Raw genomic sequence first — 115,343 nt, 5'->3', positions numbered from 1 at the left:
GTTCATGTCCGACGCGGCCATCCAGGTCTTCTACGGGACGGTGCTGGTGATCTACGCCATCACCGTCCAGGCGCTGGTCACCCGCTTCTGGCGACTGGTGTCGGTGGAGGTGTTCGGCGAGGGCATCCTGGCCCAGAAGCACGTGTCGACCTTCGTGGGGCTGCTGCTGCCCTGGATCATGGCGGTCAGCGGCTCGTGGAACAACATCTGGCTGTTCTTCGGCGGGTCGAACCAGCTGCTGGCGGGACTCGCCCTGATGCTGATCACCATCCACCTGGCGCGGGTGAAGGCACCGACGCGGTACACGCTGCTCCCGGCGCTGTTCATGATCGTCACCACCCTGGCGGCCATCGCCGTGCAGACGATCCGGTTCCTGCAGGCGGCCCTGGGCGGGCCGGCCAAGACGCTGACCCAGGATCCGCTGAAGACGATGGCGCCCACCGTGGCCAACCTGATCGACTGGGCGTCGGTGCTGATCGGCGTGGCGCTGTTCGTCCTGGGCCTGCGCATGGCGATCCTGACCCTGCAGGCGTACAGCCGCGCCAAGGCCGGCATGCTGGCCCAGCCGCAGGCGGCCCCGGGCGACTGACCCGCGCGCGGGGGGCCGGGGGGCTGGCGGGGTTCGAGCAGCCGGCACCCCGGCCCAGCCCGGCGGGGCTTGCGACGGTCGCAGAGGGAGGGGAAGCGAGGCATGTTCGGACGCAAGGATCCAGCGGGCGCCGACACGGGCGGTCCGCAGCAGAAGGGCGGCTTCCTCACCAAGCTGCGCGGCGTGCTCTACGGGATGGCCAGCCACGGCAACGTGACGGCCGCGTTGCGCACGCGCATGCACCTGGAACATCTGTTCATGTTCATCACCCTGGGCGACATGTTGGGCATCCCCGTGCTGCCGCCCTACTACAGCCTGCGGATCCTGCCCTACGCGGTGCCCAACATCGAGTCGTGGAAACAGCGGGTCTTCCGCGAGCGCGACTTCACCGACGCCATCTACTGAGGGGCGCCGGCGGCCATCGCCGCGCGGGCGTCGCGGCAGGCGTCGCGAAAGGCGGACGGGACGCGGGAGGGAGGAAGCGGTCATGCCCACCCTGGTGCGGCCCCGGGGTCTCGAGGCGTACTTCGAGGCGCACCCCGACGTGGAGGTCGTCATCTTCGCGGGCAAGGGCGGACTGGGCAAGACGACGTCCAGCTCGTCCCTGGCCTGGTACATGTCCCAGGTGAGGAAGAAGCGGACGCTGCTCTTCAGCACCGATCCCCAGGCGTCCCTCAGCGACATCTTCGAGCGCAACTTCTACGGCCTGGGCGAGATCGAGGTGGCTCCCAACCTGTTCGTCGTGGAGATCGACGCCGACCGGCGGGTGGCCGAGTACCAGGCGTCGGTGAAGCAGAAGATCAAGGACATGTACGGCCTCGACGCCGTGCCCAAGGAGATCGAGGAGTACATCGACTCCACCTCCGCCGAGCCGGCGATGTACGAGTCGGCCACCTACGACGCCATGGCCGAGCTCGTGGCCGCGCACCAGTACGACATCTACATCTTCGACATGCCGCCCTTCGGCCACGGCGTGCGCATGGTGGCCATGGCCGACATCCTCTCCAAGTGGGTGGAGAAGATCACCGAGGCTCGCTCCAAGGTGGCCGAGTACGACGCCATCGCCGCCACGCTCAAGGGCGAGAAGGGCCACGAAGACGCGGTGATGCAGGAGCTCATCGACATCCGCAACAAGATCAAGGCCTTCACCGATCTGATCACCGATCGGCGGCGCACGGCCTTCTTCATGGTGCTGATCCCCGAGAAGATGGCGATCCTGGACACGGAGCGGGCCCTGGCGATGTTCAACGCCCTGGGGATGGAGATGTCGGGGCTGGTGGTCAACCAGGTGTATCCGCGCGAGCTCCTGGACCGGCCGGGAACCTCCGAGTACCTGCGCAACCGCGTCCTGATGCAGCAGGAGCACCTGGCGGAGATCGCCCGCAAGTTCGGCGACCGGGTCCAGGCGGTGGTGCCGATGTTCACCCGCGAGCCCAAGGGCTTGGCGATGATCGAGCAGGCGTCCCGGTACCTGATGCGTTGCGAGATCGCCCTGGAGGCGTGAGGTGCCCGGGACGCGTCGGCCCGCCGGACCGTGGGGCGCCCGACGCAGGGGCCAGGGCACCGCTGCCGGCCGGACCCGCCACCGGCCGCAGCCGTGCCGCCGGGGGACGCCGATGCCCGGTGCGATGGGCCCGGCGGGCCTCGCCGGCCGGCGCGGCCGCGGCCGGTTCGTCCGCAAGGGGGGAACGAGGGTGGAGCACATCAGCGCCTTCCTGGAGAGGCATCCCGATCTGAAGTTCGTCTTCACCGGGGGCAAGGGCGGCGTGGGCAAGACCATCTGCGCCGCCGTGCTGGCGTACCACTTCGCCGAGCAGGGCAAGCGCACGCTGCTGGCCAGCCTGAACCCCGTCCACTCGTTGACGTCGGTGTTCGGGCAGGACCTCTCGGGTGGCCAGGTGCGGCCGGTGCAGGGGGTGCCCAACCTCCACGCCGTGGAGGTCGACGCCTCCGACGTGGTGGCCCGTTACCGCGAGAACATCGCCCAGCGGGTGCGAGAATTCCTGAAGTACGCGGACATCCCGGTGGACGCGAAGCCCTTCATCGACATCGCGGTGACCAACCCCGCCTTCGAGGAGTCGGCCATGTTCGACAAGATGGTCGACATCATGCTGCGCGAGGGCCAGGAGTACGACATGGTCGTCTTCGACACGGCGGCGGTGGCCAACGCGGTGCGGCTGATCGGCCTGTCCAAGATCTACGGGCTGTGGCTGCAGCGCATGATCGAGTCGCGCAAGGAGGCGCTCTCCCTGCGGGTGCAGCTCAGCTTCCGCAAGGACAAGGTGATGGAGGAAGTCAAGAAGGATCCGATGCTGGCGGACCTGATCGCCATGGACGAGCGGTTCAAGGCGGTCAAGAAGCTACTGGTCGACCCCCGGTTGACCGCCTTCTTCTTCGTCACCTTGCCCCTGGCCCTGCCGATCTCCGTGGTCACGCGGTTCATCAAGATGGTGCGGGCCTACGACATCCCCGTGGGCGGGGTGCTGGTCAACGGCGTCATCCGCGGCGAGGAGGTGGAGCGGGCCAGCGAGGACGAGTACCTGCGCAACAAGTACGAGGAGCAGGCGGGGTACCTGGAGCAGATCCAGCGGGAGCTGGGCGACCTGGTTCGCGCCTACATGCCCCTCTACAAGAGCGAGGTCCACGGGCTGGAGGCACTGAAGCAGGCGGTGGACGACCTGTTCGACCCCGACCAGCACTGGGCGCTGGCCCAGGTGACGGGGTGAACGGCCCGGGCCCGGGGGAGGGGACGTCCGCGGTCTGCCCCTACCTGCTGGCGGTGCGGAGCGTCGTCTTCGGCACGTGCAACCTCCTGCTGCTGGGCGTACCGGCCGGCTGGCGGCTGGGGGACGGCGCCTTTCCGCCCGAGGTGGACCGCTGGGCGGTGCGCGACGGCATCAGTTGGGCCACCGCCGCCCGGGGTCACTGGTGGCTCGCGGCGACCGCCGGCGGGACCGGGTCCGGGCCCGGGGATTCCCGGGGCGGGGCGGCACAGGGAACCGAGGTCGCCGGTGCCGGCCGCCCAGTCCAGCGGACGGGGGACGGGAGATCGGACGGGGGGGCCGAGGGGCGGACCGCGACGGCGGCGTCCCCCCGGGTCGCGCGACGCGGGGAGGGAGGCGGCAGGCGTCGGCTGCCGGCGCGGGTCGAGCTGTTCCTGGACGTCCGCCCGCGAGCGGCCGTCGATCGCGCTGGCGAAGGGCCGGTGGCGTCCCCGGCGGCGCGTCTCCTCTCGCGTTCCGCGACCGATGGGACGCTGGAACTGGCCGGTCACCGCGGCTGGTGGGCGCGGGGGGCGGTGCGACGGGGCTTCCCTGGACGATGGCACCCCGCGCGGGCGCTGGTGGTCGATTGCCCGGAGACCAAGCGGCGCATCGCGGTGCGGCTGGAGGCGGCGCCGGGGAGCGGCGAGTCGGAGGTGGAGGCGGCCTGGGAGGCCGCCGTGCGCGGCTGGCGGTGCCACTGAACGCCAGGGCACCGTCCAGGCCCTGGGGCCGGTGGGGTGGGTTCGGCCGGCGATCCTTGCGGGGAGGGGGCGAGGGGCGTGGTCGCACCCGATGTCGCCCGGCGCGGGCGGCACGGCGCGGGGCGCACCGGACGCCGGCGGCGGACAGGGCGCAGGGGGAGACCGCTGCGGGTCGAGATCGTCGGGCTCTTCCCCCTGTACTTCAAGCTGTGCCCGCGAGCCATGCCATGGGCCTTGGCCTGCGGGCTCGAGGGGCCGGCGGATCAGGAGCGGGAGTACCCCGCGCCCGAGCGCGACCGCCAGCGCCGGCTGGTGCAGCTGGTGCGGCATCTGGCGGCCCGCTTCGGCGACCAGGTGGAGCCGGTGACGGTGCCGCTGCCGTCGCTGCGGGGTGCCTGGCTGGCGGTCCGGCACCGCCTGCGCAGCGACGAGATGGCGGTGGTGGTGGGCGGTCGCTGCGTGCGGGTGGACGACGACTACGGCGTCCTCGACCGATGGCTGGCGGCATGCCTTGCCCGTGACGGCGGCACGTGAGCCGAGGTGTCCGCGCGGGCCCGCACGCCGCCCACCCCCGTGGGCGGCGTGCGGGCCCGCGCCCGCGCGCGGCGCGCGGCGGTGGCCGAGGCCCGGCGGCCCCGGGCGCCGACGGCGGCCCCGGCGCCGGCCACCGCCGCCTGGCGCCGGCCACCGCCGCACGGGTCAGGATTCCGTGCCGCCCCGGCCGCCAGGGGGCACGCCCTCGCGGCCGGCCAGCTGGAGCTCTCCCCTCGCCAGCCCCGCGGCCAGCGCGACCGCCCGCGCGATGTCACCCTCCTCGCCCGGGGCGACGCCGAAGCTCACCTGGACCTGGGGGCTCGCCGCCTGGGTGGCCGCCAGCACCAGGCGCCGGAGGTCAAACCCGCCCACGGGCCGCCCCTGTCCCTGGAGGCGGGCGGGGCGCAGGGGCTGGGCCGCCTCGACCTTGAGGATGAACTGGTCCCGCCGGCCCCGCCACCGCGTCCACGCCCAGGCCAGCGGAAAGTCGCGGGGTTCCAAGAGGCAGAGCAGCTGGGCGGAACGGATGCCGGCGCCGGGCCGCCCGACCTCCATCAGGAAGCCGCCCGTGCCGCCGCCCAAGGGCTGCACGCGGACGTCGTCGCCCAGGAGCCGCATGGCGTCCCGCGCCGCCCGCGCCAACTGGACGGCGCGCCGCCGGTTCCACTGCCGGCCGCCGATCAGCCAGAACACCAGGAACACCGCGACGGCGAAGGCGATGCGGTCGAGCAGCGGATCGCTCACCGTCCGTCACCTCAGTGGATGTGCGGCGCATGCTCCTCGACCACGGGCTCCTCCAACTGGCGGTGCTTCCAGGCGTGCAGGTCGGGCAGCGCGTAGGGGAGCAGGCGCAGGCCGATGGAGGAGTTCATCAACGGGATGCCCAGCATCTCGCCGAAGAGGATCAGGTTCATCACGTCGTTGTAGCGGGAGCGGACGTGGCGCAGCTCGTGGTACCACTCGAAGAAGAGCAACCCCCAGAGGAATTGCTTCACCTTGTCCAAGAAGCGGGTGGGGCGACGGCTGAGCCAACCGTGGAACCGCGGTTCGCCCCAGCGACGCAAGAGGACGTCGTCTCGGGTGTCGTGGGGGTGCGACGAGTGGGAGTCGGCGCCGCCGCGATCCGCGCCCTCGGCGGCGGCGGGCCGCCTCGCTCCCTGGCGGTCGGCCGCGCCATGGGCTGAGCGGGCTGCGTTCGTCCCCGTCATGGCACCCACCCTCCTGACCGCGGTGTGCGCCCCCCGGGTGCATCCGTGGAGCGACGGACGCGGTGCCCACGCCGGACGGCGGCCGGCCGGACCCGGCCCGCGAGGGGCGGGCCGGACGCCGCCCGGGCCGGACGTCGGGCGCGCCGGACGCCGTCCGGCGGCGGCTCCCCTGGACCGCCCAGGCGCCTGGCCCGGCTCCACCGGCGGCGCTCGCACCTGCCGCGAGGCGGCTGCGCGCGCTCGGCGGGCGACGTGACCACGCCAGCCGGCCGCGGCCCGCTGGGCCGCGGCCGGCGCGTGCCGCCGCCCGGCGCGTGGGGAGGGATTCGGCGGTCGTCCCTCCTCTCCCTGCAGCCCCAGGCGAGAGCGCGTGGACCGGTGCTCCGAGACCGCGGCATCGATCCACCGCGGCGGGCGCTGTGGGCCCGTGCAAGGCACCGGCTGGGCCCCGTGGCGGCTCACCCGCCGCTCCGTGCCCGGCCGCGGCTGGCACCACAAGCTGCCTGTTTGCGAGATCTGCGGGCGTCAGGGGCTCAGCCACCGGCCCGTGCCCGGCCGCGGCTGGCGGTGCCGGCCGGTGCGACCGCGGGCGCGGGGCCCCGCGTCCGCACCGTCCCGGGCAGGTGTCCCGGGCAGGTCCCTGGGCGTCACCCGCCGGCGTGCCGCGCACCGCCGGACCGGTTGCGGCGCCGTCGGGGATGCCGTGAGTGCCCTGGGAGGCGGTCCTCGCCGGCGTGCCGCGCGCGCCGGACCGGTTGCGGCCGAGGGACCGCGAGCCCTTGGCAGGGCGCGCCGCGCGCAGTATAATCACAGGTGCGACGAGCGCGCGGTGGCGCGCATGCGCCCGTAGCTCAGCGGATAGAGCGGTGGCCTCCGGAGCCACGTCTTGCGCAGGTTCGATTCCTGCCGGGCGCACATCCGGGGCGGTGACCGGTACGAGAGGCCGGGCGCCGCCCCTTGGTTCATTGGCGGCCGTCGCAGGCCATCGGAGGCCTGGGAGCCCGATCGGGGTCGAGGCGATGGACATGATGCAGCCCCTGGCATGGGATACCGCCATCGTCCGCGTGCTGGAGCAGGTCCGGCCCTTCCTGGTCCACGTGGCGGGGACCGACCGCAAGCGGCAGACCACGGCCTTCGGCACCGGCCTGGTCTTCGACCACTGGCACGTCATCTGCAATGCCCAGACGGTGGACGACGCGGCCGAGGTGGTGGTCACGCTCCCCGGCGGGACCAAGGTCGACGCCGACGTGGTGGGCAGCGATCCCGTCTACTTCATCGCCGTCCTGCGCCTCGCCGAGCGCTTCCCCGGCCCCCTGCCGGCCTGGCGGCCGACGGCGGACCTGCAGGTGGGGCAGTTCGTGGTGGCGGTGGGATATCCCCTCAACCTGCAGATCAACGCCACCCTGGGCATCATCAGCACGGTGGACATGACGCTGTACCGTCCGGACCGGATCCCGGTGGACGGCCTGATCGTCACCCAGGCGCCGATGCACCCGGGCAACACGGGCGGACCGCTGGTGTTGCTGGATGGGAGCGTGGCCGGCATGAACGGCATCCCCTGGTCCCACGGGCTGAACCTGGCGGTGCAGGGCGACGTGGTGCGGCGGGTGGTCAACCAGATCATCGAGTTCGGACGGGCCACCCATCCGTGGCTGGGCTTCTCCGGCCAGCCGGACGTCGTCGATCCCGCGCTGGCGCAGCTGTTCGCCTTGCCGGTCGATCGCGGCCTGGTGGTCGGGCACGTGGCGGACAACGGACCGGGCAAGCGTGCGGGCATCAAGCCCTTCGACATGGTGGTGCGCGCCGACGACCAGCCCGTGGTCCACGCCGGCAGCATCCGCAAGGTGCTCGCCTACCGGCGTCCGGGCGAGCGCGCCAAGTTGACCATCCTGCGCGGCGGCGAGCTGATCGAGCTGGAGTTCCCCGTGGAGGAGATCCCGCGTCTGGCCTCGGCGTCCTGAACCGGGGCCCTCATCGGGCGGCGGTGGCGGCCTGATCGCCGCCGGTGGCGGACCTGCCCGCGCCCTGGCGCGCCGCCGTCCGGCAGCGAGGGCAGATCCCGGTGACCCTGACGTGGATCTCCGAGATCTGGTAGCCGCTGATGTGCGAGAGATGCTTGCAAAGCGGCTCCAGGTGCTTGTCGTCCAGCGGCGTCTCCTCGCCGCAGCACTCGCAGACCAGGTGCTGGTGGACCTCCACGTCGGCGTTGCGCAGGCTGTACTTGGTCGGGCCCTCGCCCACCTGGACCCGGTCCACCAGCCCCAGGTCCACCAGCAGGTCCAGGGTCCGGTAGACCGTGGCCAGGCCGATGTCGGGATAGTCCTTCTTCAACTGGGCGTAGAGCTCTTCCGCCGTCAGCAGCCGGTCCTGGTTCACCACCACCGCGGCCGCCACCGCCCACCGCTGCCACGTCAGCCGGTAGCGGTGCTGGGCCAGCGTCTCCAGGATCTTGCGGATGGTCACCGGGCTCACCCCTGGATCCGGCGGGGGCGCCGCCCCCGTTTGTCCTCGTATTCGATAGCCATTCTAAAGAGACAACCGGTATCGTCATTATAGGCGTCCCGGCGATCCCCCGTCAAAAGCGGACCGCGCCAGCGGGACGGGGCGAGGGCGCGCGTCCCGGTTGCCGGCCCCGGCCGGCGTCCGCCGGACCGCCGTCGCCCCCGCCCCGGCGCTTCGCCGCCGCCGCCCGTCGCGGACCGTGCGCCCCGCCGCGCGGTCTCCCCGGCGCTACAGCTTCTCCGACACCGACTTGGGCTGCATGAACCACAGCAGGTAGTCCGGCCCGCCCGCCTTGGCGTCGGTGCCCGACATGTTCCACCCGCCGAAGGGGTGGACGCCCACCAGGGCGCCGGTGCACTTGCGGTTGAAGTACAGGTTGCCCACGTGGAACTCGTGCTTCGCCCGCTCCAGCTTGTAGCGGTCGCGGGCGTACACCGACCCCGTCAGGCCGTACATGGTGTCGTTGGCCAGGGCCAGGGCGTGGTCGAAGTCCCGCGCGCGGATGAAGGCCACCACGGGCCCGAAGATCTCCTCCTGGGCGATGGTGGCGCGGCCGTCCACGTCGGCGAAGACGGTGGGCTGGATGAAGTAGCCCTCCCGGTCGTCGCCCTGCCCGCCCACCACCAGCCGGCCCTCGCCACGGCCGATCTCGATGTAGCGCATGATCTTCTGGAAGGCGGCCTGGTCGATGACGGGCCCCACCTGGGTGGCCGGGTCGTCCGCCTGGCCGACCCGCAGCTGCCGGGTCTTCTCCACCACACGCTGCAGGACCTCGTCGTAGACGCCGTCCACCACGATGGCCCGCGAGCAGGCGGAGCACTTCTGGCCCTGGAAGCCGAAGGCGGAGACCACGATGCCGTTGGCCGCCTCCTCCAGGTCGGCGCTCTCGTCGACGACGATGGCGTCCTTGCCGCCCATCTCGGCGACCACCCGCTTCAGCCAGATCTGGCCGGGCTGCCGCCGTGCCGCCTGCTCGTAGATGCGCAGGCCCACCTCCATGGAGCCGGTGAAGTTGACGAACCGGGTGCGCGGGTGCGCGACCAGGTAGTCGCCCACCTCGGGGCCGGGGCCGGGCAGGAAGTTGATCACGCCCGCCGGGATGCCGGCCTCGATCATGATCTCCATGAACTTGGCGCCGATCACCGGGGTGTTGCTGGCCGGCTTGAGGATCACCGTGTTGCCCGCCACCACCGGGCCCACGGTGGTCCCGGTGAGGATCGCCAGCGGGAAGTTCCACGGCGGGATCACCAGGCCGGCGCCCAACGGGATGTAGAAGGTCTCGTTGAACTCGCCGGCCAGCGGCGTCACCGGCTGGGGCTCGGCCAGCCGCAGCGCCTGGCGCCCGTAGTACTCGAGGAAGTCGATGGCCTCGGCCACGTCGGCGTCGGCCTCCGGCCACGTCTTCCCCGCCTCGTACACCTCCCACGCCGCCAGCTCCAGCTTGCGCCGGCGCATGATGGCCGCCGCGCGGAACAGCACCGCCGCCCGGGCCGACGCGGGCAGCCGGCTCCACGGGCCGAAGGCCTCCCACGCCGCGGCCAGGGCCTGCTCGGCGTGCTCGCGGGTGGCGCGGGCCACCGTCCCCACCACTTCCGTCTTGCGGCCCGGGTTGTACGAGACGATGCGCTCCGGCGTGTCCACCGCCCGGCCGCCGATCCACAGGGGATAGTGCCGGCCGAACTGGGCCCGTACCTGGGCCAGGGCCTCGGTCATCGCCTGGTGGGCCGCCGGCTGGGAGAAGTCCGTCAGCGGCTCGTTGCGGAACTCCGGCACCGCCATCGCGTCCCCTCCTCCTTCCGTCGATACCTTGCCAATCCGCCGCCACGGTCGATGCGCGGGACGCCGCCCGCCCGCGGGGCGCGGCAGCCTCGCCGGCGTCCGGGGCCGCGCAACCCCTTCGACAAGGCGCGGTCCGGACGGTGGGCGGGGCGCGGGGCCGCGCAATGCGAGCCGCGCAACCCCTTTGACAGGACGCGGTGGCATCCCTGCCGCAGGGCTGCCGGGGCGATGCGCAGGACGGCCCGGTGGCCGGGACGGAGCCGGACGAACCGGCCTCACGGGATCGGGCTGGATCCCCCGCGACCGCCGCCGGCGCGCCCGCGCGCCCCCGATACCGGCCCGGCGGGGGACGGCCCGCCGGGCATGGGCGTCCGTACGGGATAGCCTGGGCGGATATGGACGGATCCAAGGTATCCGATCCGGCTATAGGAAGCCCCCGGGGCAACCGGAATCGTTGGCAGGGAGCGCCGGCCGGCACCGGATCCCATCCGGCGGCGCGGGGTCCGGGGCCAGAGCCGCCCGCGCCGGGCGAGCGGGCTCGACCGGCAACCGGCGCCGGAACCGGGACGACGTCGGCGCCCCGACGACCGCGGCGCGGCGCTGGAGGGACCGTGGTGGACGACCTGGGAGGGCGGTTGCGTCGCATCCGGGAGAGCCGGAACCTCAGCATCTACGAGGTGGAGCGGCGCACGGGGCTCCATTTCAGCACCATCAGCACAGACTGCTCCACCAGAGGCCCATGGTTCCTTGTCGGGCGGGGCCTCCCAGGGCGGTTTGACTGCGAAATGACTGCGATGGAAGGAGGCCCCACGTCCGACGGCGAACCCAACCCCAGGGCCGCCAGACCCGATCACAGGGTGGCGGGATCAGCCCCGGGCACGTCCCGGGGCCTTTCTTTTTCGCAGCGTGCGAACCGTAATCCCGCCCCGGCGACGAAAACCCGTCAACGGGAGATTGTCAACAGCCCGGCCGACGTGCATCCGTCGAACCCCCCGACCATCATCATCACTACCCCCCTATAGGGGGGTAGTGATGATGATGGTCGGGGGGCGGGCACGTCGGGTTTCGTGATTATTTGGCCCAAATTTACGGATTTCGTCGCCCGGGTCGAAGAAAGCCTTGTCTGGTGCGGGTTTCTTCGCCGCCCGGGATTATTGTCATCACATCTTTGTCACGTGACAAAGTTCCGGCTGGGGAGCCGAGAAAGCCTTGCCGGGCGCGGGTTTCCGGGCACCCGGCGGATCATTGTCATCACGGTGAGGACGATGATGACAAAGATACCGAGGGGGGGGGGGGGGGGGGGGGTGGGGTGAGGCTCAGGCGTCGGCCAGGAGGTCGTCGAGCGGGATGGCGCCCTTGCGGTCGGCGTCCTCGGTGATGCGGATGTAGTGGCGGGCGGCGACCTGAAGGCCCGTGTGACCGAGGCGCTTGGCGATCGTGGCAAGGTCGGCCCCAGCCCGCAAAAGCAGCGTCGCGTGGAGATGCCGGAGGTTCTTGGGCGGGATGGGGCGGATGCCCGCCCAGGTGCATCGGGTGCGGAACGCCTCCCAGAGATTCGCCTGGGACCACGGGCGCCCCGCGCGGTTCGTGAAGACCCAATCCTCCGGCTTCGCCTCCGGGGGCTTGTGCTCGCGGAGGATGGCGACCGTATCCGGCGGGATGGCGATGGTCCGGTTGCTGGCGGGCGTCTTCGGCGGCTTGACCTGCCGGTTGAAGCTGAGCGCCCGCCGGACTGTGATCGTCCCCGCCTCCAGGTCGATGTCCTGCCACTGAAGGGCGATCAGCTCCTCAAGCCGCATCCCCGTGGTCACGGCGGTGTAGAAGAGCGGGTAGAGCCAGTCGCCCCGGATCGCGTCGAAGAACTTGCGCGTCTCCTCCGGCGTCCACACGTCGGGCTCCTTGCGCCGGACGGGCGGCGTGCGCGTCGGCTCCACAGGGTTCGCCCGGAGGACACCCCAGACGACGGCCTGCCGGAGAGCCTGGCCCAGGACGCTCCGCACCCGCCGGATCGTCGCCGGGCTGAGCTTGCGGCGGATGAGCTCGGTGAAGAGCGCGTCGACGTGGGCGGTGCCGAGCTCCTGGAGCTTGACGCCGCCCAGGTAGGGGATCACGTAGAGCCGGAGGAGCTGCGCGTAGTTCGTGATCGACTCGTGGCGAAGCTCCCCGCGTTCCTGCCGCCAGGCAACCCACCGGCGCAGGTAGCTCTCCAGCGTCATGTCGCTGTGAACGGTGCCGACGTTCTGCTCCAGCTTCGCCTGGAGCTTGCGCCGGGCCTCGGCGGCGGAACGCCCGTAGGCCGTGATCCGCCGACCGGCCACGGTCTGCTGGGCGACCCACTGGTTGCGGCCCTTGTGGAAGTAGACGGTCCCCTCCCCGGGGACCCGACGCCGCGAAGCGATGGCAGCCACCCCCTTCGTTGCGGCCTATCGCGGCTGGTAGAGGACGAGCAGGACTTCGCCGATCACCACGAAGTCGGGGTCGTCGGGAGCCGTCCGGCCCACGTAAGGCGTCCCGCGCCGGTTGCCGAAGACCCACCGACCCCTCTCGACCCGCCCGTCGAAGCGCGGGCGGAAGAGGACCCACGTCCCCGCCGGTAGGCCGGAGTCGGTCGGCAGGCAGTAGGCGTACACCTGGTCCGTCGGCTCTGCCCCGGGCACCGGCATGACCCAGGCCCCGGCCCACGCGTCGAGGGGTTTGGGCAGGTGCTCGGGACGCTCGTAGAACTCGTCCAGGACGCAGACCAGGTGCAGGTGGGGCCGGGCGAACTGCCCGAGGTGCCGCTGGGAGGCTAGGCGCTGCTCCAGCTCCAAAAGCTGCGTATAGCGCTCGGTCTCCTCCTTGGATAGACCCCGGTCCCGCAGCTTCTCGGAGAGCGCCATCAGCTCGTCCCGGATGGCGCCCGGGTCGAGCTCGTAGCGATCCTCGGCCAGCGGCGGCCAGAAGTACTCGTAGGGGTAGCCGAAGGCCCGGGAGAGGATGACGAGGGACGCCAGCCGGGGCTTGGCGCGGATCAGGTCCGGGAGCTCCCACTGCCGGATGCGGGCGTGGGTCAGCTCCGACGCGATCCGCTCCATGTCGGCCTGGCGAAGCCCGTAGCTCTCCCGGATCGCCTTGAGCCGAGCCGCGAGGGCCTGCTTTCGCTTGTGGTCACCGGGCAGGTGTTCTTCGACCATGGCGCCGTCAGTATATCGAGTCAACGGGAGGATGTCAACACTCGTTGACAGATACCGAAGCGAGTCGATAGAATCGACTTGAACGCCGGAGGTGGTGGGATTGCCGACGCTGAGTCCGTATCAGGTGGAAGGAGCGGAATGGCTGGCGTCGAAGCGGCGGGCGATCCTCGCCGATCGCGTCGGGCTGGGCAAGACGGCGCAGGCTATCAGCGCGTGTGATCGGCTGGGATGCCGACGGGTGCTCGTCGTCGCCCCGAAGACGCTTCTGCACAACTGGGCGCGGGAGATCGGCCTCTGGTCGGAGGGCGACGTGCATATCCTCACCACGCGCAACGATCTGAAGCCTGGAGCCCGGTGGACGGTCACGAACTACGAGGTGGTGGTGCGGAGGCCGCTCTTCAATACGCGGTGGGACGCGTTGGTTGTCGATGAGGCGCATCGGATCAAGAACCGCAAGGCCCAGCGGACGCGGGCGATCTTCCGCCTGGCCCGGCGCGTGCCGGTGGTGTTCCTGCTCACCGGGACGCCGCTTCTGAACCGGCCCGATGAGCTGTGGCCGCTCCTGCACGCGGTCGACCCGGAGACCTTCCGGTCGTACTGGCGGTGGGTCGACCGGCACTGCCTCCAGGAGACCGTCGTCGCGGGCGGGCGGCCCGTGGCGACGCGGGTCGTCGGCGTGATCGACGAAGAGGCGTTGCGCCGGGAGCTTTCGGCGTACATGCTGATGCGCGATGGCTCCGTGATCGACCTGCCGCCGCGTCTGGAGGAGGTCCTGCGGGTGGAGCTTTCCCCGCGTCAGCGCCGCCAGTACGAGCAGATGCGCCAGCTCTACGTCGCGGACCTGGGTGATGAGGTGCTGGTTGCCCAGAACGCCCTGACGCGGCTCCTGCGGCTCCAGCAGCTCGCCCTCGACCCCCGGCTCGTCGGCGGGTCCGTGCGGGGCGCGAAGACCGATGCGATCCTGGAGTTCATCGAGGACCATCCCGACGAGAAGATCCTGGTCTTCTCGACCTTCAAGGGCTTCGTCCGCCTGCTCGGGGAGGAGCTGCAAGCCCGGGGGATCGGCTCGGTGGCGATCACGGGCGATCACACGCCGCCCCAGCGGCAGGCTGCCGCCGACCGATTCCAGACAGACGAGGCGGTGCGCGTCCTGCTCGTCAGCGGGAACATCGAGCTCTTCGTCGGGCGGGACCCGAAAACGCACGCGGTCTGGTGGGCGTCGAGACGACACCTGCTCCCGGCACGGCTCCGGCGTCGGCTCCGGCCCATCACCCACCACAAGGAGGGCTTTATCGCCGTCGTGGACGCCCTGCACGCAAAGCCCAGAACCTTAACGTACCCGATCCAAGTCGACGGGCTTGACACTCTCGGTGCCATTGGATAGACTCAACTGGGACAACCTGAAAGGAGGTGATGGAATATCCGGCACAGGCCGTGGCAGGAAAGGAGGGGACACCATGAACGTCACCATCATCGCCACACAGGGCCTGTGCCCGGTCTGTCGGACGACATTGGTGGTCATCGCACCGGTGCGCGTGACCCGCCACGTCGTCCAGGCCCCGGCACGGTGCCCGTCTTGCGGTCTCAGGGTCGAAGTCCGTTGGCGGTCGGATCGACTGGATCGACTCGACGAAAGGAGGGGGAGCCCATGCAGGTCCTGGTGATCACGCCGACGAAACTTCGGGCCTTCGTGATGAAGACGCTCCAGTACCTTGGCGAAACGCCGAACGATGTCGCTAAGCGGCTCAAGGAGGGCGGCTTTCGCGGCATCCGCCTGCACACCGAGGAGTGTCCCGTTGCCCGGTACCTGCGGGCGCGTCTTGAGGAGGCCCTGGAGATCGATGCCAGCGTGTCGGTCACCGACCGGGAGATCGAGGTGAGTCTCCTCGCCGCGAATTACGACAGAATCGGGGCCTCCATCTCCCCGATTCCGAAGGGCGTGCAAGACTTCGTGCTCGCGTTCGACCGGGGCGCGTACCCCGAGCTCGTGGAGGAGGACGATCACAGTGCGCCCGCGTGACATGCTTGTCCTCGCGGTCTCGGTCTTCGTCACGGCGGTGGCGGCGGCATCCCTCATCCAGCACAGCGGCGAGGCGTTCGGCCTCATTCTCACACGATGAGGCGGAAGGAGGGAACGCAGATGATTAGCATCTACACGTTCCGCCACATCCTCGGCGGGTCGATCGGCGTCCAGCCGTACAATGATCGGTTCGGGCGTGGCGTCCACGTCACGTTCCATGACCCCGAGTCCGGCAGCTCGGTGGCGTCGGTGATCCTCTCGCCCCAGGACGCGGAGCGCCTGGCGGACGGCATTCGCAAGGCGCTGGAAGAGCTGGACCATGACCCGACCCCCGTCGAGGCACCCTTCTGACTGCAACCGGCGGCCCGATGACTGCGAAAAGACTGCGAATTCGGCGCAATCACCCGTCGGTTCGGGACGTTCCGTTGGCGACGCGGACCCGGCGAAGCCTTGTCCCTTCGGCACTGTCGATTCTAGCAACTCTACGCAGTCGAGTCAACACCGCCCCAGACTCCAGCACGATCAGCAAGTATGAGCGCGGCGAGCGCCAGCCCAGCCTCGATGCCCTCCGGGAGCTGGCGGCGCTCTACCAGGTGCCGGTCACCGCCTTCCTGGCGGACGAGCTGGACCTGGAGGCGGTGCTGCCCCCGCGGCTGGCGGCCCTGGCCCGCCAGCTGCTGGACCGGCCGGCGCTGGTGGAGGCGTGCGAGCGGCTGGTCACTCTGGACGACCGCCAGATCCTCGCCCTGACCGAGTTCCTCGACCGGATCGGCCTCACCCGGCGGACCCGGGCGGGAGCGGGCGGTCGGCAGCGGTCGGGCGGCTCGGCCTACCCGCGCCCCCGGCCGCCGACGCCCGAGCCCGTCGGACGCGAGCAGCGGCCGGCATCGGCCGCCGGGACGGCGGCCGATGCCGGCCCCGCACGGGGCGACGGGCGCTCCTCGGAAGGCGGCGGGGCCGGGCGCTCCCCGGAAGGCGACGGGTGCGGACAGGCGGTCCCCCACGGCGAGGCGGGATCCGGCGACGGCGACCCCCAGGCCCGACCGACCCGCCGGGACCGCGGCGGGGATGCCGGCCGCTGAGGTGGTCGGCCGGGGCGCGCATCGCGGCCGTGGGGATTCGGCCCCGGTGCATCGCGACGGCGCCGTTTGGCCCCGGATCATCGCGGCCGTGCGGGTTCGTCCCCGGGCCGATCCGACGGGTGCCCCTCCGCGACCCCGGGGCCGGCGTCCTCCTCCGGTGCCCGGCGGCCCCCGGTTCCCTCCGGCGCGTCCTCCAGGGTGGGGGGCCCGCCTGCGGGGACGGAGGCCTTGCCGCCCGCCTCCGGGCCCGCCGCCTCGTCCCCCACCGCTTCCGCGGTGTCCGCCGCGGCCGCGGGCACGGCGGGGGCGAGGCCGTCCTCCAGGGCCCGCCGGCGCATCCACCAGGCCAGGATCAGCAGCGGCCAGGTGGTGACCTGGGTGACCGTCAGCACCTCGATGCCGTAGGCGGGATTGGCGTAGACGGGGATGGCGATGGGCGCGTCGCGCACCGTCTCCTCGACGGCCACGCGCCACCACTGATAGTAGTAGAGGAAGCTCCAGAACAGGTAGCCCGCCGGCGGCCGGCGCCGCGCCAGCCGGTTGTGCACCAGCAGCAGCCCCAGGCCCGCCGCGGAGGCGTACAGCTGCACCGGGTGCCGGGGGAACGGCAGCGCGGTGGTCGGGTTGCCCAGCACCTCGCCGTTGAAGATGTTGCCGATGCGCACCAGCATGTAGCCGATGGCCACGCCCGGCACCGCCAGGTCGAGGAGGCGCTGGAAGTGGGCCCAGGGCGCGTCCGGGAGGCGCCGGCGGACGTACCACCACCCCGCCAGGGCGCCGCCCAGCAGGGCGCCGTGCAGCGACAACCCGCCGTGGTCCACGCGGATGATCTCGCCGTAGCGGCCGGGGGCGAAGTAGTCGGCCGGGTTCGTCAGGACGTAGACCAGCCGCGCCCCCACGATCCCGCCGACGATCATCAGCGCGCTGACGTTGTAGAGGAAGTCCTCGTCGTAGCCCCGGCGCGTGCCGTCCCGCACCAGGACGTAGAGGCCCGCGGCCATGGAGACGGCCATGAAGAAGCCGTACCAGCGGATGGCCAGCGGGCCGATCTGGATCAACACGGGATCCCAGTTGACCTCCACGGGGCGCCCTCCTCCCGCTGCGCTGGCGGACGAACCGGCGTCATTGTACCATTCATCCCGAAAGGAGGGCGCCGATGGACGCAGGGGACCAGCGCCGCGCCGAGGATCCGCGCCGCGTGGCCCGATCCCGGGAGCTCTGGGAACGGGCCCGCCAGCTCCTGCCCGGCGGCGTCAGCAGCCCGGTGCGCGCCTTCGCCGCGGTGGGCGGCACGCCGCGGTTCGTCGATCGGGCCAAGGGACCCTACCTGACGGACGTGGACGGCGTCCGCTACGTGGACTACGTGATGGCCTGGGGACCGCTGATCCTCGGGCACGCCCACCCGGCGGTGGTCGAGGCCATCCAGCAGCAGGCCCTGCGGGGCACCGCCTACGGCGCGCCCACCGAGGTCGAACTGGCCCTGGCCGAGGCCATCGCCGCGGCGATCCCCTCCATGGAGCGGATCCGCTTCGTCAACTCGGGCACGGAGGCGACCATGAGCGCCCTGCGCCTCGCCCGGGCGTACACGGGGCGCGACAAGATCGTCAAGTTCGCCGGCTGCTACCACGGCCACGCCGACGCCCTGCTGGCCGAGGCCGGTTCCGGCGCGCTGACCCTCGGCCTGCCCGCCTCGCCGGGGGTGACGGCGGGAGCCGCCGCCGACACCTGGGTCCTGCCGTACAACGACACGGAGGCGGTGGAGGAGCTCTTCGCCCGCCACGGCGAGGAGATCGCCGCGGTGATCGTCGAGCCCATCGCCGGCAACATGGGCGTGGTGCCGCCGTTGCCGGACTTCCTGCCCACCTTGCGCCGCCTCACCCGGGAGGCCGGGGCGCTGCTGATCTTCGACGAGGTGATCACCGGCTTCCGCGTGGCCTACGGCGGCGCCCAGGCGCTCTTCGGCATCGAGCCCGACCTGACGTGCCTGGGCAAGGTCATCGGCGGCGGCCTGCCCGTCGGCGCCTACGGCGGCCGCGGCGACGTCATGGAGCGCGTCGCGCCGGCGGGGCCGGTCTACCAGGCGGGGACCCTCGCGGGCAACCCGCTGGCCATGGCGGCGGGCCTGGCCACCCTGGAGGTGCTGCGCCAGCCGGGTACCTACGAGCGGCTGGAGCGGCAGACGGCCCGGCTGGTGGCGGCGTTGGAGGCCGAGGCCCGCGCCCAGGGCGTGCCGTACTGCGTCCAGCGGGTCGGCTCGATGTGGACCGGCTTCTTCCACCCCGGGCCCCTGCGCAACCTGGAGGAGGTGCGGCAGGTCGACACCGAGCTCTATGCCCGCTACTTCCACGGCATGTTGCGGGAGGGCGTCTACCTGCCACCCTCGGCCTTCGAGGCCGCCTTCGTCTCCTTGGCCCACGCCGATCCGGACATCGACTTCACCATCGAGGCCCACGCCCGGGCCCTGCGCCGGGCCCGCGGGTGAGCGCCAGGCGCTGGGGCGGCCGCGCCACCCCCGCCGTCGCGCGGGCGGTCGCGGGTCGTGGCGCCCGGACCGCCGCCGCCGGGCGGCACCGGCCGAGGGCGCCGGCGGGCGGACGGGGCCGGCGCGAGCCCACGGGCGCAGCGCCCCATCCGGGCGGGCTGCCCTACGGTGGCGGCCCGCCGGCACCGCCGGGCGCGGGCAAGGGAGGCCAGCATGGACGTCGTCGCCCTGGTGGGACCCAGCGGGACCGGCAAGAGCCATCGGGCCGCCGCCGTGGCCCGGGAGGTCGAGGCCGACGCGCTGATCGACGACGGCCTCCTGATCCAGGAGAGCCGCATCGTCGCGGGGGTGTCGGCCAAGCGCGAGAGCACCAAGATCGGGGCCATCCGCCGGGCGCTGTTCGCCGACCCCGCCCACCGCGAGGAGGTGCGGCGCGCCCTCCAGGCGATCCGGCCCCGTCGGGTGCTGATCCTCGGCACGTCCCGCGAGATGGTGGACCGCATCGCCGCCGCCCTGGGCCTCCCCGCCCCGTCGCGGTACGTCCACATCGAGGAGGTGGCCACCCCCGCGGAGATCCGGCGCGCCCAGCTGATCCGCCGCACCCAGGGGCGCCACGTGATCCCCGCCCCCACCTTCGAGGTCAAGCGCAGCTTCTCCGGCTACCTGCTGGACCCCCTGCGCCTGTTCTACCGCGGGAAGAACCGGCCCCAGGCGGGGCCGGGCCAGGTGATCGAGAAGACCATGGTCCGCCCGACCTACAGCTCCCTGGGCCGGTTCTACATCACCCGCCAGGTGGTGGGCAGCATCGCGGCGTACGCCGCCGGTCGCGTCAGCGGGGTGGCGGAGGTGCTGCGAGCCGCGGTGACGGAGGGGGACGAGGGGGTGGCCATCGCCCTGGACGTGGCGGTGGAGCCCGGTCGCCCGCTGCGGGCGGTGCTGGCCTCGGCGCAGCGGCAGGCGCTGCAGGCGGTCGAGCACATGACCGCCCTCAACGTGGTGGCGGTGGACGTGGTGGCCAGGCGCCTGGCCCGGCCGGCGCGGGGTGCCCGCGGACCGGGACCTCCGGCGCCGGGTGCGGCGGCGCAGGGAGGGGGACGGGCGGCGGCCCGGGAGGTGGAGGGTGGCGCTGGGGCACCGCCCGCGGGGGCGGCCGGGACGGCCCGCTCCCCAGGCTCCCCAGGCACGCCCGGGCCGACGGGCGCGGCCGGTTCGTCCGCCACCCCTGCGGCGACGGCGGCGGAGCGGGGCGCCGGCGACGGGGGGCGCCCTGTCCCCGGCGGGGAAACTGCTATCATGGACGCGTAGGCACGGCCTGGAAAGGAGCGGGATGCCATGGCGGTACGGGTCGGCATCAACGGCTTCGGTAGCATCGGGCGCCGGTTCTTCCGGCAGGCCTGGCGCCGGGGCGACATCGAGATCGTCGCCGTCAACGACCTGGCGCCGGCGGCCACCTTCGCCCACCTGCTGAAGTACGACACCAACTACGGCATCTTCGACGCCGACGTGCGGGCGGAGGACGACGCGCTGATCGTCGACGGCAAGCGCATCCGCTTCACCGCCATCAAGGACCCGGCCCAGCTGGCCTGGGACCAGGCCGGGGTCGACGTGGTCATCGAGTCGACGGGCGTCTTCACCGACGCCACCAAGGCGGTGGCCCACGTCGAGGGCGGCGGGGCGAAGAAGGTCATCATCTCCGCCCCGGCCAAGAACGAGGACATCACCATCGTCCTCGGCGTCAACCACCACCGGTACGACCCCGCGCGGCACCGGGTGATCTCCAACGCCTCCTGCACCACCAACTGCCTGGCCCCCGTGGCCAAGGTGCTGGACGACCGCTTCGGGATCGTGCGGGGCCTGATGACCACCGTCCACGCCTACACCAACGACCAGCGCATCCTCGACCTGCCCCACAAGGACCTGCGGCGGGCGCGGGCCGGCGCCATGAACATCATCCCCACCACCACCGGCGCCGCCAAGGCCGTAGGCCTGGTGCTGCCCCACCTCCAGGGCCGGCTCAACGGCTTCGCCCTGCGGGTGCCGGTCTCGACCGTGTCCATCGTCGACCTGGTGGCGGAGCTCAAGCAGCCGGTGACGGTGGAGCAGGTCAACCAGGCCTTCGCCGAGGCGGCGACGGGCGAGCTCCAGGGCATCCTGGGCTACAGCGAGGAGCCCCTGGTCTCCAGCGACTACCGTGGCTCCGCCTACTCGGCGGTGGTCGACGCCCTGTCCACCATGGTGATGGAGGGCAACATGGTCAAGGTCGTCGCCTGGTACGACAACGAGTGGGGCTACGCCGCCCGGCTGGTGGACCTGGTCGCCTACCTCGGCGAGCGGGGGCTGTGAGCCGGACGAGATGACCGGCGGGCGGCGGCGGGTTCCCCTGGCGAGGGCCGATCGGCGGCGTGGGGCCCCGGCGCCGCCCGCCGCTCCGGCCGGCCCCCGCGGCCGCCAAGGGCCCTGTCTCGCCCGCCGGGGACGCGGCGGGCAGCCGGGCGCTGTGGGCCTTGGGTGGGGGCCGGACGATCCGACCCCGGTGGTGCCGGACGGGGCGCGGCGGTTCCGGAAAGGAGGCCCGGTCTTGCGGAAGCGATCGATCCGGGATCTGGACGTGCGCGGCAAGCGGGTCCTGGTCCGCGCCGACTTCAACGTGCCCCTGGAGGGCGGTCGCGTCGCCGACGACACCCGCATCCGGGCGGCGCTGCCGACCATCCGCCACCTGCTGGAGCGCGGGGCGGCCGTCATCCTCTGCTCGCACCTGGGGCGGCCCAAGGGCCAGGTGGTGGAGGAGCTGCGCCTGGAACCGGTGGCGCGGCGGCTGGAGGAGCTGTTGGGCCGCCCGGTGCTGGCGCTGCGCGAGGTGGTGGGACCGGAGGTGGAGCGGCGCCTCCAGGGACTCGCGCCCGGTCAGGTGGCGCTGCTGGAGAACCTCCGCTTCCACCCCGGGGAGACGGCCAACGACCCGGAATTCGCGGCGGCCCTGGCCCGCCTGGCGGACGTCTACGTCAACGACGCCTTCGGCGCCGCCCACCGCGCCCACGCCTCGGTGGTGGGCGTCGCCCAGCGGCTGCCGGCGGCGGCGGGCCTGCTCCTGGAGCGGGAGCTCGAGGTGCTGGGCGACCTGCTGGAGCGGCCGCGGCGTCCCTTCTGGGCGGTGCTGGGCGGCGCCAAGGTGTCGGACAAGATCGGCGTCATCCGGCGGCTCCTGGAGGTCTGTGACGGCCTGGTCATCGGCGGGGCCATGGCCAACACCCTGCTGGCGGCCCAGGGGCATGCCGTCGGGCGCTCCCTCTACGAGCCGGACCAGGTGGAGCGGGTCCGGCCGTGGCTGGAACGGGCGGGGGACCGGCTGCTGCTGCCCGTGGACGTGGTGGTGACCGAGCGTCTCGAGCCGGGGGCGCCCAGCCGGGTGGTGCCCGTCGACCGCATCCCGCCCGAGGCCATGGTCGTCGACGTGGGGCCCGCCACCCTGGCCGCCTGGCAGGAACGGCTGCGTGGGGCGGGCACCGTCTTCTGGAACGGCCCCCTGGGCGTGTTCGAGGTGGAGCCCTTCCACCGCGGCACCTTCGCCCTGGCGGAGTTCCTGGCGGACCTCGACGCGGTGACCGTCGTCGGCGGCGGCGACAGCGTGGCGGCGGTGCAGCGCACCGGCGTCGCCGACCGCATCGACCACGTCTCCACGGGCGGCGGCGCCTCCCTCGAGCTCCTCGAGGGGAAGGAGCTGCCCGGCGTGGCGGTGCTGCCCGACGCCCCGGCCCAGGGGGGCGGCGAGCCGGCGCCTGCCACCGGTGCAGCCCCAGGGGCCCGGGCCGGCGGGGCCCGGACCGCGGGTGGGCCCGCGGGGGCCGGTTCGACCCCGGCGGAGGGCCCGTCGCCGGGAGGGATGGGCCGATGACGTCCCCGGCGCGCGTCGCGCCCGCAGCCGGGCGCCGACCCCTCTTCGCCGGCAACTGGAAGATGCACACCCTGCCGGCCGAGGCCGCGCGACTGGCGGCGGCGGTGCGGGAGGGCCTGGAGGGGCCCGCGGGGCCGGTCCCCGCCGGTGCCGCCGAGGTGGTCCTCTGCCCGCCCTTCACCTCGTTGGCGACGGCGGCGGAGGCCCTGGCGGGGAGCGGCATCGCCCTGGGCGCCCAGGACGTGGCATGGGGCGACTTCGGCGCCTTCACTGGCGAGGTCTCGGCGCCCATGCTGCGGGCGCTGGGCTGCCGCTACGTCATCGTCGGGCACTCGGAGCGGCGCCGGCTGCTGGGCGAGGACGACGCCCTGGTGCAGCGCAAGCTCCTGGCCGCCCTGGCGGGGGGGCTGGTCCCGATCCTCTGCGTCGGCGAGGACGCCGCCCAGCGGCAGGAGGGGCGCACGGCGGCGGTTGTGCTGGGTCAGGCGGCCTACGCCCTGGCTGGCCTCGAGCCGGAGGAGGCGGCCCGGGTGGTGATCGCCTACGAGCCCGTGTGGGCCATCGGCAGCGGCCAGCCGGCCACGCCCGCCGACGCCCAGGCGGTGGCGGCGGCCATCCGGCGGCTGGTCGAGCGGCTCCACGGCCCCGCCACGGCCGCCGCCGTCCGCATCCTCTACGGCGGCAGCGTCAAGCCCGACAACATCGGCGGCTTCATGGCCCAGCCGGACATCGACGGGGCCCTGGTGGGCGGCGCCTCGCTGGACGGGACCGCCTTCGCCCGGCTGGTGCGGGAGGGCATGGCGGCCCGGGCGGCCGCCGGCGGGCCGGCGGCGGGGGCGGAGCGGCCATGACCGCGCCCGGGACGAACCGGCCCCGGCCGGTGGCCCTGATCATCCTGGACGGCTGGGGCCTGCGGGCCGAACGGGAGCACAACGCCGTCGCCCTGGCCGACACCCCGGTGATGGACGAGCTGTGGGCCGCCTGGCCCCACTCGCAGCTGGAGGCCAGCGGGGAGGCGGTGGGCCTGCCCCGGGGGCTGATGGGCAACTCCAACGTCGGCCACCTCAACCTGGGCGCGGGGCGCATCGTCTACCAGGACATCGTGCGCATCAGCCGGGCCATCGCCGACGGCTCGTTCTTCACCAACGAGGCCCTGGTGGGGGCGGCCCGGCGGGCCCGGGCGCGCGGCGGCCGGCTGCACCTGATCGGCCTGGTGTCGGACGGCGGCGTCCACGCGGACCTGGAGCACCTGCTGGCCCTCCTCGAGCTGGGCCGGCGGGAGGCCGTCGAGACGGTGGTCCACGCCTTCACCGACGGCCGCGACACGCCTCCCACCAGCGCCCCCGGGTACCTGCGGCGGGTGGAGGCGGCGGGCGGGCGCATCGCCACCGTGGTCGGGCGCTACTACGCCATGGACCGGGACAAGCGCTGGGACCGGACGGAACGGGCGTATCGCGCGCTGGTGCTCGGCGAGGGCCACCGGGCGCCGTCGGCGCTGGCGGCCGTCGAGCAGGCCTACGCCCGCGGCCAGACCGACGAGTTCATCGAGCCGGTGGTGGTCACCGACGCCGACGGCCGGCCGCTCCCTCGCATCACCGCCCGGGACGAGACGGTCTTCTTCAACTTCCGCGCGGATCGGGCGCGGCAGCTGGCCCGGGCCCTGGCCGACCCCGGATTCGACGCCTTCCGGCGGCCCGAGGGCATCGGGCCGCTGCCGCTGACCCAGATGACCGAGTACGACGAGGAGTTCCCGCTGCCCACCGCCTTCCCGCCGGTGTACCTCAAGGAGACCTTCGGCGAGGTGGTGGCGCGGGCCGGCCTGCGCCAGCTGCGCATCGCCGAGACCGAGAAGTACGCCCACGTCACCTACTTCTTCAACGGCCGCGAGGAGACGCCGTTCCCCGGCGAGGAGCGCGTCCTGATCCCCTCGCCCAAGGTGGCGACCTACGACCTCAAGCCGGAGATGAGCGCGCCGGAGGTCACCGAGCGCGTGGTGGCGGAGATCGACAGCGGCCGCTTCGACGCCGTGGTGCTGAACTTCGCCAACCCCGACATGGTCGGGCACACCGGCGTGCTGGAGGCGGCCATCCGGGCCTGCGCCACGGTGGACCGCTGCCTCGGACGGGTGCTGGAGGCGATCCGCCGCCAGGGCGGCGCGGCCCTGGTCCTGGCGGACCACGGCAACGCCGAGATCATGGTCGACCCGGACACCGGCGAGCCGCACACGGCCCACACCACGAGCCCGGTGCCGTGCATCCTCGTCGACCCGCGACACCGCCACGCCCGGTTGCGGGACGGCATCCTGGCGGACGCGGCGCCGACGCTGCTGGAGCTCATGGGCCTCGAGCCGCCGGATGCCATGACGGGGCGCTCGCTGATCGCGGGCCGTTGAGATTCGGTCCGATCCTCCCGGGGGCCCCCGGCCCCGGCCGGATGGGGGAGGGAGCTCCGGCTGGGCGGGGGGATGGGGGCGGATCCCGGCCCGCGCCGTCGCACCGTCGCCGTCGCACCGTCGCCGGCGCCCGGCGCCCGCCGGCGCACCGGGAGCGGCCCGTACCGTCGCCACCGCCGGTGCCTGACGCCCGCCGGCGCACCCGGAGGCCCGCGACGGCCGCCGGGGACGGCGCGGCATCGCCGCGGCGCCGCGCCATGCGGGACCGGGACCGGCGCCGCCGCCGGGCCGGATCGTCGCCGACGCCGCTGGACACGGGTCGGCCGGCCCGGGTCTCGGCCGGTTCGTCCGAGGGGGATCCGGGCCGGTTCGTCCGAGGCGGCCGGGGCCGCGAGGGGTGGCCGAGGCGCTGCCGCCGTCGGGTGCACGGGGCGGGGTCGGGGGCTTCCGGCGGGCACCGGGCGGCGGGCGGCCGGACGGGGCGGGAAGGCCCCCGGGGGCGGGCGAGGGCATGGCCGGCAGGCAGCGCGGAGCAGGAAGGAGCGTGAGCCGGTGAGCACCTTGATCGCTGGCGTGGAGGCGCGCCAGATCCTGGACTCCCGGGGCAACCCGACGGTGGAGGTGGACGTCTGGCTGGAAGACGGGTCCTTCGGTCGAGCGGCGGTGCCGTCGGGGGCGTCCACGGGCACCTACGAGGCCGTGGAGCTGCGCGACGGCGGGGACGCCTACGGGGGCAAGGGCGTCCTCAAGGCCGTGGAGAACGTGGTGGAGGTCATCGCGCCCGAGGTGGTCGGCCTCGATGCCTTGGACCAGGCAGCCGTGGATCGCGTCCTGGTGGAGCTCGACGGGACGCCCAACAAGGGTCGGCTGGGGGCCAACGCCATCCTCGGCGTCTCCCTGGCGGTGGCCCGGGCGGCCGCCTCCAGCGTGGGCCTGCCCCTGTACCGCTATCTCGGCGGGGTCGACGCGCGCCTGCTGCCCGTCCCCCTGATGAACATCCTCAACGGCGGGCGGCACGCCGACAACAACGTGGACGTCCAGGAGTTCATGGTGGTGCCGGCGGGGGCCGAGCGCTTCGCCGACGCGCTGCGCATGGGGGCCGAGGTCTTCCACGCCCTGCACCGGGTGCTGAGCGACCGCGGCCTGGCGACGGGCGTGGGTGACGAGGGCGGGTTCGCCCCCAACCTGGAGTCCAACGAGGCGGCCCTGGACGTGCTGATGGAGGCGATCCAGCGGGCCGGCTACCGGCCCGGCGAGGACGTGGCGCTGGCCCTCGACGCCGCCGCCAGCGAGTGGTACCGGCCCGAGGAGGGGGTCTACGTCCTGGCCGGCCAGGGCCAGCGGCTGACGGCGGACGAGCTCATCGAGATGTACGCCCGCTGGCTGGACCGGTACCCCCTGGTCTCCCTGGAGGACGGCCTGGCCGAGGAGGACTGGGACGGCTGGCGGCGGCTGACGGACCGACTGGGCGGCCGGCTGCAACTGGTGGGCGACGACCTGTTCGTCACCAACGTCGAGCGACTGCGGCGGGGCATCCAGGCCGGGGCGGCCAACGCCGTGCTGATCAAGGTCAACCAGATCGGCACCCTGACCGAGACCCTGCTGACCATGGAGACCGCCGCCGCCGCCGGCTACCGCAACATCGTCTCCCACCGCTCCGGGGAGACGGAGGACGTGACCATCGCCGACCTGGCGGTGGCGACCCGGGCGGGCCAGATCAAGGCCGGGGCGCCGTCCCGGTCGGAGCGGGTGGCCAAGTACAACCAGCTGCTGCGCATCGAGGAGCAGCTGGGCGAGAGCGCCCAGTACGCCGGCTGGGCGGCCTTCGGACGGGAATAGCCGCCGGTCCCTCCCCGTCCCGGATCGGACGCCGGGGCGAGGGGGTGCCCCGCCCCGGGCGGGCAGCCGTTGCCGCCGCCCGCGGGCTGTGATAGCATGGCACCGCATGGCCGCTGGCCGCGGGCGAGCCGGGCGCGAGGGCGGGCCGGGCCGGCGGCCCGGAGCGGGGTGGACGCCGTGGAGACCGTGCTGTTGGTCCTGCACATCCTCGCGGTCATCGCCCTGATCGCCGTGGTGATCCTCCAATCCGGACGGAGCGCCGGCCTGTCGGGGGCCATCGCCGGCGGCGCGGAGGCGTTCTTCGGCAAGCGCCGGGGCCTGGACCAGTTCTTCGAGCGGATGACCGTGATCCTGGCGGTGGTCTTCTTCCTCACGTCCTTCGTCCTCGGCTACTTCATGGACTGAGGAGCCCAGCCTTGCCCCAGGGGCCCGCAGGGCGCCGCGGGGCCTGTGGGCCCCGCGGCGCCCTGCATCGCGGCCCCGGGTCCCGCATCGCGACCCCGGGCCGCGCATCGCGACGCCGGGCCGCGCATCGCGACCCGGGGCGGTGCACCGCACCGGCCCGGGTCGCCCCCGCGACCGCGCAAGGCTGCGCGTCGTGGCCGTGCGGGGCCGCATCGCGATGACGCGGTCGCCGCCGACCGCATAAGGCTCGGCACCGCGGCCGCGCGGTCGCCCCCGCGACCGCGCGGGTCGCTCCGGCGACCGCGCAAGACCCCGCATCGCACCCGCGCGGGTCGCCCCCGCGAGCGCACAAGACCCCGCATCGCGACCGCGCGGGTCGCCCATGCCTGCGCAGAGCCGCCGATCGGCGGGCCCGCCCACCCGCTGGGGTGGGCGGGCCCGCCGCGTCCTTGGCGTCTTGGGGGATGACAAGCCGACGCCCGGCATAGGACTTCCCAGGAGCCTGCGCGCCCCGGGGCGTCGCAGGGCGCCGAGGGAGGGGTCGTGCCGTGGCGGAGCGGGAACTGGCCCTCCTTGCCCCGGTCGCGGGCCTGTTGGCGCTGGCGGTGGCGCTTGCCATGGCCCGGAGCGTGGCCCGGACCGAGGCCGGCGAGGGCAGGATGGTGGACGTGGCGCGGGCCATCCAGGAGGGCGCCATGGCCTTCCTGGCCCGGGAGTACCAGGTGTTGGTGGTCTTCGTCGGCGGGATGGCCGGGGTGCTGTTCCTGGCGGGGCGCGGGGCGCCCGGGTCGGGCTTCGGTCCGGCGGTGGCGGCGGCCTACCTGCTGGGGGCGACCGCCTCCCTGGCGGCGGGCTACGGGGGCATGCGGGTGGCGACCACCGCCAACGTGCGCACCGCCCGCATGGCCGAGCGGCACGGACTGGCCGGCGCCTTGGCGGTGGCCTTCCGCGGCGGCGCGGTGATGGGGTTGGCCGTGGTGGGCCTCGGGCTGCTGGGGTTGGGACTGCTGTACCTCCTCTGGGTCGACCCGGGGCGGCCCGCGACGCTGGCCGTCCTCAACGGTTTCGCCATGGGCGCCAGCTCCGTGGCGCTGTTCGCCCGGGTCGGCGGCGGCATCTACACCAAGGCGGCGGACATGGGCGCCGACCTGGTCGGCAAGCTGGAGGCGGGCATCCCCGAGGACGATCCCCGCAACCCGGCGGTGATCGCCGACAACGTGGGCGACAACGTGGGCGACGTGGCGGGTATGGGGGCCGACCTGTTCGAGTCCTACGTGGGGTCGCTGGTGGCGGCGGTGGTGGTGGCGGCGGCGGGTGGCGCGGCCAGCTCCGGCGGCGGGGCCGCGGTGGTCTTCCCGCTGGTGCTGGCGGCGCTGGGCGTGGTCGCCTCGCTGCTGGGCATCGCCGTGACCCAAGCCGGCTCGGGTGACGACCCCGCCCGGGCCTTGCGGCGCGGCACGCTGACGGCGGCCTTCGCCCTGGCCGGGGGCGGCGGCCTGGCCGCCGGCTGGCTGGGCCTGCCCCAGGCCGCCGTGGCCATGGTCGCGGGCCTGGCCGCTGGCGTGCTGGTGGGGCTGGTGACGGAGTACTACACCGCCGGCGACCGGCCGCCCGCCCGGCAGGTGGCGCGGTCGGCGGCCACCGGGCCGGCGACCAACGTGCTGGCCGGCCTGGCCGTGGGGATGAAGAGCACGGCCCTGCCGGTGCTGGTGGTGGGGGCGGCCACGCTGGTCGCCCACCACGTCGCCGGGCTGTACGGCATCGCCGTGGCCGCCGTCGGCATGCTGGCGACCACCGGCATCACCGTCGCCGTCGACGCCTACGGCCCCATCGCCGACAACGCCGGCGGCATCGCGGAGATGGCGGGCCTGCCCGCCGAGGTGCGGGCCGTCACCGACCGGCTGGACGCGGTGGGCAACACCACCGCGGCCATGGGCAAGGGCTTCGCCATCGGCTCGGCGGCGCTGACAGCGCTGGGCCTCTTCTCCGCCTACGCCGCCACCACCGGCCTGGGCGCCATCGACCTGCTGGAGCCTCGGGTCATGATCGGCGCGCTGGTGGGGGGGATGCTCCCCATGCTGTTCTCCTCCCTGGCCGTCGAGGCGGTGGGGCGCGCCGCCTTCGCCATGATCGAGGAGGTGCGCCGCCAGTTCCGCGAGCGGCCGGGCATCCTGACCGGGGACGACCGCCCGGACTACGCCCGCTGCGTCGACATCAGCACCCGCGCCGCCCTGGCCCAGATGGTGGCGCCCGGCCTGCTGGCCGTGGCGGCGCCCCTGGTGGTGGGCTGGCTGCTGGGACCGGCGGCCGTCGGCGGGCTGCTGGCGGGAGCGCTGGTCACCGGCGTCCTGGTGGCGATCTTCATGGCCAACGCCGGGGGCGCCTGGGACAACGCGAAGAAGTACATCGAGGGGGGCGCCCTGGGCGGCAAGGGCTCGGCGTCCCACCGGGCGGCGGTGGTGGGCGACACCGTGGGGGATCCCTTCAAGGACACGGCCGGCCCCTCGCTGAACATCCTGATCAAGCTGATGTCGGTGGTGGCGCTGGTGTTCGCCCCGCTCTTCCAGCGCGCCGCCGGCTAGGCGGGCGGGCGGCGTCCCGCGGTCGAGTCCCCGGTCGCGCCGGCGGACGCTGCCGCGGCGGGCGCCCCACGGGGCTTGCGGGCGACGGGGCCTGCGCGGCCGGTGGCCGCCGTGTATCATGGATGTGAATCGGGGTCCCGGGCCGTTCCCGGGCCCGGGAGGGAATGGCATTGCCGAGACGGAGAAGACAGGGGGCCGACGGGTCCGACGCGGATCGCCCGGGCCGCGGCCGCGGGGGGAAGGCCTCCGCGGCCGCCGCGGGGGGCCAGCCGGGGGGTGCGCCCGGGCAGGCCGGTTCCTCCGCCGAAGCCGAATCCGCCATCGCGGCGTGGGAGGAGCGCATCCTCGGCTTCATGCGCGAGCGGGCATACCGGCCGCTGACCGCCTCCCAGCTGGCGGCCGCCATGGGCGTGGACGGGCCCGACGCCGAGTCCGCCTTTCGCGCCGCCCTCGAGCGGCTGGAGGCCGCGGGCCGGGTGGTGCGCACCCGCACCCGGCGTTACGGCCTGCCCGAACGGATGAACCTGGCCGTGGGCGTGCTCCACTGCCACCCCAAGGGGTACGCCTTCCTGATCCAGCCCGACGGCGAGGACGTGTTCATCCCGGCGGAGAACCTGGGCGGCGCCATGCACCGCGACCGGGTCGTGGTGCGCCTGGTGGGTCGGGGGCGGGACGGTCGCAAGCCCGAGGGCGAGGTCATCCGCATCCTGGAGCGGGCCAACCGCGAGCTGGTGGGGCGGCTGGAGGGGCAGCCGGGACGGGACGGCTACGGCTTCGTCACGCCCCTGGACCAGCGGCTCTTCTGGGACGTGTTCATCCCCGCGGGACAGCTGGGCGGCGCCAAGCCCGGCGACATGGTGGTCGTCGAGATCACCCGCTGGCCCGAGAGGCGCCGCGGTCCCGAGGGCCGGGTCGTCCGGGTGTTGGGACCCGCCGACGCGCCGGGCGTCGACGTCGCCGCCATCGTCGCCAAGGCCGGGCTCCGGGTGGAGTTCCCCGCCGCCGCCCTGGCCCAGGCGGAGCGCGTCCCCGAGCGCGTGACCGCCCGGGATCGCCGCGGGCGGCGCGACCTGCGGGACTGGCTGGTGGTCACCATCGACGGCGCCGACGCCAAGGACCTGGACGACGCGGTGTCGCTGCAGCGGCTCCCGGAGGGCGGCGAGGCCGTCTGGCGCCTGGGCGTGCACATCGCCGACGTCTCCCACTACGTGCCGGAGGGCAGTCCCCTGGACCTGGAGGCGCGCCGCCGGGCCACCAGCGTGTACCTGGTGGACCGGGTGGTGCCCATGCTGCCGCCGCGGCTCTCCAACGGCATCTGCAGCCTCAACCCGCGGGTCGATCGCCTGACGGTCTCCGTCGTCATGGACTTCGACGCCCGCGGGCGGCGCGTGGCCTACGAGATCTTCCCCAGCGTCATCCGCAGCCGCCATCGGCTGACCTACGAGGGCGTGCAGCGCATGCTGGAGGGTTCGCCCGACGACCCCGAGGTGCGGGCCCTGCGCGAGCAGCATGCCGACGTGCTGCCCATGCTGGAGGACATGGCCCAGCTGGCCGCGCGCCTGACGGCCCGCCGGGAGCGGCGGGGCAGCATCGACTTCGACATCGCCGAGGTCAAGGTGGTGCTGGACGAACAGGGGATGCCCAGGGAGCTGCTGCGGCGCGAGCGCACGGTGGCCACGCGGATCATCGAGGAGTTCATGATCGCGGCGAACGAGACGGTGGCGGAGCACTGCCACTGGCGCCAGGTGCCCTTCATCTACCGCGTGCACGAGGAGCCCGATCCCGAGGAGGTGGAGGAACTGGCCGCGTTCCTCACCATCCTCGGCTATCCGCTGCCGCCGCGGCGCAAGCTGCACCCGCGCCTCTTCCAGCGGGTGCTCAAGCAGGTGGAGGGGCGCCCGGAGGAGTACCTGGTCAACGCCGTGGTCCTGCGCACCATGAAGCGGGCCCGCTACGCCACCGAGGCGCTGGGTCACTTCGGCCTGGCGGCGCGCTTCTACTGCCACTTCACCTCGCCCATCCGCCGGTACCCCGACCTGGTGGTCCACCGCATCGTCAAGGAGCTGGTCACCCGCGGCAGCCTGCCGCCGGAGCGGGTGGAGCGGCTGGAGGCGATGCTGCCGGAGATCGCCGACCACTGCTCGCAGCAGGAGCGGGTGGCGGAGGAAGCCGAGCGGGAGAGCGTCGACCTCAAGAAGGTCCAGTTCATGGTGGACAAGGTCGGCGAGACGTACCGGGGCATCATCTCCGGCGTGGCGCCCTTCGGCCTGTTCGTCACCCTGCCCAACCTGGTGGAGGGGCTGGTCCATGTCAGCACGCTGACCGACGATTACTATCACTACGAGGAGAAGCTCTACAGCCTGGTGGGCGAGCGCACCCGCCGCACCTTCCGCCTCGGCGACGAGGTGGAGGTGGTGGTGGCCAAGGTCGACCCCGAGGCGCGCACCGTCGACCTGGTCTTAGCGGAGCTGGCCGGGGAGCTGGAAGACTACGCCGGCCGCGCGGCGCGGGCCGGCCGGCGGTCCGGTGGGGCGGGGCGCGACGCCGCGGCCTCCCGCGGCGGGACCGCGGGGCGGGCGGGCGCCGGGGCCGGTCGGGCCCGGCGCGCCGGGGGGACCGCGGCGGCCGGGGCGGCCACGGCGGGGAAGGGCGCGCGGGGATCCACCGCGAAGGTCGAGGCGCGGCGCCGGCGTACCGCGGCGACCGGGCGGCGGCGCGATCGGCGCGGGAGGAACGCGGCCGGCACCCCGGGCGACGCCGCGCAGCCCCCGGGCAAGGCCGCGGCAGCCGAGGCGGCCGCCGCCGCGGAGGGAGCGCGTCGCCGGCGCCGGCGGCGGTGAGGGCGCTGGGCATCCCACGGGACGTCGCGCGCCGGCCGGCCACGGGCCCAGGCGCCGCGGGGGCGGCCGCGCCCGGGCGACGCACCCCATCCCCGGCGGCACCGGCCCGGCAGGGGCCGGCCGGCGACCCCAGGCCGCGGGCGGCGGGAGAGGGGAGCCATGGCGGGACGGGCTGAGGGCGTGCGCCTGATCGCAGACAACCGCAAGGCGCGCCACGACTACTTCATCGACGAGACCTTCGAGGCGGGGCTGGTGTTGACCGGGACGGAGATCAAGTCGATCCGCGCGGGGCGCGTCAACCTGCGGGACAGCCACGCCCGCGTCGAGGGCGGCGAGGTGTGGCTGTACGGCATGCATATCGCGCCCTACGAGCACGGCAACCGGTTCAACCACGAGCCGGACCGCCCGCGGAAGCTGCTCCTGCACCGGCGGGAGATCGACTACCTGGCGGGCCGGGTGCGGGAGCGGGGCTACACCCTGGTGCCGCTGCGCCTCTATCTCAAGGGCGGCTGGGCCAAGGTGGAGCTCGCCCTGGCCCGCGGCAAGAAGCGCTACGACAAGCGGGCCGCCATCGCCCAGAGGGAGGCCCAGCGGCGCATGGCCCAGGCGCTGCGCGCCCGCCGCTGACGGGCATCGGCCGCCGTCGGGCGGGATCGCGCCGACCGGGTGCGCCAGGGCCACGCCAGGGCGTGGTGCCGTGCTATAATGCGGGTAGCCGCCTCCTGTCCTGCCCGCAGGGGGCGGCGTGCAGGGTGCATTGCGGGGGTGATCTTAGATTCGACGCCGGTAGGGTGGGCCGGAGAAGCGAGCCGAGGTGCCGCGCCTCGTTAAACAGCGGCACGGCGATAAGTGCCGACGAAGAGCTTGCCCTGGCTGCTTGATCGATAGCGGCCAAGCCGCGTGAGCCCTCGCCTGCGGGGCTGACGCGGTTCCAACCCAGCAGGCTGGCTGTCGGCTCCGCCCGCAGAGCCGGCGGCGAGATCCCCAAGGCGGGCTGGCCTGCCGCGGACCCTGCCCCTGGGGGCCCGGTGGGCGAGAACCGGACAGGGGCTACGCTCGTAGAGGCTCCGGCTGGCCCGCTGGCGGACCGGGGTGCAAATCCCCGCACCTCCACCGGTTGTCGCGGTCATCGCGGCGCCCCGGGCGGCCGGCCTCGGCCGGCCGCCCGGGGCGCCGGCATGTCGGGGGCGCGCGGAAGGGGTTCCAGGTGTTCGAGGGCACGCGGACCGGGGAGCGGGCGGTCCGTCGCCGGTCGGGGCCGCGGCGCCGGATGCGCCGACGGGGCCCGGTCCGCGAGCCCGGAGGGGAGTCCGATGCAGCGCTGGGTGCTGCACTGCGACCTCGACGCCTTCTTCGCCGCCGTGGAGCAGCGGGACCGGCCCGAGCTGCGGGGGCGGCCGGTGATCGTCGGTGGCGATCCCGGGTCGCGGGGTGTGGTGGCCACCTGCTCCTACGAGGCCCGGGCCTTCGGCGTGCGCTCGGCCATGCCCCTGGCCCAGGCGCGGCGCCTCTGCCCCCATGCCGTGTTCCTCCCCGTGCGCCGCGAGCGCTACGCCGAGGTGTCCCGCCAGGTGATGGCCATCCTGGCGCGGGAGAGCCCGGTCGTCGAACCCGTCTCCATCGACGAGGCGTACCTGGAGGTGGCGGGCGACGGGGTCGCGGCCGCGCGGCGCCTGCGGGAGGCGGTGCGGCGCGAGGTGGGGCTGGCCATGACCGTCGGGGTGGGGCCGAACCGGCTGGTGGCCAAGATGGCGTGCCAGATGGCCAAGCCCGACGGGCTCCTGGCCGTGCCGCCCGAGGGCGTCCAGGCGTGGCTGGCGCCCCAGCCGGTGGAGGCGTTGCCGGGCCTGGGGCCGGCCACGGCCCAGCGACTGCGCCGCGCGGGCATCGCCACGCTGGGGCAGCTGGCGGCGGCCGACCCCCTGGTGCTGCAGCGCCTGCTCAAGGGCCGGGCCGCCGAGCTGCAGGCCCGGGCGCGGGGTTGGGATCCGCGCCCGGTGGGGGTGCCGGCGCCCACCCGCTCCCTCAGCGAGGAGCGCACCTTCGGCCGCGACCGGCAGCCGGCGGCGGTCCTGCCCGTGCTGGCGGAGCTCTGCGAGGAGTTGGGCACCCGCCTGCGCCAGCACGGGTATCGGGCCACCCAGGTGACCCTGAAGGTGCGGTATGCGGACTTCACCACCATCACCCGCAGCCGCGCCCTGCCCCGGCCGATCTGCGCCGATGGCGAGCTGTTCGCCGTGGCGCGGGAGCTCTTGGCGCGCCACGTGCCCGCGGACCGCTGGCTGCGCCTGGTGGGGGTGGCGGCTGCAGGGTTGGTCCACCGCGACGATCCCCAGCAGCTGTCCCTGTGGCCGGGCGACACCCGCAGCCTGCGGCTGGCGGAGGCCGTCGACCGGGTGCGCCGCCGCTTCGGTCGCCGCGCCCTCGGCCTAGCGGCGCGCTGGCTGCCCGGTGGCGAAGGCGAGGCCGCACCGCGGGGCGGTGGGCCGGACCGGACGGCCGGCCGCGCGACGCCGACCGCCGACCGTCGGCGCGCCGGTCCCGCGGCGGCCGGGGCGGGTGCAGGGGGCGGCCGCCCATGGACCCGGTCCTGAGCTACGCGCTGGTGTTCCTGGCGCGGGTCGCCGACGTCAGCCTCAGCACCCTGCGGCTCATGCTGGTCTTCCGCGGGCAGCGGCTGCTGGGCTCGGTGGTCGGGCTCTTCGAGGTGACGATCTACATCCTCGCCCTGGGATTCGTGGTGGAACGCCTGCACGAGCGGCCGCTGACCCTGGTCTTCTACGCCTTGGGGTTCGCCACCGGCAGCTACCTGGGCGGCCTGCTGGAGGAGCGACTGGCCCTGGGGGTGGAGATGGTCCAGGTGGTGCCCCATGGCAGCGGCGGCCGCTTCCTGGCCGACGACCTGCGCCGTCAGGGCTACGGCGTGACCGAGCTGGAGGGACAGGGGCGCGAGGGGCAGCGCACCGTGCTGCTGATCACGGTGGAGCGCAAGGCCCTGCCGCAACTGCTGGAGATCCTGCGGCAGCGCGAGCCCCACGCCTTCGTCACCGTCCTCGACACGCGCCGCGCCATCGGCGGCGTCCGCGGGTTCGTGCGCAAGGGCAAGTGAGCCGGCGGGTCCCGGCGAGGGGGCGCCGCTGCGCGGCGGGTCGGGCGCGCGAGCGCCACCGCGCGCGGTAGGACCGCCGCCCAGGTGCCGCCGTGCGGCGGGACCGGCGCCCAGGCCCTGCCGCGCGCCCGGACCGGCTGACGTGCAGCGGGACCGGCTCCAGGGGACGCCGCCCCGAGGAGGATGCCGATGAACGCCGCCCTGCTGGTCGACTTCGGCAGCACCTTCACCAAGGTGGCCGCCGTCGACCTGGACGAACCGCGCCTGCTGGCGCGGGCCGAGGCGCCCACCACCTACGCCACCGGCCTGGAGCACGGGCTGGACGCCGCCCTGGCCGCGCTGGAGCGGGCCTACGGCGCCCCGCTGCCGCCCTTTCGCCACCGGCTGGCCTGCTCCAGCGCCGGCGGGGGCCTGCGCATGGTGGCCGTCGGCCTCGTGCCCGGGCTGACCGCCGAGGCGGCCCGGCGCGCCGCGCTGGGCGCCGGGGCGCGGGTCCTGGCCACCTTCAGCGGCACCCTCGGGCCGGACGACCTGGACCGACTGGCCGCGCTGGATCCGGAGATCGTGCTCCTGGCGGGCGGCACCGACGGCGGCAACCGCACGGCGCTGCTGGATCTCGCCCGCGCCCTGGCCCGGTGCCCCACGGCCGCTGCGGTGGTGGTGGCGGGGAACCGGGAGGCCGCGCCCGAGGCGGCCGCGATCCTGGAGCGCGCCGGCAAGCAGGCGGTGGTGGTCGCCAACGTGCTGCCGCGGCTGGACACCATCCAGGTGGAGCCAGCGCGGGAGGCGATCCGCCGCGTCTTCATGGAGCGCATCGTGGTGGCCCGCGGGTGGCGGACGGTGGAGGCGCGCCTCGGGGCCATCCTGATGCCCACGCCGGCGGCGGCCCTGCGCGGGGCCGAGCTGCTGGCGGAGGGGGCCGGCGACGCCGCCGGCCTGGGGGAGCTGCTGGTGGTCGACGTCGGCGGCGCCACCACCGACGTCCACTCCGTCGCCGACGGCCGGCCCACCGACGGCAAGACGGTGCTGCGCGGGCTGCCGCCACCTCGCAGCCAGCGCACCGTGGAGGGGGACCTGGGCCTGCGCCACGGCGCCCCCTCGCTGGTGGAGGCCGCCGGCCTGGTGCAGGCGGGCGGCGAGGCCGAGACGTGGCGGCGCCGCGCCCGTCGCCGGGCGGCGGATCCCCCCTTCGTCCCCGGGCCGGACGAACCGGCGGAGCAGGAGGCGGATCAGGAGCTGGCCCGGGCGGCGGTACGGGTGGCGGTGGAGCGGCACGCCGGCCGGCGGGAGCCCCTGGTCACGCCCCACGGGCGGCGCTGGGTCCAGCACGGCAAGGACCTGCGGTCGGTCGGGCACGTCATCGGGACGGGGGGCATCTTCCGCCATGCGCCTGACCCGGCCCGCATCCTCGCCGCCGCCCTCGACCCGGCGGGGGGCGGGCCGGTGCTCAGGCCGCGCCGGGCCGCCCTGTGGGTCGACGGCGACTACCTGCTCAGCCACGCCGGCCTGCTGGCGGAGGTCGACCGGTTGGCGGCCTTGAAGATCCTCAAGGCCGGTCTCGTCCGGGTGGCGTAGCGGGCGCGTCGGGCCGCGCCGGCCTCCGGGCGGGAGCCGGGGCCGGCCTCGGATCCGGGCGCGGGAGCGTGCCGCAGGGCCTGCCGGCTGGCCCGCGGCGGCCGCGGCGGCGGTGGCGGGCGCGACCCGCCAGGACCCCGCCTGGCCCGTGTGCCATGGCCGACCGCCGGGATGCGGGCGGCAGCGGCTGCGGGACGGCGGGATCCCGAAGGGGAGGCGACGGCCTTGGACACCCACCCGAGGGGCGCAAGTGCAGACGGCGACCGCCGGCGGCCGGAGGCCCCGGAACCCGCGGCGCCCGGCTCGCGGGCCGCCGGTCGCCTGGTGCTGGCCACGCACAATCGCGGCAAGGTGCGCGAGCTGGAGCGCCTGCTGGCGGCCGCGGGGCTGCCCTTGGCGGTCACCACCCTCGACGCCTTCCCGACGGTGGTCCTGCCGGAGGAGACGGGGACCACCTTCCTCGAGAACGCGCGCCTCAAGGCCGTGGCCGTGGCCCGGCAGACCGGCCTGCCGGCCCTGGCCGACGACTCCGGCCTGTGCGTGGACGCCCTGGGCGGAAGGCCCGGCGTGCACTCCGCCCGCTATGCGGGACCCGATGCCACCGACGCGGCCAACAACGCGCGACTGCTGGCGGAGCTGGCGGGGGTCCCCGCGGAGCGGCGCACGGCGCGGTTCCGGGCCGTGGTCGTCCTGGCCCTGCCCGACGGCCGCTGGACCTGGGCCGAGGGCGAGACCCGGGGCCGGATCCTGGAGGCGCCCCGGGGTGCAGGGGGCTTCGGCTACGATCCGCTGTTCCTGTCGGACGAACTCGGCATGACCTTCGCCGAGGCCGGCCTCGAGGCCAAGAACCGCGTCAGCCACCGCAGCCGGGCGCTGCGGGCGCTGCTGCCGGCGTTGCGAGCCTGGCTGGTGGACGGTATAGTTAAGTGACGGCGCGGTGCGGCGGGGCGTGGTGCAGGGGCAGCACGCTTGCTTTGGGAGCAAGAGGTCGGCGGTTCGAATCCGCCCGCCCCGACACGACCGGTGCGCGCGGGAGTAGCTCAATGGTAGAGCGCCGGCCTTCCAAGCCGGTGACGCGGGTTCGATTCCCGTCTCCCGCTCAGCAGGGCGCCGCGGCGCGGCGCCGGCCCGCGCCCGTAGCTCAGCGGAAGAGCGACCGCCTTCTAAGCGGGGGGTCGGGGGTTCAAATCCCTCCGGGCGCGCCATCGGGTCTTGCCGGGATGGAACGGGTGCGGGCGCCCCGGCGGGCCCCCGGCGCACGCCGGTCGTGCTCGATCCAGGCGGGTTGTGCTATGATGGGGAGGGCCGGCGCACGTCGGCCGCCTCGCGGCAAGCCGCCCTGCTCGCGGCGGGGCGGGCAGGCCCGGTACCGGCGCGGCGCGGCGGGCAGGCCCGGTACCGGCGGCGCACCGCCCGCGGGCAGCCCTCGACCGCGGCAGGCGCGGCGATGGTGCGCAGGCGTTGCGTGGTGGCTGTAGCTCAGTTGGTTAGAGCGCCAGGTTGTGGCCCTGGAGGTCGGGGGTTCGAATCCCCTCAGTCACCCACGACGGCGGCTCGGAACGCGGCGCGTTCCGAGCCGCCGGTTGCCATGGCGCCCGTCATTCGGGAGCGAAGCGGGCCGCACGGTGGGCGCGCCGCACGCGCACGGACCACGGTGGGGCGTAGCCAAGCGGTAAGGCAGGGGACTTTGGATCCTCGATCGCAGGTTCGAATCCTGCCGCCCCAGCAGGTGGAGGGCCATTAGCTCAACTGGCAGAGCACCCGGCTTTTAACCGGGGTGTTGGGGGTTCGACTCCCTCATGGCCCACCGGGCGGCGATGGAAGGCTCCTGGCGGCACGCGGCGGCACACGCCGCGGTGCCGCCAGGAGCCTTCGCGTGTCCGGCGCTGGGCGTGCACCGCCCCCGCCCGCTACCACGGCCCACCGCCTGCGCCCCGCCGCGACCCGCCGGCCCCCGCGATGCTGGACCGGGATGGACCAGGGCGATGGCGTCCCATCGGAGGACTGCTGGGCATGCCCTCCCCCGCCGGTTCGCTGTCCGAGCACGCATCTTCTGGTCCTTCAGGTCCGATGTCCTGGATGGTCTCGGGGCTTCCTCATGCGCGCGGGTCGCAGGCGGACCGCTGCGCCCTACCCCACGCCTCGCCAGCGCCGGGCGCTGGCCTCCGTGGGGGCGCCGGCCGCTTGGCCTGCAACCTGGGGTCTTGCCCTGGCGAAGGAGCGCCGCCAAGCCCGCGCCCGGGGTGAGGGTGGGGAGGTGCCGTGGACGCTCCCGGCCTTGCGGCGGGCGTGGAACCGTTCAGGCAGCGGTGCCCGGAGCGGCACGCCATTCCCGGATGGGGGCGCGGGGTGCGCCTGGGGCGAAGGCGCCCGGCGCCGACGGAATCCGGTGCGGGCAGCCGGCCCCGTCCGGCCCCCGGTGCTCGGTCCCCGCCGCACCCGGTCGGGTCGCCGGGAGGCCCAGCAGCGGGAACTCCAGCGGGCGCGGCGGTGCTGCAGGAGCCGGGGCCGCAGGCCCTAACGGGTCCGCCGGTGCGGGGGCCGAGGGGCGGTGCGCCGCGGGCGGTGCGGCTGTCCCTCGCCTCCGGTGGCACCACGCTCGCCGCGGGCCGGCCCGCCGCCCCCGCCGCCCGCTGCTCCCGCGCCTCGGGATGGGGCGGGCGCAGCCGGCGTCGGCCGGGCGCCGCTCCCGGCCGGGCGCGCCGGCTGCCGGGCCGGCTGCGCCGGAGCGGGCGCTGGGGCCGTCGGCTGACGGGTCGGGGGTGCCAGCTCCTGCCCGAGGTCCCAGGCCGGCGCCGGGGCCGGGTCGGCCTTCGGCAGGCGGACGCCCGCGGGCGCCGGGGTCGCCGCCGGCGTCCCGGCCGCAGCCGGGGCACGGTCATCGGCGGGCCGGCGGCTCGCCGCGTCTGCACCGCGCCGCGTCCCGCGCCCTGCCGGCCGGCGGCCGCCGCGCCGCCGCAGCCCGTAGACCCCGGCCGCCAGCGCGGTCAAGGCGAGGCCGGCCGCCAGTCCCATCCCCTGGCCGGGCACCAGGGGCATGCCGGCCAGCACGGCGAGCACCAGGAGCAGCACCAGGGCGTTGCTCCAGGGGAAGGCGGGCACCAGCCTCGCCCCTGGCGCCGCGTCGGCCCGCAGCCGCCAGTGGGCGGCGACGATGCTGCCGTAGACCAGCAGCAGGGCGAACCCGCCGGCGCTGACCAGGAACACGTAGACCTGACGGGGCACCACGTACCCCAGCGCGACGCCGCCCAGCATGGCGGCCCCCGAGAAGACGATCCCGCGGCGCGGCACCGTCCCGGGGTCCACCAGCCAGGTGGGCCCCATGCCGTCCTCGGCCAGGGACCGCAGCACGCGGCCCAAGCTGAACATCACGGCCAGCATGGTCGAGAGGATCGCGGTCACCAGCACGCCATTCACCAGGCGCGAGGTGGTCCCGAGCCCGTGGGCCGCCAGGGCGGCCACCAGCGGGCTGGCCGACACGTCCAGGCGCGCCGTCGGGATCAGCGGCAGCAGGCTGCCCACCGCCACGACGTAGAGGCCCGCCAGGGCCAGGGCGGTGCGCCGCGCCGCCCGCAGCACCGTGCGCCGCGGGTCCCGCGCCGACGGCGCCGCCAGCCCGATGACCTCCGTGCCCGCGTACGTGAACATGACCACCAGCATGGCGCCCAGCAATCCGCGCCCGCCCCCGGCCACCCAGGGCTCCCGGGCCAGGGCGCCCCACCCCACGGGTGCGCGCCCGGGCCACAGCCCGGCGATCAGGCTTCCCGCCACCAGGATGAACCCCACCACCGCCAGCAGCTTGATGCCCGCCAGCACGCCCTCCAGGCGCGCCAGCTGGCGCGCGCCCAAGAGGTTCAGGCCCGTCACCGCCAGCACGATGGCGGTGGCCAGCACGGGTCCGGAGGCGTCGGGCCACCAGGTGCGGAGGAACACGGCCGCCGCCGTGGCCTCGCTGGACATCGCCAGGGCCAGCCCGGCCCAGTACACCCAACCCACCACGAAGCCGGCCAGCGGGCCGAAGGCCCGCTGGGCGTAGTCGCGGAAGGAACCGGGGGCCGGGTCCTCCAGCGTCAGGTCGGCGAGGGCCATCAGCACCACGTAGACGACGAGGCCGCCCACGGCGAAGCCCAGCAGCACCGCGGGACCCGCGCTGCGGATGGCCACCGCCGACCCGAGGAAGAAGGCGCCGCCGATGGCGCTGCCGAGGGCGAGCATCGTCATCTGGCCGCTGGTGAGCCCCTGGCCCCGTTCCATGGGATCACCCGCCCGGCGACCTACGCCAGGTCGTCTCCCCGCTGCGCCCGCCCGGTGCGCGCACCGCGGCCGGCCGAGGACCCGGGCCGCCCGTCTTCCCCGTGGGCGGCCCGGACCTTAGCATGGAGCCGGGAGCGGGACCGCATCCGGGGCACGGGGCATGGAGCCGGCAGCGAGACCGCATCCGGGGCACGGGGCGGCCGGGAGCGGGACCCCATCCGGAGCGTCCAGCGGTCGTCCGTGCCGGGCGCCCGTCGGGCGCCCAGTACGGACGACATCCGCCGGGCCGGCGCCCAGCCGCTGCTGCCGTGGCGCCGCGGCGCGACGACCGGGACCGGCCGGCACGGCCCGGGCGCGGCGAGCCCGGCCCCAGCCCGGGCCCCGGCCGCGCGGTGCGGGGCCGTCCCGGCGGGGACGGCTCGTCCCGGTGCGTCCCGGCGGCAGGCGAGGGAGGCGACGCAGTGCGCGGAGAACCGGGCAGGGGAGAGAGGGAGCCAGGTGTCCTCCCGCGGGAGGGGGATGCCCCGCGGCCGGATGGGGATGCCCCGTGGCCGGGCGGGGGCGCCCCGCCGCGGGGTGCGGCGGGGGATGGGGGCGAGCCGGCGGCTGGACCGGGGGCAGCCCGGGCCGGGACAGCGGCGACGGGCGCCGCCCCGCCAGAGCCCGCGCGTCCTGTCGCCGCGGGGCGGCGACAGGACGCGGCGGCCGCCGAGGGGCCGGCCGCAGCCCTGCTGCGGGCCGGGCGCGACGGCCGTCGCGCCCGGGTGCGGGCGCTCCTCGACGCGCACCCCGAGCTGGCCCGCGCCACGGCCCCCAACGGCATGACGCCCCTGCACCACGCGGCCCGGCACGGCTGGACCGACGTGGCCGGCCGCCTGCTGGACCTGGGGGCCGATCCCGATGCCGTCAACCGCTGGGGCCTGGTGCCCCTGCACTACGCGGCGCGGTTCGGCCACCCCGAGGTCGCCGCCCTGCTCCTCGACCGCGGTGCGCGGATCGACGCGCAGGGCGAGGGCGGGCAGACCCCCCTGGACTGGGCCATCGTCTTCGGCCATCCCCAGGTGGCCCGGCTCCTGGTGGAGCGCGGGGCGACCATCGGTCCCTTCGCGGCCGCCGGGCTCGGTGACCTGGAGCGGCTGGAGGCGTGGCTGCGGCGCGATCCCGCGTGCCTGGACGCGCGCAACGACTGGCAGGGCACGCCGCTCCACGTGGCGGCGCTGGCCGGCCAGCGGGCGGCCGTCCGCTGGCTGCTGGACCGGGGTGCGGACCCCCGGGCCCGCGACGCCCGCGGCCGCACGCCGGCCGACCACGCCCGGGACCCCGTCATCCGGCGCTGGCTCGGAAGATCGCCAGGGCCGGCGGCATGAGGAAGGCGGCGCGGTGCGACTCCGGGGTGTACCAACGGGTCCCGTCGGGAGCGGTCCGGGCCGGGCCGGCGGCCGGGTTCGTCCCCTTGGCGCCCCACACGAAGGCCTGGAGCCCGATGAGATAGCTGATGGACGGGCAGAAGTAGACGCCCCGCTGGGGGAAGACCGCCGCCAGGCGCTGCAGGATGGTGGTCAATACGTCGCGATGGATGAAGGGCGACAGCGCCTGCTGGACCAGGCACCCGCCCTCGGCCAGGGCGCGGTGGGCGGTCCGGTAGAACGCCTCGCTGTAGAGGGTGTCCGCCGGCGTGCCGGGGTCGCTGCAGTCCACCAGGATGGCGTCGTAGTGGCCTGCGGGCGCCGCCTCGAGGAAGGCGAAGCCGTCGGCGTAGTGGATGGTGAGGCGCGGGTCGTCCCACGCGCCGGCACCCAGCTGCGGGAGCCACTGGCGGCACACCCGCACCACCGCCTCGTCCAGCTCCACCAGGTGGACCTCTTCGACGTCGCGCCAGCGCGTGACCTCGCGCAGGGTGCCGCCGTCGCCACCGCCGATGATCAGCACGCGGCGGGCGGCGGGCAGGGCCGCCAAGGGCACGTGGACGAGCATCTCGTGGTAGATGAACTCGTCCAGCTCGGCGACCTGGAGGATGCGGTCCAGGAACAGGGCGCGCCCGAAGCGCTCCAGCTCCGCGACCACGATGTCCTGGTAGGCGGACCGTTCGTGGTGGAGCAGGCGCTGCAGGCGCCAACGGATCTCGAACCCGATGGTCTGGTTCTCCACCAGCCACCCGGATTCGGGGTCGACCTGCCACCCAGCCTGGGACACGGCCGTCACTCCTTTGCGTGGTCGTGGTGCGTCCCCGATGGGCCGCGTGCAGCGGGTTCGTCCCCATACACTTTGCCATAATCCCGGGGATTGTCCACACGGGCGGGGGCGCCGCTGGATCCCGGGGTGACCAGGCGCGGCGCACCCGCGGTCGTCCGTGTAACGTTTCGGTAGGTGAGGGTCGAGGCAAATAGAAAAGGCCTCACCCGGAGGCTGTCCCTGCATCGGGACGGCTTCCCCAGCGGCAGTCGGAGGGTGAGGCCCCATGCTCAGCATACACGCTGTGCGCGAACTTTTCCTCCAGACATTGCGGGAACTGGCGGAGCTGGTGACGGAGGACCGATCGTTTGGCGAACTGGAGGAAGCCGTTCAGCGGCTCAGCGGCCGGCTGACACTGCGGCTGCTGGAGTGGGTGTTGGCCGGGATCGATGAGCGACTGATGCAGGAGCGGGACCCGAGCCGATATGAGTGCCTGGACACGCGGGAGCGGGTCCTGGACACGCCGCTGGGCGAGTTGCAGGTGAAGCGACGTTACTACCGGGACCGGGCGACGGGCCAGGGTGTGTTCTTGCTGGATGAAGCACTGGGCTTGGAATCGCGGCGGCGACTGTCGCCGCGGCTGGAAGCGCTGTGCCGGCGGCTCGCGACGGAGATGCCGTATCACCGAGCGGCGGCGGTCCTGCGGGAGTTGACGGCGGGGCAGGCACCGGCGCGGGCGATGACGGTGTGGCGGGCGTCCCAACGGGCGGGGCGCCGGTTGAAGGAGGCGGCGGAGCGGCTGCGGCGGTCGGTGTTCGTGGAGGGCCAGGTGCCGGAAGGCCGGCGCCGGAGTGCGCAGCTGCATGCCGAAGCGGACGAGGTTTATCTGCGGGGTCGAGGGCAACCGGTGGTGTTGAAGCTGGGGGTCGCGTACGAAGGCAAGCAAGCCGTGGGTTCGAACCGGCAAGCGCTGCGGGAGCGGCGGGTCGTGGCGGGGGTGATGCCGGGGACGGCCTTTTGGGAGCAGGCGAGCGCCTATTGGGGGACGCACTGGGATCTGAGCGCGGTCCAGGCCTGTTACCTCGGAGGCGATGGGGCGCATTGGGTCAAGCAGGGGTTGCAGTACTTCCCCCGCGCGTGTTACCGGCTGGATCCGTTCCACCTGCGGAGAGCCCTCCGGGAGGCGTTATCGCCTTCCGAGGAGACGTACGCCCAGGTGTGCCGGGCCATCGAAGCGGGGGATTGGGCGGGCGTGGAGTCGGCGCTTCGCCAGGCGCTACGGGGGCGGCGTGGTCCGGCGCGGGAGCGCTTGTTGCGGCTGCGCGGCTACTTGCGGGAGCACTGGGACGGGATTGTGGCTTCTGGGGAAGCGCCGCGGCTGGGGGCGATCGAAGCAGAAGTCTTTCACGTCCTTGCACGACGGATGAAACGGCATGGGGCGTGTTGGAGTGAACGCGGCGCCGACCACTTGGCGCGGCTCTTGAGCGAACGCGTGGACCCCCACTGGCGCGCGGTCCTCGGCGGCCGGCCCCTGCAGATTTCGCCCGGCGTGCGGCAGGCGACACGCCAGGCCGTTCAGCGCGTGATGCGCCAGCTCGAGGAGGACCCAGCCCGTTGGCTGCGTGCCCGCATCCCAGCGCTCACCGGGCCGCATGCGACCAAACCCTGGGTTCAGGTGCTGCGCGACCTGGCCCATGTCCACGCACCGGTGGCTTGACAGCCGATTCACCGCTGGGGGCACCCACCGGAACGTGACACGGACCCGCGGTCCACCCGTGTGGACAGGGGCACACGATGGTGCTAAAATCAAGGACGCGCACGGCCGGCGGGCCGTGCATGGCGTCGTCGGCCCGCCGGAGCGACCGCCGGCGACGCGCGGGCGTGGCGGAATGGCAGACGCGCCAGACTTAGGATCTGGTGGGCTCGTCCCGTGGGAGTTCGAGTCTCCCCGCCCGCACATCGCCCGCGACGTCCTGGCGGGCGGTCGCACCGTCGCAGGAGAGCATGCGGGAGTAGCTCAGGGGTAGAGCGTCTGCTTGCCATGCAGAAGGCCGCGGGTTCGAATCCCGTCTCCCGCTCCATCCGGTGGCGCCCGCCGCGCTGGCATCGGCAGGGCGCCACCATCGTATTGGGCTGCCTGGGTCGGTCGGGTCGGCGCGGGGGCACGGGTCGGGCGGCGCCCGGGCTGCGCCGCGCCAGGGGGCAGCCGACAGGGCCCGGGGCGCGGCTGGCGGTTTGGGGTTGGCGCGAGGTGGCGGCGCCCGATCGGCGGCGGGACAGCAGCCCGAGCCGCGGCGCGGCGCCCGGTCGGCGGGGTGGCAGGGCGCGGGCCGCGGCCCGGTGGCGCGGGGGGCCTGCGCGGCGCCCGCCCGTCGATTGTCACGGCCCATGCCTTGTGGTAGACTGCCTTGGTCCCGTTGGGCGGAGGTCACGCCTCCGGCACCGCCCGTGCCGGCCCCGTGCCGAGGAGGATGGGCGACGTTGAGGGCGACGGTGGAGAAGATCGAGAACCGCCGGGCGACGTTGCGCGTGGAGGTGGAGCCCGAGGCGGTGGCCCGGGCGCTGGACCGCGCCTACCGCCACCTGGTGCGCCACGTGCAGATCCCGGGCTTCCGCAAGGGCCGGGCGCCCCGCTTCCTGGTGGAGCGCCACCTGGGCAAGGCGGCGCTGTACGACGAGGCGCTGGAGCACCTGCTGCCGGACGCGTACCGGCAGGCGGTGGCGGAGACCGGCATCGAGCCCATCGACCAGCCGGAGCTCGAGATCGAGGCCTTCAGCGAGGAGAGCGGCTTGCGCTTCAAGGCCGAGGTCGAGGTCAAGCCGGACGTGGAGCTCGGCGACTACCGGTCGGTGCGCGTCGAGGTGCCGCCTGCGACCGTCACCGCGGAGGACGTGGACCGGGAGCTGGAGCAGTGGCGCCAGCTCCACGCCACCCTGGAGCCGGCCGGTGAGGACGCCGTGGCGGAGAAGGGGATGGTGGCCGTCCTCGACCTGGCCGGGACCCTGGATGGACAGCCCATTCCGGGCGGCCGCGCCGAGGACTACTCCGTCGAGCTGGGGTCGGGGCGCCTGGTGGACGGGGTGGAGGATCGGATCGTCGGCATGCGGGTGGGGGAGGAGAGGGACATCCCCGTCACCTTCCCCGACGACCACCCGGAGGAGGGTCTGCGGGGCAAGACCGCCACTTTCCGCGTCCGGCTGAAGGAGCTCAAGCGCAAGCAGCTGCCGACGCTGGACGACGACTTCGCCCGCGACGTGGCCGGGGTGGCCAGCCTGCAGGAGTTGCGCGAGAGGGTCGAGAAACAACTGACCCGACTCGCCGAGGAACGGGTTCGGGCCCAGGTGCGACGGCAGGTGGTGGAGAGGGTCGTGGCCGGCGCGCGGCTGGAGGTGCCGGAGACGCTGGTGCGGCGTCGGGTGGAGGAGCGGCTCGCCACCCTCGAGGACCAGCTCCGACGCCAGGGCGATGACCTGGAGGGCTACCTGCGGTCCACGGGCCAGACCCGCGAACAGCTGGAGGAGTCGCTCCGGCGCGCGGCGGAGGACGACGTCCGCACCGACCTGGTCCTCGACGCGGTGGCCAAGGCCGAGGGGATCCAGGTCACCGACGCCGAGGTCGAGGCGGAGCTGCGCGAGCTGGCCGCGGCCCTGGACGAGCCCCTGCCCAAGCTGCGCGAGCGGTTCCGCCGCCTGGGGCTGATGGATGGCGTGGTGGCCAACGTCCGTCGGCGCAAGGCGGTGGACCGCCTGGTGGCGCTGGCCACGGGCCAGCCGGCGGCGTCGGAGGCCGCGGCCGGGCAGGGGGCCGCCACCGCCGGTGCCCGCGCGGAGGCGGGCGCGGCGTCCGGTGTCGCCCCCGTCCAGGCGGGTGACGACGTCCAGGGCGACGCCGCGGGCCCGACCGCAGCGGAAGCGGCCCACTGATCGGGCGCAAGGGTTGACGACGACCGGCCGCAGGGAGGGCGCCACGGCGCCGGGTCCCGGGCCGGTTCGGATTCCTGGGGCGGTGCGGGCGGCCCGGGATCGGGCCAATATAATAGACACCGAAGCTGCGCCTCCGGGCGGCCGGTTCGTCCCCCTCGGACCACGAGCCGGGCCGGAGACCGGCAGGTTCCCCGCGGGCGCACCGCCGGCTTCGGTGGGCGAGGGCGAGGTGGGCTGGGATGAACCTGGTGCCGTACGTCATCGAGCAGACCAACCGGGGGGAGCGGGCCTACGACATCTACTCGCGGCTCCTCAAGGACCGCATCGTCTTCATCGGCACGCCCATCGACGACGTGGTGGCCAACTCCGTGATCGCCCAGCTGCTGTTCCTCCAGACCGACGATCCCGACCGGGACATCTCCATCTACATCAACAGCCCGGGCGGCAGCGTGGACTCGGGGCTGGCCATCTACGACACGATGCAGCACATCAAGCCCGACGTCGCCACCTACTGCGTCGGGCTGGCCGCCAGCATGGCCGCGATCCTCCTGGCGGGCGGGGCGAAGGGGAAGCGGTACGCCCTGCCCCACTCGCGCATCATGATCCACCAGCCCCACTCCCAGGTCGGCGGGACGGCGTCGGACGTGAAGATCTACGCCGACCAGCTGCTGAAGCTGCGGCAGGTGGCCAACGAGATCCTGAGCAAGCACACGGGGCAGCCGCTGGAGCGGATCGAGCGGGACACCGAGCGCGACTTCTTCATGACCGCGGAGGAGGCCAAGGCGTACGGGATCATCGATCACGTCCTGGAGCCGCGGCCCAAGCGGTCGGACGGGTGAGCCCGGCAAGAGAGGGGTCGTCATGTTCAAGTTCACCGACGAGAAGGGCCAGCTGAAGTGCTCGTTCTGCGGCAAGTACCAGGACCAGGTCAAGCGCCTGGTGGCGGGGCCGGGGGTCTACATCTGCGACGAGTGCATCGAGCTCTGCAACGACATCATCGAGGAGGAGCTCAGCGAGGAGGCCGACGTCGAGCTCAAGGACCTGCCCAAGCCGGCGGAGATCAAGGCCTTCCTGGACCAGTACGTCATCGGCCAGGAGCGGGCGAAGAAGATCCTGGCGGTGGCCGTCTACAACCACTACAAGCGCATCCACCTGGGCGGGCGCATCGACGACGTCGAGCTCCAGAAGAGCAACATCCTGATGATCGGGCCGACGGGCTCGGGCAAGACCCTGCTGGCCCAGACCCTGGCGAAGCTGCTGAACGTGCCCTTCGCCATCGCCGACGCCACCTCGCTCACGGAGGCGGGCTACGTGGGCGAGGACGTGGAGAACATCCTGCTGAAGCTCATCCAGGCCGCCGACTACGACATCGAGCGGGCGGAGCGCGGCATCGTCTACATCGACGAGATCGACAAGATCGCCCGCAAGGCGGAGAACCCCTCCATCACCCGCGACGTCTCGGGGGAGGGCGTGCAGCAGGCCCTGCTCAAGATCCTGGAGGGCGCGGTGGCCAGCGTGCCGCCCCAGGGCGGGCGCAAGCACCCCCACCAGGAGTTCATCCAGATCGACACCACCAACATCCTCTTCATCTGCGGCGGCGCCTTCGAGGGGCTGGACAAGATCATCGCCAGCCGCATCGGCCGCCGGGTCATGGGCTTCGGCGCCGAGGTGCGCAGCAAGCGGGAGACCAACGTGGGCGACATCCTGCGCCACATCATGCCCGAAGACCTGCTGAAGTTCGGCCTGATCCCGGAGTTCATCGGGCGCCTGCCGGTGATCGCGACGCTGGACGCCCTGGACGAGGACGCCCTGGTGCGCATCCTCACCGAGCCCAAGAACGCGCTGGTCAAGCAGTACCAGAAGCTGCTGGCGCTGGACAACGTGGAGCTGGAGTTCGAGCCGGCGGCGCTGCGGGCCATCGCCCAGGAGGCGCTCAAGCGCAACACCGGCGCCCGCGGCCTGCGCGCCATCGTCGAGGAGCTGATGCTGGACCTGATGTACGAGCTGCCCAGCCGCGACGACGTGGCCCGGGTGGTGATCACCGAGGAGACCGTGCGCCAGCGGCGGGAGCCGATCATCGTCACCCGCGAGCGGCTGAAGAAGCAGGAGGAGACCGCCTGATCCCCCGGGGCCCGAGCCGGGCCCGGCGGGCGAGGGCCGGGCAGCGGACGGCGCGGGGTGAAGCCGGCGGGCCGGGCAGATACTAGGGGCGGTACCCGGGGCGCGGGCCCGAGGGCCGGGGCCGCAGGCCCCCGCGGGACCCGCGTCCCACCCAGCAAGCGCGCGGCAAGCGCGAGGGGAGCCCGCCGGCCATGGACTACGGGAGCATCTTCACCTTCGTCCAGTTCCTCTTCGCGGTGGTGATCGGCCTCTACTTCTGGAACCTGCTCAAGGCGCAGCAGGGCAGCAAGGTGGCGGTGCGCAAAGAATCCCGCAAGGAGCAGGATCGCCTGGCGTCCCTGCGCTCCATCGCCCTGACCGAGCCGCTCGCCGAGCGAACGCGTCCCCAGCGCTTCGAGGACATCGTCGGCCAGGAGGAGGGCCTCCGCGCCCTGCGTGCCGCCCTCTGCGGCCCGAACCCGCAACACGTGCTGATCTACGGCCCGCCGGGCGTGGGCAAGACGGCCGCGGCCCGCCTGGTGCTGGAGGAGGCCAAGCGCAACCCGCGCTCGCCCTTCCGGCCCGATGCGGCCTTCGTGGAGATCGACGCCACCACGGCGCGCTTCGACGAGCGCGGCATCGCCGACCCGCTGATCGGCTCGGTCCACGACCCCATCTACCAGGGGGCCGGGCCGCTGGGGGTGGCGGGCATCCCGCAACCCAAGCCCGGGGCGGTCACGCGGGCCCACGGCGGCATCCTGTTCATCGACGAGATCGGCGAGCTGCACCCGGTCCAGATGAACAAGCTGCTCAAGGTGCTCGAGGACCGCAAGGTGATCCTGGAGAGCGCCTACTACAACCCCGACGACCCCAACCTGCCGCCCCACATCAAGGACGTCTTCGAGAACGGGCTGCCGGCCGACTTCCGGCTGGTGGGCGCCACCACCCGGATGCCCGACGAGATCCCGCCGGCCATCCGCTCCCGCTGCGTGGAGATCTTCTTCCGGCCGCTGACGCCGGAGGAGGTGGGGCTCATCGCCCGGCGGGCGGCGGCGCGCCTCGACATGCCGATGGACGAGGGCGCCGTGCGGGTCATCGAGCGCTACGCCCGCAACGGCCGCGAGGCGGTGAACATCGTCCAGATCGCCGCGGGGCTGGCGGACACCGAGGGGCGGCGCCGGGTGACCGCGGCCGACGTGGAGTGGGTGGTCAACACCGGTCAGTATGTGCCGCGGCCGGAGCGGCGCATCGCGGACCGGCCGCAGGTGGGCGTGGCCCACGGCCTGGCGGTGTACGGGCCCAACCTGGGCACGCTGATCGAGATCGAGGCGGTGGCCTCCCCGGCGGCCGCCCCGGGTCAGGGCCGCATCACCCTGACGGGCGTCATCGACGAGGAGGAGTTCGGCGGCGGGGGCCGCCCCTTGAAGCGGCGCAAGAGCACGGCCCGCGGCTCGGTGGACAACGTGCTGACGGCGCTGCGGCGGCTCTTGCCGGTCCACCCCGCCGACTACGACCTGCACGTCAACTTCCCCGGCGGCATCCCGCTGGACGGGCCCTCGGCCGGCGCCTGCCTGGCCGCCGCCCTCTACTCCGCCCTGACCGGCCTGCCCGTGGACAACCAGGTGGCCATCACCGGCGAGGTCACGGCCCGCGGGCTGGTGCGGGCCGTGGGCGGCATCCAGGCCAAGGTGGCCGCCGCGCGGCAGGCGGGGGCGCGACGGGTGATCCTGCCCCGGGAGAACTGGCAGGAGTCCCTGGACCGCTGCGGCCTCGAGATCGTGCCGGTGAGCACCGTCGAAGAGGTGCTCCGGGCCGCCCTGGTCCAGGACGAACCGGCCCGGCACGGTGGCCGGGAGGAGCTGCCGGCCGCGGTGCTGACGGCGGCGGCGCGGGGCCTCACGACCTGAGGGCGGCCGCGCCGCCCGCGGCGTCGCGGCGGGCCGTGGCTGCGTCGCGCCGCCCGCTCCGGGCGCGCCCGGCCGACCCTGGCGCCGGCGCCGTCGGCGTTCCCTGGCCCGGGCGCGCCGCCCGGGCCGGTTCGTCCCCGTCGCCGGGCCGGTCCGTCCCGGGCCGGCGTCCCCTGACGGTCCTTCCGCAAACTGCTTGTGCCCGTCCGGCAGGAAGGTCGCCCCCCGGTCCCGAACCCAGGCCGCCGCGAGATGCGGCGGCGAGGGGGCTCCCCCGCCGCCGCGGCCCTTGGGAACGAGGGGAACCGGGTCGTGGCGAGCGGCATGCCGATCCGGGGGCGGCGGGTCGCCCTCACCCCGCTGGCCCCCTCCGATCTGCCGTGGCTGGTGGGCTGGGAAGCGGACCCCGAGGTGACCCGCTTCGCCGGACGGCGCTTCCGCGACACGGCGGAGGCGCTGGCCTGGTGGCGGGCGGTGCAGGCCGATCCCCGGCGGGCGGCGCTGGCCATCCGCACCGCGGCGGGCCGCCTGATCGGCGACGTGGAGCTGGTGGAGATCAACTGGGTGCGCCGGGAGGCGGAGGTGCGCATCCGCATCGGCGACCGCGCCCATCGCGGCCAGGGGCTGGGGCGCGACGCCCTGGAGGCGGCCGCCCGCTACGCCGCCGATCTCGGCTTGCGGCAGCTCTTCCTGCGCGTCGACGTGCGCAACGTGGCCGCCCTCCGTTGCTATCGGGCGGCCGGCTTCCACCGTCGGGCGCGGTTGCGGGCCGGACGCCGCCGGGCGGAAGGCGTGGTGGACATGTACCTGATGGTGCGCCTGCTGCCGCCGGCGGCGAGGGAGCGACGGGCGGTCCACGGATGAGGGACGGCGCGGTCCGCGGGCCGGCGGGAGCGGACCCGTCGTCAACGGTCTTGTAAGCATCTCGTAAACCCCCCTCTACAGGATCGCGGCCCCCACGGCCCGTATGGTCCCTGGCGAGGACGATGCGGCGCCGCGCCGTGGCATCGGGCCGCGCGAGGGACCGTCGCATCCAGCGCGGGCGGAACCGCCCGGCCACGTCCCGGGGCGGCCGCGGCGGTCGTCCCGCCCCTGGCGGTGCGCCAGGCGTGGGAGAGGAGTGGGGACATGACGCTCGGGGTCCGCGACCTGCGCAAGCGCTTCGGCGCCGTCGAGGCCCTGCGCGGCGTCACCTTCCGCGTGCCGGAGGGGGCGACGTGGGGGCTCCTGGGGCCCAACGGGTCGGGGAAGACCACGACGATGCGCATCCTGCTGGGCATGGTGCCGCCGGATGCGGGGGAGGTGACGTGGCAGGGACGCCCCGTCGCCCGGTGGCCCCGGAGCCTGTGGGGCTACCTGCCCGAGGAGCGCGGGCTCTATCCGAAGCTGCCGGTGCGGGAACAGCTGGCGTACCTCGGCCGCCTGCAGGGGTTGTCCGCTCGGCAAGCCGCCGCCGGCGCCGACCGGTGGCTGCGCCGGCTGGGCATGGCGGACGCGGCCCGGCGGCGGCTGGAGCAGCTCTCGAAGGGCAATCAGCAGAAGGTCCAGTTCGCCGCGGCGGTGGTGCACGAGCCGGCGATCCTGCTGCTGGACGAGCCCTTCTCCGGCCTGGACCCGGGCAACGCCGCCACGCTGAAGGAGGTGCTGCAGGAGCTGCGCGGCGACGGCCGGACGATCCTGTTCTCCAGCCATCGCCTCGACCACGTGCGGGAGCTGTGCGACGGGATCACGCTGGTCCACGACGGCCGGGGGTCCTGCACGGGACCCTGGAGGAGGTGGTCGCCCCCTTCCGCGAGCCGCGGATCCGCGTCCGGCTGGCGCGGCCGCTGCCGGCCGACGCCCTGGCGCGGTTGCCGCTGTCGCCCCGGCCGGTGGAGAGCGAGGTCCTGGCCTTCGACCTGCGCGACGGAGCGGGGGCGCGGGGAGCGGGGGCGGCGGGGCCGGCCCCCTGGCAGGATCCCGCGCTGGCCGACCTGTGCTGGCGGCTGCTGGCCGCCATCCTCCAGCACGTCCCGGTGGTGCGGTTCGAGTGGGAAGAACCGGACCTGGAGGCGATCTACATCCGGCTGACGGGCCGGCGCCCCGGCGCGTCGGCCCCGCCGGACGGGGAGGGCGAGGCCGGTGTCGCGTGAGCGGGCGCCGGTCCCGGGGGTGCGGCGTCCCCGGCGGGCGCCACGGACCGCCGTCGTGGCGGCCCACGAGTTCCGCGCCATCGTGCGCAGCGGCGCGTTCCTGGTCGCCGCCCTGGCGGGCGTGGCGCTGATCGCCCTGATGAGCTTCGCGCCGGCGATCCTCGCCTTCTTCGACCGCAAGGGGGTCCGCGACGTGGCGGTGGTCGACCCGGGGGGCGCCACCTACGAGGCCTTGGCGGCCGCCGTGGCCACCGCGGGTCCCGAGGAGCTGGGCTTCCGGGTTCGTCGCGAACCGGGACCCGCCACCCCCGAGCGGGTGCGCCAGCTCTTGCGCGACGGCCACGTGGACGCGGTGCTCGCGGTGCGGCCGGGGGAGGGGCCCGCGGGGGAGGCGGCCTTCGTCCTAACGACCGCCACCGCGGACGACGCGCTGGCGCCGCTGTAGCAGCAGGCCCTGACCCCGGTGGTCGGGGCCTGGCGCAGCGCGCAGCTGGGCCTGTCCCCCGACCAGTGGCGGGCGCTGACGGCGGAGCCGGCGCTGCGGGTCGAGGTGCTCGACGGGGGTCCGCGGGCGGACGGCAACCCGGTGGTCCGGTTCTTCACCAGCTACGGGTTGCTGTTCCTCCTCTACGTCCAGGTGGCGGGGTACGGCGCGGTGCTGATGAACGGGATCGTCATGGAGAAGGCCAACCGCGTGATCGAGGTGCTCCTGGCCGCCGTGTCGCCCTCGACGCTGATCTTCGGCAAGCTGGCCGGCGTCGGGCTGGCAGGGCTGGTCCAGGTGCTGGGCTGGGCGCTGGCGGGGCTGGCCGTCGCCGCCTGGCCCGGCGCCCAGCGCTGGGGCGGTGGCGCGGACGGCGGGACGGGCGGGCTGCTGGTGGTGCCGCCGGAGGCGTGGATCGCCTTGCTGGCCGCCTTCCCCCTCGCCTTCCTGATCTACGGGGCGCTGTACGCCGTGGTGGGCGCCATGTCCGGCCGCACCGAGGACGCGGGGCAGCTGCAGATGCCGGTGACCCTGCTCCTGACGGTGGCGTTCTTCGCTGGGGTCAGCGGCCTGGGCAGCCCCGACGGCGCCGTGGTCCGCTGGGCCGCCTGGATCCCGCCCGCAGCGCCCATGGCCCTGCTGGTCCGACTGGTCCAGGGGCGGGCGGCGTGGTGGGAGGTGGCCGGCGCCACGGCGTGGACGGTGGCGGTGGCGGTCCTGCTGCTCCTCTTGGCCGGTCGCGTCTACGCCCGGACCGCCCTGCGCATGCAGCGCACCGGCTGGCTGGAGTTGCTCGGCCTCGCGCGACGGCGCGCGGTCTCCGTCGACCGGTGACGCGGCGATCCTGTGACAGAGCGCTTGGCAGGCCGTGTCCCGGGCACCCGGGCGGGGACGTGGAGGTGCTGTGGACGCTGCCCTGCGGCGGGCGCGGACCTTGACAGGGCCCGCTGCGCTCCCCCTACACTACAGTCAACGTCATGTCGTCGACGGGATGGGGCGTCGTCGCCCGGCGCTGCGGTTCGTCGCCGCGCCGCGGGGCCGGCGGTCGCCATCCGTCGACGGACCGGCGATGACGGGGAGGAGTAGGGGCCGCGCCCCGGCCAGAGAGGGGCGCCCGGGGGCTGGGAGGCGCCCTCCGCAGCGGCGGGCCCCGAAGTCGCCCCGGAGCTCCCGCGTCGATCCCGTCCGCCTGGGCGGTCCGACGACGGCGGCCGTCTCGGGCGGGCGGGGGTAGGCCGGGCGGGTGGCGCCCGTGAGCGCGCCAGCGAGCGCCTCGCCGGCGTCCGTCGCCCCGCACCGGGTCCACCGGGAGGCGGGCGGCTGGCGAGGCGGAAGAAGGGTGGTACCGCGAGAGGAGGGCCTCTCGCCCCTTGTGGCGAGGGGCCCTTTGACTTGGGCCGGAAAGGAGCGGGATCCATGCGGACTCGTGCCGACCGAGGGCCGGAGGCGGCCAGCGGCGGGACCGGCGGGAGCGCCGGGACCGGTGGGGAGTCCCGGGCCGGGTCCGAGGCGGCGGCCACGGCGGAGACGGTCGCCAGCCGGCCGGCCGAGGGGGCGGCGGGCGGGGCGAGAAAGGCCGCGGCGGCCGGCGGGGCGTCCGCTGCCACCCCGCAGGCCACGGCCGTGCTGCCGCCCCGGTATCGTCCCCAGGACTTCGAGGAGGCGATGTATCGCCTCTGGCTGGATCACCGGGCCTTCCACGCCGACCGGGATGCGCCGGGTCCCGTCTTCTCCATGGTGATCCCGCCGCCCAACGTGACGGGCAACCTCCACATCGGCCACGCCCTCAACAATACCCTCCAGGACATCCTGGCCCGCTGGCACCGCATGCAGGGGGACGTCACCCTCTGGGTGCCGGGCACCGACCACGCCGGCATCGCCACCCAGCACGTGGTCGAGGTGCGCCTGGCCAAGGAAGAGGGCCTGCGGCGCCAGGACCTGGGCCGGGAGCGGTTCCTGGAGCGCGTCTGGGCGTGGAAGAACCAGTACGAGGCCAACATCCTCGGCCAGCTCCGCCGCCTGGGCGCCTCGGTGGACTGGGACCGCCTGCGCTTCACCATGGACGAGGGCTGCAGCCGCGCCGTGCGCGAGGTCTTCGTGCGGCTCTACGAGAAGGGCCTGATCTACCGCGGGGACTACATCGTCAACTGGTGCCCCGTGTGCCACACGGCGCTGGCGGACATCGAGGTGGAGCACGAGGAGCGGGAGGGCCGGCTCTACCACCTGCGCTACCCGCTGGTGGACGGCGACGGCGCCATCCAGGTGGCTACGACCCGTCCGGAGACCATGCTGGGCGACACGGCCGTCGCCGTCCACCCCGACGACGACCGCTACCGCCACCTGGTGGGCCGGCGCGTGCGGCTGCCCCTGGTGGGGCGGGAGATCCCCATCATCGCCGACGAATCGGTGGACCCCGAGTTCGGCACCGGCGCCGTGAAGGTGACGCCGGCCCACGACCCCGACGACTTCGCGATGGGGCGTCGCCACGGCCTGGAACGGGTGCAGGTCATCGGCTTCGACGGGCGCATGACCGAGGCCGCCGGGTCGCGCTACGCGGGCCTGGATCGCCAGGAGGCGCGTCGCCGGGTGGTGGCGGATCTGGAGCAAGGCGGCTACCTGGTGAAGGTGGAGCCCCACCACCACAGCGTGGGCGTGTGCTACCGCTGCGGGACCGTCATCGAGCCGCTGGTGTCGCGGCAGTGGTTCATCCGCATGAAGCCGCTGGCCGAGCCGGCCATGGAGGCGGTGCGCACGGGCCGCACCCGCATCGTGCCCGAGCGGTTCACCCGGGTGTACCTCCACTGGCTCGAGAACGTCCGCGACTGGTGCATCTCCCGCCAGATCTGGTGGGGCCACCGCATCCCCGCCTGGTACTGCCAGCGGTGCGGGGAGACGGTGGTGGCGCGGGAGGACCCGGAACGGTGCCCGCGCTGCGGCGGCGCCGAGCTGCACCAGGACGAGGACGTGCTGGACACCTGGTTCAGCTCCGCCCTGTGGCCCTTCTCCACCCTGGGCTGGCCCGACGAGGACAGCCCGGACCTGCGCCGGTTCTACCCCACCTCGGTGCTGGTCACCGGGTACGACATCCTGTTCTTCTGGGTGGCGCGGATGATGGTCATGGGCCTGGAGTTCATGGGCGACGTGCCCTTCCGCACGGTGCTGCTCCACGGCCTGGTGCGCGACGCCAAGGGGCAGAAGATGTCGAAGTCCCGGGGCAACGTGGTCGACCCGCTGGAGGTGATCGACAGGTACGGCGCCGACGCCCTGCGCTTCACCCTGGTGACGGGGCTGGCGCCCGGCAACGACGCCCGCTTCGCGTGGGAGCGGGTCGAGGCCAGCCGCAACTTCGCCAACAAGCTCTGGAACGCCGCCCGGTTCGTCCTGATGAACCTCGCGGACTTCGATCCGGCGCAGGGCGAGCCGGCGCGGGACAACGCCGCCGACCGCTGGATCCTGGCGCGCCTCGACGCGGTGACGGCGGAGGTGCAGCGGCTGCTGGAGGCCTTCGAGCTCGGGGAGGCGGCCCGGGCGCTGTACGACTTCATCTGGGACGAGTTCTGCGACTGGTACATCGAGCTGGTCAAGCCGCGCCTGGCGGACACGGCGGGCGGCGGTCACAGGGCGGCGCCGGGGACGGAGCAGCCCGCGGCACCAGCAGCCGGTGCCGCGGCAGCGACCGGTGGCGCCGCGGCCGCGGTCCCGCCAGCAGCCGCAGCGGACCGGGCCGGGGTGCCCGCGGGATTTGCCACGGGTTCCGCGGCGGGCGCGCCGGCCGCGAGCCGGTACGCCGCCCAGTACACCCTGTGGCAGGTGCTGGAGCAGACCCTGCGCCTGCTCCACCCCTTCATGCCCTTCATCAGCGAGGCCATCTGGCAGCGGCTGCCGCGACCCCAGGGCGCCCCGGCGACCCTGGCGCTGGCGCCGTGGCCGCGCCCGCGGGGGAGGGCGGCAGACGGCGAGGAGGAGGCGGTGATCGCCCGCTTCCAGCGGGTGATCGACGCCATCCACGGCCTGCGCAGCATCCGGGCCGAGTTCCGCGTGCCGCCCGGCCGCAAGGCCCACGTCCTGATCTATGCGGACGAACCGGCCCAGGCGGAGGCCTTCGCCGAGCAGGCCGAGGCGATCCGGCGGCTGGCCGGCGTCGACCGCCTGGAGATCCACACGGGCCGCGGTCCGCGACCGGCCCAGGCGGCCGCCTACGTGGGGCCGGGGGTGGTGGCCTACATGCCCCTGGCGGGGCTGATCGACCTGGAGGCGGAGCGCCGGCGCCTGCGCCGGGAGCGGGAGCAGGTGGAGGCCGGGCTGGCGCGGGTGCGCGCGAAGCTCAGCAACGAGGGTTTCCTCCGCCACGCCCCGGCCGAGGTGGTGGAGCAGGAACGCCAGCGGGAGCGGGAGCTGGCCGCGCGGCTGGAGCTCCTGGGCCAGCGGCTGGCGGAGCTGGGCTAGCAGCGGGTCCGGGCCGAGGGTGCGCTCCAGGCGGCGATGCGGCGGCGGAGGCCACCGGCCTCCGCCGCCGCATCGCGTGCGGGGCCGTCCCGGGGTCGCCCTGGGGTCGCGCGGCGCACGGGCCCAGCCGCCCGCCCCGGGCCCGTCGACGGGTGGGAAGGCGGCACCCCCAGGCTTGTGGAAAACCCTGGAATATCGCAAGATAATGGTGGCCATCATCACTTTTCGACAACCGGGAGGCGACAGCGTGGGCGTACCGAAGAAAGGGACCGGCCTGAGGGCGACGGGAAGGGAGACGGATCGGCATGCGACGGCGGGGTGGCGGGTGGCGCGCGGTGGCCGCCGTGCTGATCGGCAACGGGTTGGGCAACCTGGTGGCCGACCATGCGGCCGGTCTCGGGCTGCCCTGGCTGAGCCAAGGGCTAGGGCCCGCCTTCGGCCCCGCGACGCTGCGCGTCCCCCATCTGGGGGCGGTCACCCTCGGCCTGCACCTGGACGTCACCGCTGGCGGCCTGTTGGGGATCGTGGCTGCCCTGCTCTGGTTGGGGCGACGGCGTTGAGCGCCGCCGGTCGGGCCGCCGGTCGCGAGGGGGTCGGCATGCACCGGCGGCCGTCGGCGCAGGGCCGGTTCGTCCGGAGTTCGGTCCCGGCTGCGTCCGTGGGGGGGTGGGGCCGGTGAGCGGGATCGGGCCCAGCCGACCGCTGGTCCTGGCCTCCGCTTCGCCGCGGCGGGTCCAGCTCATGCAGATGCTGGGGCTGCCCTTCACCCAGGACCCGTCGCACCAGGAGGAGCCCCTGCCGGAGGCCCTGCCCGGGGCGCTGGATCCCGCCGCCTGGGCGATGCGCCAGGCGGTGAGCAAGGCGCGGGACGTGGCCCGGCGCCACCCCGGCGCCCTGGTCATCGGCGCCGACACCGTGGTGGAGGTGGACGGGCGCCTGCTGGGCAAGCCACGGGACCGCTCCGACGCGGTGGCGATGCTGTCGACGCTGGCCGGGCGCGAGCACCGCGTGGCGTCGGGCGTCGCCGTCGTCGACGCCGCCACGGGGCGGGAGGCGACGGGCAGTCGTCTGACCCGGGTCTGGATTCGCCCCTTGGCCCAGGAGGAGATCGAGGCCTACGTGGCGACGGGGGAGCCGATGGACAAGGCCGGCGCCTACGCGATCCAGGGGCTCGGGGCGACCCTTGTTGCCCGCATCGACGGGTGTTACTTTAACGTCGTTGGCTTGCCCCTCCCCTTGCTGGCCGATCTCTTGGCCCAATTCGGCGTTCGCGTCCTGGCGGTCCGCGGTGCGGCGACGCTGCGGGGAGGCGGCAGCCGATGAGGCGGTCGCCCGGGGGACGAGCCCCCGCTGCCCACCGGCTCCGGCGGCCGCGCATCAAGGACCTGCCCCCGTCGGATCGTCCGCGGGAGCGGTTGCTGGCCGGCGGGGCACCGGCTCTGAGCACCGCCGACCTCTTGGCCATCCTGATCGGTTCGGGCACGGGCAGCGGCGAGTCCGCCCTCGACCTGGCCCGCCGGGTCCTGGCCTACGGCGTCGGCGGCTGGGATGGGCGGGTGGGCGAGCCCGCCGTCCCGCCGGGCGACGGGGGGCGGGCGGCGCGTGGGGTCGCGCCCCGCCGCCGCGCCCACCGGGTGGCAGGCGGCGGGAGGGCCGTCGAGGTGCGAGGTGCCGGCGGCGGAGCTCGGCCGGTGGGGGAGTTGGACGCCCTCCAGTGGCTGGCCGCGGTGCGAGCGGAGGAGCTCTGCCAGATCCCCGGCATCGGCCCGGCCCGCGCCGCCCGCATCGCGGCGGCCGTGGAGCTGGGCCGGCGGCTGGCCGCGGCGCCACCGGCGCGACCCCGCGTGCGGTGCCCGGAAGACGTGAGCCGGTTGCTGATGGCCGGCATGAAGGACCTGGACAGGGAACATTTATACGTGGTCCTCTTGAACACCAAACATTATGTACTAGGTGTGGACTTGATCTCGATCGGTACGCTCAACGGGTCCATGGTGCACCCGCGGGAGGTGTTCCGCGCCGCCATCCGGCGCGGAGCGGCCGCGCTGATCCTGGTGCACAACCACCCCAGCGGCGACCCGACGCCGAGCCCGGAGGACGTCCAGGTGACCCGTCGCCTGGTGGAAGCCGGGCGCATCGTCGGGATCGACGTGCTCGACCACGTGATCATCGGCAACCGGCGATACGCCAGCCTGCGCGAGGCAGGCCTGGTGGGGGAGACCTGAGGCGGGGCGGCGGGGGCCGTGCACCGGAACGGTCGGGGACCGGCGGCACGGCCGCCGGCGGCCGCTCCGCCGCGGGCGCGGCAACGCGGACCACGAGGCAGCACGGTCAGGGGGCGTTGGTGGTGCTGGAGTCGGTATACCGCTACTTCTCGCGGGACATGGGGATCGACCTGGGGACGGCCAACACGCTGGTCTACGTGCGGGGCCGGGGCATCGTGATCCACGAGCCGTCGGTGGTGGCCGTCCAGGCGGAGACCAAGCAGGTGCTGGCCGTCGGGGAAGAGGCCAAGCGCATGATCGGGCGCACGCCCGGCAACATCATCGCCGTGCGACCGATGAAGGACGGCGTCATCGCCGACTTCGAGATCACCCAGGCGATGCTGCGCCACTTCATCGCCAAGGCCCTGCGCGGTCGCCCGCTGCTACGGCCGCGGGTGGTCATCTGCCTGCCCTCCGGGGTCACCGAGGTGGAGAAGCGGGCGGTGGTCGACGCCACGGAACAGGCCGGCGCCCGCAAGGCATACCCCATCGAGGAGCCCATGGCCGCGGCCATCGGGGCGGGCCTGCCGGTCCACGAACCGACGGGGAACATGATCGTGGACATCGGCGGCGGCACCACCGAGGTGGCCATCATCTCCCTGGGCGGCATCGTCACCCACCGGTCGATCCGCATCGGCGGCGACGAGATGGACGAGGCCATCGTCAACTACGTCAAGCGCAACTACAACCTGCTGATCGGCGAGCGCACCGCGGAGGAGGTCAAGATCGCCATCGGGTCGGCCTACCCCATGGACGACGAGGGCTCGGTGGAGATCCGCGGTCGCGACCTGGTCACGGGCCTGCCCAAGACCATCGAGGTGACGGCGGCGGAGATCCGCGAGGCGCTGTCGGAGACGGTGGCGGCCATCGTCGACGCCATCAAGGTGACGCTGGAGCGGACGCCGCCGGAGCTGGCCTCCGACATCATGGACCGGGGCATCGTGATGACCGGCGGCGGCTCCCTGCTCCGGGGGCTGGATCGCCGGGTGGCCGAGGAGACGGGCATGCCCGTGCACATCGCCGAAGACCCGCTGTTGTCGGTGGCTCTCGGGGCGGGCAAGTACCTGGATGTGATCGACAACGTCCAGCGGAGCCTGGCCACCTCGCGCCGCCTGGCCTGATGCCGGCACCGCCGGCGACGGGAGAGAGGGGCGGAGAGCGCCATGGTGCCGTGGCTCCGCAGGTTGCTGGCCCTGGCCCTGGTGCTGGCCCTTGCGGCCGGCGTGATGGCCGCCACCCGCACCCTGCGGCCGCGGCCGACCTTCCTGGAGGGGGCGCTGCAGGAGGTGATGGCGCCCCTGGGCGGCGTGACCTCGCGCATCGCGCGGGGCGCCGGAGAGATGGCGCGGACCCTGGCGGTGCTGGGGCGCCTGGAGGCGGAGAACCAGCGGCTGCAGGCAGAGCTGCAGCGGCTGCATGGCGTCGAGGCCCAGATGCGGCAGCTGGAGCGGGAGAACCGGCAGCTGGAGGAGCTCCTCGGACTCAAGCAGGCGCGACCCGACGCCGCCCTGGCCGCCCGGGTGATCGGGCGCACCCCGGATCGGTGGTACCAGGAGGTCACCCTGGACCAGGGCGCGGCCGATGGCGTCCAGCCCGGCATGGTGGCGGTGGTGCCCGGTGGGGTGGTGGGGCGGGTGACGGCGGTCACGCCGCACACCGCACGGGTGCTGCTGATCACCGATCCGGAGAGCGGCGTCGGCGCCCTGGTCGGCCGCAGCGGCGAGGCGGGCGTGGTCTACGGCCGCGGCGGCGACGCCCCGGAGCTGCTGATGACGCTGTTCGCCCCCGACGCCGACGTCCGGGTGGGCGACGACGTGGTCACCTCGGGGCTGGGGCCGGTCTTCCCCCCGGGGTTGCCCATCGGCACCGTCACGTCGGTGGGCCGCGACCCCACCGGCCTGGGCGTCCAGGCGACCGTGCGGCCCAGCGCGCCCCTGAACCGCCTGGCGGCGGTGCTGCTGCTCCATCCCCTGCGACCGGAGGAGGCCGTGCCGGAGGGCGGCACGGCGTCGGGGCCCGGCCCCACCGGCCGGGGAGCGCTGGCGCGGACGGGGCGGCTGCCCGAGGTGGCCCGCGGAGGGGCGGCGCCATGAGGCGTCCGGCGCGGTGGGCCTTGCTCGCCCTGGTGGCGCTGTGGCTGGAGGCGACCGGGGTTCCGTCCCTGGGGCTGCCGCGGCTGCACCTGCCGCTGCTGCTGGGGGTGGCCGCGGGCCTCGTCTACGGGCCGCGGCAGGGCTTGGCCGTGGGGGGCATGGCCGGCCTGGCGCTGGATCTGTGGACGGGGAGGCTGGTCGGCTCCTGGTCCCTGTTGCACGCCCTGGCCGGGTGGGTGGGCGGCAAGGCGGGGGAGAGCCTCTACCGCGACGTGCCGGGCCTGTCCCCGGCGCTGGGGGTGACGGCCACCTGGCTCGCGGAGACGGTGCGCGGACTCCTGGTGGCGGGGGCGACGGGCATGCCGGTCACCGCTGTCGATCTCTGGGCCTGGTCCCGCACCCTGGTGCCTGAGCTGATCGCGGCTGCCGTGGTGGCGCCCCTGGTGTTCCGGTTCGTCCTCTGGCTGCAGCGCCGGGAACGGGAGGCGCGGGCTTTCGAGACCCTGGGCGGCTGGCGGGGAGGATGGCCATGAACCCGGAGGAACTGGCCCAACGGCGCCGCCTGCGCCGGCGCAACGTGCTGATGGGGCTCCTGCTGGCCTGGACGGTGCTGCTGCTCGGCCGCCTCTACGTCTTGCAGGTGGTCATGGGCGACGAGCTCAGCGAGTACGCCGCCGGCCAACGGCTGCGCAAGGTCTACGTGCCCGCGCCGCGGGGTCAGATCCTGGACCGGCGCGGCCAGGTGCTGGCCACCAGCCTGCCCGCCTATTCGGCGTACCTGGTGTACACCCGCCAGGGGCTGGACCCCGAGGCGCGGCGACTGCTGAGCGGCATCCTCGACATCCCGGTGGAGGCGATCGAAGACGCCGAGGCCCAGCTGCGCCTCAAGCCCGTGCCGGAGATCCCCGTGCGGCTGAAGGCTGAGCTGACGCCGGCGGAGATCACCGCCCTGGCCGAGAACCGCGAGCGGCTACCGGGGGTGATCGTCGAGGCGCAGCCCCTGCGACACTACCCCGGTGGGACGCTGGCCGCCCAGGTCCTGGGCTACGTGCGCGAGGGGCAGCGGCCCTGGCAGCTGCGAGGCGTTTCCGGCATCGAGGGGACCTACGACCAGGAGGTCCGGTTGCCGAGCGGGGGGGTGGTCCGCGGGCTGGCGGGCGTCGACGGCCAGCGCCTGGTGGAGGTGGACGCCCGCGGCCGGCCGCTGGCCGACGTCAGCCAGTACCTGCTGCTGGGGGCCGAGGCGGAGCGGTATGCCGTGCCGCCCCGGCCCGGCAACACCGTGGTCCTGACGCTGGACGCGCGGCTGCAGCGGGTCGCGGAGGAGGCCCTGGCCCAGCGCATCCAGGAGCTCCGCCGGCTGCGGTCCGACCCCTGTCCCTGCCCCGCCCGCAATGGCGCGGCCGTGGCCATCGACGTGCGCACCGGCGCGATCCTGGCCATGGCCTCCTACCCCGCCTTCGACCCCAACGACTTCGCGAGGCAGGCGTTCATGGAGCCCAGCGACCCGCGGTACCCCCAGGTGGCGCGCAGGGTCGGCGCGGTGGTCAACTGGGACGCCACGTACCGCGGGAAGCCGGTGCTGGGTCCCGCCATGAACCTGGCCATCCAGGCGGCGTTGCCGCCGGGGTCCACCTTCAAGCCCATCACGGCGCTGGCGGCCATGCTGCGCGGAGGACTGCCGCGTTCCGTCTCCTGCACCGGTTCGTTCGTCTTCGCGGGGAACGAATTCGGCGACTGGCGGTCCCACGGCCACGTGGACTTCGACGAGGCCATCGGGCGCTCGTGCAACGTGTACTTCTACCAGGCGGGGCTCAACGCCGGCATCGACGCCATCGTCCAGGTGGCGACCCAGTTCGGCCTGGGGCAGCCCACGGGGCTGCGCGACCTGGCGGACGAGGTCACGGGGTCGCTGGCGACCCCCGAGTTGAAGGCCAAGGTCAACGCCCGCGGCCGCCCCGAGGAGCGCCGGTGGTACGGGGGCGACACGCTCAACGCGGCCATCGGCCAGGGGCTGCACGCCTTCACGCCGCTGCAGATGGCCGTCTACACCGCCACCCTGGCCAACGGCGGCACCCGCTACCGTCCCTACCTGGTGCAGGAGATCCGCGACGGCCGCACCGGTCGCGTCCTGTGGAAGGCGCAGCCGGATCCGCTGGGCACCGTCGACCTCCCCACGGCGTACCTGGAACGGGTGCGGGAGGCCATGGTCACCGTGACGCGGGCCAACGGCGGGTGGTCCGGGACGGCCTACGGCGTCTTCCGCGACGCGCCCTACGTCGTCGCGGGGAAGACGGGAACGGCCGAGGTCGGTGCCAACGAGCCGGAATACGAGAACCACGGGTGGTTCATCGCCTTCGCCCCGGCCGGCGAGGGGGAGGAGCCGGAGATCGCGGTGGCGGTGGTGATCCACGCGGGCGGCGGCGGCGCCCTGGCGGCGGGACCGGTGGCCCGGGCGATCCTGGACGCCTACTTCGCCGGCCGCTACGGCCTGCCGGACGACCCCCGGGAGGCGGCGGAGCAGGGCCACGAGGATGCCGCCCAGCGCGCCACCAGCGTGCCGGCCGACTGACCCGCCGCCCGTCGGGGGCGGACGTCCCCGGGACGGCGGCGAGGTCGGCCGACCGGGGGCCATCCGCCGGGGTCCATCCAGCGGGACGGCGACGGGGGCGCATGGCCGGGGCCACCCGCCGGGACGGCGACGCGACCGGTCGGGGGCCACCCGCCGCAGGCCGCCGGGGTCCCGCGCGTGTCGGTGCGTGGCGGGCGCCTTGGCGATGCGGGGCGGAGTTTGCGCCGGCGGGCGCCGCCGTCCGACACCCTTCGCGGCAGGACTTGTCCCCCCCGGGGCGAAGGAGCGGGTCAGCGCCGGTTAGGAAGGGGGGGGCGGCGGTGAAGGGAGCGCCGCAGGTGACGCGGACGGGGGACGAGGTGGTCGTCACCCTGCCCGGCGACCTCGACTTCCCCAGCCTGTGCGCTGCGCTGGAGCGCATGCTGGCGGCCGACCCCGCCTTGCGGGAGGGCCGGGCGCTGGTGCTGGACACGGGCCGCCTCCAGCTCACCGCCGACCAGGTGATGGCCATCGAGGCCCTGGTCAGCCGGTTCGGCGGGGCGCGGCTGCTGCACGTGATCACGGAACACGTGGACGCACGGGTGGACGCGCGGGCCGTGGACGCGCGGTCGCCCCTGCCCCTGGACGGCGATCGGCGTCCGGCGTGGTGGGCCGCACCCGACCCCGGGGCGCACCGGGACGGGGCCCGGGAGGGACCGCCGGAGCCGGGGGCGCCAACCCCTGGGGGCGCTGCGCAGGCCGCCGGCCCGGCCCCGGAGCCGGGCCGGCGGCGGTCCCGGCGGCGGAACCGCCGGGAGACGGCGGCCCCGCCCGCCGCGGCCGGCCCGGCGGCGGAGGCGCCGGCCGTCGGCGCGGGCAGGGGAGCCGGTTCGTCCGCCGATGCCGGTCGGCCCCGGCCGGGGGTGGTGGTGCGCCGAACCCTGCGCTCCGGCCACCGCCTGGTCTACGACGGGGACGTGGTGATCCTGGGCGACGTCAACCCCGGGGCCGAGGTCCTGGCGGCCGGCGACGTGGTGGTGTTCGGCCGGCTGAGGGGCATCGTCCATGCCGGATTCCGGGGCGAGGCCGGCGCGGTGGTGGCGTCGCTGGCCATGGAGCCCATCCAGCTGCGCATCGCCCGCTGGATCGGCCGGGCCCCCGACGAGGAGCCGCCGGGGACCGGCGGACGGCCGTCCGTCGCGCCGGCGGCCGGGCCGGAGATCGCCTACGTGCGGGACGGGCGGGTGGTGATCGAGCCCTTCGACCCCGCCCGCTGGTTCTGGCAGCGGACGGCGGCGCGGCGAACCGCGGGGTAGCCCCCGCCGTCGGGCCGACGGCGGCCGTGCTGGGACGGCGCGCACCGACCCCGGCCGGCGCGGGGCGGCGCGGTGGCGGGGGTCGCAGGGTCCGTGGGGACGCCCGGGATCCCGCTGCGGCGGCTGGCCATCCGGGCCCCCGACGCGGACGAACCGGCGAGGGCAGAGGAGGGGACCCATGGGCACGACGCTGGTGGTGACGTCGGGCAAGGGCGGTGTCGGCAAGACCACCACCACCGCCAACCTGGGCACCGCGCTGGCGTTGATGGGCAAGCGCGTCGTGCTGGTGGACGCCGACATCGGCCTGCGCAACCTGGACGTGGTGATGGGCCTCGAGAACCGCATCGTCTACGACCTGGTCGACGTGGTCGAGGGCTACTGCCGGTTGCGCCAGGCGCTGATCAAGGACAAGCGGTTCGAGGGGCTCTTCCTGCTGCCGGCGGCCCAGACCAAGGACAAGACGGCCGTTCGCCCCGACCAGTTCAAGGCGCTCTGCGAGGAGCTGGCCCAGGAGTTCGACTTCGTGCTGGTCGACAGCCCGGCCGGCATCGAGCAGGGCTTCCGCAACGCCGTCGCCGGCGCCCAGGAGGCCCTTGTGGTCTGCACGCCCGACGTCTCGTCGGTGCGGGACGCGGACCGCGTCATCGGCCTGCTGGAGGCGGAGGGCATGCCCGCGCCCCGGCTCATCGTCAACCGGCTGCGACCGGAGATGGTCCAGCAGGGGCGGCAGATGGGCGTCGACGACGTCCTGGACGTGCTGGCCGTCGAGCTGATCGGCGTGGTGCCCGAGGACGAACAGGTGGTCGACGCGACCAACCGCGGCGAACCGGTGGCGGCCCACGACCGCAGCCGCGCCGGCCGCGCCTACCGCGACATCGGGCGCCGCCTGCTGGGCGAGCAGGTCCCCTTCCCCGACTTCAAGGAAGACCACGGCCTGTTCGGCCGCCTGCGGCGGCTGCTGGGCGGCGCGTGAACCGGCGGGGGAGGGATGGGCCATGCGCCAGCTGCTAGCGCGCGTCCTGGGGCGCGGGGGATCGGGCCTGCCCGGCGCGGAACACCGCGGGGCGGCGGATCGGCCTGCGGTCCCTGGATGGGGCGGCGGCCGGGCCGCCAGCAAGGACATCGCCCGGGAACGGCTGAAGCGCATGCTGGCCCACGACCGGGTGGACATGGAGCCCGAGCTGATGGAGGCCCTGAAGGAGGAGCTGCTCCGCACCGTGTCGCGCTACCTGGAGGTGGACCGGGCGGGGATGGAGGTCGGCCTGCACCGCCAGGCCGCGGCGGTGGCCCTGGTGGCCAGCATCCCGGTCCGGGCGGTGCGGCGGCCGACGGCCTCCGGCGAGGGGCAGGCGTGAGGGGGCGGGCGGACGCCCGCGGCGCGCGGGGCCGGCGGGAGGGCGCGGGCGGCCGCCCTCGCGGCGGCCGAGGCGAGGGAGCGGGCCCGGCATCCTGCGGGGGTCGGCGGCAGGGGGCGGGCGGACGTCCTCCAGGTGGTCGACGGGAGCACGCGGGCCCGCGTCCTGTGACGAGGGGTCGCCGTGGGAGCGCCCGGCCGGAGTCGTCGGCCGTCGGGCGGCTGCGCGCGGGGGTGGGCCGTCTCCTCGTTCCCCGCGGCGGGTACGCCGGTCCGCCAGGTGCCGGTCGGCGGTCCGTCCCGGAGGAGGGTCCGGGCCGGCCGCGAGGGGCCCGGCGGGGACTCGGGGCGCCCGGCGCGGGGTCGGGCACCGAAGCCCGGGGCCAGGGCGATGGGCCCGGGCGACGAGGGCGAGGAGGGAAGGCCCGTGGGCGTGCTGGATCGCCGCCTATTGAAGACCCTGGACCTGCCGTTGATCGCCCTGGTCATGGTGCTCATGGCCTGCGGGCTCGTGCTGATCGCCGTCGCCGTGCGGGCCCGCGGGATGATGGACCTGGTGGAGAAGCAGGCGATCTTCGCCGCGGTCGGGCTGGTCCTGATGCTGGCCCTCACCCTGTGGGTCGACTACCGCGTCCTGCCGCGCATCCAGTGGTACCTCTACGGCGCCGCGGTGGCGGGGCTCGCGGCCATGCTGGTGGTGGCGCCGGAGATCAACGGCTGCCGGTGCTGGATCCAGGCCGGGCCGGTCAGCATCCAGCCCGCGGAGTTCGTCAAGCCGATCCTGATCCTGGTGCTGGCGGACTGGCTGGCCCGGCGGGAGGACCGGCCGTGGACGTGGCTGGACCTGGTGCCCGTCGCGGCGATGGTGGCGCCGCCGGCGCTGCTGGTGCTCAAGCAACCCGACCTGGGGACGGTCCTGGTCTTCGCGGGCATCACCGGCGGCATGCTGCTGATGGCCGGCTACCCCCTCGGCCGTCTGGCGGCGCTGGCCGTCGGCGGGCTGGCTGCGGCGGTGGCGCTGGTGTGGGCGCAGCTCCGCTTCCCCGACCGGATCGCGCTGCTGGAGCCCCACCAGCTGATGCGCCTGGTGGTCTTCCTCAACCCGTACAACGACGGCCAGAACGGGTTGGGGGCCGGCTACCACGTGCTGCAGGCGCGCCTCGCCGTGGGGAACGGCCGGCTGTTCGGCCAGGGGCTGACGGGCCCGACCCAGACGGCCACCAGCTTCCTGCCCGAGCCGCAGACGGACTTCATCTTCGCGGTGGCCGCGGAGACCCTGGGCTTCGTCGGCACCACCGCCTTGGTCCTCCTGTTGTTGACGCTGTTGCTGCGCGCCCTCCACGACGCCACCCAGGCGGCCGACACCTACGGCATGCTCCTGGGCGCCGGGGTGGTCGCCATGATGGCGACCCACTTCGTCATCAACGCGGGGATGACCGTCGGCCTGATGCCCATCACCGGCCTGCCGCTTCCCTTCATCAGCTACGGCGGCAGCAACCTGATGACCAACTGCATCGGGTTGGGCCTGCTGATGAGCGCCTACGCCCGCCGCCACAAGATCTTGTTCTGACGCCCCGGCAGCATAGGGGTGGTCGGGCCATCCATATACTGCGGCGGGAGGGACGGCGCATGGCGCGCCCGGACGCAGGCCGGCCGGCAGACGGGCGGGGCGGTGACGCCGCCCGGGCCCCAGGAGCCGCCGACCCCCGCCCCGGTGGTGGAACCGGCAGGGCGGACGACGCCGCGGCCCGCCGGTGGACCGGCCCCGCCGGCTCGGGACCGGCGCCCGCAGGGGAGGGGACCGTCGTCCTGGGCGCCGCGCCGGGCGGCGGCCCCGCGGAGGGCGGCGCGACGGTGGCGCCCCCACCGCCCGGTGGCTGGATGCCCGGCGCCCGCGGGACGGCGGGCTTCCTGGTCCCCGTCTTGCTGGCAGCGGCGCTGCTGGCCGGGCGGTGGCTCCCCGGCAGCGCGGGCGACGGCTGGGAGCGGGCGACCCAGGGCCTGGTGTCGGCGAACTGGCTGGACCGGCCCGCGGTGGCGCGGTGGCTGCAACGGGTGCCCGGCGGCCCGTGGCTGCGCACGGCCTTGCTCGGCCCGGCGGCCGGCGGCACGCCCACCGGCGCGGGGGGTGAGGCGGGCAGCCTGCCGGCGCTGGCCCCGTTGGCGCCGGCCCCGCCGGGGGCCGGCGCCAACGGGGCCAGCGGTGCCGAGGCGGGCGCCCCGCCCGGGGGTTCCGGCGCCGGCGGCGCCGGAACCCCCGGGCGGGGCGGGGCGGCGTCGCCGGGAGCCGGTGGCCAGGGTCCCGCGGTCCCAGGGGGTACGCCGACCCCAGGCGGTGGAGGTGCGGACGACGACGGCGCGGCGACCCTGGACGGGGCCGCCGGCGATGCGGGGGTCGACGCTGCGGGCGACGGGCGCGCCGGCGACGGCGGCCTGGCGCCTGCCGCCGGCCCGGTGCCCGGCGGCGGGCGCGCCCCGGATGCCGGCGGGGACGGCACGTCGGGCAGCGAGGGGGATGCGGCCCGTTCGTCCGCGAGGATGGCCGACGAGCCGCGATGGCGTTGGCCCGTGGAGGGCCGGGTCGCCGAGCCCTTCGGCTGGCGCCTGGACGAGGGGGATGCGCCGCGCTTCCACGAGGGGATCGACATCGCCGCCCGGGCCGGCACGGCGGTCCGGGCGGCGGCCGACGGCGTCGTGGTGCGGGTGTGGTACGACCGGGCGGGACTGGGCTGGCTGGTGGAGGTCGATCACGGCGGGGGGTGGGTGACGCGGTACGCCGTGGTCGACCACGTGGTGGTGCGCGACCGGGACCAGGTGGCCGCGGGCCAGGTCTTGGCGGCGGTGGCGGCCGAGGGGGAGGGCAGCGGCGCCCACCTTCACTTCGAGATGCGCCACCGCGGCCAGGCGGTGGATCCCGAGCTGCACCTCCCGCCGCGCGGCGGGCCGTGAGCCCTGCCAGGCGCCGCGGCGCGGAGCTCGCCGGCACCGCCGGCCACGGGTCGCGGGGCGGGCCGTGACGGCCCCGGAGTCGACGGCTGCCACGCCACCGCTGCGCCCGCCGGCGGCACCTCGCCGCAGCGGCTGCGGTCCGTCGCGCCGTCCGGGTGCCCTGGCCGCCAGCGCCTCGTCCGCCGCCGCGGCCCCTCCCCCTGCCCCGGCCTAGCCGGGCCGGCGCGGCCCGGCTAGGCCGGCAGGCCGCACCGGCGTGGAATCACCGCGGTGCGGGTCCCCTCGACCGCGCTACGCTCCCCAGTCCCCAGCGCGATGCCGGACCGCTCCCGGGCAGCCGGTGAGTGCCGGCCCCGCGCCGGGCTGCGCTCGCCGGCTCCCGGTCGGGGCCTTCGGCGCCGAGCCGCGCGCCGGTCGCCGGCCCCCAGGCGGCCCAAGCGGCTCCGGTCCCGACGCGGCCGCCGGGCCGTCGTCCCCGCGGTATGGCGGCCCCCGTGGTTCGCCGAGTCCGCGCCGCCGGCAACGGCCCACGGGTCGCGGTTGGCCGCCGGCGCCCGCCGCCGCGCGCACCCACCGAGGACGGCCGCAAGGAGGCGAGGGGCCCTGCACCTCGGCAGCATCCTGGGCGTGGCCGTGTTCGTCCATCCCCTGCTGCTGCTCCTGGTGGCCCTGGCGACGGTCCTCGGGCTGTCAGGGCAACTGCTCCTCCTGCTGGCCGTCCTGGCCACCCACGAGCTGGCCCACCTGGTGGCGGCGCGGCTCTGCGGCCTGGAGATCGCGCGCCTCGAGCTGCTCCCCTACGGCGCCGTGGCGGACATCCGCGGACCGGGCCGGCGCGAGCCGCTGGTGGAGGCCGTGGTGGCGCTGGCCGGACCGCTCAACAACCTCCTGCTGCTGGCCCTCAGCATCGCCCTGCAACAGGCGGGCTGGCTCGCCGGCCCGTGGGTCGCTCCCTTCCAGGCGGCGAACCTGGCCATGGCCCTGTTCAACCTGCTGCCCGCCCTGCCCCTGGACGGCGGCCGGATCCTGCTGGCCTTCCTCAGGCGCACTCGCGGCCCGCGTCCCGCCGTGGCGATCCTGGGACGGGTCGGCCGCGCCGTGGCCCTGGTCCTGGCTGGGGCCACCGGCGCGGCGCTCTACTGGCAGGTGCTGGCGCCGCACCTGCTGGCGGCGGCCGCCACCATCTGGGTCGGGACGGCGCGGGAGGAGCAGTGGGTCGGGGTCACCGCCCTGCGGGCCCTGTGGACCAAGCGGGGCCGCCTGCGGCGGGCCGGCCTGTTGCCGGTGCACCGCATGGTCGCCCTGGAGCACACCAGCCTGCAACAGGTGGCGGAGGCCCTGCGCCCGGGCGGCTACCACGAGATCGTCGTCCTGGACGATCGGGAGCGCCCCCTGGGCCAGCTGGACGAGGTGCACCTGCTCCATGGCATCCTGCGGCTCGGGCTCGACGCGCCGCTGCGGGAGCTGTTGGAACGCCGTCGGTGACCCGGGCGGCTGCACCCGGTACCGCCGGCCCGGCGGCGCCGCCTGGGCCGGTGCGCCGGCCGTCGGGCCGGCTCCCGCGGACGACGGGGAGGGATCGTCGCAGGGCGCCCCAGGAAGGCTTGTCCCCAGACAAGTCAGGGGGATCGTGCACCCCGCGCGCGCCGCTGGGGCCGTCCAGCTGGCGGCGACGTGCGCTCGTCGGCTGCTGGGCCGCGGCCATGCATGGGGCTCGACCGATGGATTACACTGAGTTTGTCGCCAGGTTTGGAGTGACTTTTGCATGCGCAAATCCATCCTGATCACGGTGGAGCCCGACGAGACGCGGGTCGCCGTGCTCGAAGACGACCGCCTGGTGGAGGTGTACCACGAGCGTCCCTCCACCCAGCGCGTGGCGGGCAACATCTACAAGGGCCGCGTGGAGAACGTGCTCCCCGGCATGCAGGCCGCGTTCGTCAACATCGGTCTCGAGCGCAACGCCTTCCTCTACGTCGCCGATGCCGTGCCCCGCGGCGAGGAGGCCGAGGACGACGACCTGCCCGACGACCTCCGCCACGCCTCCATCGCCGACGTCCTCCACCCCGGCCAGGAGATCATCGTCCAGGTCGCCAAGGAGCCGACGGGGACCAAGGGGGCGCGGGTGACGCGGCGCATCACCCTGCCGGGTCGGTTGCTGGTCCTGATGCCCGGGGTCCAGTACGTCGGCGTCTCCCGCCGCATCCACGACGAGCGCGAGCGCCAGCGCCTCAAGCAACTGGCCCAGCGCCTGCAGCCGCCGGGCGCCGGCCTGATCGTCCGCACGGCGGCCGAAGGGCGCAGCGAGGCGGAGCTGCGCAGCGACGTGGAGTACCTGACCCGGCTCTGGGCGGACATCCAGCGACGGGCGCGGCGGGAGCGCGCGCCGGTGCTGCTCTACCGCGACCTGGGTCTGGTCTTCCGCGTGGTCCGGGACATGCTGACGCCCGAGGTCGAGCGGGTGCTGATCGACGATCCCGACGAGTACCACCGGGTGCTGGAACTGGTCGGCGCCCTGGCCGCGCCGCTGCGCGACCGGATCCAGCTCTACCGGGACCGGGAGGTCGGCCTGTTCGAGCAGTTCGGCGTCAACGAGGAGATCGAGCGGGCCCTCAAGCGGCGGGTGTGGCTCAAGAGCGGCGGCTACCTGGTGATCGACCAGACCGAGGCGCTGACGGCCATCGACGTCAACACCGGCAAGTTCGTCGGGTCCAAGGATCTGGCGGACACCGTGTTCCGGACGAACATGGAGGCGGCGGCGGAGATCGCGCGCCAGCTGCGCCTGCGGGACATCGGCGGGATCATCGTCATCGACTTCATCGACATGGACGACCCGGCCCACCGCCGGCGGGTGGTGGAGGAGCTGGAGCGGCACCTGGCGCGGGACCCCACCAAGGCGACGGTGCTGGGCATCACCGGCCTCGGCTTGGTGGAGATGACCCGCAAGAAGGGGCGGCGCAGCCTGCTGGAACAGCTCACCCGCGAATGCCCCTATTGCGACGGGCGCGGGCGGGTCCTCAGCGAGGAGAGCGCGGCCCGCCGCATCCGGCGGGAGATCCAGCGGATCCTGCGCCACGCGGCCAGCGAGGCGATCCTGGTCGAGGTGCACCCCTCGGTGGCGTCGCTGCTGATTGGCGCCGGCGGGGCGAACCTGCGCGAGCTGGAGCGGCAGACGGGGCGCAGCGTGTTCATCCGCGGGCGGGAGGACGTCCACCTGGAGGGGATGAACCTGGTGGCCCTGGGCAGCCGCGCGGAGGTGGAGCGGCAGGCCCTGCCCGTCCACGCCGGCCAGCGCCTGGAGCTCGAGGTGGAGGAGCGCCACGCCCACAATCAGCAGGACGGCATCGCGCGGATCGAGGGCTACGTGATCGACATCCAGGGGGCGGGCGACCGGGTGGGCCAGCGGGTGCTGGTGGAGATCACCCGCGCCCACCGCACCTATGCCCGGGCCCGGGTGGTGTCGTGACCGTCGCGGGGCGCGGGCGGCCCGGTCCGCGGCCGCCGCGCCGTGCCGCGGCGCCGGCCCGGTCCCGGGGCCGCAGCGCCGGGCTCCGTCGCCTTGACACCCCCGGGCGGCGGCGACTAGAATACAACCGCCGTGGAGGCCCCGGCAGCGCGGGGTCCCTTTTTCTGCCTTCCTCCTGCCCGCCAGCTGCACGCACGACGCACCGACGCGACGAGGGTGGGCGATGGCGGACGGAGTCCGGTGGAGGCGGGGTGACGCGATGTACGCCATCATCGAGACGGGCGGCAAGCAATACCGGGTGCAGGAGGGCGACGTGCTGCTGATCGAGAAGCTGCCCGCCGCGGAGAACGAGACGGTGGTCTTCGACCGGGTGCTGGCGGTCAAGCAGGGCGACGAGTTCCGCGTCGGGACGCCGGTGGTGGAGGGCGCGCGGGTCACCGGCCACGTGCTGGGTCACGGCCGCAGCCGCAAGATCATCGTCTTCAAGTATCGCGCCAAGGTGAACTACCGGCGCAAGCGGGGGCACCGCCAGCCCTTCACCCGGGTGAAGATCGACCGCATCGAGGCGTGAACCGTGATCCGGGCCGTGTTCTACCGCGACGGCCAGGGCGCCATCACCCGGTTCGAGATCAGCGGGCATGCGGGCTTCGCCGAGCGGGGCGAGGACATCGTCTGTGCCGCCGTGTCCGCCCTGAGCCAGGCGGCGATCCTGGGGCTGGAAGAGGTGCTCGATCTGGTGCCCGAGGTAGAGCTGGACGAGGAGGGCCGCCTCGTCTGCCAGCTGCCGGCGGAGGTGCCGGCCGACGTGGCCCGGGCGGCCCAAGCCATCCTGGAGACGGCACGGGTGGGCATCCAGGCCATCGCCGGCGAGTACGACGACTACGTGCGCGTGGAGGAACGCCGCAGCGGAGGGAGGTGAGGGCCATGCGCCGGATCGACCTGCAGCTCTTCGCCCACAAGAAGGCGGGCGGAAGCAGCCGCAACGGCCGCGACAGCAACCCCAAGTACCTGGGCATCAAGCGGTACGGGGGCCAGGTGGTGCGCGCCGGAACCATCCTGGTGCGGCAGCGCGGGACGCGGTTCCACCCCGGCAAGAACGTGGGCCGGGGCGGTGACGACACGCTCTTCGCCCTGGTCGATGGGGTGGTGGAGTTCGGCACCCGCGGCGGCCGCCGGGTGGTTCACGTCAAGCCCCTGCCCGAGGACGCGACCGCACCCGTCGCCGCCGACTGACCGCCCCCCGCCCGAGGCGCCTCCGCTGCGGCCGGCACCGGTTCAGCGGGGGCCTTTTGCTATCTGGGGGCCGGGAGCGACGCCGGGCTCGGGCGAAGCCGCGAGCAGAGCCGGGGCCGGGTGCGGCGCGCGGGACGGACGCGGCGTCCGGGCGGGCGGCGGACGGCGCGCCGGGGACGGGAGCCAGGTGCCGATGCACCCCCGGGGTGCGACCCGTCGGCGACATCCGATGCCTGCCGCCGGCTGGGAGCCCGGCGCGGTGGCCGACGCGGGGTGCTGCGATCCGACGTGGGGGATCGCCATGACGGAGCGGGACGTGCCGCAGGCGGCTCCAGGGGGGCCGGGGGAGCCGGGGGAGGGGGCCGCCGAGGGGCTCGTGCGCGTGGTGCGGGCTTGGCGCCATGGCGCCGTTAACCGGCTGCAGGTCGCCCTGGGCTGGCTCCAGATGGGCCGCCCCGAGCGGGCGGCCGAGGCGCTGGACCGATGGTGCCGGCAGCTCCAGTGGGAGGGGGCCGCCCTGCGGCAGTGGCCGCCGGAGGTGGCGGCCCTGTATCTGATCTGGCGCGCCCGCTGCGAGGAGGCCGGCATCGAGGTGATGTGGCAGCCGCCCCTTCGCCAGGCGACCGGCTGCCGCCACCCGACCGGCCGCGGCGCGGGTCACGGCCGGTCGGGTGCGATCGCTGAGCCGGCAGGTGGCCGCGGCCGGGGTGAGGGCGCCCCCGCGGAGGCGGACCGTGGTGGAGGGGCACAGGCCGCAGCCCCGCCGTCCGTTGCCGGCGCCATCGACCGGGCCCCGGTCGCTCCGGCGGCGCGCGACGACCGCGCCGAGACGGAGGCCGGGATCGTCGCTCAGGTGGCCGCCGCCCTGGAGGCGGCCTGGGCGGCGGGGCGGACCGCCCCCGGCTCCCGCATCTGGCTTCGCTGGGACGGCTCCGCAGGGGTGTTGCGCTGGGGACTGGAAGCGGTGTCCGGCGCCGCCGGGCCGAGGTGAGACCGTTGCCCGAGTTCGTCGACGAGGCCGAGATCTACGTCGAGGGAGGAACCGGCGGCAACGGGGCCGTCAGCTTCCGCCGCGAGAAGTACGTGCCCCGCGGGGGGCCCGACGGCGGCGACGGCGGCCGCGGCGGCGACGTGGTGCTGGTGGTCGACCCGTCCCTGACCACCCTGGCCGATCTGCGCTACCGGCGGCACTACCGGGCCGGGCGCGGGGGCCACGGGGAGGGGGGCAACCGCCAGGGCCGACGCGGAGACGACTGCTACGTGCGGGTCCCTCCGGGCACGGTGGTGCGGGACCGCGACACCGGGGCCGTCCTGGCGGATCTGGCCGATCCGGGCCAGCGCGTGGTGGTGGCCCGCGGCGGGCGGGGCGGCCGGGGCAACGCCCGGTTCGCCACCCCGCAGCGGCAGGCGCCGCGGTTCGCCGAGCGGGGCGAGCCGGGCGAGCGGCGATGGCTGAAGCTGGAACTGCGGCTGCTGGCCGACGTGGGCCTCGTCGGCTGGCCCAACGCGGGCAAGTCGAGCCTCCTGGCTCGGATCTCCGCCGCGCGGCCGAAGGTGGCGGCGTATCCGTTCACCACCCTGGCGCCGAACCTGGGCGTGGTCCACCGCGGTCCGGGCCGCAGCTTCGTCGTGGCGGACATCCCGGGCCTGATCGAGGGCGCCCACCAGGGCGTGGGGCTCGGGCACGAGTTCCTGCGCCACATCCAGCGGACCCGGGTCCTGATCTACGTGGTCGACGCCGCCGCCACGGAGGGGCGCGACCCACGGCAGGACCTGGCCACCCTGCGGGACGAACTGCACGCCTATGAGCCTGCCCTGCTGGAGCGGCCGGGCGTGGTGGCGGCGAACAAGGTCGACCTGCCGACGGCGGCGGAGCACCTGTCCCGGCTGGAGGAGGCGGCGCGCCGCTGGGGACTCGAGATGCTGCCCGTCTCCGCCGCCACGGGCGAGGGCATCGATCGCCTGCTCGATCGGGTGGAGGCGCTCCTGGCGCGGGCGCCCGCCCCGCAGCCGCTGCCCGCCGAGGCACGCAAGGTCTACCGCGCCGGTCCCGATCCCCGGCGCATCGAGGTCCGCCGGGAGCCGGACGGTGCGTGGACGCTCCACGGGCCGTTGCTGGACCGCTGGGTGGCGATGACGGACTTCGCCAACGAGGAGGCCGTGCGCTGGCTCCTGCGGCGGATGGAGCGCCTTGGCGCCGAGGAGGCGCTGCGCGCAGCGGGGGCGCGCAACGGCGACACCGTGCGGCTGGGACCGATGGAGCTGCTCCTGGGCGACGAGCGCGGGGCCACGGAACCGGACGATGCCGACGGTGGGGACGCCCCGGCGGGCGCCCGGGGCGGGCCGGAGGCGCCCCGGCACGGCCGCTGACCGGTGCGCACGGGGGGGACGAACCGGCGCCGTCCGGTCCTGCGCGGCCCGAACCGGGACCGTCGGCGGCGGACCACCGGAGGCAGGCACGAGGAGGATGGCGGTGGCCAGAGGGCTCGAGGAGTGGCTGGCGCCCCGCCGGGACGGCCGGCCGCTGCAACTGGGCGTGCTGGGGGGGACCTTCGACCCCATCCACATCGGTCACCTCGTGGCGGCGGAGGCGGCCCGCACCCACTTCGGCCTGGATCGGGTCCTCTTCGTCCCCGCCGGCCGCCCACCCCACAAGGACCCGGCGGCGGTCACCGAGGCGGAGCACCGGTACCGCATGACGGTGCTGGCTACCGCCGGGAACCCTCACTTCTACACGACCCGCCTCGAGCTGGACCGCGAAGGGCCCTCGTACACCATCGACACGTTGCGGCAGCTCTCCGCCATGGCCGGCCCGCGTGCCACCGTCTACTTCATCGCCGGGGCCGACTCCGTGATCACCTTGCCCTCCTGGCGCGGCGGGCTCAGCCTGCTGGACGTCTGTCGGCTGATCGTGGTGACCCGGCCGGGTCTTCCCGGGGCGGCCCTGCAGCGGTTCCTCGATGCCCTGCCGGCGGCGCGGCGTTCGCGCGTCCACGTGCTGCCCATCCCCGAGATCGGCATCTCGTCCACGGAGCTGCGCGAGCGGGTGGCGGCGGGCCGTTCCATCCGGTACCTGGTGCCGGCGGCCGTCGAGGACTACGTCTACAAATATGGGCTCTACCGGGCCTCCGCACCGGGCGCGGCGGAGGGGCGCGCCCCCGGGCCGGGGGGACCCGACGACGCACCGGCGGGCGGCTCACCCCCGCCCGGTCCCGGCGGCGCGGCGGACGGGAACGGTGCGGCGCCGGCCGCGGGGTGGGCCGCGGGCGGTGACGACCCCGGTGCGGCGCAGGCCGGAGGGGGCGCGGTCCGGACATGACCGAGAGGGACCGGGGCGCCGCGGAGACCTTCGGGGGCGGGATCGCGCCGGCGGACCTGGAGCGGGCCCGCCGCGCCGCCGCGGCCGCCCTCAGTCCGCGGCGCTTCGAGCACGTCGTCCGCGTCGTGGAGACGGCGCGAGGGCTGGCCCTGCGGCACGGCGTCGATCCGCTGCGGGTCGAGCTGGCGGCCTGGTTGCACGACCTGGCGCGGGAGCGGCCCGCCGAGGAGCTCGTGGCCGCGGCCCGCCGGGGGGGCTGGGTCCTGGACGCGGCGGAACGCGCCGACCCGCTGCTGCTGCACGGTCCCGTGGCGGCCTGGGAGGCCGCCCGCAAGGGCCTGGCCCGGGATCCCGACGTGCTGGAGGCCGTGCGCTGGCACACCACGGCGCGTCCGGGCCTCGGTCCGGTGGGCTGCATCGTCTTCCTGGCGGACAAGCTGGAGCCGGCGCGCGACTACCCGGGCGTCGACGCGCTGCGCCGCCTGGCGGCCCAGGACGTGGACGGCGCCATGGCCGCCGTGCTGGACGACCTGATCCGCCATTGCCTGGATCGCGGGTACTGGCTGCCTGCGGTCACGGTGGCGGCGCGCAACCACTGGCGGCAGCGGCGACCGCTGTCCGGGACGTCGGCAGGGGCGGGAACCGGTCCCCCGATGCCGAAGTCCTAGACGGGAGGAGTCCGGCCGCCGGCAGCGCGGTGCCGCGCAGAGCGCGTCCGCCGACGGCGGACGCCCGCGGCCATCCCGCCGGGAGCCTGGTATCTTTCGCCTCGCACGGCGAGGGCGCGGCCGGTACCATGGCAGCGCGTGGACGAGGAAGGGAAGAGGGGCATCGGATCGTGAGCATGCCGCTGATCGATCCCCTGGCGGGGGAGCCGAAGCGTCGGCGCCGCAAGGCCGGCCGCGTCTTGCTGGTGCTGGTGGCGCTCCTGGCCGCGGGCGGAGTGGCGGCCGCCGGTTGGCTGGGTTCGACCCTCTACACGTTCTTTCACAGCGTGCAACAGGTACCCACCGAGTCGGCGTCCCAGCAGCCGCCCGGGTTGATCGTGGATCGACCGCTGAACATCCTGATCCTGGGTGTCGACGCGGGCGCCGGCGCGGGCGAGCCGGCGGCACCGCAGCGGTCCGACACGATCATGTTGGCCCGGGTCGATCCCCACACCGGCCGGGTGGGGCTGCTGTCCATCCCCCGCGACACCCGGGTCCCGATCCCCGGCCGACCCCATCCCGAGAAGATCGCCCACGCCCACGCCTACGGCCAGGCGGAGGGGGGCCCGGGGGCAGGGGCGCGCAGGGTCGCCGAGACCCTGGAGGACTTCCTCGGCATCCCGATCGACCACTTCGTCGAGGTGGACTTCGACGCCTTCCGCGCGGTGGTCGACGCGGTGGGCGGCGTCGAGGTGTGCATCGACAAGCCGATGCGCTACACGGCACGAAGCCAGAACCTGCGCATCGACCTCGAGCCCGGCTGCCAGGTGCTCGACGGCGAGAAGGCGCTGCAGTACGTCCGGTATCGACAGGACGGGGACATCTTCCGGATCCAACGGCAGCAGCGCTTCCTGCGGGCGCTGGCGGAGAAGGTGCTCAGCATGCGCGGGGTGCTGAAGCTGCCCCAGCTGGCCAGCACCCTCGGGCGCCAGGTCACCACGGACATGCCGACCAGCCGGATGCTGGGGCTCGCCGCCCTGCTGCCCAAGTTCGACACGGCCAAGCTGGAGATGGGGATCCTGCCGGGAGAGCCGGGATACGTGGATGGGATCAGCTACTGGCTGGTGGACGCGGAGGATGCCCGCCGCGAGGCGTTGAAGATCCTGGCAGGGGTCGACGTGGAGGGGAACGAGGCGGTCCGCGTCGAGGTCCTCAACGGCAACGGGCGCCGGGGGGCGGCGGGCAGCATGGCCGAGGTGCTGCGCCAGCTGGGCTTCCGGGTGGTGACGGTGGGCAACGCCGACCGGTTCGACGTGGCGGCCACCACCGTCCTGGTGCGGCCGGGGGATGAGGACGTCGGCCGGCGTTTGCGGGATGCCCTGGCGGGCGCGGGCGCGCCGGTACGCCTGGAGACGGTGGACGACCTCCCGGAGGACGTGGACGCGCGGGTCCTGGTGGGGCGAGACTTCACCGACAGCCTCGCCGCCCGCGGGGCCGGCGGCTGACGGCGCATTCCCGCGCAACCCGAAGAGACCAGGGCGCGGCGGGGAGGGATGGGACGGTTGACCAGCCGGGAGAAGGCGGTGGCCATCGCGCGCGCGGCCGAGGCCAAGAAGGCGGCGGACGTGGTCATCCTCGACATGCAGGGCCTGACCCTGATCGCCGACTACTTCGTCATCTGCCATGGCCAGAACCCGATCCACGTGCGCGCCATCGCCGACGGCGTGGAGGAGGAGGTCGGGGAGCAAGGATGGGCGCCCTCCCACCGGGAGGGCTACGATTCGGCGCGCTGGGTGTTGCTGGACTTCGACGACGTGGTGCTGCACATCTTCCTGGCGGCGGAGCGCGAGTACTACGGCCTCGAGCGGCTCTGGGCCGACGCGCGCCGGCTGGAGCTGGAGTCGCTGCCGGAGAGCTGAGGGCAGGGGTGGCCGTGCGGCGGCGGGGGTGGTCGCCTTGACACCCCCGGCGGGCCCTCCCTATAATGGGCTACGCGGTTCGACAAGTCGATCCGGCAAAGGCGTGGAACGGGAGCAGTACCCTGCCGGCGGCCCGCAGAGAGCCGGTGGTGGTGCGAACCGGCGGTGCGCAGCAGGGGAACTCGCCCGGGAGCCGCGCCGGCGAAGGCGGAGGCCCACGGGCCGACGCCGGAGCCGGCGACGTGACCCGCGTTAAGGGTTCGAGGGGATCGGTACGTGGGGCGGTAGCTCAGTTGGGAGAGCGCGTCAATGGCATTGACGAGGTCGTGGGTTCGAGTCCCATCCGCTCCACACTGATCAAGAAGGGTGGTACCGCGGGAGCCTCCCGTCCCTTGGGACGGGAGGCTCCCGGCGTTATGGCGCCGAGGCGGTCGCCATCGGACCGCGCCCCGGCGCCGGGGCGGGGCGCCGTGCCGGACCCACGGCCCCGGGGACGCGGGACCCCGTCGGCAGAGGAGGCAGCGGCCATGGCCGTCGACGACCGGTACAACTTCCATGCCGTGGAGAAGAAGTGGCGGCGACGCTGGGCGGAGGAGGGCCTCTACCACGCGGAGGTCGATCCGTCCCGGCCGAAGTTCTACTGCCTCGAGATGTACCCGTACCCGTCGGGCAGGCTCCACATGGGCCACGTGCGCAACTACTCCATCGGCGACGCCACGGCCCGGTTCCACCGCATGCGCGGCTACAACGTCCTCTACCCGATGGGTTGGGACTCCTTCGGGTTGCCCGCGGAGAACGCCGCCATCGCCAACAAGACCCACCCGGCCGAGTGGACCAACGCCAACATCGCCGCCATGCGCGAGCAGATGCAGCGGCTCGGGCTGAGCTACGACTGGCGGCGGGAGATCGCCTGCTCCCACCCGGGCTACTACAAGTGGACCCAGTGGCTGTTCCTGCTGCTCTACCGCCGCGGCTTGGCGGAGCGCAAGAAGGCGCCGGTCAACTGGTGTCCGCGCTGCGCCACGGTGCTGGCCAACGAGCAGGTGGAGGACGGTTCCTGCTGGCGCTGCGGCACGCCCGTGGAGAAGCGGGAGCTGGAGCAGTGGTTCTTCAAGATCACCGCCTACGCCGACCGCCTGCTCCGCGACCTGGATCTCTTGGAGGGCTGGCCGGAGCGGGTCAAGCTCATGCAGCGCAACTGGATCGGCCGGAGCGAGGGCATGGAGCTGGACTTCCCCATCGTGGGCCGGGACCAGAAGCTGACGGTCTTCACCACGCGCCACGACACGATCTACGGCGCGACCTTCATGGTGCTGGCGCCGGACCACCCGCTGACGCTGGAGCTGGCCCGGGGGACGGAGCAGGAGGAGGCGGTGCGCGCCTTCGTCCAGCGGGTCACGCGCCTGACGGTCCGCGATCGCGCCGAGGCGGTGGACGCCAAGGAGGGCGTCTTCACCGGCGCGTACGCCAAGAACCCGGTCACCGGCGAGACGATCCCCATCTGGACGGCGAACTACGTGTTGATGGACTACGGCACCGGGGCGATCCAGGCCGTGCCCGCCCACGACGAGCGCGACTTCGCCTTCGCCCGTCAATACGGGCTGCCCGTCCGGGTGGTGATCCAGGGCGAGGGGGTGCCGGCCGACGGCGACCGACTGTCCCAGGCGTACACGGGCCCCGGCCGCATGATCCACTCCGGACCCTACGACGGCATGGACAGCCGCGAGGCGTACCGTCGGATGGCCGAGGACTTCGAGCGCCAGGGCATCGGTCGCCGCACCGTCAACTACCGGCTGCGGGACTGGCTGATCTCCCGCCAGCGGTACTGGGGCGCGCCGATCCCCATCGTCTACTGCGATCGCTGCGGCACCGTGCCGGTGCCCGAGGATCAGCTCCCGGTCCTGTTGCCGGACGACGTGCGCTTCGAGGTGGGGGCGTCGCCGCTGGCGACCTCCGAGTCCTTCGTCCGCACCCGCTGCCCCTCCTGCGGGGGGCCGGCGCGGCGGGAGACGGACACCATGGACACCTTCGTGGATTCGTCGTGGTACTACTACCGCTACACGTCGCCTCGGGACGAACACCAGCCCTTCGACCGGGAGAAGGTGTTCTACTGGCTGCCGGTCGACCAGTACATCGGCGGCATCGAGCACGCCGTGCTGCACCTGCTCTACTCCCGGTTCATCACCAAGGTGCTCTACGACGAGGGGTTGGTGCCGAGCCCCGAGCCCTTCAAGCGCCTCCTGACCCAGGGCATGGTGATCAAGGACGGCGCCAAGATGTCGAAGTCCAAGGGGAACGTGGTCAGCCCCGAGGACATCCTCGAGGAGTACGGCGCCGACGCCACGCGCCTCTTCATCCTGTTCGCGGCGCCGCCCGAGCGCGACCTGGAGTGGTCGGAGCACGGCATCGAGGGCGCGGCCCGGTTCGTCCAGCGCGTCTGGCGTCTGGTGGCGGGCTGCGCGGATGCGATCCGGAGCGCGGCCGGCCAGGTGGCCGCGGCCCGCGAGGGGGCGGTGGCGACGACCGGACCGGCGCCCGGGGACGGCGGGGCGGCCGCCGGCGCCGGGGGCGATCGGCCGGCGCAGCAGGGGCCGTCCGCCCCCGGGGCGCCCGCGGGCGAGATCCAGCCGACCATGGACGGCTGGGGCGAGGCCGAGCGGAGCCTGTGGCGGGAGGTGCACCGGGCCGTCGCCCGCGTGACCACGGACATCGCCGAGCGGATGCAGTACAACACGGCGGTGGCGGCCTTGATGGAGCTGGTCAACGCCATCTACGGCTACCGGGACCGGGTCGAACCGGCCGCGCAGCGGCCCGATCTGCTGGCGGCGGCCCTGGACCGACTGCTGCGCATGCTGGCGCCCTTCGCCCCCTTCCTGGCCGAGGAGGCGTGGGAGGTGCTGGGCTGGCGCGCCGCGCGGGGCAGCGTGCACCGGCAGCCCTGGCCGACCTGGGATCCTGCGGTGCTACAAGCGGGGACGGTGGAGATCGTCGTCCAGGTCAACGGCAAGGTGCGCGATCGGCTGCGCGTGCCCGCCGATCTGGACGAGGAGGCCCTTCGCCAGCGGGCGCTGGCGAGCCCGCGCGTCAAGGAGTGGATCGACGGCAAGGTCGTCGCTCGGGTGATCACGGTGCCCGGACGCCTGGTCAACGTGGTGGTGCGCTGAGGGGTGGACGGACGAACGAGCCCATGACGGCTGGGCGGCGGCGAAGGAAGGGGAGGCGATCCCGAGCGAGGGCGCGGGGCGCCGGCTGCAGGCCGGCGCCCCGCGGCGTCAGGGGTCCGCACGGATTCGCCCGGATTGACAACATTTGGTTGTTCATGTAAGATCATTCCAGGACGGCGGGTCCCGCCTTCCGACTCCGTCGCTCGGACCACCAGCGGGGGCGAGGGCGGGGCTGCGGTCCGGCCGGACGGTGCGAGGTGGCGAGGTCGATGGGAACCGGCCAGGATTGGCCCCCGGCCGCGGTCCGCCGGCGCGACGGGGCGGGGTACCGCCTTGGCGGGGGCCGCCGGGAGGAGACCTGGGTCGCGGGTGCGGACGGGTGGGCCCCGGCGGCCGTGGGGGGTGGCGGGGGAGGCGCCTCCCAGGTCGCGGGGACGGCCGGGACCGCCCGGCGGGCGGTCGCGACGCAGCCTCGCGACGGGCCGGCCCTCGACCTCCCACCGGCACCGCCCCTGCCCGCCGTCGCCCCGGCCCGCGGCCGCGCCGCCGGCTGGCTCGCCCCCTTGGTGGGCCTCGGCCTTCTAGCCGGCATCTGGTCGTGGCGCGCCATCGCCGGGGGAGGTAGCCCCCCGCTGGTCCTCGAGGCCAGCGGGCCCGCCGGGGCGCCGATGGCCGCGGCACCGGGGGCCGACGGGGATGGGGGGAGCGGGGAGGACGCCCGCGCCCTCGATCCCGACGTCGCCCGGGCGCCGTCCAACGGCGGCGGAGGGTCGCAGGTCGACGCGCCCGAAGGGGGCGGGGCCGCCGCCGTCCAGGCGTCCGCGCAGCCGGCGTCCGAGGCCGCGGTGGCGTGGGCGGTGCCGTATGGCGGTGTGGCCAAGGGCGGTGCCCCGCTGGACGCGGGACCGGGGGCCGGCGGGTCGGCGGCGAGCCCGGGGGCGGCGGCCGACGGGGCGGGGACAGGGAGCGGCGCCCCGCCGTTGGTCGTCCACGTGACCGGGGTCGTGGCCCACCCCGGTGTCTACGTGTTGTCTCCCGGGGCCCGGGTCGCGGACGCGGTCACGGCGGCGGGGGGACCGGCGGCGGGCGCGGCGCTGCACGCCCTGAATCTGGCCGCACCCCTGGCGGACGGCATGCGCATCCAGGTGCCGACCCAGAAGGAGGTGGAAGCCGGCCGCTTCGTCCCCGGGCAGGACGGCGCCAGCGCGCCGGCTGGGACGGATGGGACCGGCGGCGCGGGCCCGGCGACGGGAAGCGCCAGGGCCGGCACGCCGACCCGCCGGGTCGACGTCAATCGCGCCAGCGCGGCGGAGCTGGAGGCGCTGCCCGGCATCGGCCCGGCGCTGGCCCAGTGCATCGTGGCGGACCGCGAGGTCAACGGCCCCTTTCGTCGCCCCCAGGACCTCCGTCGCGTCGCGGGCATCGGCGAGAAGACCGTGGCGAAGCTCCTCCCGTACATCACCACGGGGCCGTGAGGTTGGACGCGGTCCCGGCCGACCCGTGGGCGCGGGGCGAAGGCATCCGGGGCGGATCGGGCGGCGGTGCGGACCGCCGCCCCGCCCGGGCCCGCAGCCGGGCGTCCCGGGCCGCGGGGGGTGAGCGGCATGGCGGTCGGGCCCGCGTGGGCCATGGCCTACGGGGCGGCGATCGGCCTCTGGGCGTTGCTGCGCTGGCCCCTCTATCACGCCGGGCCGCCCCCCGGGAGCCCATCGCCGCTGCGGACGGTGGCGGAGGCGCTCGGCGTGGGTCTGGCCCTGGTGGCGGCGCGAGCGGCGTGGGGGGTGGCGACGGGTCGCGCGGCGGCACCGCGGGTGGCGACGGGTCGCGCGGGCGACGATCGCCCGCGGCGGCGTGCCCCCTGGACTCGGGTGCCACCGGTGCCCCGGGCGGTGGCCGGGTTCGGTCGCCTTCTCGGGATGGCCGGGTCCGGTGCGGGCTTGGTCGGCCTGGCCGCGGCGTGCGGGTGGCTGGCGGCCGAGACGTGGGCCCTCGCCGCATGGCGGCCCGTTCCCTGGGAGGGCCGTGCGATCCGGGTGACCGGCCGCCTCGGACACCCCGAGGTGCTGACCGTCACCGCCATCGAGGGGGTGTCCGTGAGCACGCGGCTGCGGGTCGATTGGGCCGCCGGGCGGCGGGCCGGTGCCGGCCCCGCGGCTCACGCCGCGGACGGCCGATCCCAGCCAGGCTCGCGGGCCGGCCCCCCGTCGCCGGGGGCCGGTCAGGTCGTCGAGGTCTGGGGACAGCTGCGCCGCCTGCGTCCGGCCACGAACCCGGGGGGCTACGACGAGCGGGCCGCCGGCCTGCGCAGCGGGTTCGCCTACGAGCTGGACGTGACCCGGTGGCGGCCGCTGACCCCCGAGGGCGCGGCCGGGCTGGCGGGCGCACCGGACGGCGTCGGCAGGTGGGTGCGGCTCGGCACGGTGGTCGACGCAGCCCTCGCCAGGTTGCGCGGCTTCCTGCTCGACGGCCTGGCGGTGACCCTGCCCCCCGGTCCCCGGGGCGTCGCCGCCGCCCTGCTCCTGGACGAGCGCCAGGGCCTGTCGGCCACGGCGCGGGAGGCCCTGGCCTCGACGGGGCTGATCCATGCGCTGGCGGTATCCGGCCAGCACGTGGCCATGGCCGCTGCGCTGGCCACGTGGCTGACCACGAGGGCCCGGTGGCTGCCCGGCCGGCGCCGTCTCGCGGCCGCCCTCCTCGTCGTCCTCTACGCCGGCCTGACCGGGGGGCCGCCCTCGGTGTTGCGCGCCACGGCGACCTATCTGCTGGCGGAGGCGGCTCGCGGTGCCGGCCGCGCCGTGGCCCCGGTGGAGATGCTGGTCTGGGCCGGATTCCTCCAGGCGGCGTGGCGGCCCCTGGTGCTGCTCGACCCCGGCTTCCAGCTGTCCTTCGCCGCGACGGCCGGCCTGCTGGTGCTGGGAGGCCCCCTGCAGCGGGCATGGCGCGGGCGGTGGCATCGATGGCTGGGCCGGCGGGGAGGGGAGCGGCAGCCCCTGCGCCTCGTCGGCTGGGCCGGCGACGCGCTGGCCGTCACCCTGGCCGCCCAGGTGGCGGTCCTGCCCGTCCAGGTGGCGCTGTTCGGCCGCCTGCCCCTTTCGGCCCTCGTTGCCAACCTACTGGTGATCCCGCTTTCTGCCCTGGGATTGGGGGCGGCGGCGGTCGCCGCAACGGCCGGGGCGGTCCTCGCCGCCTTGCCCGTGTCCCCCGGGTGGGAGGGCCGCGTGGCCACCCTGGCCGGCCTCCTCGGGTGGCCGGCGACGGCCAGCTTGACGGCGATGGTGCGGGTGGCCATGGCCGCGGGGGCGCTGCCCGCCGCCTCGGCCCAGCTGGCGCCTGCCGCGGCGGGATGGTTGGCCGTCGGCGCCCTGTGGGTGTTGGTCCAGGTGGGGGACGCGCGTCCCCGCTATGCCCGGCGTCTGCGCCCGCGCCGCCTGCCCCGGGCTCGGGGGCTGGCGCCGGCCGGGGTGGCCGTCGTCGCCGCCCTGGCGTGCTCGGCGCTCTCCTTGCGACCGCCGGCGCCGGGGACGTGGGTGGCATGGTTCCTTGACGTCGGTCAGGGCGATGCCATCCTCCTGCGGTTTCCCACGGGGCGCAGCGCCCTGGTGGACGCCGGCGGGCGGGCCCTCGTCGCCGGGGCCACGCGATACTGGCCCGGGTCACCGCCGTCGATCCCCGACGCCGTCGGCGAGGGGACCACCGTCCCGGTGGTGCGGCGGCTGTTGGGGCGGGGGCCGGATCTCCTGGTGGTCACCCATGCCGATCGCGACCACGCCGGCGGTGCGGGCGCCGTGATGGAGCGGCTCGGCACCGGCGCGATGTGGCTGGGCGGCCTGCCCGGTGTCCCCTTGGATCGAGCCCTGGTCGACCTGGCGCGGCAGCGGGGCGTCCCGATCCAGCGGCCGGAGGCGGGTTGGGCGTGGCATCCGGCCCCGGGTTGCCGGGTGGACGTGCTCCATCCCGACCCGGCCGCAGGGGAGCCGCGCGGCGCGGCGCCCGACGCCGGGGCGGGGGCGCGGCCCCCGGGTCCGACCACGGCCGATGCCACCGGTTGGGGGAAGGAGAACGACTGGTCCCTGGTCCTGCGGGTGGGGTGCGGCGGCCCCCGGCTGCTGCTCATGGGCGACCTCGAGCAGGCCGGTGAGGAGGCGCTGCTGGCGCGGGGAACCGACCTGGCTGCCGAGGTGCTCAAGGTGTCCCACCACGGGTCCCGGGGCGCCACCACCGCGGCCTTCCTGGCGGCCGTGCGGCCGCGCATCGCCGTGGTGTCGGTGGGACCGAATCCGTACGGGCTGCCGCACGTGGAGACGCTGGCCCGCCTGCGACGCGCGGGCATCCCCGTGGTGCGCACGGACCGCGCCGGGGCGGTGGCGATCCGGGCGGGCCCGGGGCCGCAGCTGGTGGTGCGGGCGATGGTCCCCGGCTCCCTCGCAGGACTGGATGGGGCCGCCCGGCCCCGGTAGCGGACCCGCCAGGCCGAGGTCCGGGAAGCCCGGGGGGAGCGGGTGGGGCGCGGCGCCGGCGGGGGCGGTCCAGGGGTGCGGAGCCGTCGGCGCGGGGGCAGGCATCGCCCCGGCGGGGGGCCGGGGTCGTCGTGTCCTCCTCCGGCCCGCCGCCCTTCCTGGGCGGACTTGGGACCGGGTGCCGACGGGGCGGGCGGGAGACCGGGCGCCCATGGGGCGGACCGGGCCGACCGGCGCGGACCCGGATCGGATAGGATGCTGCTGGGCGTCGCAACCCGGTGGTCGTGTCGACCGGCCGTCCGGCGTCCGCGTTGGAGGGAAGGACCGCGACCGCGACTCGGGGAGGGCGAAGAGGGTGGAGTCCAAGCCGGCTGCTGCGGCCGTGGAGGCGATCCGCCGCGGAAGCATCGAACCGGTGTACCTGCTCCACGGGGGCGAGACCTACTGGCACGACACCATCGTCAAGGCCGTGCGCGACGCGCTGCTGCCCCCCGATGACCTCTTGAACTTCGTCCAGGTGGACGGGCGCACGGTGGGCGTGGAGGAGGCGGTGGAACAGGCGCGCACCGTCCCGCTGCTGGCGGAGCGCCGGCTGGTCGTGGTCCGCGACGCCGCCTGGCTGGCGCCCCGGGCCCCCGGCGCCGAGAGGGGGACGTTCCATCGCGCCGAGGGTCGCGGTGCTCCGCGCCAGCCCGCCACCGCCGACCGACGGTCCCCGGCTTCCGCCGCCTCCGCGTCCGGGACCGCGGAGGGTGCCGACCGCTCCGTGACATCCACGGCCTCGGGGACGGCGGATGCCGGCCGCCGGCGCGCGACCGGAGGCGATGGCCGGGGGGCGGCCGATCCGGAGGAGGCGGCGCTGATCGCCTATCTCGAGGACCCGGCGGCCACGACCGTGCTGGTGATCTGCCATCCGGGGGACGTGGACGGGCGCCGGGCGGCGGTCCGCCTCCTGCGCCAACGGGGCTGGGCGGTGGCCTGCGAGCCCCTGCGGGATGAGGCCCTGGCGAGCTGGCTGGCGGAGCAGGCCGCAGCATGGGGGAAGGAGCTGGAGCCCGAGGCCGTGGCCTGGCTGTTGGAATCCGGGGAGCCCGACCTGCAGCGGCTGGCGCGCGAGATCGCCAAGGTGGCGACCTACGTCGGGGAGCGCCGGCGCATCACCGCCGCCGACCTCCGGGCCGTCGGCGTCGCCGTCGCCACCGCCGGCGTGTTCGAGCTGATCGACGCGATCCTGGCCGGTCGTCGACGCCAGGCCATGGAGCTGCTGGGCCGCCTGCTGGACGCCGACGAGCCACCCCTGCGGCTCCTCGGCCTGATCGCCCGCCAGTACCGCATCCTCGCCTACGCCTGCGGCCTGCGGGCCGAGGGGGGCGACGTCCACCGCTTGCAGCAGGCGCTGCGGCTGCATCCCTTCGTCGCTCGCAAGGCCTGGCGCCAAGCCCAGGCGGTGTCCCCCGAATGGGCGCTGGCGGCCCTGGAGGCGGTGCTGGAGACGGACGTCGGGATCAAGCAGGGGCGGTGGCCCGCCCGCATCGGCCTGGAGCGGCTGGTGTGGCGGCTGAGCGGGGCCGGCTCGACCCACGGCGTGGCGATGCCCCGGAGCTGAACCGTTACCTGAAATATCGTCATCTGTTTCAGGCAGTCGATCCTCACGGATCGACGGTGCCGGTCTTACCCAGCGATGAGCCGGCGCCGGCTTCCCGCTTCCTCCGGGACCGCCTGCCGGAGGGCAGGTCTTCCGTCCCGTCCACGGGCGTTTAACGTCTCCGGGCCACTCCCGGCGACGGCGGCAACCAGCGTCGCGAGATTTCGGGCCGCGTTTTCGTCCCGGTCGAGCACGAGCCCGCATTCCTCACAGCGGAAAACACGCTGTGAAAGCGGCAGCGACGGCTTGACCGCGCCGCACCGGGAACAACGTTTGCTGCTGGGATAGAAGGGCGGTGCTTCGACTAGGACCGCGCCGTGCCAGGGACACTTATACCTGAGCTGGCGGCGGATCTCCGCCAGGGCCGCATCGGCCAGCGCCCGGGCAAGCCGCCGGTTCTTCAGCATGCCCGCCGCGTTCAGTTGTTCGACGACCACCACGCCATAGGTGCTCGCTAGGTGGTGCGTCAGCTTGTGAAGCGCGTCCTGGCGGATGTTCCGGACCCGCCCATGGAGCCGGGCCAGCCGGCGGCGGGCCTTTTGCCACCCCCGGCTGCCCTTCTGCCGGCGGGCCAGGGCGCGGTTCCACCGGGCCAGTTGTTTCAGGTTCTTCTCCAGCGCTCGGGGATTGGGGCAGACCTCACCGGTGGAGAGCACCGCCAGGTGCTTGACGCCCGCATCGACGCCGACGACCCTCCAGGGGAACCGGGGGCGGCCCGTCTGCCGCTCCACCTCGCAGGTAAAGCTGACGAACCAGCGGCCCCCTTCCCGGGTAACCGTGGCGGATAGGATGCGGGCCGTCCCTGTCTGGATGCGCCGGAGCAGGGCCGTGGTCGGCTCGTGGGTCTTCACCCGCCCAATCCGGGGCAGGACGACGTGGCTCTTGTCGTCCACCCGGATCGCGCCGGTGGTGAACCGCACCGATTCCCTCCCTCGGCCCTTCTTCCGGAACCGGGGGAACCCCACCCGGCGGCCCTTGCGTTGCCCCTTGTGACTTTTTGACCAGTTCTGAAGCGCCCGGGCCAGCCCGTTCAGGCCGGAGGAGTAGGCTTCCTTCGAGTTCTCCCGCCACCAGGGGGCGATGAGGTGCTTTTGCCGGTTCCACTCCCGACGCAAGTCCGGAAGCGTCCACGGCACCTCCACATCCTCGCCCCGGGCACGGGCTTCCAGGCGCTCCTTCACCAGGGCGAGCCCCCAGTTGAAGGCAAAGCGGCGGGCGCCCACGTGGGAGGCCAGCGCCCGCTGCTGGCGGGGCGTGGGGTCGAGGGCGAAGCGGTACGCCTGCAACACACGCATGGGGAAGCCCCCCAAAATCATCCAAGGACAGCGTATCAGAACATCTGTTCTGAGACAACAAGCCGGCCGAGGAGGGGAGGTGATGCCAAGATTTGATGACGTTGGGCGAGAAACGATAAGAAACGCGCTAGCTGTTCTCAGCCCTCCCGGAGCTGCGCGGGGAGGCTCCGGTGGTGGCCAACCGCCATCCCCCGTGGAGATGGGCGGCGTGGGGGTGGCGGGACCGAGGGAAGCCGCTGCGGCGTCGTGGTCCGGGAGGGGCATCGGCGGCATCCGGCATCGGCCCGCGCAGAGCACCCGGGCCAAGCCCCCGCAGCAAAGCACCCGCAGCAAGCACCCGCAGCAAAGCAAAAGCCGCTTCCTGGCGAAGCGGCTCCGAACGGACCGTGCCGGCTGCGGGCGTCGGGGATGGCCACGGCCGCCGCCGTCGTCGACCCGGTGGGCGACCTCAGGCGACGACCCCCAGCTTCTTCAGCCGCTGCATCAGGCGCGACTTCTTCCGCGCCGCGGTGTTGCGGTGGATGGCGCCCCGCACGGCGGCCCGGTCGATGGCGCTCACGGCGCGGCGCAACGCCTCCTGGATGGCGGTCGGGTCGCCGCCGGTGAGCGCCTCCTCCAGGCGGCGGATCGCGGTCTTGATGCGGGTCTTGTACATCTTGTTGCGCAGGCGGTTCCGCTCCGCCTGCCGGACGCGCTTGCGCGCCGAACGGGTGTTGGGCACCGTCTTCACCTCCGTGCCAGACTCTCATGTTACGCCACGGGGCCGGGTGGAGCAAGGCCAAGGGAGGCCTCTTCTCCTTGCCTCGCCCCTCACCTGCCGAAACGTCCCGCCGTCGAGGCCCCCGGCGAGGACTCCTGGCCCACCCCCGCCCGCCGCACCCCGGGGGGACTAGCCTCCGGATAGCCGCCGCTGCTGCGCCCGGCGCATCGCCCCATGGGCATCCAGAGCATGGGGTTCGGGCGGGGATGGGGCGCACCGGCACGGATGCGCCCCCTTCGCCAGGGGTGCCAGGATCCATGCCTCCGGCGGCCGGGAGACCGCGGGTTCGGCGACCGCGGTTCGGGGGCCGCGGGTGCGGCGGCCGTGGGGTCCGCCGAGGGCGAGCCGGCCACGGGGGCCACCGAGGGGCGAACCCCGGAATGGCAGCCGCGGAACCCCGGAATAGCGGCCGCGACCCGAGGTTAGCCTACAGCTGGCGAGGCAGGCGAGCGACTGGAAGGAGTGACCCGCGTGGTGATAGGGGCGATCATCCGGTTCATCGTCTCCGCCATCGTGCTCTTGCTGGTGGGCTTCCTCGTGCCCGGCTTCCGGATCATGGGCTTCGTCAACGCGCTGCTGGCCGCGGTCGCGATCGCCGCCATCGGATGGCTCATCGAGGCGCTGCTCGGCCGCAACATCTCTCCCCAGGCCCGCGGGCTGGTGGGCTTCCTCACGGCCGCGGTGGTGATCTACGCCGTGCAGTTCATCGTCCCCGGGATGAGCGTCTCCATCCTGGGTGCCTTGTTGGCCTCGTTGATCATCGGCATCATCGACGCCTTCGTCCCGACGGAGCTGCGATAGGATCGCCGCCGGCCCCGCGCTTGCGGGCCGCGGCGCTGGCGTGTCCGTGACCTGAGACCGCGTCGTCGATGGCCGGGAGCCGATCCCTGTCGGTTGCGGGCAGCCGATCCTCGCGGATCGGCCGCGCCGGTCTTACCCGTCCGGGAGTCGGTGCCGGCTTCCCGCTTCCTCGGGGAGCGCCTGCCGGGCTGCAGGACGTCCGGCCCGTCCACGGGCGTTCTCCGTCTCCGGGCCCCTGCCGGCGACGGCGGCCCGACGGCGGCCGCCGGGGCTGGCCATCAGGATCGGAGATGCCGGCCACGTCGCGTCCCAGTCGAGCACGAGCCCCCTTCTTCGTACCAGACGGTGCACTGCGAAAGCCGAGGCGAGGGAAGGCGGGGACTCGATCGCGCCGCCCCCGCAGCGACCCTTGCCGTTCGGTTGCCTCGCCCGAGGCTCCCGTCGCCGAACCCGCCAGCGGACCCATCGGCCGAGGCCCGCGTACGAGGCCCAGGGCCGCCCGGCCCCCTCCGGCTCGCCTGCTGGGCCCGAACTCCGCCGCGCCCAGGCGCCACCCATTCCCGCCACGCTGGGCCATGCCCGGCCCTCGCGCCTCCGCGGCCCGGCTCCCTTCACCGCCGCCCCGGCATGACCCCGTCCACCGGCGCATAGGTGTGCAAGCGGAGGCGAATGGGGGGACAGCCATGCCCGCGCATCGCCCTCCGGCAAGCCAGCCCCCGTCGGCCGGTGCGCCGCGTCCCGAGACGACGCCTACGGGCGGTCCGGCGCGCCCCTCCCCTGCGGTGCCGGCGCCCGCGGCCGGCACCGCGCCCCAGCGACGACCGCGGCCCGCCGCCGACCCGACGCCCGGTGCATCGCGACCCGAGACCCCGGACGAACCGGCCCCGGGCGACGGGGATGCATCGATCGGGGCGGCAGGCGACGAACGGTCCCCCGCCGGGATGGGCGGAGCGGCTCCGCCGAAGGCATCCCACGCCGTCCTGGCGCCCGGGGACGGTGCGGCGTCCCGGGCGGCGAGCGAGGCGACGGGCGGGGGGCTGGCCGCGCCGCCGGCTGCGGCGCCGACCGCGCCGGCCTCCCGGGTGGGGCCGCGGGCCACTGGGCCATCGCCTGCCGTCGGTGCCCACGCCCCGGGCGCGCTCGGAGCCCCGGCCACCCCCCCGCGGTGGCCGGGGCATCCGGGGCGCTCCGGCGACCAAGGCGGGGGAGGCCCTGCCGAGGGCCGCCTCGCGGGCAGCGGGAGCGAGCACGCGGCATCGCCCGGCGCGGGAGGGGACCGGGGGCGCGGCGGGTTCCCCGGTGAGCCCGCGGCGGCGCCGGCGGGCGACCATGGGCAGCGGCGCGGCCGGGGAGGGGCGGTCGGCCCGCCCGCCTGCGGCCGGCCGGCACCGGCTGGGCCGCTGGGCCGCGGCGATGGGACGAAGACCGGTCCGGGGGCCGGTGGGCCGGAGGGCTCGACGCCCGGGGCCGCCACCCTTCCCGCCGGGCGGTCCCGACGGCGCGCCGTCGGGACCGTCGACGACGGCGGGCGGGGCCCCGCCCGGAGGGCGCCGACGGCGCCAAGGGGCGACGCGGGCCGCCTGCAGGCGATGGCCGGCGCCCCGCCGCTGGGGCCCGGCGGCCTCGGCTCCGAAGAGGGCCCGGGCGAGCAGGCCGCCGTACCCGCCGACGCCGCAGGCCCCGCGGGCGCCGGCCCGGCCCCCGCCGGGCCGGCGCCCGCGGGCAAGGCAGCCCCCGACCCGTGGCCCGCCGTGGCTGCGTACGCCGGGGTGGTCGTCGCCGTCTTCCTCTTCCTGGCCGGCCTGGGCGGGGGGCTGCCGTGGGATCGCTCCCCGGTCGGGGGGCCGGGGAGCCCGGCCGCGGGCGGCGCACCGGTGGCGGGTGCCGCCCCGTCTTTCGGCGCCGCCTCCTCCGCGGCGCGCCAGGGGGCGGACGAACCCGCCGTGCCCGCCCTGAGCCCGCGGTTCCCCGCCACCGCCGGCGAGACCGGCCCCGCGGCGCCCCCTCGGTCCTCGGCCGGGCAGGCGCCCGCCGACCGCCGCGGCACCGGGGACGGGAGCGGGGAGGGCGCCGGGGCCGGCGGCAGCCGCGACCCCGGCCCGGCCGCGGGACCCGGAGGCGAGGGCGCGCCCGCGGCAGGCGCCGGCTCCGCCCCCGCCGCGGGCGGGGGGCGGACCGCTGCCGGTGAAGCCTCCGACCCGGCCTCGCGATCCGACGCGAGGGGTCCCGGGGGCGACGGCGGTGCCGAGGCGGAGCCCGACCTCTGGCACGCCCTGGCGGAGCGGCTCTGGGGCTGGCGGGCGGTGCTCGACGCGATGTGGCCCGGTTCCGTCCCGTCCCCCCCACCCGGGGCCCAGGGCGCGCCGGACGGGGCGGCGGGATCCCCGGCCGGCGGCCGCGGCTCCGCCACCGGCCCCCTGGGGCGACGCCTGGCCGACCTGCTGACGGAGAAGATCGCCGGCGTTCGCCTGGACGAGCCGGTGACCCTGGTCGCCAGCCAGTTCCCCGGGGCCCATCCCCTGGAGATCTTCGAGGAGGAGGGAGGGCCGGTGGTGGGGCGGCTGGCGCCGCCGGACGTCCTGGCCGGCGGGCTGCCCCGCTTCCGCCCGGAGGCGGCGGACGACGGCGAGGTGGCCGTCGCGGGCGACCGGCCGCGGGTGTTGATCTACCACACCCACACCAGCGAGGCCTACGTGGGCGCGGTGCCGGCGGGGACGGGGTTCGACCCGGCGGTGGAGGCCTTCACCAGCGACCCCGGGGCCAGCGTGGTCGGCGTGGGGACGGTGGTGCAGCAGGTGCTGGAGGAACGCGGCATCGGCACCGTCCACCTGCGCCAGGTCTTCGACCGGGACGGGGAGCGGGTGACGCGCATCGGCAACTATCAGCGGTCCCTGGCAGCCCTGGTCGGCGACGAGGACCGGCCCGGCCTCCTGGACGAGTACCCGACGGTGGACGTGGTGCTGGACATCCACCGCGACGGGGTGGGACGGGAGGCCACCCTGACGCGGGTCGGGGGCCAGCCGGCGGCCAGCATCCTGTTCGTGGTCGGCACCGACCGGCGGCTCGAGCATCCCCAGTGGCACAAGAACTACTGCTTCGTGCAGTGGCTGGTGGCCGAGCTCGAGCGGCGCCATCCGGGGTTGGTCAAGGGCGTGCTGGTCTCGGAGAACCGCTACAACCAGCATGTGCGGCCCGGGGCGGTGCTGGTCGAGATCGGCGGCTACGGGAACACGCCCGCGGAGGCCGAGCGCAGCGCGCGGATGTTCGGCGAGGCCCTCGCGGCGGTGATCGAGGCCGGCAGGGTCCCCCAGGCCGACCGGCCCTTCCAGTGCCCACCCGGCGTCAAGCCGCCGGGGTAGGGCGCGACGCCCCGTCCCGCTCCCGCGCAGCGTCCACCTCCAGAGCCCGCCCGGCGTCAAGCCGCCGGGCCCGGGGGCCGAGGCTTGTGGCCGCGGGCCCGCGCCGCTATGCTCAACGGTAGCGGCGGTTCCCGGCCGGGCGGCCGGGAACCGCCGCGGCAGGGAGGCGATGGGTCCGTGGCGATCCTGACGGAGTCCCAGCGGCAGGCCGTCGCCCAGCAGCTCCAGGGCGTGACGGCGCCGGTGGAGGTCGAGCTCTTCGTCCGCGACACCCGCCTGATCATCCCGGGCCGGGAGTGCCCGCGGTGCGAGGAGACGGTCCAGCTCCTCGAGGAGGTCTGCGCGCTCAGCCCCCACCTTCGCCTCACGGTGCGCGACCTCGACCGGGAGGCCGAGCGGGGGCGGGAACTGGGGGTGGAGCGGACGCCCACCCTGGTCATCCATGGGCGGGCCGCGGGCCGGGTGCGCTTCGTCGGGGCGCCGCTGGGCTACGAGTTCGCCAGCCTCCTGGAGGCGCTGGTCGAAGCGGGACGCCCTGCCTCGACGCCGGAAGCGGGCGCCGACGCCGGCCAGGCCGGCGCCGGCGCGGAGGCCACGGCCCCGCGACCCCCGGCGGCCCATCCCGGCGATGCCGGGGCCGCGGCCGGTTCGCGGCCGGACGGTGCCGGCCCCGACGAGGGGGAGGCGTCCCCCACGCCCACCGGTCCCCTGGACCCCCGCCGGTTGGCGCGGCTCGAGGAGGCCGGGGAAACCGTCCACCTGCGGGTGTTCTTCACCCCGACGTGACCCCACTGCCCGCGGGCCGTGCGCTCCGCGATGCAACTCGCCCTGGCCAGCCCGCGGGTGGTGGCGGAGGCCGTGGAGGCCAGCTCCTTCCCGCAGCTGGCGCGTCAGTACCAGGTCTGGGCCGTGCCGAAGACGGTGATCAACGACCGGGTCGCCCTGGACGGGGCCGTGCCCGACGAGGCGCTGTGGTCCGCCATCGCGCAGGCGTTGGGCATCCCGCCCGATTGACGGTCGCGATCGCGAGGTCCGCCGACGGATGAGTGACCAGCGAGCACGGGGCCACCAGGCCCGCATCCGCAACTTCTGCATCATCGCCCACATCGACCACGGCAAGTCCACCCTGGCCGACCGCCTGCTGGAGTCCACCGGCACTATCGGCGACCGCGAGCGGCGCGACCAGGTGCTGGACATGATGGACCTGGAACGGGAGCGGGGCATCACCATCAAGGCCCAGGCGGTGCGCATGTTCTACCGCGCGGCCGATGGCCAGGAGTACATGCTGCACCTGATCGACACCCCCGGCCACGTGGACTTCAGCTACGAGGTCTCCCGCGCCCTGGCCGCCTGCGAGGGCGCGATCCTGCTGGTCGACGCCACCCAGGGCGTGGAGGCCCAGACCGTGGCCAACCTGTATCTCGCCCTGGACGCCAACCTGACCCTGATCCCCGTCATCAACAAGATCGACCTGCCCGCCGCCCGGCCCGACGAGGTGCGCCAGCAGCTGGCGGACCTGGGGTTCGACCCGGCGGAGGTGCTACTGGTGTCCGCCAAGGAGGGCACCGGCGTGGACGACCTCCTGGAGGCCGTCGTGCGGCGGATCCCGCCGCCCTCCGGCGACCCCGAGGCGCCGCTGCGGGCGCTGGTGTTCGACAGCCACTACGATGCCTACCGCGGCGTCATCGCCTACGTGCGGGTGCGGGACGGGCGGGTGCGGCCGGGCGACCGGATCCGGCTGATGGCCTCGGGCGCCGAGTTCGAGGTCGACCAGCTGGGCACCTTCCGCCCCTTCCTGGTCCCGGTGGACGAGCTGGCCGCCGGGGAGGTGGGCTTCGTCGCCGCCGGCATCAAGAACGTGCGGGACTGCCGGGTGGGCGACACCATCACCCTGGTCGACCGCCCTGCCCGGGAGCCGCTCCCGGGCTATCAGCCGGCCAAGCCGATGGTGTTCACGGGGCTCTACCCCGTCGACCCGGGCGACTACGAGCGGCTGCGGGAGGCGCTGGAGAAGCTGCGCCTGAACGACGCCGCGCTGGTGTTCGAGCCGGAGACCTCCGAGGCGCTGGGGTTCGGCTTCCGCTGCGGCTTCCTGGGCCTGCTGCACATGGAGATCGTCCAGGAACGCCTGGAGCGGGAGTACGACCTGGACCTGATCACCACCGCGCCCAGCGTGGTCTATCGCGTGCGGCTGCGGGACGGCAGCGAGCGGGAGATCCAGAACCCCGCCGACCTGCCCCCGCGCGACCGCATCGAAGCGCTGCTGGAGCCCTTCGTCCGGGCGTCGATCTTCACGCCCAAGGAGCACGTGGGCGCGCTGATGGAGTTCTGCCAGGAGCGGCGCGGCGAGTTCGTCACCATGGAATACCTGGATCCGCGCCGCGTGCGGCTGGAGTACCGCCTCCCCCTGGCCGAGATCATGTACGACTTCTTCGACCAGCTGAAGTCGCGGTCCAAGGGCTACGCCACCCTGGACTACCAGCTGGAGGGCTATCGCGAGTCGGACCTGGTGCGCCTCGACGTCCTGGTGGCGGGGGAGCCGGTGGACGCCCTGTCGGTCATCGTCCACCGGGACAAGGCCTACGCCCGCGGCCGCGCCCTGGTGGAGCGGCTGAAGGAGCTGATCCCGCGCCAGCTCTTCGACGTGCCGATCCAGGCGGCGGTGGGGTCGCGGGTCATCGCCCGCGAGACCATCCGCGCCCTGAAGAAGAACGTGCTGGCCAAGTGCTACGGCGGCGACGTCACCCGCAAGCGCAAGCTGCTGGAGAAGCAGAAAGAGGGCAAGAAGCGGATGAAGCAGGTGGGCCGGGTGGAGATCCCGCAAGAGGCCTTCATGGCCGTGCTGCGGGTGGACGAGCCCCGCGGCGGGGGGCGGTGAGCGCGGTGCCGGCACGAGCGGGTCGCGTGGGTGCAGCGCAGGCGCGAGAGGCGCGCCCGGTGCCCGCCCAGGCGCCACGGCCGACCCCCCAGGCCGCGGGAGCGCCGGCAGGCCGGGGGCCTCAGGCCGCGCCGTCCGGGTCCGGGCCGGCAGGAGGAACCGGCCGGGCCGCCGCGGCGACCCCCACGGCGGCACCGGCGGACCGCCGTCGGGCCTCGCCCCCCGCTGGGTCCGCGGCTTCCGGGACGAACGCGTCCACGGGGCCGGCGCCCTCGATCGGCGCCGGCCCCGCGGACGCCACGGCCCGGGGCGCCCTTGTCCGTCCCGATGGCGGCGCCGGGCAGGGGCGGGAACGGTGCCGGGAGGCCCAGTCCCGGGCGGAGGGCGGCGCGCCCTGGCCCGCGTGGGACGCGGGGCCGGCCCTGTACGTGCACGTGCCCTACTGCCGCCAGCGCTGCCACTACTGCGACTTCAACACCTATCTCCTCGACCCCGCGGGCAAGGTCCGCTACCTGGGCGCCCTCGAACGGGAGTTGGCCCTGCTGGCGGCCGACCCGGCCCTGACGCGGCCCCTGGTCTCGGTCTACGTGGGCGGCGGCACCCCCTCGATCCTGGAGCCGGCGGAACTGGAGCGGCTGCTGGCGGCGGTGCGCCGCGCCTTCCGTCTCGCGCCGGACGCCGAGGTCACCGTGGAGTGCAACCCCGGCACCCTGGACGAGGAGCGGTTGGCCGTCCTGCGGGACGGGGGCGTCAACCGCCTCAGCCTGGGCCTGCAGGCCGTGCAGGACGAGCTGTTGCGGGCCATCGGTCGCGACCACACCTGGGCCGACTTCTGCGCCACCTACCGGCGGGTGCGGCGGGCCGGGTTCGACAACGTGAACGTCGACCTGATCTTCGGCCTGCCGGGCCAGAGCCTGGAGCAGTGGGAGGCGTCGTTGCGGGCGGTGGTCGACCTGGGACCCGAGCACGTCTCCTGCTACGGGCTCGAGCTCCATCCCGGCACGCCCTTCTACCGGGAGTGGGAGGCGGGCCGGCTCCAGCTGCCCGGCGAGGACGCCGAGCGGGCCATGTTCGATCGCGCGTACGAGGTGCTGGGCGAGGCCGGGTTCGTCCGGTACGAGATCTCCAACTACGCCCGACCGGGGAGGGAGTCGGTGCACAACCGGGTGTACTGGCTCAACGGCTCCTACCTGGGGGCGGGGCCGGGGGCCTGGTCCTGCTGGCGCGGCGAGCGGCGGCGCAACCGGCTCCACCCCATGGCCTACGCGGCCGCCCTGGCCGAGGGCCGGCTGCCGGTGGACGTCACGGAGCGGGTGGATCGGCGACGGGCGATGGAGGACACCATGATCCTCGGCCTGCGGCTGGCGGAGGGGGTCGACGAGGGCCGGTTCGCGCGCCGCTTCGGGTTGACCCCGGAGGAGGCCTTCCCCAGGGCGATCCGGCGGCTGCTGGAGGAGGGGTGGCTGGTTCGCGAGGGGGGACGGATCCGGCTCAGCCCGGCGGCGGTGCCGGTGGCCAACAGCGTGCTGGTCGCCTTCGTCGACACCGATGACATCCGGACGGGTGCGGGCGGCGGGCCGGGCGGCGTCGACGCGGCGGCGCCGACGCGTTGACGGGATCCCGCGCCGGTGCTACCTTGTAAGGAGGATCGTTAGCACTCTCTGTCATCGAGTGCTAAGCGGAGGGACGCGTCGACCCGCAGGTCGCCGGAGGCCGCCACGGCGGCACCCCGTGCCCGGCCGGAACCGGCCGGGCGGGCTCCGGGGCCGAGGGGGGATCAGCCGATGGACCGCCGCAAGCAACAGGTCCTCAAGGCGGTGGTCGAGGACTACGTCGACACGGCGGAGCCGGTCGGATCCCGCACCCTGGCCCGCAAGTACGGTCTGGGCGTGAGCCCGGCCACCATCCGCAACGAGATGGCGGACCTGGAGGAGATGGGCTTCCTCGAGCAGCCCCACACCTCCGCCGGGCGGATCCCCTCCGACCGGGGCTACCGCTTCTTCGTCGACATGCTGATGGACGCGGTCACCCCGCCGCCCGAACTGGTGGAGCGCCTGCGGCGCATGTACGCGGAGCGGGTCGACCACGTCAGCCGGTTGCTGCGGCAGACGGCCCAGGTGCTCAGCGAGACCACGGACTGCCTGGCCCTGGTGGAGTCGCCGCGGGTGGAACCGGTGACCTTCCGGCACCTGCAGGTGCTCCCGCTCAGCGAGCGGCGGGCCGTGCTGGTCCTGGTCACGGACGAGGGGCTGGTGCAGCAGCGGCTGGTGGAGCTGCCCGAGCCCGCCAGCGAGGCGGATCTGCAGCGCATCTCCGCCGTGCTGACGCGCAGGCTGGCCGGGCTCACCCTGGATCAGGTGGGCCGCACGGCGTTGCGCGAGTTGCACGACGAACTGGCGGCGTGCGGCGCCCTGCTCGAGGCGGCGCTGGAGGCCTTGCGGCCGCCGGCGTCCGAAGACGACCACCCGGTGTTCGTCCTCGGCACGCGGCGGTTGTTCCGCCAGCCCGAGTTCCAGGACGTCCAGCGGGCCCAGGCCGTCCTGGGACTGGTGGAGCAGCAGGAGCTGGTCCGCGACCTGCTGGGCCGGCAGGGCGGCGACGAGCTGGTGATCACCATCGGTCACGAGAACCCGTACCCGGACCTCTACGACTGCAGCGTGATCAGCGCCACCTACCGGCTTGGGGGTGAGGCGGCGGGCCGCATCGCCGTCCTCGGGCCGAAGCGCATGCACTACGCCCGCATCACCAGCGTGATGGAGCTGTTGGCCCAGCTGCTGACGGAGGCGATGGAGCGCACGGTGCGTTGATGGGGCCCGCCGCCGGACGGGATCCGCGTCCCTGCCACCGGTGGCGGGGCTTTTTTGTCCGGGTGCGGGCCGGAGGCCGGAAGGAGGCGGAACCCGATCGTGGGTGAGTCGAGGGTCGAGGGGGAACCGCGGGTGGAGGCGACGCGCCCCACGGCGGCATCGGCTCCGGAGGGCGCCGGCGGCGGCGAGCCCTCCGCGGTCCGGGGCGAGGGAGGGACCGCCGCGGCGCGGACCGCCCCGCCGGGCGCGGCCTCCGCGCCCCCGCGGAAGGAGGCGGACGAGGGGCCGGCTGCGCCCGCTGCGGAAGGGGGCGGGAGCCCTCCGGCGGCCACGGCTGCGTCCTCCGCGGACGAGGCCGAGGGTCCGGCGGCGGCCACGGCCGCGGAGCCGGGGGAGGCGGCGGATCCGGCCGCCCGGTCGAGCGCCGGCGGGTCCGCACCCGCCGAGGCCCAGGCCGCGCCCAGGGACCTCGCCCAGGCCCTGGCGGCGCTGGAGGCGGCCCGCCGGGAGGCGGCCGAGGCCCGCGCCGCGGCCGACGCGGCCCGTGCCGAAGCCGCGGCCGCCCGCTCGGAAGCGGAGGCGGCTCGCCGCCAGGCCCAGGAGTACCTGGACCAGCTGCGCCGGCTGCAGGCCGACTTCACCAACTACCGGCGCCGCATGATGGAAGAGCAGCGCCGCTGGCGGCAGGACGCCGAGGCGGAGCTGGTCCGGGCGCTGCTGCCCGTGCTGGACAACCTGGAGCGGGCGCTGGCGGCGGGGGGCGACGCCGGGCACCCCGTGGTGCAGGGCGTGGCCATGATCCACCGGCAGTTCCTCGACGTGCTCCGGCAGGTCGGCGTCGAACCCATGGAGGCCGAGGGCCAGCCCTTCGATCCCCACCGCCACGAGGCGGTGGCGCGCGTGGAGACCGCCGACCGTCCCGACGGCACGGTGATAGAAGTGTTCCAGCGGGGCTACCTATACCGGGGACGAACCCTGCGCCCCGCCATGGTCAAGGTCGCGGTGGCACCCGCGGGAACCCCGGCCGCGACCGCGCCGCCGTCGGCCGACGCCGCCGGCCAGGCGGGGGCCGACCCCGCCCGGGGCGAGACCGGTGCCGATGGCGCCGGGGGCGCCGCGGCGCAGGACGGCGGCCGGTGACCGGGGAACGCCGCGGCCACCGGCAAGGCGACGCATGCGCGGAGGAGGGGAAGCGGGCATGGGCAAGGTGGTGGGCATCGACCTGGGCACCACCAACTCCGTGGTGGCGGTGCTGGAGGGCGGCGAGCCCACGGTGATCACCAACGCCGAGGGCAGCCGCCTCACCCCTTCGGTGGTGGGTTGGTCCAAGGACGGCGAGCTGCTGGTCGGCCAGGTGGCCAAGCGACAGGCCGTCACCAACCCCGAGCGCACCATCTTCTCGATCAAGCGCTTCATGGGGCGCCGCTTCAGCGAGGTGCGGGACGAGGCCGCCCGGGTGCCCTACAAGGTGGTCGAGGGACCCAACGGGGACGCCCGGGTGGAGGTGGACGGCAAGCTCTACTCGCCCGAGGAGATCTCGGCCATGATCCTGCGGAAGCTCAAGCAGGACGCCGAGGCCTACCTGGGCGAGCCGGTGACGCAGGCGGTGATCACCGTCCCCGCCTACTTCAACGACGCCCAGCGCCAGGCGACCAAGAACGCGGGCCGCATCGCGGGCCTCGAGGTGCTGCGCATCATCAACGAGCCGACGGCGGCCGCCCTGGCCTACGGCCTGGACAAGGAGGAAGACCAGAAGATCCTGGTCTTCGACCTGGGCGGCGGCACCTTCGACGTCTCCATCCTCGAGCTGGGGGACGGCGTCTTCGAGGTCCGGGCCACCAGCGGCAACAACCACCTGGGCGGCGACGACTTCGACCAGCGGATCATCGACTGGCTGGCCGAGGAGTTCAAGAAGGAGCACGGCATCGACCTGCGCCAGGACCGCATGGCCCTGCAGCGGCTCAAGGAGGCGGCGGAGAAGGCGAAGATCGAGCTGTCGTCGACCCTGAGCACGAACATCAACCTGCCCTTCATCACCGCCGACGCCAGCGGCCCGAAGCACCTGGACATGACGCTGACGCGGGCGAAGTTCGAGGAGCTGACGGCCGACCTGGTGGAGGCGACCATGGGGCCCACCCGCCGCGCCCTGGAGGACGCGGGGCTCAAGCCGGAGGACATCGACAAGATCATCCTGGTGGGCGGCTCCACCCGCATCCCCGCGGTGCAGCGGGCGATCCGGGAGTTCTTCGGCAAGGAGCCCCACAAGGGGGTCAACCCCGATGAGGTGGTGGCCATGGGCGCCGCCATCCAGGCCGGGGTGCTGGCCGGCGAGGTCAAGGACCTGGTGCTGGTCGACGTCACGCCCCTGACCCTGGGCGTCGAGGTCCTGGGCGGCGTGGTCGAGCCCATGATCCCGCGCAACACCGCGATCCCGACGTCCAAGTCGAAGATCTTCTCCACCGCCGCCGACGGGCAGACCCAGGTGGAGATCCACGTCGTCCAGGGCGAGCGGCCGCTGGCCAAGGACAACAAGACGCTGGGCCGGTTCATCCTGGACGGGATCCCGCCGGCGCCCCGGGGGGTGCCGCAGATCGAGGTCACCTTCGACATCGACGTCAACGGCATCGTCCACGTGCGCGCCAAGGACCTGGGCACCGGGCGGGAGCAGAAGATCACCATCAAGTCCCAGGGCGGGCTGACCGAGGAAGAGATCCAGCGCATGATCAAGGAGGCCGAGCAGCACGCCGAGGAGGACCGCAAGCGCAAGGAGCTCATCGAGGCGCGCAACCAGGCGGACGCCACGCTCTACCAGGCGCGCAAGACCCTGAAGGAGCACGAGGGCAAGCTGGACGCGGGGGTCAAGCAGCGCATCGAGGAGCGCATCAAGGCGCTGGAGGAGGCCGCCCGGGGCGACGACACCGCGGCCATCCGACGCCGCATCGAGGAGCTCTCCGAGGCCCTGCTCGAAGCCGGCCGCAAGATCTACGAGCAGCAGGCGGCCGCGGCCGGCGGGGGCTCGGCGAGCGGGGCGGCGGGCGAGACCGGGGGCGCGGGTTCCTCCGCCTCCGGGGGGACCGGCGACGTCTACGATGCCGGGTACCGGGCCAAGGACGAGCGCACCGGGACGGGCGGCGACTGAGGCCGCCCGTCCCGGCCGGGCCGGTCGCCGCGGCCGGACGCCGCCGGCGCCATGAGGGGGGAGGTGCGGCGTGGCGAAGGACTACTACGAGATCCTGGGGGTCTCGCGCGACGCGTCCCCGGAGGAGATCAAGAAGGCGTATCGGCGGCTGGCCCGCCGCTACCACCCGGACGCCAACCCGGGCGACCCCGAGGCGGAGCGCCGGTTCAAGGAGATCAACGAGGCGTACCAGGTCCTGAGCGACCCGGAGAAGCGGGCGGCCTACGACCGCTTCGGCACGGCCGAAGGCGCCGGGGCCGGACCGTGGACGGCCGGGGGCCCGGGCGGAGCCGGCGGCGCCGACGGCGGGTTTGGTCCCTTCGGCGGCTTCGAGGGGTTCGAGGGATTCGGCGATTTCGGCTTCGGCGACCTCTTCGACGCCGTCTTCGGGGGTGGCCGGGCGTCCCGGCGCGGCGGCCCCGTGCGGGGCGCGGACCTGGAGACGGAGCTGGAGCTGACGCTGGAGGAGGCCGCCCGCGGCGGGTGTCGGGAGATCCGCATCGAACGCCCGGAGCCGTGTGCCGCCTGCCGCGGCACCGGCGCCGAGGGCGGGCGCCTGGTGGCCTGCCCCCAGTGCGGCGGCACCGGCCAGATCCGCTCGGCGCGGGCGACCCCCTTCGGCCAGTTCGTCACCGTGCAGACGTGCCCGCGCTGCGGCGGCGCGGGGCGCATGGCGGCCGCCGCCTGCCGCACCTGTGGCGGCCGCGGTCAGGTGCGCCGCCCGCGCACCCTGGAGGTCGAGATCCCCGCGGGCGTCGACGACGGCATGCGGCTGCGGCTGCGCGGGCAGGGCCAGCCGGGCCGCCGCGGCGGGCCGCCCGGCGACCTCTACGTGCGGATCCGCATCAAGCCGCACCCGGTGTTCCGGCGAGAGGGCGACGACATCGTCACCGAGGTCGGCCTCGGCATCGCCCAGGCCGCCTTGGGCGCCCGGTTGCGGGTCCCGACCCTGGAGGGGGAGGAGGAGCTGCTCATCCCGCCCGGCACCCAGCCCGGCCAGGTGATCCGCCTTAAGGGCAAGGGGATGCCCCGCCTGCGGGGCGGCGGCCGCGGCGACCAGCTGGTGCGGGTGCGGGTGGAGGTCCCGCGCCGCCTCACCGAGCGGGAGCGCGAGCTGCTGCTGGAGCTGGCCCGCCTGCGGGGCGAGGCCGTGGTGGAGGAACGCGGCCTCTTCCAGCGGATGCGGGACGCCTTCAACCTGTAGCAGCCCCCAGGGGCGAACGGGCGCCGAAGAAGCCGCTCGGGCAGGTCCGCGCCGCCGGCGGGAGGCACCCCGGAGGCACCCCGGATCCCGGGGGCAGGTCTCCGCATCGGGCCGGGCCCGCCGCGGGCTTCGCTGCCGAGGGGTGGACGCGGACGGCGCGGGCCGGGACCGAGGGGCCGATTCGCGGTCCGGGCGGCGCGGCGTGCCAATGGGGGGTCGGCCTTGCGCTGGCTGGAGATGGTCATCGACGTGCCCGCCCAGGCGGCCGAGGCGGCGGCCGCCGCGGTGCTGGAGGTGGTGGACGCCGGCTTCGCCTGGGAGGAACGGGGCGGCACCGTGCGCATCCGGGCCTACCTGCCGGAAGAGGGGTTCGAGGAGCGCTATCGCCGGCTGGGCGAGCGCTGGCGGCGCGTGCGGCAGGTCTTCCCGGCGGTGGGGCCGTGGGCGCCGGCGGTCCGGGCGCGGGCCGAGGACGAGTGGGCCGAGGCGTGGAAGGCCCACTTCCCTCCCCTCCCCGTCGGCCGGCGGTTGCTGGTGGTGCCCAGCTGGCAGCGCCATCGGGTCGACCCCGGCCCCCGCATCCCGCTGGTGCTGGACCCCGGCATGGCCTTCGGCACCGGTCAGCACGCCTCCACCCGGCTGGCCCTCGAGCTCCTCGAGGAGGAGCTCGAGGGCCAGCCGGAGCCGCGGCCGGTGCTGGACGTGGGCACCGGCTCGGGCATCCTGGCCATCGCCGCCGCCCTGCTGGGGGCGCGGCCGGTGCTGGCCGTGGACATCGACCCGGGGGCCGTCCGCGTGGCTCAGGACAACGCCTCGGCCAATGGGGTGGACGACCGGGTGCGGGTGGCTGCGGGGACCGCGGCGGCGGTGCGGCGCCAGCCCCCGCCGGGATGGGCCGTCCACCTGCCCGCCGCGGTCACGGTGGCCAACATCACCGCCGCGGTGCTCGCCGAGACCCTGGACGACCTGGTGCACCTGACGCGGCCGGGGGGCGCCCTGGTCCTCTCCGGTCTCGTCAGCGGGGCGACGGACACCCGGGATCTGGAGGAACGCTGCCGCGCCAGGGGGCTGGAGATCCGCCGGCGCCGCTGGGCCGAGGGCTGGGAGGCGTGGCGGCTCGCCGTCCCGAACTAGTCGCGAACCAGGGTCGACGGGAGAGGCAGCATGTTCGTCCCGCACGTCTTCGTCGAGGAGGAGCTGGCCGTCGGCGGGCAGGCGACCCTGGCCCCGGACGACGCCCACCACCTGCTGCGGGTGTTGCGTCGCAGGCCGGGGGACCGGGTGGTGGCCGTGACCCCGGCGGGCCGCCGCTGGCTGAGCCAGCTGGCGGCCGGGACGCCGCCGCGGGTGCGGGCGGTGGCGCCGCTGCCGGGCAGCGAGCCGCCCGTGCACGTCACCCTCGGCCAGGGCCTGCCCAAGGGGGCCAAGATGGAGGAGGTCGTCCGCCACGGCACGGAGGTCGGCGTGAGCCGGTTCGTCCCGGTGTGGGCCGCCCGCTCCATCAGCCGGCCGCGGGACGCCGCCGTGGCGCGGCGGGTCGAGCGCTGGCGGCGGATCGCCCGGGAGGCGGCGCGCCAGGCCCAGCGCTCGGCGGTGCCGCGCGTCGATCCACCCGCGACCCTGGAGGCCCTGCTGGCGGAGGCGGCCTGGGACCTGATCCTGATGCCCTGGGAGGAAGAGGAGGCCCGGGGCCTGCGGCAGGAGCTGGAGGCCCGGGCTGCCGCCTGGGGGCGGCCCGCCGCGGGGCGGCGGGTGCTGATCCTGATCGGACCGGAGGGCGGGTGGGAGGCCGAGGAGGTGGAGGCAGCCCGGCGCGCCGGGGCGCGGGTGGTCACCCTGGGGCCGCGGATCCTGCGCACCGAGACGGCCGGGGTGCTGGTGGCCGGCCTGGTGCTCCACGCCCTCGGCGATCTGGGCTGAGGCCGCGCGGTGCCACCTCGCGGGGCGAGGGCGGGGGACGGCGGCGGTCGCCGGGTCGGCACCCGGCGATGGCCCTCGCCCAGGGGCGGCTGGCCGACGGCGCGGCGTGCCACCCGGCGCGAGCGAAGGGGCGCCGCCGGCCCCGGCCCGGCGGGGCGCCGAGGGTGCCGAGGGTGTGCGTCGCGCGGGGGGCCGGGGGCTGGTCCGCGGGAGCCCGGGTGTCCGGGCCGGGGTCCCCCGACGGGGAGGGGCGCGGCCGGGGTCCTGCTGCCGATGGCAGCGGCTAGCGCCTCCTGCATAGGTAGCCATGGGGGTGGTGCGCCGCCCGCCGCGGCCGGCGCCGGCGCGGCGGAGGGGGTCGGCGGTCCCCGGCGGAAGCGGGTGCCGCCGGCGGCGCCGCCTCCGGCGAAGGGCCCCGAGGCGCAGGGAAAGGCGGGAGAGACGTGGTGCAGCACGCGGCGGGCGGGCGGCGGTTGCGGGTGGGGATCCTCTTCGGCGGCCGCTCGGGCGAGCACGAGGTCTCGCTGATGTCGGCGCGGTCGGTGTTCCGGGCCATCGACCGCCAGCGGTTCGAACCGGTGCCCATCGGCATCACCCGATCCGGGCAGTGGATCCTGCCCCACGACGCCGAGGCGCTGCTCGGGGCGGGCCGCGGCGTCGAACCGGCCGACGGCGAGCCCCTGGCGGTGGTGCCCGGCCCCGGCGGGCGTCGACTGCTGGTGCTGGCGGCCGGCGGCGCGGGCCGGTGGCTGGAGCCGCTGGACGTGGTCTTCCCCGTGCTGCACGGCACCTACGGCGAGGACGGTACGGTCCAGGGCTTGCTGGAGCTCCTGGACGTCCCCTACGTGGGCGCGGGGGTCATGGCCTCGGCGGTGGGGATGGACAAGGCGGTGATGAAGGAGCTCTTCCGCGCCCGCGGGTTGCCGGTGGTGCCCTTCGTGGTGGTGACGGCGACCCGCTGGCGCCGGGAGCCGGCGGCCGTGATCGAGGGGATCGAGGGCACCCTCGGCTACCCGTGCTTCACCAAGCCCGCCAACCTCGGGTCCAGCGTGGCGATCCGCAAGTGCCGGGACCGTCGGCAGCTGGCCGACGGCCTGGAGGAGGCCCTGGCCTATGACCGCAAGGCCGTGGTGGAGCGCGGCGTGGACGCCCGGGAGCTGGAGATCAGCGTCCTGGGCAACGACGAGCCCATGGCCTCGCTGCCCGGCGAGATCCGGCCGCGGGCGGAGTTCTACACCTACGAGGCCAAGTACACCGAGGGTGGCGCCGAGTTGATCGTGCCCGCGCCCGTGCCGCCGCGGGTCGTCGAGGCGATGCAGCGCCTCGCCATCGCGGCGTTCCAGGCGGTCGACGCCGCCGGCATGGCGCGGGTCGACTTCTTCCTCGAGCGGGCCACCGGGCGGCTGCTGGTCAACGAGATCAACACCATCCCCGGCTTCACCGCCTACAGCATGTATCCCCGGCTCTGGGAGGCGGCGGGCCTGCCCTATCGCGACCTGATCACCCGGTTGATCGAGCTGGCCCTGGAACGCCATGGTGAACGGGCCCGCCTGCGGACAACCTATGGGGACGGGGGCGGTGGCGACGCCCAGGGGGGCGGCGACGGCGCAGGGACGGGCACCGACGGGCAGGGATAGGCCCGCGGGGTGCCTCCGGCGAGGGCCCCGGAGGCTCGCCGCGGGCGAAGGAGGGGCGGGGCCGATCCGCCCCGTCGCCGACGGTGGGTGGCGTCGGGCGGGGCAGGACCGGGCCGTGCCGGTGGCGAAACCAGGGACGACCGCGTCCGCGCGCTTCGACGTCCCACGCCGGGGGTGGCAGCCGTGGCGGACTGCCTGTTCTGCCGGATCGTCGCGGGCGAGCTGCCCGCCGACAAGGTCTACGAGGACGAACACGTGCTGGCCTTCCGCGACATCAATCCCCAGGCGCCGCAGCACGTCCTGGTGATCCCCAAGCGGCACATCGCCTCCCTCAACGAGGCCCGGGAGGAGGACGTCCCGGTGCTGGGACACCTGCAGCGGGTGATCCCCGAGGTGGCCCGCCGCGTGGGCGTGGCCGACAGCGGCTACCGCGTGGTGGTCAACACCGGGCGGGACGCGCTGCAGACGGTCTTCCACGTGCACTACCACGTGCTGGGCGGCCGGGCCCTGCAGTGGCCGCCCGGCTGATGGCAGCCTGCGGCCACCCCGGTGGCCGAGGGTCCGTGGTCGGGAAGGAGGGATCCGGGGTGGCCGAGGTCAGGCGCCGGGAGAACGAGTCCCTCGACGAGGCGCTGCGCCGGTTCCGGCAGGCCATGCGCAAGGCCGGCATCCTCAGCGAGGTACGGCGCCGCGCGCACTACGACAAGCCCAGCGTCCGCCGCAAGAGGAAGAGCGACGCCGCGCGGCGCCGCCGCCGGGGCCGCTAGCCGCGGTCGTCCGGGCGGCGGACGGGGAGGGTCGCACCATGTCCCTCAAGGAACGGCTGGAGCAGGACATGAAGGAGGCGCTGAAGGCGCGGGAGGCGGGAAGGACCCGCCTCTCCGTCATTCGCATGGTCCGCGCCGCCATCAAGAACGAGGAGATCGAGCGGGGCCACCCGCTGAGCGACGACGAGGTCGTGCAGGTGCTGGCGCGGGAGCGGCGCCAGCGCCAGGAGGCGCTGGAGGAGTACCGCCGGGCCGGGCGGGAGGACCTGGTCCAGCAGATGGAGGCGGAGATCGAGGTCCTGGCGTCCTACCTGCCCGAGCCCTTGAGCGAGGCGGAGCTCACGCGGTTGGCCGAGGAGGTCATCGCGGAGGTGGGGGCCCGGGGGCCCCAGGACATGGGCAAGGTCATGGGCCGGCTGATGCCGCGCATCCGGGGCCGGGCCGAGGGCAGCGAGGCCAGCCGGATCGTCCGCGACCTGCTCGCCCGCCAGGCGCAACAGGGCTCGCCGCGCTGAGACCAGCACCGCCCGGGGGAGGATGGGCCGGGGTGGATCGGCGGTTCCGGTGTGCGATGGGCGGCCTAGGGGCGCTGGTCCGGGGGATGGCGGCCCTCGCCCTCGCCCTGGCCGTCGCCGTTGGTGCGTCGGCGCCGGGTCGCGGGCCCTCGCCGCCGGCCGCCGCCTCCTCCGCCAGCGGCACGCCGCCCCAGCGGGTGCTGGTGATCCCCGTGCGCGGCAACATCGAACCGGGCCTGGCCCGCTTCGTGATGCGGGGCCTTGCCCAGGCCCAGCGGGAGCGGGCCGCGGTGCTGCTGGAGATCAGCACCTTCGGCGGCCGGGTGGACGGCGCCACGGAGATCCGCGGCGCCATCGACGCGGCCGTCGACGCCGGGGTGCCGCTGGCCGCCTGGGTGCCCGACCGGGCCATCTCCGCGGGAGCCCTGATCGCCATCGCCGCCCCTGCGCTCTACATGGCACCCGACGCCACCCTGGGCGCGGCGGAGCCGCGTCCGGCCGACGAGAAGACCATCTCCTTCGTCCGCGCCGAGTTCGAGGCCGCCGCCCGGAGCCGCGGCCGTGACCCCCAGGTGGCCGCGGCCATGGTCGACAAGGACGTGGCGATCCCCCAGCTGGTGGAGAGGGGGCACATCCTCACCCTCACCGGCGAGCGGGCCCACGCCATCGGCTTCATCGAGGGCCTGGCCGACAGCCGCCAGGAGGCCCTGGCCCGCGCCGGGTGGGCGGGATTGCCGGTGGACGAACTGGCCCCGACGGCCGGCGAGCGCCTGGCCCGCTTCGTCACCGACCCCGTGGTGGCGCCCATCCTGCTCTCCATCGGCATGGCCGGGCTGGTGGCCGAGTTCTACGTCCCCGGCTTCGGCTTCCCCGGCATCGTGGGGCTCGCGAGCCTCGCCCTGTTCTTCGGCGGCCACCTGCTGGCGGGCGTGGCCGGCTGGAAGGCGGCGCTGCTCTTCCTGGTCGGCGTGGTCCTGATGGCGGTGGAGCTGGTCATGCCCGGCTTCGGCATCTTCGGGATGGCCGGCCTGCTGGCCATGGGCGCCGCCATCGTGCTGGTCACCGGTGACGTCAGGCGGGGGCTCGAGGCCCTGTTGGCCGGGATCGTGGTCACGCTGGCGGTGGTCGTGGCCCTGGGAGGGGTGGCGGGCCGCCGCGGCCTGTGGCGGCGGCTGGCGCTGCCCACCCGCCTAGGCGAGGCCGAGGGCGTCCGGTCGACGGCGGCCGATCCGACCCTGGTCGGGCAGCGGGGCCGGGCGCTCACGCCCCTGCGGCCGGCGGGGACGGCGGCCGTGGGCGGGCGCCGCGTGGACGTGGTGACCGAGGGGGAGTACCTGCCCGCGGGCACCGCCGTGGAGGTCATCCGCGTGGAGGGACGCCGCGTGGTGGTGCGAGCGGTGGCCGGCGACGGGATGGACCGCCCCGGTGCGGACGGAGGCGAGGGGCCCGGGCCCCGGACCGGCGAACGAGCGTAGGCCCGTCCGCCCCGCGGGGTGCGGGCCCGCGGGCCGGTGGCGACCGTCCCGGGATGGGTGGCGGCAGCGAATGGCGCGGGTGGGGGCGGCGGCGGTCCGTGTCCGCCTCTCCCACCCCCGTCCGGGATAAGGGAGGGGTGGACGTTGGCCGACCTCTCGTGGCCGATCCTGCTGGTGGCCATCGGCCTGATCCTGGTGGCCCTGGCGGTGGTGTTCAGCTTCATCCCCGTGGGCCTCTGGATCTCGGCCCTGGCGGCGGGGGTGCGGGTGCCCATCATCACCCTGATCGGCATGCGCCTGCGCCGCGTGCCCCCGCACCGGATCATCAACCCGCTCATCAAGGCGGACAAGGCGGGCATCGACGTCAGCCTGGACAAGCTGGAGGCGCACTACCTGGCCGGCGGCAACGTGGACCGCGTGGTGGACGCCCTGATCGCGGCCCAGCGGGCGGAGATCCCGCTGACCTTCGAGCGGGCGGCGGCCATCGACCTGGCCGGGCGCGACGTGCTGCAGGCGGTGCAGGTCAGCGTCAACCCGCGGGTGGTGGAGACGCCGGTGGTGGCGGCGGTGGCCAAGGACGGCATCGAGCTGCGGGTCAAGGCCCGGGTGACGGTCCGGGCCAACATCGACCGGCTGGTGGGCGGCGCCGGCGAGGAGACCATCATCGCCCGGGTGGGCGAGGGCATCGTCACCACCGTCGGCTCCGCCGAAGACCACAAGGCGGTGCTGGAGAACCCCGACTCCATCTCGCGGGTCGTGCTCAACAAGGGCCTGGACGCCGGCACCGCCTTCGAGATCCTCTCCATCGACATCGCGGACGTGGACGTCGGCCGCAACATCGGCGCCCAGCTGCAGATGGACCGGGCGGAGGCCGACAAGAACATCGCCCAGGCCAAGGCGGAGGAGCGGCGGGCCATGGCGGTGGCGGCGGAGCACGAGATGCGGGCGCGGGTCCAGGAGATGCGCGCCAAGGTGGTGGAGGCCGAGGCCCAGATCCCCCTGGCCATCGCCGAGGCCTTCCGCCAGGGCCGGCTCGGCGTTTTCGACTACTACGCCCTGCGCAACCTGCAGGCGGACACGGAGATGCGGGCGTCCCTGGCCGGGGGTGGGGGACGCGAGGAGCCCCCGTCCGGGCAGCCCACCGAGCGGGGGAGCTGAGCCCGCGCAGGGAGCGGGGATCGCCCAGGAGGGTTGACGATGCCGGGCTGGTTCCAGTGGCTGGCCGACGCGGGGGTGGAGCTCGTCCTCCTGTTGGGCGTCCTGGCCAGCATCCTGCGCGGATTGGCCGACTTCTACCGCAACCGCCCGGGGCGGGGGCGGCCGCCGGCACGGCAGGGGGACGGTCCCCCGCGCACCGCGCCCGCCCGGCCGCCGCTGCCGCCCACCTTGCCCCACGAGACGCCGACCCGGCGCCCTGCGCCCGCCGGCAGCCCCAGGAGCGCGACGGTGGGGCGGCATCCGGCCGAGGGGGCCGGTCCCGGGGCCGAC

The 115,343-nt window shown here is 74.9% G+C and carries 93 protein-coding genes, 10 tRNA genes and 1 other RNA gene (2 of these 104 only partly in view); 93 read left to right on the top strand and 11 right to left on the bottom strand.

Translation table 11 applies throughout. The annotated features are described in order from the left end of the window. The 6 genes from Q5761_RS11725 to Q5761_RS11700 all read left to right on the top strand — a co-directional run. Positions 1-589, top strand: the end of a protein-coding gene (locus Q5761_RS11725) for a carbon starvation protein A (RefSeq protein WP_318750689.1). Its footprint begins 1,184 nt before the window's first position; the window shows 589 of its 1,773 coding nt (coding positions 1,185-1,773); its start codon lies beyond the left edge, outside the window; the stop codon is at positions 587-589. A gap of 102 nt (positions 590-691) precedes the next feature. Then, a complete protein-coding gene (locus Q5761_RS11720; RefSeq protein ID WP_318750688.1) occupies positions 692-994 on the top strand; it encodes a hypothetical protein in 303 nt (100 codons plus the stop codon). An 82-nt stretch (positions 995-1,076) separates the two neighbouring features. Continuing rightward, positions 1,077-2,093, top strand: a complete 1,017-nt coding sequence (locus Q5761_RS11715) for an ArsA family ATPase (RefSeq protein WP_318750687.1) — start codon at positions 1,077-1,079, stop codon at positions 2,091-2,093. Positions 2,094-2,283: 190 nt separating this feature from the next. Beyond that, entirely contained in the window at positions 2,284-3,315 is a 1,032-nt protein-coding gene (locus Q5761_RS11710; protein WP_318750686.1) for an ArsA family ATPase, read from the top strand. Next, positions 3,312-4,055, top strand: a complete 744-nt coding sequence (locus Q5761_RS11705; RefSeq protein ID WP_135224502.1) for a hypothetical protein — start codon at positions 3,312-3,314, stop codon at positions 4,053-4,055. The genes Q5761_RS11710 and Q5761_RS11705 overlap by 4 nt, the downstream gene beginning before the upstream one ends. Positions 4,056-4,133: 78 nt before the next feature. Further along, positions 4,134-4,589, top strand: a complete 456-nt coding sequence (locus Q5761_RS11700) for a hypothetical protein (protein WP_243123667.1) — start codon at positions 4,134-4,136, stop codon at positions 4,587-4,589. Between the two features lie 165 nt (positions 4,590-4,754). On the opposite strand, the gene Q5761_RS11695 is transcribed toward Q5761_RS11700, so the two are convergent. Then, entirely contained in the window at positions 4,755-5,333 is a 579-nt protein-coding gene (locus tag Q5761_RS11695; RefSeq protein ID WP_318750685.1) for a hypothetical protein, read from the bottom strand. Between the two features lie 11 nt (positions 5,334-5,344). Next, positions 5,345-5,797, bottom strand: a complete 453-nt coding sequence (locus tag Q5761_RS11690) for a hypothetical protein (RefSeq protein ID WP_318750684.1) — start codon at positions 5,795-5,797, stop codon at positions 5,345-5,347. A gap of 840 nt (positions 5,798-6,637) precedes the next feature. Between Q5761_RS11690 and Q5761_RS11685 the strand changes: the two genes are divergently transcribed. Further along, positions 6,638-6,712 (top strand) — tRNA-Arg (locus Q5761_RS11685). A 110-nt stretch (positions 6,713-6,822) separates the two neighbouring features. Further along, positions 6,823-7,758, top strand: coding sequence for a S1C family serine protease (locus Q5761_RS11680; protein WP_318750683.1), 936 nt, complete (start codon positions 6,823-6,825; stop codon positions 7,756-7,758). A 10-nt stretch (positions 7,759-7,768) separates the two neighbouring features. Here Q5761_RS11680 and Q5761_RS11675 read toward each other — a convergent pair whose 3' ends face one another. The 4 genes from Q5761_RS11675 to Q5761_RS11660 all read right to left on the bottom strand — a co-directional run bounded on the left by Q5761_RS11675 (position 7,769) and on the right by Q5761_RS11660 (position 13,251). After that, the gene (locus Q5761_RS11675) at positions 7,769-8,260 is read right to left on the bottom strand and encodes a Fur family transcriptional regulator (RefSeq protein ID WP_135224499.1); all 492 of its coding nucleotides are present in this window, start codon (positions 8,258-8,260) and stop codon (positions 7,769-7,771) included. A gap of 267 nt (positions 8,261-8,527) precedes the next feature. Further along, the gene (pruA, locus tag Q5761_RS11670; RefSeq protein ID WP_318750682.1) at positions 8,528-10,078 is read right to left on the bottom strand and encodes an L-glutamate gamma-semialdehyde dehydrogenase; all 1,551 of its coding nucleotides are present in this window, start codon (positions 10,076-10,078) and stop codon (positions 8,528-8,530) included. 1,316 nt (positions 10,079-11,394) lie between these two features. Further along, positions 11,395-12,486 carry a tyrosine-type recombinase/integrase gene (locus Q5761_RS11665; RefSeq protein WP_318750681.1) on the bottom strand — a complete coding sequence of 364 codons (1,092 nt, stop codon included), beginning with the start codon at positions 12,484-12,486 and terminating at the stop codon, positions 11,395-11,397. Between the two features lie 15 nt (positions 12,487-12,501). Next, the gene (locus Q5761_RS11660) at positions 12,502-13,251 is read right to left on the bottom strand and encodes a helix-turn-helix domain-containing protein (protein ID WP_318750680.1); all 750 of its coding nucleotides are present in this window, start codon (positions 13,249-13,251) and stop codon (positions 12,502-12,504) included. A 100-nt stretch (positions 13,252-13,351) separates the two neighbouring features. On the opposite strand from Q5761_RS11660, the gene Q5761_RS11655 reads away from it, so the two are divergent. The 4 genes from Q5761_RS11655 to Q5761_RS11640 all read left to right on the top strand — a co-directional run bounded on the left by Q5761_RS11655 (position 13,352) and on the right by Q5761_RS11640 (position 16,353). Continuing rightward, a complete protein-coding gene (locus Q5761_RS11655) occupies positions 13,352-14,635 on the top strand; it encodes a DEAD/DEAH box helicase (protein WP_318750679.1) in 1,284 nt (427 codons plus the stop codon). 264 nt (positions 14,636-14,899) lie between these two features. Further along, positions 14,900-15,271 (top strand): hypothetical protein, encoded by a 372-nt coding sequence (locus Q5761_RS11650; protein WP_318750678.1) that lies wholly within the window; start codon positions 14,900-14,902, stop codon positions 15,269-15,271. Between the two features lie 120 nt (positions 15,272-15,391). Then, complete coding sequence (locus tag Q5761_RS11645; RefSeq protein WP_318750677.1) at positions 15,392-15,622, top strand: hypothetical protein; 231 nt, start codon at positions 15,392-15,394, stop codon at positions 15,620-15,622. Positions 15,623-15,696: 74 nt separating this feature from the next. Then, complete coding sequence (locus Q5761_RS11640) at positions 15,697-16,353, top strand: helix-turn-helix transcriptional regulator (protein ID WP_318750676.1); 657 nt, start codon at positions 15,697-15,699, stop codon at positions 16,351-16,353. 77 nt (positions 16,354-16,430) lie between these two features. Here Q5761_RS11640 and Q5761_RS11635 read toward each other — a convergent pair whose 3' ends face one another. Further along, positions 16,431-17,435 carry a prolipoprotein diacylglyceryl transferase gene (locus Q5761_RS11635; protein WP_318750675.1) on the bottom strand — a complete coding sequence of 335 codons (1,005 nt, stop codon included), beginning with the start codon at positions 17,433-17,435 and terminating at the stop codon, positions 16,431-16,433. A gap of 74 nt (positions 17,436-17,509) precedes the next feature. On the opposite strand from Q5761_RS11635, the gene hemL reads away from it, so the two are divergent. The 22 genes from hemL (at position 17,510) to Q5761_RS11525 (ending at position 39,276) form a co-directional block, all read left to right on the top strand. Next, positions 17,510-18,835, top strand: a complete 1,326-nt coding sequence (hemL, locus tag Q5761_RS11630) for a glutamate-1-semialdehyde 2,1-aminomutase (protein WP_318750674.1) — start codon at positions 17,510-17,512, stop codon at positions 18,833-18,835. A gap of 213 nt (positions 18,836-19,048) precedes the next feature. After that, on the top strand, positions 19,049-20,140 hold the full coding sequence (locus tag Q5761_RS11625) for a hypothetical protein (RefSeq protein ID WP_318750673.1): 1,092 nt from the start codon (positions 19,049-19,051) through the stop codon (positions 20,138-20,140). Positions 20,141-20,167: 27 nt separating this feature from the next. Beyond that, entirely contained in the window at positions 20,168-21,178 is a 1,011-nt protein-coding gene (gene gap / locus Q5761_RS11620; protein ID WP_318750672.1) for a type I glyceraldehyde-3-phosphate dehydrogenase, read from the top strand. 235 nt (positions 21,179-21,413) lie between these two features. Further along, positions 21,414-22,727 carry a phosphoglycerate kinase gene (locus Q5761_RS11615; protein ID WP_318750671.1) on the top strand — a complete coding sequence of 438 codons (1,314 nt, stop codon included), beginning with the start codon at positions 21,414-21,416 and terminating at the stop codon, positions 22,725-22,727. After that, positions 22,724-23,578 carry a triose-phosphate isomerase gene (tpiA, locus tag Q5761_RS11610; RefSeq protein ID WP_318750670.1) on the top strand — a complete coding sequence of 285 codons (855 nt, stop codon included), beginning with the start codon at positions 22,724-22,726 and terminating at the stop codon, positions 23,576-23,578. The genes Q5761_RS11615 and tpiA overlap by 4 nt, the downstream gene beginning before the upstream one ends. Then, entirely contained in the window at positions 23,575-25,119 is a 1,545-nt protein-coding gene (gpmI, locus tag Q5761_RS11605; RefSeq protein WP_135224492.1) for a 2,3-bisphosphoglycerate-independent phosphoglycerate mutase, read from the top strand. The genes tpiA and gpmI overlap by 4 nt, the downstream gene beginning before the upstream one ends. Positions 25,120-25,671: 552 nt before the next feature. Beyond that, positions 25,672-26,958, top strand: a complete 1,287-nt coding sequence (gene eno / locus Q5761_RS11600) for a phosphopyruvate hydratase (RefSeq protein WP_135224491.1) — start codon at positions 25,672-25,674, stop codon at positions 26,956-26,958. 189 nt (positions 26,959-27,147) lie between these two features. After that, positions 27,148-27,363 carry a preprotein translocase subunit SecG gene (gene secG / locus Q5761_RS11595; RefSeq protein WP_207669936.1) on the top strand — a complete coding sequence of 72 codons (216 nt, stop codon included), beginning with the start codon at positions 27,148-27,150 and terminating at the stop codon, positions 27,361-27,363. A 548-nt stretch (positions 27,364-27,911) separates the two neighbouring features. Beyond that, complete coding sequence (locus Q5761_RS11590; RefSeq protein WP_135224490.1) at positions 27,912-29,945, top strand: sodium-translocating pyrophosphatase; 2,034 nt, start codon at positions 27,912-27,914, stop codon at positions 29,943-29,945. 164 nt (positions 29,946-30,109) lie between these two features. Further along, positions 30,110-32,785 (top strand): ribonuclease R, encoded by a 2,676-nt coding sequence (gene rnr / locus Q5761_RS11585; RefSeq protein WP_318750668.1) that lies wholly within the window; start codon positions 30,110-30,112, stop codon positions 32,783-32,785. A 159-nt stretch (positions 32,786-32,944) separates the two neighbouring features. Next, a complete protein-coding gene (gene smpB / locus Q5761_RS11580) occupies positions 32,945-33,412 on the top strand; it encodes an SsrA-binding protein SmpB (RefSeq protein WP_135224488.1) in 468 nt (155 codons plus the stop codon). A 134-nt stretch (positions 33,413-33,546) separates the two neighbouring features. Beyond that, positions 33,547-33,901, top strand: a transfer-messenger RNA (tmRNA) gene (gene ssrA, locus Q5761_RS11575). 197 nt (positions 33,902-34,098) lie between these two features. Next, positions 34,099-35,379, top strand: a complete 1,281-nt coding sequence (dinB, locus tag Q5761_RS11570; RefSeq protein ID WP_318750667.1) for a DNA polymerase IV — start codon at positions 34,099-34,101, stop codon at positions 35,377-35,379. Next, complete coding sequence (locus tag Q5761_RS11565; RefSeq protein ID WP_135224486.1) at positions 35,364-35,894, top strand: DUF2179 domain-containing protein; 531 nt, start codon at positions 35,364-35,366, stop codon at positions 35,892-35,894. Before dinB ends, Q5761_RS11565 begins: the two co-directional genes overlap by 16 nt. A gap of 189 nt (positions 35,895-36,083) precedes the next feature. Then, positions 36,084-37,469: a methylaspartate mutase accessory protein GlmL gene (gene glmL / locus Q5761_RS11560; RefSeq protein WP_318750666.1), complete on the top strand. Its 1,386-nt coding sequence runs from the start codon at positions 36,084-36,086 to the stop codon at positions 37,467-37,469. A 321-nt stretch (positions 37,470-37,790) separates the two neighbouring features. Continuing rightward, positions 37,791-38,399 carry an XTP/dITP diphosphatase gene (locus Q5761_RS11555; protein ID WP_318751653.1) on the top strand — a complete coding sequence of 203 codons (609 nt, stop codon included), beginning with the start codon at positions 37,791-37,793 and terminating at the stop codon, positions 38,397-38,399. 13 nt (positions 38,400-38,412) lie between these two features. Continuing rightward, positions 38,413-38,484 (top strand) — tRNA-Pro (locus Q5761_RS11550). Between the two features lie 14 nt (positions 38,485-38,498). Next, positions 38,499-38,569, top strand: a tRNA-Gly gene (locus Q5761_RS11545). Between the two features lie 30 nt (positions 38,570-38,599). Beyond that, positions 38,600-38,674 (top strand) — tRNA-Arg (locus tag Q5761_RS11540). Between the two features lie 263 nt (positions 38,675-38,937). Beyond that, positions 38,938-39,011, top strand: a tRNA-His gene (locus tag Q5761_RS11535). 113 nt (positions 39,012-39,124) lie between these two features. Next, positions 39,125-39,195, top strand: a tRNA-Gln gene (locus Q5761_RS11530). Between the two features lie 8 nt (positions 39,196-39,203). Then, positions 39,204-39,276: transfer RNA gene (locus Q5761_RS11525), tRNA-Lys, on the top strand. 710 nt (positions 39,277-39,986) lie between these two features. On the opposite strand, the gene Q5761_RS11520 is transcribed toward Q5761_RS11525, so the two are convergent. After that, the gene (locus Q5761_RS11520) at positions 39,987-41,723 is read right to left on the bottom strand and encodes an amino acid permease (protein ID WP_243123662.1); all 1,737 of its coding nucleotides are present in this window, start codon (positions 41,721-41,723) and stop codon (positions 39,987-39,989) included. 461 nt (positions 41,724-42,184) lie between these two features. Here Q5761_RS11520 and Q5761_RS11515 point away from each other — a divergent pair, with 461 nt between their 5' ends. Continuing rightward, complete coding sequence (locus Q5761_RS11515; RefSeq protein ID WP_305791211.1) at positions 42,185-43,090, top strand: ankyrin repeat domain-containing protein; 906 nt, start codon at positions 42,185-42,187, stop codon at positions 43,088-43,090. Here the strand turns inward: Q5761_RS11515 and speE are convergent. Beyond that, complete coding sequence (gene speE / locus Q5761_RS11510) at positions 43,047-43,916, bottom strand: polyamine aminopropyltransferase (protein ID WP_135224483.1); 870 nt, start codon at positions 43,914-43,916, stop codon at positions 43,047-43,049. The genes Q5761_RS11515 and speE overlap by 44 nt on opposite strands. A 265-nt stretch (positions 43,917-44,181) precedes the next feature. Here speE and Q5761_RS11505 point away from each other — a divergent pair, with 265 nt between their 5' ends. The 40 genes from Q5761_RS11505 to holA all read left to right on the top strand — a co-directional run bounded on the left by Q5761_RS11505 (position 44,182) and on the right by holA (position 91,220). Then, complete coding sequence (locus Q5761_RS11505) at positions 44,182-45,612, top strand: ISLre2 family transposase (RefSeq protein ID WP_318750665.1); 1,431 nt, start codon at positions 44,182-44,184, stop codon at positions 45,610-45,612. A gap of 158 nt (positions 45,613-45,770) precedes the next feature. Further along, a tRNA-Leu gene (locus Q5761_RS11500) sits at positions 45,771-45,852 on the top strand. Between the two features lie 49 nt (positions 45,853-45,901). Further along, positions 45,902-45,976, top strand: a tRNA-Gly gene (locus tag Q5761_RS11495). A 400-nt stretch (positions 45,977-46,376) separates the two neighbouring features. Then, complete coding sequence (gene tig / locus Q5761_RS11490; protein WP_167758837.1) at positions 46,377-47,819, top strand: trigger factor; 1,443 nt, start codon at positions 46,377-46,379, stop codon at positions 47,817-47,819. A gap of 239 nt (positions 47,820-48,058) precedes the next feature. After that, positions 48,059-48,658: an ATP-dependent Clp endopeptidase proteolytic subunit ClpP gene (clpP, locus tag Q5761_RS11485; protein ID WP_135224481.1), complete on the top strand. Its 600-nt coding sequence runs from the start codon at positions 48,059-48,061 to the stop codon at positions 48,656-48,658. Between the two features lie 22 nt (positions 48,659-48,680). After that, the gene (clpX, locus tag Q5761_RS11480; protein ID WP_135224480.1) at positions 48,681-49,940 is read left to right on the top strand and encodes an ATP-dependent Clp protease ATP-binding subunit ClpX; all 1,260 of its coding nucleotides are present in this window, start codon (positions 48,681-48,683) and stop codon (positions 49,938-49,940) included. 191 nt (positions 49,941-50,131) lie between these two features. After that, positions 50,132-51,826 (top strand): ATP-dependent protease LonB, encoded by a 1,695-nt coding sequence (gene lonB, locus Q5761_RS11475; RefSeq protein WP_135224479.1) that lies wholly within the window; start codon positions 50,132-50,134, stop codon positions 51,824-51,826. A gap of 312 nt (positions 51,827-52,138) precedes the next feature. Further along, entirely contained in the window at positions 52,139-52,690 is a 552-nt protein-coding gene (locus Q5761_RS11470) for a GNAT family N-acetyltransferase (protein WP_243123661.1), read from the top strand. 264 nt (positions 52,691-52,954) lie between these two features. Continuing rightward, positions 52,955-53,896, top strand: coding sequence for an ABC transporter ATP-binding protein (locus tag Q5761_RS11465; RefSeq protein ID WP_135224478.1), 942 nt, complete (start codon positions 52,955-52,957; stop codon positions 53,894-53,896). Between the two features lie 51 nt (positions 53,897-53,947). Next, positions 53,948-54,403 (top strand): hypothetical protein, encoded by a 456-nt coding sequence (locus Q5761_RS11460; RefSeq protein WP_318750664.1) that lies wholly within the window; start codon positions 53,948-53,950, stop codon positions 54,401-54,403. An 18-nt stretch (positions 54,404-54,421) separates the two neighbouring features. Beyond that, positions 54,422-55,276, top strand: coding sequence for an ABC transporter permease (locus Q5761_RS11455; protein ID WP_318750663.1), 855 nt, complete (start codon positions 54,422-54,424; stop codon positions 55,274-55,276). Between the two features lie 582 nt (positions 55,277-55,858). Further along, positions 55,859-58,888, top strand: coding sequence for a valine--tRNA ligase (locus Q5761_RS11450; RefSeq protein WP_256369295.1), 3,030 nt, complete (start codon positions 55,859-55,861; stop codon positions 58,886-58,888). Positions 58,889-59,193: 305 nt separating this feature from the next. Beyond that, positions 59,194-59,448, top strand: coding sequence for a 2-keto-3-deoxygluconate permease (locus Q5761_RS11445; RefSeq protein ID WP_135224476.1), 255 nt, complete (start codon positions 59,194-59,196; stop codon positions 59,446-59,448). A gap of 115 nt (positions 59,449-59,563) precedes the next feature. After that, positions 59,564-60,211, top strand: a complete 648-nt coding sequence (locus Q5761_RS11440) for a Maf family protein (protein WP_135224475.1) — start codon at positions 59,564-59,566, stop codon at positions 60,209-60,211. Then, positions 60,208-61,110: a RadC family protein gene (radC, locus tag Q5761_RS11435; RefSeq protein WP_135224474.1), complete on the top strand. Its 903-nt coding sequence runs from the start codon at positions 60,208-60,210 to the stop codon at positions 61,108-61,110. The genes Q5761_RS11440 and radC overlap by 4 nt, the downstream gene beginning before the upstream one ends. A 119-nt stretch (positions 61,111-61,229) precedes the next feature. After that, positions 61,230-62,270, top strand: coding sequence for a rod shape-determining protein (locus Q5761_RS11430; protein ID WP_318751652.1), 1,041 nt, complete (start codon positions 61,230-61,232; stop codon positions 62,268-62,270). 42 nt (positions 62,271-62,312) lie between these two features. Further along, complete coding sequence (gene mreC / locus Q5761_RS11425) at positions 62,313-63,242, top strand: rod shape-determining protein MreC (protein WP_135224473.1); 930 nt, start codon at positions 62,313-62,315, stop codon at positions 63,240-63,242. Further along, entirely contained in the window at positions 63,239-63,775 is a 537-nt protein-coding gene (locus tag Q5761_RS11420) for a hypothetical protein (RefSeq protein ID WP_135224472.1), read from the top strand. Before mreC ends, Q5761_RS11420 begins: the two co-directional genes overlap by 4 nt. Then, positions 63,766-65,814, top strand: coding sequence for a penicillin-binding protein 2 (mrdA, locus tag Q5761_RS11415; protein WP_318750662.1), 2,049 nt, complete (start codon positions 63,766-63,768; stop codon positions 65,812-65,814). The genes Q5761_RS11420 and mrdA overlap by 10 nt, the downstream gene beginning before the upstream one ends. Positions 65,815-66,134: 320 nt before the next feature. Then, the gene (gene minC, locus Q5761_RS11410; protein WP_135224470.1) at positions 66,135-67,109 is read left to right on the top strand and encodes a septum site-determining protein MinC; all 975 of its coding nucleotides are present in this window, start codon (positions 66,135-66,137) and stop codon (positions 67,107-67,109) included. A 178-nt stretch (positions 67,110-67,287) separates the two neighbouring features. Then, positions 67,288-68,082 (top strand): septum site-determining protein MinD, encoded by a 795-nt coding sequence (minD, locus tag Q5761_RS11405; RefSeq protein WP_135224469.1) that lies wholly within the window; start codon positions 67,288-67,290, stop codon positions 68,080-68,082. A gap of 22 nt (positions 68,083-68,104) precedes the next feature. Next, on the top strand, positions 68,105-68,464 hold the full coding sequence (gene minE / locus Q5761_RS11400; RefSeq protein ID WP_135224468.1) for a cell division topological specificity factor MinE: 360 nt from the start codon (positions 68,105-68,107) through the stop codon (positions 68,462-68,464). A gap of 426 nt (positions 68,465-68,890) precedes the next feature. After that, positions 68,891-70,033, top strand: a complete 1,143-nt coding sequence (gene rodA, locus Q5761_RS11395) for a rod shape-determining protein RodA (protein WP_318750661.1) — start codon at positions 68,891-68,893, stop codon at positions 70,031-70,033. Positions 70,034-70,092: 59 nt separating this feature from the next. Beyond that, positions 70,093-71,412, top strand: a complete 1,320-nt coding sequence (locus Q5761_RS11390; protein WP_135224466.1) for a murein hydrolase activator EnvC family protein — start codon at positions 70,093-70,095, stop codon at positions 71,410-71,412. A 627-nt stretch (positions 71,413-72,039) separates the two neighbouring features. Then, complete coding sequence (locus tag Q5761_RS11385) at positions 72,040-72,897, top strand: site-2 protease family protein (RefSeq protein ID WP_135224465.1); 858 nt, start codon at positions 72,040-72,042, stop codon at positions 72,895-72,897. Between the two features lie 280 nt (positions 72,898-73,177). Continuing rightward, complete coding sequence (locus Q5761_RS11380; RefSeq protein ID WP_135224464.1) at positions 73,178-74,875, top strand: Rne/Rng family ribonuclease; 1,698 nt, start codon at positions 73,178-73,180, stop codon at positions 74,873-74,875. A gap of 259 nt (positions 74,876-75,134) precedes the next feature. Further along, positions 75,135-75,446, top strand: coding sequence for a 50S ribosomal protein L21 (gene rplU, locus Q5761_RS11375; protein WP_135225915.1), 312 nt, complete (start codon positions 75,135-75,137; stop codon positions 75,444-75,446). Between the two features lie 3 nt (positions 75,447-75,449). Further along, a complete protein-coding gene (locus tag Q5761_RS11370; protein ID WP_135224463.1) occupies positions 75,450-75,794 on the top strand; it encodes a ribosomal-processing cysteine protease Prp in 345 nt (114 codons plus the stop codon). A gap of 5 nt (positions 75,795-75,799) precedes the next feature. After that, on the top strand, positions 75,800-76,108 hold the full coding sequence (rpmA, locus tag Q5761_RS11365; protein WP_135224462.1) for a 50S ribosomal protein L27: 309 nt from the start codon (positions 75,800-75,802) through the stop codon (positions 76,106-76,108). Positions 76,109-76,367: 259 nt separating this feature from the next. Then, on the top strand, positions 76,368-77,099 hold the full coding sequence (locus tag Q5761_RS11360; protein ID WP_243123659.1) for a Spo0B domain-containing protein: 732 nt from the start codon (positions 76,368-76,370) through the stop codon (positions 77,097-77,099). Next, the gene (gene obgE / locus Q5761_RS11355; RefSeq protein ID WP_135224461.1) at positions 77,096-78,478 is read left to right on the top strand and encodes a GTPase ObgE; all 1,383 of its coding nucleotides are present in this window, start codon (positions 77,096-77,098) and stop codon (positions 78,476-78,478) included. The genes Q5761_RS11360 and obgE overlap by 4 nt, the downstream gene beginning before the upstream one ends. Before the next feature lie 97 nt (positions 78,479-78,575). Further along, complete coding sequence (gene nadD, locus Q5761_RS11350; protein ID WP_318750660.1) at positions 78,576-79,427, top strand: nicotinate-nucleotide adenylyltransferase; 852 nt, start codon at positions 78,576-78,578, stop codon at positions 79,425-79,427. Further along, positions 79,424-80,095, top strand: coding sequence for a bis(5'-nucleosyl)-tetraphosphatase (symmetrical) YqeK (gene yqeK / locus Q5761_RS11345; protein ID WP_135224459.1), 672 nt, complete (start codon positions 79,424-79,426; stop codon positions 80,093-80,095). Before nadD ends, yqeK begins: the two co-directional genes overlap by 4 nt. A gap of 176 nt (positions 80,096-80,271) precedes the next feature. Further along, positions 80,272-81,579, top strand: a complete 1,308-nt coding sequence (locus tag Q5761_RS11340) for an LCP family protein (RefSeq protein WP_243123815.1) — start codon at positions 80,272-80,274, stop codon at positions 81,577-81,579. A 57-nt stretch (positions 81,580-81,636) separates the two neighbouring features. Continuing rightward, positions 81,637-81,993, top strand: coding sequence for a ribosome silencing factor (rsfS, locus tag Q5761_RS11335; protein WP_135224457.1), 357 nt, complete (start codon positions 81,637-81,639; stop codon positions 81,991-81,993). 278 nt (positions 81,994-82,271) lie between these two features. Next, a tRNA-Ala gene (locus Q5761_RS11330) sits at positions 82,272-82,344 on the top strand. A 176-nt stretch (positions 82,345-82,520) separates the two neighbouring features. Beyond that, positions 82,521-85,157 carry a leucine--tRNA ligase gene (gene leuS, locus Q5761_RS11325; protein WP_135224456.1) on the top strand — a complete coding sequence of 879 codons (2,637 nt, stop codon included), beginning with the start codon at positions 82,521-82,523 and terminating at the stop codon, positions 85,155-85,157. A gap of 269 nt (positions 85,158-85,426) precedes the next feature. Next, entirely contained in the window at positions 85,427-86,632 is a 1,206-nt protein-coding gene (locus Q5761_RS11320; protein ID WP_318750659.1) for a ComEA family DNA-binding protein, read from the top strand. 129 nt (positions 86,633-86,761) lie between these two features. Next, a complete protein-coding gene (locus tag Q5761_RS11315; RefSeq protein ID WP_135224454.1) occupies positions 86,762-89,614 on the top strand; it encodes a ComEC/Rec2 family competence protein in 2,853 nt (950 codons plus the stop codon). Between the two features lie 355 nt (positions 89,615-89,969). Then, positions 89,970-91,220, top strand: a complete 1,251-nt coding sequence (holA, locus tag Q5761_RS11310; RefSeq protein WP_135224453.1) for a DNA polymerase III subunit delta — start codon at positions 89,970-89,972, stop codon at positions 91,218-91,220. A 65-nt stretch (positions 91,221-91,285) separates the two neighbouring features. On the opposite strand, the gene tnpB is transcribed toward holA, so the two are convergent. Together tnpB and rpsT are read right to left on the bottom strand one after the other, a co-directional pair. Then, positions 91,286-92,554, bottom strand: coding sequence for an IS607 family element RNA-guided endonuclease TnpB (gene tnpB, locus Q5761_RS11305; RefSeq protein ID WP_318750658.1), 1,269 nt, complete (start codon positions 92,552-92,554; stop codon positions 91,286-91,288). Positions 92,555-93,002: 448 nt separating this feature from the next. Further along, positions 93,003-93,275 (bottom strand): 30S ribosomal protein S20, encoded by a 273-nt coding sequence (gene rpsT, locus Q5761_RS11300; protein WP_135224451.1) that lies wholly within the window; start codon positions 93,273-93,275, stop codon positions 93,003-93,005. A gap of 510 nt (positions 93,276-93,785) precedes the next feature. Here rpsT and Q5761_RS11295 point away from each other — a divergent pair. From Q5761_RS11295 to Q5761_RS11210, 18 genes are all read left to right on the top strand, one after another. Beyond that, positions 93,786-94,115: a phage holin family protein gene (locus tag Q5761_RS11295; protein ID WP_135224450.1), complete on the top strand. Its 330-nt coding sequence runs from the start codon at positions 93,786-93,788 to the stop codon at positions 94,113-94,115. A gap of 1,589 nt (positions 94,116-95,704) precedes the next feature. Beyond that, positions 95,705-97,474, top strand: a complete 1,770-nt coding sequence (gene spoIIP, locus Q5761_RS11290; RefSeq protein ID WP_318750657.1) for a stage II sporulation protein P — start codon at positions 95,705-95,707, stop codon at positions 97,472-97,474. Positions 97,475-97,651: 177 nt separating this feature from the next. Then, positions 97,652-98,488: a thioredoxin family protein gene (locus Q5761_RS11285; protein ID WP_318750656.1), complete on the top strand. Its 837-nt coding sequence runs from the start codon at positions 97,652-97,654 to the stop codon at positions 98,486-98,488. A gap of 28 nt (positions 98,489-98,516) precedes the next feature. Continuing rightward, complete coding sequence (gene lepA, locus Q5761_RS11280) at positions 98,517-100,352, top strand: translation elongation factor 4 (protein WP_318750655.1); 1,836 nt, start codon at positions 98,517-98,519, stop codon at positions 100,350-100,352. A gap of 428 nt (positions 100,353-100,780) precedes the next feature. Then, entirely contained in the window at positions 100,781-101,965 is a 1,185-nt protein-coding gene (hemW, locus tag Q5761_RS11275) for a radical SAM family heme chaperone HemW (protein WP_243123658.1), read from the top strand. Between the two features lie 171 nt (positions 101,966-102,136). After that, complete coding sequence (gene hrcA / locus Q5761_RS11270; protein WP_135224446.1) at positions 102,137-103,159, top strand: heat-inducible transcriptional repressor HrcA; 1,023 nt, start codon at positions 102,137-102,139, stop codon at positions 103,157-103,159. A gap of 99 nt (positions 103,160-103,258) precedes the next feature. Next, a complete protein-coding gene (grpE, locus tag Q5761_RS11265; RefSeq protein ID WP_135224445.1) occupies positions 103,259-104,299 on the top strand; it encodes a nucleotide exchange factor GrpE in 1,041 nt (346 codons plus the stop codon). Between the two features lie 58 nt (positions 104,300-104,357). Beyond that, positions 104,358-106,298, top strand: coding sequence for a molecular chaperone DnaK (gene dnaK / locus Q5761_RS11260; RefSeq protein WP_135224444.1), 1,941 nt, complete (start codon positions 104,358-104,360; stop codon positions 106,296-106,298). Between the two features lie 70 nt (positions 106,299-106,368). After that, positions 106,369-107,541, top strand: a complete 1,173-nt coding sequence (gene dnaJ / locus Q5761_RS11255) for a molecular chaperone DnaJ (RefSeq protein ID WP_318750654.1) — start codon at positions 106,369-106,371, stop codon at positions 107,539-107,541. A 222-nt stretch (positions 107,542-107,763) separates the two neighbouring features. Continuing rightward, on the top strand, positions 107,764-108,675 hold the full coding sequence (locus Q5761_RS11250; RefSeq protein WP_318750653.1) for a 50S ribosomal protein L11 methyltransferase: 912 nt from the start codon (positions 107,764-107,766) through the stop codon (positions 108,673-108,675). Between the two features lie 30 nt (positions 108,676-108,705). Then, entirely contained in the window at positions 108,706-109,461 is a 756-nt protein-coding gene (locus Q5761_RS11245; RefSeq protein ID WP_318750652.1) for an RsmE family RNA methyltransferase, read from the top strand. A gap of 443 nt (positions 109,462-109,904) precedes the next feature. After that, positions 109,905-111,098 carry a D-alanine--D-alanine ligase family protein gene (locus Q5761_RS11240; RefSeq protein WP_318750651.1) on the top strand — a complete coding sequence of 398 codons (1,194 nt, stop codon included), beginning with the start codon at positions 109,905-109,907 and terminating at the stop codon, positions 111,096-111,098. Between the two features lie 183 nt (positions 111,099-111,281). Further along, the gene (locus Q5761_RS11235; protein WP_135224439.1) at positions 111,282-111,626 is read left to right on the top strand and encodes a histidine triad nucleotide-binding protein; all 345 of its coding nucleotides are present in this window, start codon (positions 111,282-111,284) and stop codon (positions 111,624-111,626) included. A gap of 59 nt (positions 111,627-111,685) precedes the next feature. Next, positions 111,686-111,865 (top strand): 30S ribosomal protein S21, encoded by a 180-nt coding sequence (rpsU, locus tag Q5761_RS11230; RefSeq protein ID WP_135224438.1) that lies wholly within the window; start codon positions 111,686-111,688, stop codon positions 111,863-111,865. A gap of 38 nt (positions 111,866-111,903) precedes the next feature. After that, on the top strand, positions 111,904-112,380 hold the full coding sequence (locus Q5761_RS11225) for a GatB/YqeY domain-containing protein (RefSeq protein WP_135224437.1): 477 nt from the start codon (positions 111,904-111,906) through the stop codon (positions 112,378-112,380). Between the two features lie 32 nt (positions 112,381-112,412). Beyond that, positions 112,413-113,855: an NfeD family protein gene (locus Q5761_RS11220; RefSeq protein ID WP_318750650.1), complete on the top strand. Its 1,443-nt coding sequence runs from the start codon at positions 112,413-112,415 to the stop codon at positions 113,853-113,855. A gap of 144 nt (positions 113,856-113,999) precedes the next feature. Then, a complete protein-coding gene (floA, locus tag Q5761_RS11215; protein WP_135224436.1) occupies positions 114,000-115,013 on the top strand; it encodes a flotillin-like protein FloA in 1,014 nt (337 codons plus the stop codon). 39 nt (positions 115,014-115,052) lie between these two features. After that, positions 115,053-115,343, top strand: the start of a protein-coding gene (locus Q5761_RS11210; protein WP_318750649.1) for a hypothetical protein. It continues 651 nt past the right edge of the window; 291 of the gene's 942 nt are visible here — the first part of the coding sequence; the start codon lies at positions 115,053-115,055; its stop codon lies off the right edge, out of view.

The sequence above is a fragment of the Thermaerobacter composti genome, assembly GCF_033582035.1.
Lineage (GTDB): Bacteria > Bacillota > Sulfobacillia > Thermaerobacterales > Thermaerobacteraceae > Thermaerobacter > Thermaerobacter composti.
This window is presented reverse-complemented; position numbering and strand designations above follow the sequence as displayed.

Coding starts and splice junctions, on each gene's coding strand:
- Q5761_RS11720 (WP_318750688.1), top strand. CDS start 692: ATGTTCGGACGCAAGGATCCAGCGGGCGCCGACACGGGCGGTCCGCAG.
- Q5761_RS11715 (WP_318750687.1), top strand. CDS start 1,077: ATGCCCACCCTGGTGCGGCCCCGGGGTCTCGAGGCGTACTTCGAGGCG.
- Q5761_RS11690 (WP_318750684.1), bottom strand. CDS start 5,797: ATGACGGGGACGAACGCAGCCCGCTCAGCCCATGGCGCGGCCGACCGC.
- Q5761_RS11680 (WP_318750683.1), top strand. CDS start 6,823: ATGATGCAGCCCCTGGCATGGGATACCGCCATCGTCCGCGTGCTGGAG.
- pruA (WP_318750682.1), bottom strand. CDS start 10,078: ATGGCGGTGCCGGAGTTCCGCAACGAGCCGCTGACGGACTTCTCCCAG.
- Q5761_RS11660 (WP_318750680.1), bottom strand. CDS start 13,251: ATGGTCGAAGAACACCTGCCCGGTGACCACAAGCGAAAGCAGGCCCTC.
- Q5761_RS11650 (WP_318750678.1), top strand. CDS start 14,900: ATGCAGGTCCTGGTGATCACGCCGACGAAACTTCGGGCCTTCGTGATG.
- Q5761_RS11645 (WP_318750677.1), top strand. CDS start 15,392: ATGATTAGCATCTACACGTTCCGCCACATCCTCGGCGGGTCGATCGGC.
- hemL (WP_318750674.1), top strand. CDS start 17,510: ATGGACGCAGGGGACCAGCGCCGCGCCGAGGATCCGCGCCGCGTGGCC.
- Q5761_RS11625 (WP_318750673.1), top strand. CDS start 19,049: ATGGACGTCGTCGCCCTGGTGGGACCCAGCGGGACCGGCAAGAGCCAT.
- gap (WP_318750672.1), top strand. CDS start 20,168: ATGGCGGTACGGGTCGGCATCAACGGCTTCGGTAGCATCGGGCGCCGG.
- tpiA (WP_318750670.1), top strand. CDS start 22,724: ATGACGTCCCCGGCGCGCGTCGCGCCCGCAGCCGGGCGCCGACCCCTC.
- gpmI (WP_135224492.1), top strand. CDS start 23,575: ATGACCGCGCCCGGGACGAACCGGCCCCGGCCGGTGGCCCTGATCATC.
- rnr (WP_318750668.1), top strand. CDS start 30,110: ATGGCATTGCCGAGACGGAGAAGACAGGGGGCCGACGGGTCCGACGCG.
- smpB (WP_135224488.1), top strand. CDS start 32,945: ATGGCGGGACGGGCTGAGGGCGTGCGCCTGATCGCAGACAACCGCAAG.
- dinB (WP_318750667.1), top strand. CDS start 34,099: ATGCAGCGCTGGGTGCTGCACTGCGACCTCGACGCCTTCTTCGCCGCC.
- Q5761_RS11565 (WP_135224486.1), top strand. CDS start 35,364: ATGGACCCGGTCCTGAGCTACGCGCTGGTGTTCCTGGCGCGGGTCGCC.
- glmL (WP_318750666.1), top strand. CDS start 36,084: ATGAACGCCGCCCTGCTGGTCGACTTCGGCAGCACCTTCACCAAGGTG.
- Q5761_RS11520 (WP_243123662.1), bottom strand. CDS start 41,723: ATGGAACGGGGCCAGGGGCTCACCAGCGGCCAGATGACGATGCTCGCC.
- Q5761_RS11505 (WP_318750665.1), top strand. CDS start 44,182: ATGCTCAGCATACACGCTGTGCGCGAACTTTTCCTCCAGACATTGCGG.
- clpP (WP_135224481.1), top strand. CDS start 48,059: ATGAACCTGGTGCCGTACGTCATCGAGCAGACCAACCGGGGGGAGCGG.
- clpX (WP_135224480.1), top strand. CDS start 48,681: ATGTTCAAGTTCACCGACGAGAAGGGCCAGCTGAAGTGCTCGTTCTGC.
- lonB (WP_135224479.1), top strand. CDS start 50,132: ATGGACTACGGGAGCATCTTCACCTTCGTCCAGTTCCTCTTCGCGGTG.
- Q5761_RS11465 (WP_135224478.1), top strand. CDS start 52,955: ATGACGCTCGGGGTCCGCGACCTGCGCAAGCGCTTCGGCGCCGTCGAG.
- Q5761_RS11450 (WP_256369295.1), top strand. CDS start 55,859: ATGCGGACTCGTGCCGACCGAGGGCCGGAGGCGGCCAGCGGCGGGACC.
- Q5761_RS11445 (WP_135224476.1), top strand. CDS start 59,194: ATGCGACGGCGGGGTGGCGGGTGGCGCGCGGTGGCCGCCGTGCTGATC.
- radC (WP_135224474.1), top strand. CDS start 60,208: ATGAGGCGGTCGCCCGGGGGACGAGCCCCCGCTGCCCACCGGCTCCGG.
- mreC (WP_135224473.1), top strand. CDS start 62,313: ATGGTGCCGTGGCTCCGCAGGTTGCTGGCCCTGGCCCTGGTGCTGGCC.
- Q5761_RS11420 (WP_135224472.1), top strand. CDS start 63,239: ATGAGGCGTCCGGCGCGGTGGGCCTTGCTCGCCCTGGTGGCGCTGTGG.
- mrdA (WP_318750662.1), top strand. CDS start 63,766: ATGGCCATGAACCCGGAGGAACTGGCCCAACGGCGCCGCCTGCGCCGG.
- minD (WP_135224469.1), top strand. CDS start 67,288: ATGGGCACGACGCTGGTGGTGACGTCGGGCAAGGGCGGTGTCGGCAAG.
- minE (WP_135224468.1), top strand. CDS start 68,105: ATGCGCCAGCTGCTAGCGCGCGTCCTGGGGCGCGGGGGATCGGGCCTG.
- Q5761_RS11390 (WP_135224466.1), top strand. CDS start 70,093: ATGGCGCGCCCGGACGCAGGCCGGCCGGCAGACGGGCGGGGCGGTGAC.
- Q5761_RS11380 (WP_135224464.1), top strand. CDS start 73,178: ATGCGCAAATCCATCCTGATCACGGTGGAGCCCGACGAGACGCGGGTC.
- rplU (WP_135225915.1), top strand. CDS start 75,135: ATGTACGCCATCATCGAGACGGGCGGCAAGCAATACCGGGTGCAGGAG.
- rpmA (WP_135224462.1), top strand. CDS start 75,800: ATGCGCCGGATCGACCTGCAGCTCTTCGCCCACAAGAAGGCGGGCGGA.
- nadD (WP_318750660.1), top strand. CDS start 78,576: ATGGCGGTGGCCAGAGGGCTCGAGGAGTGGCTGGCGCCCCGCCGGGAC.
- yqeK (WP_135224459.1), top strand. CDS start 79,424: ATGACCGAGAGGGACCGGGGCGCCGCGGAGACCTTCGGGGGCGGGATC.
- Q5761_RS11340 (WP_243123815.1), top strand. CDS start 80,272: ATGCCGCTGATCGATCCCCTGGCGGGGGAGCCGAAGCGTCGGCGCCGC.
- leuS (WP_135224456.1), top strand. CDS start 82,521: ATGGCCGTCGACGACCGGTACAACTTCCATGCCGTGGAGAAGAAGTGG.
- Q5761_RS11320 (WP_318750659.1), top strand. CDS start 85,427: ATGGGAACCGGCCAGGATTGGCCCCCGGCCGCGGTCCGCCGGCGCGAC.
- Q5761_RS11315 (WP_135224454.1), top strand. CDS start 86,762: ATGGCGGTCGGGCCCGCGTGGGCCATGGCCTACGGGGCGGCGATCGGC.
- tnpB (WP_318750658.1), bottom strand. CDS start 92,554: ATGCGTGTGTTGCAGGCGTACCGCTTCGCCCTCGACCCCACGCCCCGC.
- spoIIP (WP_318750657.1), top strand. CDS start 95,705: ATGGCCGGCGCCCCGCCGCTGGGGCCCGGCGGCCTCGGCTCCGAAGAG.
- lepA (WP_318750655.1), top strand. CDS start 98,517: ATGAGTGACCAGCGAGCACGGGGCCACCAGGCCCGCATCCGCAACTTC.
- hrcA (WP_135224446.1), top strand. CDS start 102,137: ATGGACCGCCGCAAGCAACAGGTCCTCAAGGCGGTGGTCGAGGACTAC.
- dnaK (WP_135224444.1), top strand. CDS start 104,358: ATGGGCAAGGTGGTGGGCATCGACCTGGGCACCACCAACTCCGTGGTG.
- Q5761_RS11245 (WP_318750652.1), top strand. CDS start 108,706: ATGTTCGTCCCGCACGTCTTCGTCGAGGAGGAGCTGGCCGTCGGCGGG.
- Q5761_RS11225 (WP_135224437.1), top strand. CDS start 111,904: ATGTCCCTCAAGGAACGGCTGGAGCAGGACATGAAGGAGGCGCTGAAG.